At 51.7% G+C, this 115,343-nt stretch carries 106 protein-coding genes, 2 tRNA genes and 3 pseudogenes (1 of these 111 running past the window's edge); 61 read left to right on the forward strand and 50 right to left on the reverse strand.

Annotated elements, in window-relative coordinates; translation table 11 throughout:
• Window positions 1-133: 133 nt before the first annotated feature.
• From uxaC to AC07UY_RS06520, 3 genes are all read right to left on the reverse strand, one after another.
• Window positions 134-1,540: a glucuronate isomerase gene (gene uxaC, locus AC07UY_RS06510; RefSeq protein WP_494700912.1), complete on the reverse strand. Its 1,407-nt coding sequence runs from the start codon at window positions 1,538-1,540 to the stop codon at window positions 134-136.
• A gap of 33 nt (window positions 1,541-1,573) precedes the next feature.
• A complete protein-coding gene (gene rspA / locus AC07UY_RS06515; RefSeq protein WP_203357891.1) occupies window positions 1,574-2,788 on the reverse strand; it encodes a starvation-sensing protein RspA in 1,215 nt (404 codons plus the stop codon).
• 107 nt (window positions 2,789-2,895) lie between these two features.
• Window positions 2,896-3,222, reverse strand: coding sequence for a YnfA family protein (locus tag AC07UY_RS06520; protein WP_494700913.1), 327 nt, complete (start codon window positions 3,220-3,222; stop codon window positions 2,896-2,898).
• 154 nt (window positions 3,223-3,376) lie between these two features.
• On the opposite strand from AC07UY_RS06520, the gene AC07UY_RS06525 reads away from it, so the two are divergent.
• Window positions 3,377-3,718 (forward strand): DUF1283 family protein, encoded by a 342-nt coding sequence (locus AC07UY_RS06525; RefSeq protein WP_192612160.1) that lies wholly within the window; start codon window positions 3,377-3,379, stop codon window positions 3,716-3,718.
• A gap of 33 nt (window positions 3,719-3,751) precedes the next feature.
• Complete coding sequence (gene speG / locus AC07UY_RS06530) at window positions 3,752-4,312, forward strand: spermidine N1-acetyltransferase (RefSeq protein WP_203357893.1); 561 nt, start codon at window positions 3,752-3,754, stop codon at window positions 4,310-4,312.
• A gap of 8 nt (window positions 4,313-4,320) precedes the next feature.
• Here speG and AC07UY_RS06535 read toward each other — a convergent pair whose 3' ends face one another.
• Entirely contained in the window at window positions 4,321-5,067 is a 747-nt protein-coding gene (locus tag AC07UY_RS06535) for a YnfC family lipoprotein (protein ID WP_203357894.1), read from the reverse strand.
• A gap of 115 nt (window positions 5,068-5,182) precedes the next feature.
• Complete coding sequence (locus AC07UY_RS06540; RefSeq protein ID WP_494700914.1) at window positions 5,183-5,566, reverse strand: cupin domain-containing protein; 384 nt, start codon at window positions 5,564-5,566, stop codon at window positions 5,183-5,185.
• Window positions 5,567-5,810: 244 nt separating this feature from the next.
• On the opposite strand from AC07UY_RS06540, the gene AC07UY_RS06545 reads away from it, so the two are divergent.
• The 4 genes from AC07UY_RS06545 to clcB all read left to right on the forward strand — a co-directional run bounded on the left by AC07UY_RS06545 (window position 5,811) and on the right by clcB (window position 10,991).
• The gene (locus AC07UY_RS06545) at window positions 5,811-6,116 is read left to right on the forward strand and encodes a DUF1161 domain-containing protein (RefSeq protein WP_370552334.1); all 306 of its coding nucleotides are present in this window, start codon (window positions 5,811-5,813) and stop codon (window positions 6,114-6,116) included.
• A 154-nt stretch (window positions 6,117-6,270) separates the two neighbouring features.
• Window positions 6,271-8,709, forward strand: a complete 2,439-nt coding sequence (gene ynfE, locus AC07UY_RS06550) for a selenate/tellurate reductase subunit YnfE (RefSeq protein WP_494660200.1) — start codon at window positions 6,271-6,273, stop codon at window positions 8,707-8,709.
• Window positions 8,710-8,920: 211 nt separating this feature from the next.
• The gene (dmsD, locus tag AC07UY_RS06555; protein ID WP_494700915.1) at window positions 8,921-9,535 is read left to right on the forward strand and encodes a Tat proofreading chaperone DmsD; all 615 of its coding nucleotides are present in this window, start codon (window positions 8,921-8,923) and stop codon (window positions 9,533-9,535) included.
• Window positions 9,536-9,701: 166 nt separating this feature from the next.
• Window positions 9,702-10,991 carry a voltage-gated ClC-type chloride channel ClcB gene (gene clcB, locus AC07UY_RS06560; RefSeq protein ID WP_494700916.1) on the forward strand — a complete coding sequence of 430 codons (1,290 nt, stop codon included), beginning with the start codon at window positions 9,702-9,704 and terminating at the stop codon, window positions 10,989-10,991.
• Here clcB and bioD read toward each other — a convergent pair.
• The 3 genes from bioD to ynfL all read right to left on the reverse strand — a co-directional run bounded on the left by bioD (window position 10,947) and on the right by ynfL (window position 14,016).
• Window positions 10,947-11,642 carry a dethiobiotin synthase gene (gene bioD, locus AC07UY_RS06565; RefSeq protein WP_494660203.1) on the reverse strand — a complete coding sequence of 232 codons (696 nt, stop codon included), beginning with the start codon at window positions 11,640-11,642 and terminating at the stop codon, window positions 10,947-10,949. The two genes, clcB and bioD, sit on opposite strands and share 45 nt — an antisense overlap.
• A gap of 125 nt (window positions 11,643-11,767) precedes the next feature.
• The gene (gene mlc / locus AC07UY_RS06570) at window positions 11,768-12,988 is read right to left on the reverse strand and encodes a sugar metabolism global transcriptional regulator Mlc (protein WP_203357901.1); all 1,221 of its coding nucleotides are present in this window, start codon (window positions 12,986-12,988) and stop codon (window positions 11,768-11,770) included.
• A gap of 128 nt (window positions 12,989-13,116) precedes the next feature.
• Complete coding sequence (gene ynfL, locus AC07UY_RS06575; protein ID WP_494700917.1) at window positions 13,117-14,016, reverse strand: multidrug efflux transcriptional activator YnfL/SxtR(Kp); 900 nt, start codon at window positions 14,014-14,016, stop codon at window positions 13,117-13,119.
• Between the two features lie 220 nt (window positions 14,017-14,236).
• Here ynfL and ynfM point away from each other — a divergent pair, with 220 nt between their 5' ends.
• Entirely contained in the window at window positions 14,237-15,490 is a 1,254-nt protein-coding gene (gene ynfM / locus AC07UY_RS06580) for a multidrug efflux MFS transporter YnfM/SxtP(Kp) (RefSeq protein ID WP_494700918.1), read from the forward strand.
• A gap of 76 nt (window positions 15,491-15,566) precedes the next feature.
• Here ynfM and AC07UY_RS06585 read toward each other — a convergent pair whose 3' ends face one another.
• Window positions 15,567-15,659, reverse strand: coding sequence for a KPN_01571 family protein (locus AC07UY_RS06585; protein ID WP_370552269.1), 93 nt, complete (start codon window positions 15,657-15,659; stop codon window positions 15,567-15,569).
• Window positions 15,660-15,790: 131 nt separating this feature from the next.
• Here AC07UY_RS06585 and AC07UY_RS06590 point away from each other — a divergent pair, with 131 nt between their 5' ends.
• The 4 genes from AC07UY_RS06590 to AC07UY_RS06605 all read left to right on the forward strand — a co-directional run bounded on the left by AC07UY_RS06590 (window position 15,791) and on the right by AC07UY_RS06605 (window position 18,887).
• On the forward strand, window positions 15,791-17,287 hold the full coding sequence (locus AC07UY_RS06590; protein WP_494660207.1) for a carboxypeptidase M32: 1,497 nt from the start codon (window positions 15,791-15,793) through the stop codon (window positions 17,285-17,287).
• A gap of 176 nt (window positions 17,288-17,463) precedes the next feature.
• The gene (asr, locus tag AC07UY_RS06595) at window positions 17,464-17,793 is read left to right on the forward strand and encodes an acid resistance repetitive basic protein Asr (protein ID WP_494660208.1); all 330 of its coding nucleotides are present in this window, start codon (window positions 17,464-17,466) and stop codon (window positions 17,791-17,793) included.
• A gap of 91 nt (window positions 17,794-17,884) precedes the next feature.
• On the forward strand, window positions 17,885-17,965 hold the full coding sequence (gene ydgU / locus AC07UY_RS06600) for a small membrane protein YdgU (RefSeq protein WP_192614343.1): 81 nt from the start codon (window positions 17,885-17,887) through the stop codon (window positions 17,963-17,965).
• A gap of 100 nt (window positions 17,966-18,065) precedes the next feature.
• Entirely contained in the window at window positions 18,066-18,887 is an 822-nt protein-coding gene (locus AC07UY_RS06605; protein WP_494660209.1) for a trypsin-like serine peptidase, read from the forward strand.
• Between the two features lies 1 nt (window position 18,888).
• On the opposite strand, the gene AC07UY_RS06610 is transcribed toward AC07UY_RS06605, so the two are convergent.
• The 4 genes from AC07UY_RS06610 to AC07UY_RS06625 form a co-directional block, all read right to left on the reverse strand.
• On the reverse strand, window positions 18,889-21,051 hold the full coding sequence (locus AC07UY_RS06610; RefSeq protein ID WP_494700919.1) for a putative bifunctional diguanylate cyclase/phosphodiesterase: 2,163 nt from the start codon (window positions 21,049-21,051) through the stop codon (window positions 18,889-18,891).
• A gap of 95 nt (window positions 21,052-21,146) precedes the next feature.
• Window positions 21,147-21,476, reverse strand: a complete 330-nt coding sequence (gene mdtI / locus AC07UY_RS06615) for a multidrug/spermidine efflux SMR transporter subunit MdtI (RefSeq protein WP_203357908.1) — start codon at window positions 21,474-21,476, stop codon at window positions 21,147-21,149.
• Window positions 21,463-21,837 carry a multidrug/spermidine efflux SMR transporter subunit MdtJ gene (gene mdtJ, locus AC07UY_RS06620; RefSeq protein WP_494701032.1) on the reverse strand — a complete coding sequence of 125 codons (375 nt, stop codon included), beginning with the start codon at window positions 21,835-21,837 and terminating at the stop codon, window positions 21,463-21,465. The genes mdtI and mdtJ overlap by 14 nt, the downstream gene beginning before the upstream one ends.
• 107 nt (window positions 21,838-21,944) lie before the next feature.
• Window positions 21,945-22,115: a protein YdgV gene (locus AC07UY_RS06625; protein ID WP_456064468.1), complete on the reverse strand. Its 171-nt coding sequence runs from the start codon at window positions 22,113-22,115 to the stop codon at window positions 21,945-21,947.
• Between the two features lie 136 nt (window positions 22,116-22,251).
• Here AC07UY_RS06625 and AC07UY_RS06630 point away from each other — a divergent pair, with 136 nt between their 5' ends.
• Window positions 22,252-23,286: an AI-2E family transporter gene (locus tag AC07UY_RS06630; RefSeq protein ID WP_494700920.1), complete on the forward strand. Its 1,035-nt coding sequence runs from the start codon at window positions 22,252-22,254 to the stop codon at window positions 23,284-23,286.
• Window positions 23,287-23,341: 55 nt separating this feature from the next.
• Here the strand turns inward: AC07UY_RS06630 and pntB are convergent, their stop codons facing one another.
• Complete coding sequence (gene pntB, locus AC07UY_RS06635; protein WP_203357910.1) at window positions 23,342-24,730, reverse strand: Re/Si-specific NAD(P)(+) transhydrogenase subunit beta; 1,389 nt, start codon at window positions 24,728-24,730, stop codon at window positions 23,342-23,344.
• Between the two features lie 10 nt (window positions 24,731-24,740).
• Window positions 24,741-26,270 carry a Re/Si-specific NAD(P)(+) transhydrogenase subunit alpha gene (gene pntA / locus AC07UY_RS06640; RefSeq protein ID WP_494660213.1) on the reverse strand — a complete coding sequence of 510 codons (1,530 nt, stop codon included), beginning with the start codon at window positions 26,268-26,270 and terminating at the stop codon, window positions 24,741-24,743.
• Between the two features lie 525 nt (window positions 26,271-26,795).
• Here pntA and ydgH point away from each other — a divergent pair.
• From ydgH to folM, 3 genes are all read left to right on the forward strand, one after another.
• The gene (gene ydgH / locus AC07UY_RS06645) at window positions 26,796-27,740 is read left to right on the forward strand and encodes a DUF1471 family protein YdgH (RefSeq protein WP_192612141.1); all 945 of its coding nucleotides are present in this window, start codon (window positions 26,796-26,798) and stop codon (window positions 27,738-27,740) included.
• Window positions 27,741-27,927: 187 nt separating this feature from the next.
• Window positions 27,928-29,310: an amino acid permease gene (locus AC07UY_RS06650; RefSeq protein ID WP_203357912.1), complete on the forward strand. Its 1,383-nt coding sequence runs from the start codon at window positions 27,928-27,930 to the stop codon at window positions 29,308-29,310.
• Between the two features lie 37 nt (window positions 29,311-29,347).
• The gene (gene folM, locus AC07UY_RS06655) at window positions 29,348-30,070 is read left to right on the forward strand and encodes a dihydromonapterin reductase (RefSeq protein WP_494660215.1); all 723 of its coding nucleotides are present in this window, start codon (window positions 29,348-29,350) and stop codon (window positions 30,068-30,070) included.
• On the opposite strand, the gene AC07UY_RS06660 is transcribed toward folM, so the two are convergent.
• A complete protein-coding gene (locus AC07UY_RS06660; RefSeq protein ID WP_494660216.1) occupies window positions 30,067-30,402 on the reverse strand; it encodes a GlpM family protein in 336 nt (111 codons plus the stop codon). The genes folM and AC07UY_RS06660 overlap by 4 nt on opposite strands.
• A 126-nt stretch (window positions 30,403-30,528) precedes the next feature.
• On the opposite strand from AC07UY_RS06660, the gene rstA reads away from it, so the two are divergent.
• A complete protein-coding gene (rstA, locus tag AC07UY_RS06665) occupies window positions 30,529-31,263 on the forward strand; it encodes a two-component system response regulator RstA (RefSeq protein ID WP_494660217.1) in 735 nt (244 codons plus the stop codon).
• A 165-nt stretch (window positions 31,264-31,428) separates the two neighbouring features.
• Here the strand turns inward: rstA and AC07UY_RS06670 are convergent, their stop codons facing one another.
• Window positions 31,429-31,911 carry a glutathione peroxidase gene (locus AC07UY_RS06670; RefSeq protein ID WP_494700921.1) on the reverse strand — a complete coding sequence of 161 codons (483 nt, stop codon included), beginning with the start codon at window positions 31,909-31,911 and terminating at the stop codon, window positions 31,429-31,431.
• A gap of 603 nt (window positions 31,912-32,514) precedes the next feature.
• On the opposite strand from AC07UY_RS06670, the gene AC07UY_RS06675 reads away from it, so the two are divergent.
• Entirely contained in the window at window positions 32,515-32,898 is a 384-nt protein-coding gene (locus tag AC07UY_RS06675) for a hypothetical protein (RefSeq protein WP_494660219.1), read from the forward strand.
• A gap of 560 nt (window positions 32,899-33,458) precedes the next feature.
• On the opposite strand, the gene AC07UY_RS06680 is transcribed toward AC07UY_RS06675, so the two are convergent.
• Complete coding sequence (locus tag AC07UY_RS06680; protein WP_494660220.1) at window positions 33,459-34,607, reverse strand: multidrug effflux MFS transporter; 1,149 nt, start codon at window positions 34,605-34,607, stop codon at window positions 33,459-33,461.
• Window positions 34,608-34,704: 97 nt separating this feature from the next.
• On the opposite strand from AC07UY_RS06680, the gene AC07UY_RS06685 reads away from it, so the two are divergent.
• Complete coding sequence (locus AC07UY_RS06685) at window positions 34,705-35,487, forward strand: AraC family transcriptional regulator (protein WP_494660221.1); 783 nt, start codon at window positions 34,705-34,707, stop codon at window positions 35,485-35,487.
• A gap of 282 nt (window positions 35,488-35,769) precedes the next feature.
• Here AC07UY_RS06685 and AC07UY_RS06690 read toward each other — a convergent pair whose 3' ends face one another.
• On the reverse strand, window positions 35,770-36,249 hold the full coding sequence (locus tag AC07UY_RS06690; protein ID WP_494700922.1) for a hypothetical protein: 480 nt from the start codon (window positions 36,247-36,249) through the stop codon (window positions 35,770-35,772).
• 204 nt (window positions 36,250-36,453) lie between these two features.
• Between AC07UY_RS06690 and AC07UY_RS06695 the strand changes: the two are divergent.
• The 3 genes and pseudogenes from AC07UY_RS06695 to tus form a co-directional block, all read left to right on the forward strand.
• Window positions 36,454-36,761 (forward strand): annotated as a pseudogene (locus AC07UY_RS06695) (tyrosine-type recombinase/integrase); the annotation flags it as partial.
• A gap of 29 nt (window positions 36,762-36,790) precedes the next feature.
• Window positions 36,791-38,098, forward strand: a complete 1,308-nt coding sequence (rstB, locus tag AC07UY_RS06700) for a two-component system sensor histidine kinase RstB (RefSeq protein WP_494700923.1) — start codon at window positions 36,791-36,793, stop codon at window positions 38,096-38,098.
• Window positions 38,099-38,166: 68 nt separating this feature from the next.
• Window positions 38,167-39,096 (forward strand): DNA replication terminus site-binding protein, encoded by a 930-nt coding sequence (gene tus, locus AC07UY_RS06705; RefSeq protein ID WP_494700924.1) that lies wholly within the window; start codon window positions 38,167-38,169, stop codon window positions 39,094-39,096.
• On the opposite strand, the gene fumC is transcribed toward tus, so the two are convergent.
• Both fumC and fumB read right to left on the reverse strand, forming a co-directional pair.
• Window positions 39,093-40,496, reverse strand: a complete 1,404-nt coding sequence (fumC, locus tag AC07UY_RS06710) for a class II fumarate hydratase (RefSeq protein ID WP_494700925.1) — start codon at window positions 40,494-40,496, stop codon at window positions 39,093-39,095. The two genes, tus and fumC, sit on opposite strands and share 4 nt — an antisense overlap.
• Before the next feature lie 143 nt (window positions 40,497-40,639).
• A complete protein-coding gene (gene fumB / locus AC07UY_RS06715) occupies window positions 40,640-42,286 on the reverse strand; it encodes a class I fumarate hydratase (RefSeq protein ID WP_494659782.1) in 1,647 nt (548 codons plus the stop codon).
• 198 nt (window positions 42,287-42,484) lie between these two features.
• Between fumB and manA the strand changes: the two genes are divergently transcribed.
• Window positions 42,485-43,660, forward strand: a complete 1,176-nt coding sequence (gene manA / locus AC07UY_RS06720; protein WP_494700926.1) for a mannose-6-phosphate isomerase — start codon at window positions 42,485-42,487, stop codon at window positions 43,658-43,660.
• Window positions 43,661-43,761: 101 nt separating this feature from the next.
• The gene (locus AC07UY_RS06725; RefSeq protein ID WP_494700927.1) at window positions 43,762-45,270 is read left to right on the forward strand and encodes a YdgA family protein; all 1,509 of its coding nucleotides are present in this window, start codon (window positions 43,762-43,764) and stop codon (window positions 45,268-45,270) included.
• Between the two features lie 84 nt (window positions 45,271-45,354).
• Here AC07UY_RS06725 and AC07UY_RS06730 read toward each other — a convergent pair whose 3' ends face one another.
• A complete protein-coding gene (locus AC07UY_RS06730) occupies window positions 45,355-46,383 on the reverse strand; it encodes a Mal regulon transcriptional regulator MalI (RefSeq protein ID WP_203357926.1) in 1,029 nt (342 codons plus the stop codon).
• A gap of 201 nt (window positions 46,384-46,584) precedes the next feature.
• Here AC07UY_RS06730 and malX point away from each other — a divergent pair, with 201 nt between their 5' ends.
• From malX to add, 3 genes are all read left to right on the forward strand, one after another.
• On the forward strand, window positions 46,585-48,177 hold the full coding sequence (gene malX / locus AC07UY_RS06735) for a maltose/glucose-specific PTS transporter subunit IIBC (protein WP_301699197.1): 1,593 nt from the start codon (window positions 46,585-46,587) through the stop codon (window positions 48,175-48,177).
• Between the two features lie 10 nt (window positions 48,178-48,187).
• Window positions 48,188-49,360: a MalY/PatB family protein gene (locus AC07UY_RS06740; protein WP_494700928.1), complete on the forward strand. Its 1,173-nt coding sequence runs from the start codon at window positions 48,188-48,190 to the stop codon at window positions 49,358-49,360.
• Window positions 49,361-49,462: 102 nt separating this feature from the next.
• Window positions 49,463-50,464, forward strand: coding sequence for an adenosine deaminase (add, locus tag AC07UY_RS06745; protein ID WP_494700929.1), 1,002 nt, complete (start codon window positions 49,463-49,465; stop codon window positions 50,462-50,464).
• Between the two features lie 55 nt (window positions 50,465-50,519).
• On the opposite strand, the gene AC07UY_RS06750 is transcribed toward add, so the two are convergent.
• Window positions 50,520-51,560, reverse strand: a complete 1,041-nt coding sequence (locus AC07UY_RS06750; protein ID WP_494700930.1) for an oxidoreductase — start codon at window positions 51,558-51,560, stop codon at window positions 50,520-50,522.
• A gap of 240 nt (window positions 51,561-51,800) precedes the next feature.
• Between AC07UY_RS06750 and blr the strand changes: the two genes are divergently transcribed.
• The 12 genes from blr (at window position 51,801) to gstA (ending at window position 62,257) form a co-directional block, all read left to right on the forward strand.
• On the forward strand, window positions 51,801-51,926 hold the full coding sequence (gene blr, locus AC07UY_RS06755) for a division septum protein Blr (protein ID WP_203361281.1): 126 nt from the start codon (window positions 51,801-51,803) through the stop codon (window positions 51,924-51,926).
• A gap of 304 nt (window positions 51,927-52,230) precedes the next feature.
• A complete protein-coding gene (gene ydgT / locus AC07UY_RS06760) occupies window positions 52,231-52,446 on the forward strand; it encodes a transcription modulator YdgT (protein WP_162380406.1) in 216 nt (71 codons plus the stop codon).
• A 91-nt stretch (window positions 52,447-52,537) separates the two neighbouring features.
• Window positions 52,538-52,978, forward strand: coding sequence for a DUF2569 domain-containing protein (locus AC07UY_RS06765; protein WP_192612120.1), 441 nt, complete (start codon window positions 52,538-52,540; stop codon window positions 52,976-52,978).
• A gap of 76 nt (window positions 52,979-53,054) precedes the next feature.
• Window positions 53,055-53,636 carry an electron transport complex subunit RsxA gene (gene rsxA / locus AC07UY_RS06770; protein ID WP_005121199.1) on the forward strand — a complete coding sequence of 194 codons (582 nt, stop codon included), beginning with the start codon at window positions 53,055-53,057 and terminating at the stop codon, window positions 53,634-53,636.
• Window positions 53,636-54,214, forward strand: coding sequence for an electron transport complex subunit RsxB (gene rsxB / locus AC07UY_RS06775; RefSeq protein WP_494700931.1), 579 nt, complete (start codon window positions 53,636-53,638; stop codon window positions 54,212-54,214). The genes rsxA and rsxB overlap by 1 nt, the downstream gene beginning before the upstream one ends.
• A complete protein-coding gene (gene rsxC, locus AC07UY_RS06780; RefSeq protein ID WP_494700932.1) occupies window positions 54,207-56,414 on the forward strand; it encodes an electron transport complex subunit RsxC in 2,208 nt (735 codons plus the stop codon). The genes rsxB and rsxC overlap by 8 nt, the downstream gene beginning before the upstream one ends.
• Window positions 56,415-57,473, forward strand: coding sequence for an electron transport complex subunit RsxD (gene rsxD, locus AC07UY_RS06785; RefSeq protein WP_494659790.1), 1,059 nt, complete (start codon window positions 56,415-56,417; stop codon window positions 57,471-57,473).
• A gap of 3 nt (window positions 57,474-57,476) precedes the next feature.
• Window positions 57,477-58,097 carry an electron transport complex subunit RsxG gene (gene rsxG / locus AC07UY_RS06790; RefSeq protein ID WP_494700933.1) on the forward strand — a complete coding sequence of 207 codons (621 nt, stop codon included), beginning with the start codon at window positions 57,477-57,479 and terminating at the stop codon, window positions 58,095-58,097.
• A 3-nt stretch (window positions 58,098-58,100) separates the two neighbouring features.
• Window positions 58,101-58,796, forward strand: a complete 696-nt coding sequence (gene rsxE / locus AC07UY_RS06795) for an electron transport complex subunit RsxE (protein ID WP_276291853.1) — start codon at window positions 58,101-58,103, stop codon at window positions 58,794-58,796.
• Window positions 58,793-59,428, forward strand: coding sequence for an endonuclease III (gene nth, locus AC07UY_RS06800; RefSeq protein ID WP_494659792.1), 636 nt, complete (start codon window positions 58,793-58,795; stop codon window positions 59,426-59,428). Before rsxE ends, nth begins: the two co-directional genes overlap by 4 nt.
• 612 nt (window positions 59,429-60,040) lie before the next feature.
• Complete coding sequence (gene dtpA / locus AC07UY_RS06805; protein ID WP_494659793.1) at window positions 60,041-61,546, forward strand: dipeptide/tripeptide permease DtpA; 1,506 nt, start codon at window positions 60,041-60,043, stop codon at window positions 61,544-61,546.
• Between the two features lie 105 nt (window positions 61,547-61,651).
• Window positions 61,652-62,257: a glutathione transferase GstA gene (gene gstA, locus AC07UY_RS06810; protein ID WP_494700934.1), complete on the forward strand. Its 606-nt coding sequence runs from the start codon at window positions 61,652-61,654 to the stop codon at window positions 62,255-62,257.
• Window positions 62,258-62,349: 92 nt separating this feature from the next.
• Here gstA and pdxY read toward each other — a convergent pair whose 3' ends face one another.
• The 5 genes from pdxY to anmK all read right to left on the reverse strand — a co-directional run bounded on the left by pdxY (window position 62,350) and on the right by anmK (window position 66,923).
• Window positions 62,350-63,210: a pyridoxal kinase PdxY gene (pdxY, locus tag AC07UY_RS06815; protein WP_494659794.1), complete on the reverse strand. Its 861-nt coding sequence runs from the start codon at window positions 63,208-63,210 to the stop codon at window positions 62,350-62,352.
• 59 nt (window positions 63,211-63,269) lie between these two features.
• Window positions 63,270-64,544, reverse strand: coding sequence for a tyrosine--tRNA ligase (gene tyrS / locus AC07UY_RS06820; protein ID WP_203357939.1), 1,275 nt, complete (start codon window positions 64,542-64,544; stop codon window positions 63,270-63,272).
• A gap of 126 nt (window positions 64,545-64,670) precedes the next feature.
• Complete coding sequence (gene pdxH, locus AC07UY_RS06825) at window positions 64,671-65,327, reverse strand: pyridoxamine 5'-phosphate oxidase (protein WP_494659795.1); 657 nt, start codon at window positions 65,325-65,327, stop codon at window positions 64,671-64,673.
• 58 nt (window positions 65,328-65,385) lie between these two features.
• Entirely contained in the window at window positions 65,386-65,709 is a 324-nt protein-coding gene (gene mliC, locus AC07UY_RS06830) for a C-type lysozyme inhibitor (protein WP_494659796.1), read from the reverse strand.
• Window positions 65,710-65,801: 92 nt separating this feature from the next.
• The gene (gene anmK / locus AC07UY_RS06835; protein ID WP_494659797.1) at window positions 65,802-66,923 is read right to left on the reverse strand and encodes an anhydro-N-acetylmuramic acid kinase; all 1,122 of its coding nucleotides are present in this window, start codon (window positions 66,921-66,923) and stop codon (window positions 65,802-65,804) included.
• A gap of 278 nt (window positions 66,924-67,201) precedes the next feature.
• Here anmK and slyB point away from each other — a divergent pair, with 278 nt between their 5' ends.
• Window positions 67,202-67,669, forward strand: a complete 468-nt coding sequence (gene slyB / locus AC07UY_RS06840) for an outer membrane lipoprotein SlyB (RefSeq protein ID WP_494700935.1) — start codon at window positions 67,202-67,204, stop codon at window positions 67,667-67,669.
• Between the two features lie 72 nt (window positions 67,670-67,741).
• Here slyB and slyA read toward each other — a convergent pair whose 3' ends face one another.
• The gene (gene slyA / locus AC07UY_RS06845) at window positions 67,742-68,182 is read right to left on the reverse strand and encodes a transcriptional regulator SlyA (RefSeq protein WP_192612106.1); all 441 of its coding nucleotides are present in this window, start codon (window positions 68,180-68,182) and stop codon (window positions 67,742-67,744) included.
• Between the two features lie 194 nt (window positions 68,183-68,376).
• Here slyA and AC07UY_RS06850 point away from each other — a divergent pair, with 194 nt between their 5' ends.
• From AC07UY_RS06850 to AC07UY_RS06860, 3 genes and pseudogenes are all read left to right on the forward strand, one after another.
• Window positions 68,377-68,613, forward strand: coding sequence for a DUF1656 domain-containing protein (locus tag AC07UY_RS06850; RefSeq protein WP_494659798.1), 237 nt, complete (start codon window positions 68,377-68,379; stop codon window positions 68,611-68,613).
• A gap of 2 nt (window positions 68,614-68,615) precedes the next feature.
• A complete protein-coding gene (locus AC07UY_RS06855; RefSeq protein ID WP_494659799.1) occupies window positions 68,616-69,479 on the forward strand; it encodes an efflux RND transporter periplasmic adaptor subunit in 864 nt (287 codons plus the stop codon).
• Window positions 69,479-71,519 (forward strand): annotated as a pseudogene (locus AC07UY_RS06860) (FUSC family protein). Before AC07UY_RS06855 ends, AC07UY_RS06860 begins: the two are co-directional and overlap by 1 nt.
• Here the strand turns inward: AC07UY_RS06860 and sodC are convergent.
• The 3 genes from sodC to AC07UY_RS06875 form a co-directional block, all read right to left on the reverse strand.
• Entirely contained in the window at window positions 71,495-72,016 is a 522-nt protein-coding gene (gene sodC, locus AC07UY_RS06865) for a superoxide dismutase [Cu-Zn] SodC (protein WP_494700936.1), read from the reverse strand. The pseudogene AC07UY_RS06860 and the gene sodC sit on opposite strands and share 25 nt — an antisense overlap.
• Window positions 72,017-72,091: 75 nt before the next feature.
• Window positions 72,092-72,988 carry an aldo/keto reductase gene (locus AC07UY_RS06870; RefSeq protein ID WP_494659801.1) on the reverse strand — a complete coding sequence of 299 codons (897 nt, stop codon included), beginning with the start codon at window positions 72,986-72,988 and terminating at the stop codon, window positions 72,092-72,094.
• A gap of 49 nt (window positions 72,989-73,037) precedes the next feature.
• The gene (locus tag AC07UY_RS06875) at window positions 73,038-73,277 is read right to left on the reverse strand and encodes a DUF1289 domain-containing protein (RefSeq protein WP_192612101.1); all 240 of its coding nucleotides are present in this window, start codon (window positions 73,275-73,277) and stop codon (window positions 73,038-73,040) included.
• Window positions 73,278-73,430: 153 nt separating this feature from the next.
• Between AC07UY_RS06875 and AC07UY_RS06880 the strand changes: the two genes are divergently transcribed.
• The 3 genes from AC07UY_RS06880 to gloA all read left to right on the forward strand — a co-directional run bounded on the left by AC07UY_RS06880 (window position 73,431) and on the right by gloA (window position 75,690).
• Window positions 73,431-74,030, forward strand: a complete 600-nt coding sequence (locus tag AC07UY_RS06880) for a TetR/AcrR family transcriptional regulator (protein ID WP_494659802.1) — start codon at window positions 73,431-73,433, stop codon at window positions 74,028-74,030.
• Between the two features lie 57 nt (window positions 74,031-74,087).
• Window positions 74,088-75,185 (forward strand): alkene reductase, encoded by a 1,098-nt coding sequence (locus AC07UY_RS06885; protein WP_494700937.1) that lies wholly within the window; start codon window positions 74,088-74,090, stop codon window positions 75,183-75,185.
• Window positions 75,186-75,282: 97 nt separating this feature from the next.
• Entirely contained in the window at window positions 75,283-75,690 is a 408-nt protein-coding gene (gloA, locus tag AC07UY_RS06890; protein ID WP_494700938.1) for a lactoylglutathione lyase, read from the forward strand.
• A gap of 53 nt (window positions 75,691-75,743) precedes the next feature.
• On the opposite strand, the gene AC07UY_RS06895 is transcribed toward gloA, so the two are convergent.
• Genes AC07UY_RS06895 through AC07UY_RS06910 form a run of 4 tightly spaced genes read right to left on the reverse strand, consistent with a single transcriptional unit; the run spans window position 75,744 to window position 80,756 of the window.
• On the reverse strand, window positions 75,744-76,841 hold the full coding sequence (locus AC07UY_RS06895; protein ID WP_494700939.1) for a fimbrial protein: 1,098 nt from the start codon (window positions 76,839-76,841) through the stop codon (window positions 75,744-75,746).
• A gap of 31 nt (window positions 76,842-76,872) precedes the next feature.
• Entirely contained in the window at window positions 76,873-79,404 is a 2,532-nt protein-coding gene (locus AC07UY_RS06900; RefSeq protein ID WP_494700940.1) for a fimbria/pilus outer membrane usher protein, read from the reverse strand.
• A gap of 21 nt (window positions 79,405-79,425) precedes the next feature.
• The gene (locus AC07UY_RS06905) at window positions 79,426-80,148 is read right to left on the reverse strand and encodes a fimbrial biogenesis chaperone (protein ID WP_494700941.1); all 723 of its coding nucleotides are present in this window, start codon (window positions 80,146-80,148) and stop codon (window positions 79,426-79,428) included.
• Window positions 80,149-80,198: 50 nt separating this feature from the next.
• Window positions 80,199-80,756, reverse strand: coding sequence for a fimbrial protein (locus AC07UY_RS06910; RefSeq protein ID WP_494659808.1), 558 nt, complete (start codon window positions 80,754-80,756; stop codon window positions 80,199-80,201).
• A gap of 728 nt (window positions 80,757-81,484) precedes the next feature.
• Here AC07UY_RS06910 and rnt point away from each other — a divergent pair.
• A complete protein-coding gene (gene rnt / locus AC07UY_RS06915) occupies window positions 81,485-82,132 on the forward strand; it encodes a ribonuclease T (protein ID WP_271446358.1) in 648 nt (215 codons plus the stop codon).
• 71 nt (window positions 82,133-82,203) lie between these two features.
• Here rnt and grxD read toward each other — a convergent pair whose 3' ends face one another.
• Complete coding sequence (grxD, locus tag AC07UY_RS06920) at window positions 82,204-82,551, reverse strand: monothiol glutaredoxin 4 (protein WP_003832760.1); 348 nt, start codon at window positions 82,549-82,551, stop codon at window positions 82,204-82,206.
• 337 nt (window positions 82,552-82,888) lie between these two features.
• Here grxD and AC07UY_RS06925 point away from each other — a divergent pair, with 337 nt between their 5' ends.
• Window positions 82,889-83,719, forward strand: a complete 831-nt coding sequence (locus AC07UY_RS06925) for a C40 family peptidase (RefSeq protein ID WP_494659809.1) — start codon at window positions 82,889-82,891, stop codon at window positions 83,717-83,719.
• 127 nt (window positions 83,720-83,846) lie between these two features.
• Window positions 83,847-84,428, forward strand: a complete 582-nt coding sequence (sodB, locus tag AC07UY_RS06930; protein WP_203357957.1) for a superoxide dismutase [Fe] — start codon at window positions 83,847-83,849, stop codon at window positions 84,426-84,428.
• Window positions 84,429-84,481: 53 nt separating this feature from the next.
• On the opposite strand, the gene AC07UY_RS06935 is transcribed toward sodB, so the two are convergent.
• On the reverse strand, window positions 84,482-85,648 hold the full coding sequence (locus AC07UY_RS06935) for an MFS transporter (protein ID WP_494659810.1): 1,167 nt from the start codon (window positions 85,646-85,648) through the stop codon (window positions 84,482-84,484).
• A 166-nt stretch (window positions 85,649-85,814) separates the two neighbouring features.
• A complete protein-coding gene (cydH, locus tag AC07UY_RS06940) occupies window positions 85,815-85,904 on the reverse strand; it encodes a cytochrome bd-I accessory subunit CydH (RefSeq protein WP_003029209.1) in 90 nt (29 codons plus the stop codon).
• A 296-nt stretch (window positions 85,905-86,200) separates the two neighbouring features.
• Between cydH and purR the strand changes: the two genes are divergently transcribed.
• A complete protein-coding gene (gene purR / locus AC07UY_RS06945) occupies window positions 86,201-87,226 on the forward strand; it encodes an HTH-type transcriptional repressor PurR (protein WP_203357959.1) in 1,026 nt (341 codons plus the stop codon).
• On the opposite strand, the gene punR is transcribed toward purR, so the two are convergent.
• On the reverse strand, window positions 87,223-88,155 hold the full coding sequence (gene punR / locus AC07UY_RS06950) for a DNA-binding transcriptional activator PunR (RefSeq protein ID WP_494659811.1): 933 nt from the start codon (window positions 88,153-88,155) through the stop codon (window positions 87,223-87,225). The two genes, purR and punR, sit on opposite strands and share 4 nt — an antisense overlap.
• A 113-nt stretch (window positions 88,156-88,268) precedes the next feature.
• Between punR and punC the strand changes: the two genes are divergently transcribed.
• The gene (gene punC / locus AC07UY_RS06955) at window positions 88,269-89,474 is read left to right on the forward strand and encodes a purine nucleoside transporter PunC (protein ID WP_203357961.1); all 1,206 of its coding nucleotides are present in this window, start codon (window positions 88,269-88,271) and stop codon (window positions 89,472-89,474) included.
• A 293-nt stretch (window positions 89,475-89,767) separates the two neighbouring features.
• Window positions 89,768-90,916: a cyclopropane fatty acyl phospholipid synthase gene (gene cfa, locus AC07UY_RS06960; RefSeq protein WP_276291880.1), complete on the forward strand. Its 1,149-nt coding sequence runs from the start codon at window positions 89,768-89,770 to the stop codon at window positions 90,914-90,916.
• 41 nt (window positions 90,917-90,957) lie between these two features.
• Here the strand turns inward: cfa and AC07UY_RS06965 are convergent, their stop codons facing one another.
• Window positions 90,958-91,599 (reverse strand): riboflavin synthase subunit alpha, encoded by a 642-nt coding sequence (locus AC07UY_RS06965; RefSeq protein WP_494659813.1) that lies wholly within the window; start codon window positions 91,597-91,599, stop codon window positions 90,958-90,960.
• A 218-nt stretch (window positions 91,600-91,817) separates the two neighbouring features.
• On the opposite strand from AC07UY_RS06965, the gene mdtK reads away from it, so the two are divergent.
• The 6 genes and pseudogenes from mdtK (at window position 91,818) to AC07UY_RS06995 (ending at window position 105,760) form a co-directional block, all read left to right on the forward strand.
• Window positions 91,818-93,191, forward strand: coding sequence for a multidrug efflux MATE transporter MdtK (gene mdtK, locus AC07UY_RS06970; protein WP_494700942.1), 1,374 nt, complete (start codon window positions 91,818-91,820; stop codon window positions 93,189-93,191).
• Between the two features lie 440 nt (window positions 93,192-93,631).
• Window positions 93,632-94,765, forward strand: a complete 1,134-nt coding sequence (gene ompC / locus AC07UY_RS06975; RefSeq protein WP_494700943.1) for a porin OmpC — start codon at window positions 93,632-93,634, stop codon at window positions 94,763-94,765.
• 274 nt (window positions 94,766-95,039) lie between these two features.
• Window positions 95,040-96,382 (forward strand): annotated as a pseudogene (locus AC07UY_RS06980) (cation:dicarboxylate symporter family transporter).
• Between the two features lie 291 nt (window positions 96,383-96,673).
• Window positions 96,674-96,750: transfer RNA gene (locus AC07UY_RS06985), tRNA-Val, on the forward strand.
• Between the two features lie 4 nt (window positions 96,751-96,754).
• Window positions 96,755-96,831, forward strand: a tRNA-Val gene (locus tag AC07UY_RS06990).
• Window positions 96,832-97,192: 361 nt separating this feature from the next.
• Window positions 97,193-105,760, forward strand: coding sequence for a glycoside hydrolase family 94 protein (locus tag AC07UY_RS06995; RefSeq protein WP_494700944.1), 8,568 nt, complete (start codon window positions 97,193-97,195; stop codon window positions 105,758-105,760).
• A 19-nt stretch (window positions 105,761-105,779) separates the two neighbouring features.
• Here the strand turns inward: AC07UY_RS06995 and AC07UY_RS07000 are convergent, their stop codons facing one another.
• Entirely contained in the window at window positions 105,780-106,013 is a 234-nt protein-coding gene (locus tag AC07UY_RS07000) for a hypothetical protein (RefSeq protein ID WP_007374831.1), read from the reverse strand.
• 147 nt (window positions 106,014-106,160) lie between these two features.
• Here AC07UY_RS07000 and AC07UY_RS07005 point away from each other — a divergent pair, with 147 nt between their 5' ends.
• The 4 genes from AC07UY_RS07005 to AC07UY_RS07020 all read left to right on the forward strand — a co-directional run bounded on the left by AC07UY_RS07005 (window position 106,161) and on the right by AC07UY_RS07020 (window position 108,297).
• The gene (locus AC07UY_RS07005) at window positions 106,161-106,337 is read left to right on the forward strand and encodes a YnfU family zinc-binding protein (protein ID WP_238929141.1); all 177 of its coding nucleotides are present in this window, start codon (window positions 106,161-106,163) and stop codon (window positions 106,335-106,337) included.
• Window positions 106,338-106,417: 80 nt separating this feature from the next.
• On the forward strand, window positions 106,418-106,687 hold the full coding sequence (locus AC07UY_RS07010) for a hypothetical protein (protein WP_494659816.1): 270 nt from the start codon (window positions 106,418-106,420) through the stop codon (window positions 106,685-106,687).
• A 550-nt stretch (window positions 106,688-107,237) separates the two neighbouring features.
• A complete protein-coding gene (locus tag AC07UY_RS07015; RefSeq protein WP_101737839.1) occupies window positions 107,238-107,378 on the forward strand; it encodes a hypothetical protein in 141 nt (46 codons plus the stop codon).
• 109 nt (window positions 107,379-107,487) lie between these two features.
• Window positions 107,488-108,297, forward strand: coding sequence for an MBL fold metallo-hydrolase (locus AC07UY_RS07020; RefSeq protein ID WP_494700945.1), 810 nt, complete (start codon window positions 107,488-107,490; stop codon window positions 108,295-108,297).
• A 59-nt stretch (window positions 108,298-108,356) separates the two neighbouring features.
• Here AC07UY_RS07020 and AC07UY_RS07025 read toward each other — a convergent pair whose 3' ends face one another.
• The 8 genes from AC07UY_RS07025 to ttrR form a co-directional block, all read right to left on the reverse strand.
• Entirely contained in the window at window positions 108,357-109,313 is a 957-nt protein-coding gene (locus AC07UY_RS07025) for a YdhT family protein (RefSeq protein ID WP_494659818.1), read from the reverse strand.
• A 3-nt stretch (window positions 109,314-109,316) separates the two neighbouring features.
• On the reverse strand, window positions 109,317-110,102 hold the full coding sequence (gene phsC, locus AC07UY_RS07030; protein ID WP_494659819.1) for a thiosulfate reductase cytochrome B subunit: 786 nt from the start codon (window positions 110,100-110,102) through the stop codon (window positions 109,317-109,319).
• A complete protein-coding gene (locus AC07UY_RS07035) occupies window positions 110,099-110,767 on the reverse strand; it encodes a 4Fe-4S dicluster domain-containing protein (RefSeq protein WP_192612081.1) in 669 nt (222 codons plus the stop codon). Before AC07UY_RS07035 ends, phsC begins: the two co-directional genes overlap by 4 nt.
• Before the next feature lie 63 nt (window positions 110,768-110,830).
• Window positions 110,831-111,481, reverse strand: a complete 651-nt coding sequence (locus AC07UY_RS07040; protein ID WP_494700946.1) for a YdhW family putative oxidoreductase system protein — start codon at window positions 111,479-111,481, stop codon at window positions 110,831-110,833.
• A 13-nt stretch (window positions 111,482-111,494) separates the two neighbouring features.
• A complete protein-coding gene (locus AC07UY_RS07045; protein WP_494659821.1) occupies window positions 111,495-113,597 on the reverse strand; it encodes an aldehyde ferredoxin oxidoreductase in 2,103 nt (700 codons plus the stop codon).
• 119 nt (window positions 113,598-113,716) lie between these two features.
• A complete protein-coding gene (locus AC07UY_RS07050; protein ID WP_192612078.1) occupies window positions 113,717-114,343 on the reverse strand; it encodes a ferredoxin-like protein in 627 nt (208 codons plus the stop codon).
• 471 nt (window positions 114,344-114,814) lie between these two features.
• The gene (gene fumD / locus AC07UY_RS07055) at window positions 114,815-115,024 is read right to left on the reverse strand and encodes a fumarate hydratase FumD (protein WP_494659983.1); all 210 of its coding nucleotides are present in this window, start codon (window positions 115,022-115,024) and stop codon (window positions 114,815-114,817) included.
• 113 nt (window positions 115,025-115,137) lie between these two features.
• Window positions 115,138-115,343, reverse strand: the final stretch of a protein-coding gene (gene ttrR, locus AC07UY_RS07060) for a tetrathionate respiration response regulator TtrR (RefSeq protein ID WP_494700947.1). The gene runs 379 nt beyond the window's last position; the window shows 206 of its 585 coding nt (coding positions 380-585); its start codon lies beyond the right edge, outside the window; it ends in the stop codon at window positions 115,138-115,140.

The raw sequence follows: 115,343 nt of genomic DNA on the forward strand, positions 1-115,343 counted from the left end.
TATTTGGCGATTGATCAGATCGCACAATCCGGGCTGAGTTCCCTTTAAGTGATCTACTATTCCGCGCAGCTATTTAGTTGGAATCGTTATTTTTCTATTGGTACGAGTCATGTTCTATCCTCAACAAAACGTCTCAGAATTTAAAATAATTATTGGCATTATCGTGGCAAATATTTCTAATCATTCGCGTCAGGATTTGTTGGTTATTCGGCACCTCACCTTTTTCGACCCATCCGCCGATAAGATTGCAGAGTATTCTGCGAAAATAGTCGTGCCGGGTATAGGAAACAAAACTACGTGAGTCCGTCAACATACCGATGAAATGCATCAGTAATCCCTGATCGGCCAGGCTATTTAACTGATTCTCCATCCCGCGTCGCGTATCATTAAACCACCAACCTGAACCAAACTGCATTGGCGAATTAACACCGTATTCCGCACTCTGGAAATTAGCGATAGTCGTCGCAACCACATCGTTATAGATCGCATTGAGGTTATAAAGGATCGTTTTTGGCAACGCGTTTGCCTTTGCCATTGCATCCAGCAACTGATTGAGAGATGACGCCAGAGAAGACTGATCATTAATCGAATCAAAACCCGTATTAATGCCCAATTGCTGACGCTTTTGACTGTTATTATTACGGATCGCACCAAAGTGAATCTGCATCGCCCAGTCTCTGGCCTTGTAGTGCCCGGCAAGCATGACAAAAATCGCGCTATTGAGCTGCGCTTCTTCTGCCCCCGTCAGGAGCACGCCTCCCGCCTTCCGTGAAAAAAGGAGATTCACATGTTCCGGTTCACTTGCCTGATAATCAATACTGACCGGACCATGATCGGAAATACGACAACCGTTCACATGAAACCAGTCAATACGTTTGCCAATGGCCTCGGCAAAACTCCCGAACGAGTCTATCCTAACATCCGCAAGATGAGAAAGTTGCGTAATAAAATGTGCAAACTCAATTGCATTTTCATTAAACACATCATCCGGGCGAAATGTCGGCAGAACCTTAATAGAAAAGGTTTTATCCTGTTTTAATAATCGATGATACTCGAGAGAATCCAGCGGCGCATCGGTTGTACAAATAGCCTCTACGTTTGAATACTCCATTAAATAACGTGGTTTAAAATTGTTTTGTTTAATAACCCGATTACAATGATCCATCACTTCACGCCAGTTCTGGCTATCGAGGTTCACATTGCAGTCAAAATATTTACTCAGTTCCAGATGAGTCCAGTGATAAAGTGGATTACCAAATGCCGCTTCTACTGTTTCGGCCCATGCCTGGAATTTCTCTTCAGCACTTGCATCACCGGTAATAAAACGCTCATCTATGCCATTGGCCCGCATCGCACGCCATTTATAATGGTCGCCAGCAAGCCAAAGCTGGGTAATATCTTCAACGCTTTTATTTTCGTAAATATCTTTTGCTTCAAGATGGCAATGATAATCGATGATCGGCAGATCTTTTGCGACGTCTTGATACAACCGAGCACCGACTTCATTGTCGATCATAAAACGATCATTAATGAAGTCCATGTTTAATATCCTGTATTAACTAATTCGCTTAAATTACCAGTTCCACAAGGTGCCATCTTCCAGACGTGCTACAGGCAAATAGGCCGGTTCGTAGGGATATTTCGCCGCCAGTTTTTCATCAAACTCAATGCCCAGACCCGGTTTATCGCCAGGGTGCATATAACCGTTGTCAAACGTCCAGTTATGCGGGAAGACTTCCAGCATTTGCTCGGAATATCCCATGTATTCCTGAACCCCGAAGTTCGGCACCCACAGGTCAAAGTGCAGCGCAGCCGCCATACAAACCGGTGAGAGATCGGATGGACCATGTGAACCGGTACGAACCTGATACAGTGAGGCAAAATCAGCAATACGCCGCATACCAGTAATGCCGCCTGCGTGTGTAATCGTGGTACGGATGTAGTCGATCAGTTGCTCTTCAATCAGCTGTTTACAATCCCAGATGCTGTTAAAGACTTCGCCGACCGCGATAGGCGTAACCGTATGCTGGCGGATCAGGCGGAAACATTCCTGGTTCTCCGCAGGTGTGGGATCTTCCATCCAGAACAGGCGGTGATCTTCAATGCTCTTACCAAAACGCGCCGCTTCGATGGGTGTCAGGCGGTGATGCATGTCATGCAATAAGTGCTCATCAAAACCAAATTTGCTGCGCACGGCTTCAAACAGTTTGGGGGTAAAGTCGAGGTATTTCTCCGTTGACCACAGTTGCTCTTCCGGCCACTGCCCTTTTGTCGCAGGCTCGTAAGCCAGCCCTTTCCCCTTCGCCATGCCGTAGGTGGTTTTCATACCCGGTACGCCGCACTGCACGCGGATCGCTTTAAACCCCATCTCTTTATGACGCGCATAATCTTCCAGCACATCATCGACCGTATGACCGGTAGTGTGGCAATACACCATCACGCCTTCTCGAGAAGCACCGCCCAGTAACTGATACAGCGGCATGTTGGCGGCTTTCGCTTTGATGTCCCACAGCGCCATATCAACAGCAGAGATGGCCGACATCGTGACCGGGCCACGACGCCAGTAAGCGCCTTTATAAAAGAACTGCCAGATATCTTCGATCCGGTGCGCGTCACGGCCAATCAGTTGAGGGCAAAGATGATCTTTCAGATACGATGCGACCGACAACTCACGCCCATTCAGCGTGGCGTCGCCAAGACCGGTAATACCGTCTTCCGTCGTAATCTTCAGCGTAACAAAGTTACGTCCCGGACAGGTGACAAAGACTTCAGCCCCTACAATCTTCATTTTTATTCCTTACATCTCTTGTGTGATGCAGGGAATTTACCGGACTGAGCTACTACCATACAAGTATAGCGATCAAAAAATCGCTCATTCGTCACAAAATGGGACGCTTAAACGCGCCCCCAGCCTGCCACGATGATCAACATTCCACAGAGCGCGACCGCTGCGCCTGACCAGTCATAGACACTGAGCTTTATGCCGTCGACAAAACGCAGCCACAGCAAGGCCGTGCAAACATAGACACCGCCATAGGCCGCATAGACTCGTCCGCTGGCCGCCGGATGCAATGTCAGCAACCAGACAAACAGCGCCAGTGAAACGCCCGCCGGGACCAGCAACCAGGCCGTTGCGCCCCGCTTAAGCCAGAGCCAGGGTAAAAAGCAGCCGATGATTTCGCAGAGCGCGGTAACAAAAAAGAGTAGCGTGATTTTTAACATTATGGGTATTGAGTGACCGTTGATTTAACCATGATACGTCAGAATATCCTCAGCGTATCCATGCCCTTAAGGCGGGTATGCCCTGCGCGCCGAAATAGTGTAGAATTTGGACGCATTAATTTGCTTTTAGCCCATTCATTTAAAGGAACTGACAATGAACAAAACACTTAGCAAACGCCTGTGCCTGACGGCAATGCTTACGCTGGGTGCCGTCATGTACACCACTTGTGCAATGGCAGAAACCAGCAAACTGGTGATTGAATCCGGTGACAGCGCACAAAGCCGTCAGCAGGCCGCGATGGAAAAAGAACAGTGGAACGATACGCGTAAGCTGCGCAATAAAGTGAATACACGCACAGAAAAAGAGTGGGATAAAGCTGACGCGGCGTTTGATAAGCGCGATAAATGTGAACAAAGCGCGAATATCAACGCGTACTGGGAACCGAATACCCTTCGCTGCCTGGATCGTCGCACCGGTCGCACTGTTGCACCTTAAATAAAAGTTCACGAAGGAATGTAAGGATATCGTATGACAAGCGCCCAGAGTGTCAAACTACGCCCGCTTGAGCGCGAAGATTTACGCTTTGTACACCAGCTCGATAATAACGCCAGCGTGATGCGTTATTGGTTTGAAGAACCCTATGAAGCCTTTGTCGAGCTGTCAGATCTGTATGACAAACACATTCATGACCAGAGCGAGCGCCGCTTTGTCGTGGAATGCAACGGCGAGAAAGTCGGTCTGGTTGAACTGGTCGAAATTAACCATGTGCATCGCCGGGCCGAATTCCAGATCATTATTTCTCCGGATTATCAGGGGAAAGGTCTGGCCTCTCGCGCAGCAAAACTGGCGATGGATTACGGTTTTACCGTGCTCAACCTCTACAAGCTGTACTTGATCGTCGATAAAGAAAACGAGAAAGCGATTCATATCTATCGCAAATTAGGATTTATGATAGAAGGTGAATTAATTCATGAGTTTTTTATCAACGGCGAATACCGCAATACCATTCGGATGTGTATCTTCCAGCAGCAGTATTTGGCGCAACACAAAACGCCAACGTCTAACCTGCTAAAACCCACCGCGCAGTAAACTGCGGTTTAGTAATACTCAATGGTATTTTTAATGGTGTAACTCCGTTCAACTGCTGGTTTAGCGCTTTCATCGACAATAATAAGCTGGCAGTTGACCGGGTTGGCGTGGGCGTCATATTCGCAGGTTTGCTTCACATTCCCCACGGGCCGGTCGTTAAGCAGAGTCACGGCGGTATAATCCATTTTTTTTAGCGGGTCCGCAGACGGTTTAGAATTGACCGACAATTTATTGTCTTTGGTGACCGTGGTCTTGCCCAACGGATATCCATCGGCGTCGTAGCGGTACTGTACGTTCATCTCTTTACCCGCTGCGCTAACGACGAAACCGTTATCATCGGTATCCCAGACAACCCCTGCCGAAGGCAATTCCGCCAGTTGGCATTTCCCCTGCAAGCGCACCCTTTTTTCCAGCGTTTCGGCATCTCGATAAAAATTGGCGTCCAGCACTAATGCCAGGCCGGTATTGTTTTCCACATCGTGAAGTTCAAGCGTATCAAAGCAGCCTTCCTGCGATAACGTGCCGCTGACCCGTTTCGCCACTTCGCCTTTATCATTCATCAATGTCTGGCTGAAATCTTTTACCGGGCCACGTAACGGATCAAAATCAAATTCATTGGAAAAGCTGGCCATTTCCGGCGTGTACGAAACCAGACTTGTTGCGTTGTCACATCCAGCAAGCATCACACACAGAAAACTCAGGAGCGCCTTGTTCGTCACATTATTCACCGCGTTACAGGGAAGATTCTCAATCATATTAGCAAATACAGAGGGTTACACCATAGTTTTGTCCACAAAGAAAAGGCCCACGCCGAAGAATGGGCCCTCTACACGATGATGAATGATGATCATCGTACAGGTCTTTTTTGCATTATGGCGAGTCAGTACAGCCGCCCTCTTTATGCCTGGCCCAGTCGACCATTCCCTGGAAGTCAACAATGACCACCGGTTCATCCCCCACCACCCAGGCATCGTGGCCGGGGGGAATGCGTGACAAATTACCGGGCAGACAATCGAATTCAGAACCATCGTCCATTTTTACCCGCAGCACCCCGGCAACGTGATACTGAAAATGAGGTGCTTCACAACTCTTCGTTCCCGCGATGGGCTGCACGGAGGTCGACCATCGCCAACCTGGCTCCAGCACCGCACGACCGACTATCGCTCCCCCTATATTCAGGAGTTCCAGTCGCCCATTCGGAAACTCGCGAACTTCGTCTGGCGTACCGAATGATTTCACTTCTGCTATGTCCATTGCGCACCTCCTTAGATTGAATACGCGCATGGTCGCTCTCAAAGTATACCAACGGCGGTTATTTTTTGTTCGCGATCAGGGCAACTCGTCGCAATAAGTCTGGGGGCACACGGCGGTATCGTTTTGGCGATATTTGGGGGAGTGGCGTTATTTTTAAGAACCTTCAACGGGTTGCGTTCAAATGCAGAGGGGTATACTACAAATGCTATGCTTTATTTATCGTTTTCTATAGAAGGAGTGAATGATGAACCTAACCAGAGGAATTGCCGTCTTATTGCTGGTGACCGCGTCCCCTTGGGTCATGGCTGCACCGGAATCGTGCGAAAGAGTCAAAAGCGATATTGAGCAGCGGATCATCAACAACGGGGTGGCAGAATCGAGTTTTACCTTAAACATCGTGCCGAACGATCAGGCAGATCAGCCTGATTCGCAGGTTGTGGGGCATTGTGCAAACGACACCCACAAAATCCTCTATACCCGTACAAGTAGCGGAAACGCCCCTGCAAATAGCACTCCTGCTCAGGATGGGCACACCGTCGAACCGCAGTGATCCCCCTTTCGCCCTCCGCTCCCGGAGGGCATCCCTTATATTGACGTGGATTAATACCCCTTCATTACACAAGGGTAAACTCATTGCATCATTAGCAGGGTACTAATTCCCATATAAAACAATTTATATAACGATTGCGATAATGGAGTGAGTGATGTCCAGAGTTGAGCAACATGGAGGCATTAGCCGCAGAACGTTGGTGAAATCCACAGCCATTGGCTCACTGGCGCTCGCCGCAGGTGGCCTCTCTTTACCCTTCGGAGTTCGTACTGCGGCGGCAGCTGTGCAAAAAGCAATGCAGCCGGAGGACGATAAAGTCGTCTGGGGCGCCTGCTCAGTTAACTGCGGCAGTCGTTGCGCTCTGCGCCTTCACGTCAAGGACAATGAAGTCTGGCGGGTTGAAACCGACAACACGGGCGACGACATTTACGGCGATCATCAGGTACGCGCCTGTCTGCGCGGACGCTCTATTCGTCGACGTATTAATCACCCGGACCGCCTCAATTACCCAATGAAACGCGTGGGCAAACGAGGTGAAGGAAAGTTTGAGCGGATCAGCTGGCAAGAGGCGCTTGATACTATTAGCCATAGCCTCAAAAACACCGTAGACAAATACGGCAATGAGGCCGTGTATATCAACTACTCCTCCGGCATCGTCGGCGGCAATATTACACGCTCCTCGCCTTATGCCTCGCTGGTGGCCCGCCTGATGAACTGTTATGGCGGTTTTCTCAGCCACTATGGCACTTACAGCACGGCGCAAATCGCCGCCGCCATGCCTTATACCTACGGCTCAAATGACGGCAACAGTACCTCGGATATTGAAAACACCAAACTGGTGGTGATGTTTGGCAATAACCCTGCTGAAACCCGGATGAGCGGCGGCGGTGTTACCTATTTCCTTGAACAAGCCAGGGAACGCTCGAATGCCAGGATGATCGTCATTGATCCCCGTTACACCGATACCGCAGCGGGTCGTGAAGATGAGTGGATCCCCATCCGGCCGGGTACCGACGCGGCGCTGGTCGCGGGAATCGCCTGGGTGTTGATCACTGAAAACCTTGTCGATCAGCCATTTCTCGACACCTGTTGTGTCGGCTACGATGAAAAAACACTCCCCGCTGACGCGCCAGCCAACGAGCATTACAAAGCCTACATTCTGGGTCAGGGCGAAGACGCCACCGCCAAAACGCCGCAGTGGGCATCGCACATTACCGGCATTCCGGTCGATCGCATTGTGAAACTCGCCCGTGAAATTGGCACCGCCAAACCGGCCTATATTTGCCAGGGATGGGGGCCACAGCGCCAGGCGAATGGCGAGCTAACCTCACGCGCGATTGCCATGCTGCCGATTCTGACCGGCAACGTGGGGATCCACGGTGGCAATAGCGGTGCGCGCGAATCCACATACACCATCACGATTGAACGTATGCCGCTGCCGAAAAATCCGGTTAAAACACAAATTTCCTGTTTTAGCTGGACAGACGCCATTGTCCGTGGCCCGGAGATGACGGCCTTACGTGATGGCGTTCGTGGCAAAGAGAAGCTGGACGTGCCGATTAAATTTATCTGGAACTATGCCGGCAACACCATCACCAACCAACACTCGGATATCAATAAAACGCACGAGATTTTGCAGGATGACTCAAAATGCGAAATGATCGTCGTGATCGAGAACTTCATGACCTCTTCGGCAAAGTATGCCGATATCCTGCTACCCGACCTGATGACCGTCGAGCAGGAAGATATTATTCCCAACGAATCGGCCGGTAATATGGGGTATTTAATTTTTATCCAGCCGACCACTGCGCCTAAATTTGAACGTAAGCCGATTTACTGGATTATGAGCGAAGTGGCAAAACGCCTTGGCCCGGATATTCACCAGCGGTTCACTGAAGGGCGAACACAGGAGCAGTGGCTGCACTATTTGTATGCCAAAATGCTGGAAAAAGATCCGGCGCTTCCCGCCTATGACGACTTAAAGAAAATGGGCATTTATAAACGTAAAGACCCGAATGGTCATTACGTCGCCTATAAAAAATTCCGCGAAGATCCGCTGGCGAACCCGCTCAAAACCCCGTCGGGAAAAATCGAAATCTACTCCAGCAGGCTGGCAACCATTGCTAACACCTGGGAGCTGGAAAAAGGCGATGTCATCAGCCCTCTGCCGATTTATGCCTCCACGTTCGAAGGGTGGGACGACCCTAAACGGAGCATATTCCCACTTCAACTCTTTGGTTTTCATTATAAATCCAGAACGCACTCCAGCTACGGAAACATTGACGTTCTGCAAGCAGCCTGTCGACAAGAGGTCTGGATCAATCCGATAGACGCCCAAAAACGCGGCATCGCCAATGGCGATATGGTGCGCGTGTTTAATGACCGTGGAGAACTTCGTATTCCCGCGAAGGTTACGCCGCGCATTCTGCCTGGGGTAAGCGCCATGGGCCAGGGAGCCTGGCATGACGCCGATATGTCAGGCGATAAAGTTGACCATGGCGCTTGTGTCAACACGCTGACCACGCACCGCCCTTCACCATTGGCAAAAGGGAATCCACAACACACCAATCTGGTGGAAATCGAGAAAGTCTGAGCCCTGTCACTGCGTCGCCGCTGGCGTTTCAGCGGCGCGTTTGGTTACAGCCTGGGGGCAAATTCTGGTCGTGGCTGGCGATTCCCGCTAAAATGCTGCAAAACCCTGGCTAAACTGCGGTTACTGGCCCACACGATTCAGGACGCCCGGTATGGCAGTTACAGGTTAATAAACTCGTGCGGGAAATTCGCACCTTTCAGGATATTTTTGCATGACCTCATTTTCACAATCTAACGAATTCTCGATGGCGGCGCGGGTGCTTGGCGCCCTGTTTTACTACGCCCCCGAAAGTAGCGAAGCCACTCCGCTGGTCCACGCATTAACCACTGAGGGCTGGCAGGAACAGTGGCCGCTTTCGCAGACGCTGTTAACGCCGCTGGTGACCTCTTTTCAGGCTGAGTGCGATGAATCGCTGTCTGAAGCCTGGCAGAGATTATTCGTTGGTCCGTGGGCGCTGCCTTCACCGCCCTGGGGATCCGTATGGCTAGACAGAGAAAGCGTGCTCTTTGGCGACTCCACGCTGGCGTTACGCCAGTGGATGCGAGACAACGGCATCCAGTTTGAGATGCAGCAAAATGAACCCGAAGATCATTTTGGCTCCCTTTTGCTACTGGCCGCATGGCTCGCTGAGAATGGCCGACACACGGAATGCGAACAGCTTCTGGCCTGGCATCTGCTGCCCTGGTCGAGCCGTTTTCTGGAAGTTTTCATTGAAAATGCCAACCATCCATTTTACCAGACATTGGGCGAACTGGCGCAGCATACGTTAGCCACCTGGCAATCACAGTTGTTGATCCCCGTCGCGGTAAAACCGCTGTTCCGGTAAATTTGCCAGGAAACGGGCTGGGCGTCGCGAACGCTTATCGTCTCTATGGGCCGGTAAGCGTTAATGGCCTCCGTTAACAACGGCAATCGACAGTGACGGTTTTTGCTTCTTTTCGCATTTCACCGCAAACTACCGTTATCAAAATCACATCACACTGCGATTATTCATGCATCGTTTACATGCTTACCCCGATCATCGCACCCTGTTTCGCCGTTTATGGCTCGCCGCATTAATGGGGATTTTTGCCGCGCTGGCGGTGAGCGGATTTCGCCATGCGATGCTGCTCCTCGAAAGGTTATTTTTGAGTAATGACACCGGGAGTCTGGTCAATGCGGCAGCCGGTCTTTCGCCGCTAAGGCGTTTACTCACCCCCGCCCTCGGTGGGTTCGTTGCCGGAGCCCTGCTATGGGGCTGGCAAAAAATGAACCAGCAACGCCCACATGCGCCTACCGATTACATGGAAGCCCTGCAGACGGATGACCCCTTTGATTACCGCGCCAGCCTGGTGAAATCGCTGGCGTCATTACTGGTGGTTGCTACAGGGAGCGCCATTGGTCGTGAAGGTGCCATGGTGCTGCTGGCTGCGCTGGCCGCCTCTGCGTTTGCGCAACGTTTTGCGCCCCGTGAGGAGTGGAAACTCTGGATTGCCTGCGGTGCCGCGGCGGGTATGGCGAGCGCTTATCATGCACCGCTGGCCGGAAGTCTGTTCATCGCGGAGGTTCTCTTCGGCACATTAATGCTGGCGTCACTGGGGCCGGTTGTGATCTCTGCCGTTGTGGCGTTGCTAACGACTCATGTACTCAACGACAACAGCGCGCTGCTTTATACGGTTCACCTGTCACTCGATCTGCATATGCGGGAATACGCCCTGATTATCAGTATGGGGCTGGTCGCCGGTCTCTGCGGTCCGTTGCTGACGTGGTCAATGACGGCGGCTCACAATGTTTTTTTACGGCTTCAGCTAACGCCGCCCTGGCAACTGGCGTTGGGGGGACTGGCGGTCGGATTACTTTCTCTGTTGACGCCAACCGTCTGGGGAAATGGCTATAGCGTAGTGCAGTCCTTTTTGTTATCGCCACCGCTGCTTTCCGTGATTGCCGGGATCTTCATCTGTAAATTGCTGGCCGTGCTTGCCAGTAGCGGTTCCGGCGCACCTGGCGGCGTGTTTACCCCCACCCTGTTCGTCGGTCTGTCAATCGGTATGCTGTTTGGTCGTCTGTGGGGGAGCTGGCTTCCGGGCCCGGATGAAATAGCGATTCTGCTGGGATTAACGGGGATGGCGACGCTACTGGCGGCCACTACGCATGCGCCAATAATGTCTACGCTGATGATTTGTGAAATGACCGGGGAATATCGTTTACTCCCCGGACTGCTGATGGCTTGCGTAATCGCGTCGGTATTATCGCGAACGTTACGCCACGACTCTATCTACCGACAGCACGCTGCCAAGCATTGACATGCGGATGTACTGCCCAAGTTCACGCTGCTCTGCACGAGGAAGATACGGCAGTTCGCCAATCAAAGGTGCAGGGATTTTTTTACCGAGCACATCAATGATTCCTGCATAATGCGCAAGGCCTGGGTTGATTCGGTTTGCGACCCATCCCATTAAAGGCAGCCCATCATTGGCAATGGCCTGCGCCGTCAACAGCGCATGGTTGATGCAGCCTTCCTGGATCCCCACCACCATCAGTACCGGGAGTTGCTCCTGCACGACCCACTCGGATAATGGACGAAGGTCATTCATCAGACTCCGCCATCCTCCTGTGCCTTCCACAACAACGTGATCCACCTTTTCGCTCAGACTCGCCAACCCATTGGACAGCAAGGTGTAATTGACAGGACCACTGTGCGCCACGCTACTTTCATCTTCGCTTAACGCAATCGGGTTGATGGCCTCATAAGGCAATTCAATCGAAGAGACACTCTGCAGCACCAGCGCATCTTTGTTGCGCAGCCCTTCAGGGGTCTCTTTGCTTCCTTTGGCGACCGGTTTGTAACCCGCGACAGTTTTACCCCCTGACGCTAACGCTTGTAGTAATGCGCGGGAAACCACTGTCTTCCCAACAGAAGTGTCTGTACCTGTAATAAAGAAACGCTTCAGCATCACTAACTCCACCGTTATGCTTCAAAAATATAAGCCAGGAAAATAATACAGTGGAGAAAGTCTAAGGTATGACAAGGGGGATCGGCTTGAGATAGCGCAATTTTTCGTACGACAGTGAAAAAATGTTAACCCTGTAATAGACGAATCAACAAAGAGCCGTTATACATCGCATCTTTTACCAACGCCGCGCCCGCCATCGTCCCCTGATTTGAAAACTGCGTGCTTTCAACGACAATGTTCTTACTGTATGCCGGGAGCGCTTGCTGGCGTATGCTGTCGGCAATGGCGGGGAAAAGAATATCCGCCGCTTTGCTTAACGGAGAACCGATCAGGATTTTTTGCGGATTAAATAAATTCACCATGATGGCCAGAATACGCCCCACATGGCTTCCGACGCCGCTGATGATATCCTTCGCCAGCAAATCCCCTTCGAGGGCAGCCTGACACAGTGAGTCCACCGTTAATGGTTGGCCGTGCAGCGTAGAACTCATCGACTGATTGAGGCGTAATTGCGCCAGTTCGAGGACGCTGTCCACGCTGGCAATGGTTTCCAGACAGCCGTGATTACCGCAATAGCAGCGTTTACCGTAGGGATCCACCTGCGTATGACCGATCTCAACCAGGCTACTGCTCCCCGCATGCAGCAAATGACCATCGGTGATGACGCCCGCCCCCACGTTGTGATCAATCACCACCTGAATAACATCGCGCGCGCCGCGCGATGCGCCGAACAGCGCCTCGGCCATCGTCCATGCGCTGATATCATGCTGAATATAGACCGGCACACCGGTATGCTGCACCAGCGTTTCACCCAGCGCCATCTCTTTGACATCATCATAAAACGGCATACGGTGGACGATGCCATTCTCAGTATCAATAATGCCTGGCATGGTGACGGCGATAGAGGTCAACCGCTCAAGTTGCTGTTGATGACGGATAAAAAACTGATCGACCAGCGTGATGATACGATCAAGCAGCGGAAGGTCGGCAACAAGGGGAAGTTCAAGACACTCCTCCACAACCAGCTTGCTACTCAGATCGCGCAAGGCGAGGAAAATCTCTCCGCGACTGATGCGGATAGACAGGTAGTGCCAGGCTTCGGTTTCCACCATCAACCCAACAGCAGGACGACCACGGCTACCCGCTTCTTTGATCTCCAGCTCCTGCACTAAATGCGCTTCAAGCATTTCGCGGACAATTTTTGTAATACTGGCAGGCGCCAATTGCGCAAGGCGAGAAAGATCAATACGCGATACCGGTCCGAGCTGATCAATCAGGCGATACACCGCGCCCGCGTTGGTCTGCTTGATTTGATCGATATGCCCAGGCTGACTATCAGCAACCACCTCTGACTCCCTTTATTTTCGCGCTCCGAAATAATCTGTAGGCTATGGTGAAGGACTTCAACACTTGCCGTCAAATTTTTGCGTAGCCGTGTGATTTACCGCACGTTTTTACCGCTTTTTAAACTAAATTAAGCACGACTTACTGCGGATAACAACTGATGACGAAACCGTTGCGCGGCATGACTTTGCTCATGGTGTTTCGGCCAGACCAGCCACATTTCCGACACAGCATCGGCTTCAGCGATCGGTATCCAGCACATTTCATCAATCTGCACGCGTTTAAAAGAGGCAGGCAGAATCGAAACGCCCAGCCCCGCCGCCACCAGCCCGATGATGGTCATGGCCTCCCCGACCTCCTGGGTGATGACCGGCGTCAGGTTATAGCGACGCATCAGCCCGAGGATATCGTCATACAGACCCGTCCCGACGTGGGGATCAAAAAAGACAAACGGCTCTTTCGCCAACTCAGCCAGTGTCACCACCGGTTTTTGCGCCAGACGATGCTCGCGCGGGATCATCGCCATCAACGGTTCATGCAGTATCACCTCCCGGTTCAGCGTATCCGGAAGCAGCGTATTGCGAAGCAATCCCATATCCAGCGCCCCCTCACTCAACGGCGCAATCTGCTCACGGGTATTCATTTCGCGGGTCTGCATGTGTACATCAGGAAATTCCAGGCGAAACCCGGAAAGGGTATCGGAGACCGCCTTAATAAAGGGTGCCGAGGAGGTAAAACCGATACGTAATTCGCCCGCTTCTCCCTGATGCAGACGCTCCGCCCGCGCCGCAGCCTCATTGACCAGCCCCAAAATTTGCCGACTGTCGGCCAAAAACTGCCGCCCGGCGGCCGTCAACGCCACGCTGCGATTGGTTCGCGCCAACAGCCGCGCCCCAACCTGCTGCTCAAGGATCTGAATCTGCTGGCTCAGCGGCGGTTGCGAAATATTAAGACGGGCGGCGGCGCGACCAAAATGCAGTTCTTCCGCAACCGCCACAAAATAGCGTAAGTGACGCAACTCAATATTCATATTTTAAAAGTATTATTTGAGATTATTAATATATTAGACAGAATATTTTGATTTTCCTACTCTTAAGTCTGATTCTTCAGCCGTTATAGTTGCAGCCCGTCTGGATAGGGGATGGACACATTCCCAGACCCAAATGGCGCGAAAAATGGCTTAAGGAGTCAGTTTTACAGGTGGTCATGCCCGTCACCTCAACTACGGGGATGCTAAGCAAGGATTTCACGTGAGCCGTACTACTATTGTCGATACCGCCCCGGCAAGCGATGTTGATGAACAGATTATTTCCCAGCCAAATCAATTTATAAAACGCGGCACCGCCCCGTTTATGCGCGTCACACTGGCGCTTTTTTCTGCCGGACTGGCGACATTCGCCCTGCTCTATTGCGTACAACCAATTTTGCCTGTGCTGTCCCATGAGTTTGGCGTATCGCCAGCCAACAGCAGTATCTCGCTTTCCATCTCGACCGCCATGCTGGCCATCGGTTTGCTGTTTACCGGCCCACTTTCCGATGCCATCGGCCGCAAACCGGTGATGGTGACCGCACTGCTTCTCGCCTCCTGCTGTACGTTACTATCAACCATGATGACCAGCTGGCATGGCATTCTGATTATGCGGGCATTGATTGGGTTGTCGCTAAGCGGCGTTGCGGCGGTGGGAATGACCTATTTGAGCGAAGAAATTCACCCTAGTTTTGTGGCGTTTTCTATGGGGTTGTACATTAGTGGCAACTCCATTGGTGGAATGAGCGGACGCCTGATCAGCGGGGTCTTTACCGATTTTTTCAACTGGCGAATTGCGCTGGCGGCGATTGGCTGTTTTGCGCTCGCCTCGGCATTAATGTTCTGGAAAATATTGCCGGAGTCCCGTCATTTCCGTCCCACCTCGCTACGACCTAAAACGCTGTTTATCAACTTTCGTCTGCACTGGCGTGACCGGGGTTTACCGTTACTGTTCGCCGAAGGCTTTTTGTTGATGGGGTCATTCGTCACACTGTTTAACTATATCGGCTACCGGTTGATGCTCTCGCCCTGGGAACTGAGCCAGGCCGTTGTCGGGCTGCTCTCCGTTGCTTACCTCACGGGAACCTGGAGCTCGCCAAAAGCCGGTGCCATGACTACCCGCTATGGCCGCGGGCCGGTGATGCTATTTTCGACGGGTGTGATGCTGGTGGGTCTGTTAATGACACTGTTCAACGCGTTATGGTTGATCTTTGCCGGTATGCTGCTTTTTTCTGCCGGTTTTTTTGCCGCACACTCTGTCGCGAGCAGTTGGATTGGCCCTCGCGCGCGGCGGGCGAAAGGTCAGGCATCGTCGCTTTATCTCTTTAGCTACTACGTAGGTTCTAGCGTTGCCGGGACGCTCGGCGGCATATTCTGGCATGACTACGGCTGGAACGGCGTTGGCGGGTTTATTGCGCTAATGCTGGTGCTGGCGATTCTGGTCGGCGCGCGCTTACACCATCGATTACACGCCTGAAGATAAGAAACCCGGGCATCGCGCCATGTGTAAAACGCCATGCCCGGGTACTCTTCCTGTCTCGACTAACAACCAACTACCACATTCCCAGGATGGAGGATGCCCCCACCATTTCCCTGATGGCGTCCAGTGCCAGAAGAGCAAATACAACCCAAATGATCGGATTCATAATGCTGTATGTGTTTGTTTTTATTTTCGAGGGGCGATTCTACCGCTTCGCAGACTAAAAAAATGTACCGCTAAGCAAAACGCCCTATTATGGTAGGAGTCATGACCAGCACACTCCGCCGAAGAGGATACATGGACAATAAAAACTATCAACAACTCACCCGCACCTTTTTGCGTTTATCCCGTTTTTCCCATCTCTCTGCCATCGCCAGTTGGGATATGTTTGCCATGATGCCTCCCGGAGGAAGCCGCGCCAGAGGCGAAGCGCTGGCAGAGCTGAGCGTTCTGGAGCATCAAATCATTACCGACCCCACCGTGGCACAGTGGATTGCCGCTGCCGGGCAAGAGGATCTCGACGAGATTGAACGCGTAAACCTTCGCGAAATGACACGCCTGCATCATCAGGCGTCACTGCTGCCTGAGTCGCTGGTTGAGGCTAAATCCCTGGCGGGAAGCCGCTGTGAACATGCCTGGCGCAGCCAGCGTCCGGCAAATGACTGGCAAGGGTTTTCAGAAAATCTCAAAGAGGTGGTGAAATACAGCCGAGAAGAGGCGCGCCTACGCGCGCAAGCCAAAGGCTGCACTCCCTACGATGCGCTACTGGATGTCTTTGAACCGGATATGACCAGCGCGCAACTGGATGTGCTGTTTGCGGATGTGAAAAGCTGGCTTCCCGACCTGCTGAATAAGGCGGTCGCCAAACAGTCTCAGCGCCCGCTAGTTGCGCCGGTGGGGCCATTCCCAACGTCGGTTCAGCGCGAACTGGGACTGGAAACCATGGCGTTGCTGGGTTTTGATTTCAACGGCGGACGTCTGGACATTAGCGCCCATCCTTTCTGCGGCGGCGTACCGGAAGATGTGCGGATCACTACGCGTTACGATGAAAACGAACTTCTCAGCGCGCTATTTGGCGTCATCCACGAGACAGGACACGCGCGCTACGAGCAAAACCTGCCGCGTAACTGGCCAGGACAGCCCATCGCACTCGCACGTTCGACCGCTATCCATGAGTCCCAGAGTCTGTTTTTTGAAATGCAGTTGGGTCGCAGTCAGGGATTCCTGAAGCAGCTGATCCCGGCGGTTAAACGCCACTTTGGCGATCAAGCCGCCTTTGATGAGGCGAACTTTATGGCCTGGAATCAGCAGGTGAAGCCTGGATTCATCCGCGTGGATGCCGATGAAGTCAGCTACCCTGCGCACGTGATTTTACGCTATGAAATTGAGCGGGCGCTGATCAACGGCGACATCGACGTTGACGACATACCGGCGCTGTGGAATGAGAAAATGCAGGCCTGGCTGGGACTGTCGACCGACGGTAATTATCGCGACGGGTGCATGCAGGATATTCACTGGACCGATGGCGGGTTTGGCTACTTCCCGTCCTATACGCTGGGGGCGATGTACGCCGCGCAGCTGTTCAGCGCCGCAAGCCGGGCGTTACCGAATCTGAACGCACACATCGCCGAAGGCGACTTCACCGCCCTGTTCGACTGGCTGCGGCAAAACATCTGGCAACACGGGAGCCGGTACACCACCGCGCAGCTCATTACCCAGGCAACCGGAGAACCCCTCAGCAGCCGGTACTTCCGCGAACACCTTGAATCGCGTTATTTGTCATTGCCTCGCTAAACCAGATTGCCCGATAGCGCAGGCTTATCGGGCTTCTCTACCGCTTATTCCCTATCTCGTACATATCGTTACACGCCGATACCAATGACTCACGGAAGCCCTGAATTTACAGCGATATAGTTATTTCAACGGCCCCGCAGTGGGGTTGAATGAAAAACCAAATCGAGGGTATTAGAATGAAAAAAGTATTAGCTCTGGTTGTTGCCGCTGCTATGGGTCTGTCTTCCGCTGCATTTGCTGCCGAAACCGCAACATCCACTACCGCTCCAGCGGTCACCAAATCGGCTTCCGCGACCACCACGCATCACAAAAAACATCACAAAGCCGCTACCCAAAAAGCGCCAGAACAGAAAGCGCAGGCCGCTAAAAAGCACACCAAAAAGTCTGCAACCAAACCGGCGGTAGAACAAAAAGCACCTGAGCAAAAAGCGCAGGCGGCTAAAAAACACACCAAAAAACCGGTAAAACACGAAGCAACTAAACCCGCCGCTCAACCGGCTGCGTAAGACGCCCCCAGGTTCAATGGCGCTCCCCCGCGCCATGACACACGGCGCTAAATTGTTCTGATTTAGCGCCGTCCTTTTGGAGGGTGCCAGGATGCCTCGTTACCGATTTGAGTTCATTCTTATCGCACTTATTTTATGTGCGCTTATCGCCACCCACTTTTATCTTTCCTGATGTAGTTATCTGATTTTACTCCCACTTTTCTGCCGTCCCGTCTATAGTATTTACTGAGGGTTTGCTTTTAATAATCATAATTACCCACACAGAGTGTGATATGCAGAAAACCATTGCTGTATTACTGGCTTCAGTTTGTCTTTCTCCTGTCGTGACTCATGCGGATGAGGTTGATACGACTGCCACGGATACCAGTGAAGTCAAAACACTATTTTTTGGTCAGGATGATCGCGTACAGGTCGCTGACCCAACCCAACCGCCCTGGGATGCGATTGGGCAACTGGAGACCGCCAGCGGTAACCTCTGCACCGCTACGCTCATCTCACCGCATCTGGCACTGACGGCGGGACACTGTTTACTGATCCCACCGAAAGGTAAGCCAGATAAAGCCGTCGCCTTACGTTTTGTGTCGAAAAAGGGACTCTGGCGCTACGAAATTCACGGGATTGAAGGACGGGTCGATCCCTCACTGGGTAAGCGGCTGAAACCGGACGGCGATGGCTGGATTGTTCCCCCTGCCGCGGCATCCTGGGACTTCGGCCTGGTGGTGTTACGCTACCCGCCCTCTGGCATTACGCCACTGCCCTTATTTGAAGGTGATAAAGCGGCGTTAACCGCAGCGCTTAAAACCACCGAACGTAAAGTGACGCAGTCGGGATATCCGGAAGATCATATTGACGCGCTGTATACACACCAGGATTGTCTGGTCACCGGTTGGGCACAAACGTCGGTCCTCTCTCACCAGTGCGACACGTTGCCTGGCGACAGCGGATCGCCATTGATGCTGAAGACCGATGCGGGTTGGCAGTTGATTGGCGTGCAAAGCTCCGCCCCAGCGGCCAAAGATCGCTGGCGGGCAGATAACCGCGCGCTCTCCGTCACGGGGTTTCGTGACAAACTGGACGCGCTGGCCCAGCAATAACTTAGCAATGTCGTTGCTGGCGCAGCTGTAACAGTGATTCGATCGGCATCGGCTGGCTAAAATAGAAGCCCTGAAGCTGGTCACATCCGGCAAGACGCAGCAGCTTCATCTGTTTTTCTGTCTCCACGCCTTCAGCAATGACCGCCATCCCGAGCGCGCTGGCGATACGGATAGTGCCGCTCACCAGCGCTGACGCCTGATCGTCATCATCCACCAGCCCTGCCAGCGATTTATCGATCTTAATGGTGTCGAAGTTAAACCGGCGTAAATAACCGATGCTCGAATATCCGGTCCCGAAATCATCCAGCGCCACCGCAGTACCCAGCGATTTTAAATTTGCGATGGCGGCGCGCGCCCTTTCCGGGCTTTCCAGCACATAGGTTTCGGTCACTTCCAGCTGTAAACGTCCCGCCGGAAACCCGGTTTCCTGCAGCACACCCGCCACTTTGTTCTCAAAATCCGGGTCGCGGAACTGGGCGGGAGAAATATTCACCGACAGTTTAAGGTCGCTCAGCGGCTGGAGATCAAAACAGGCGCGGCGCAATACAAACTGGCCGAGCCGGTAGATCAACCCGCTGGTCTCGGCAATGCGGATAAACTCATCCGGTTTTAATGCACCAGCGGGTCGCCGATGCCAGCGAGCCAGCGCCTCCACGCCAATCATTTTTTGCGATCGGGCATCAACAATAGGCTGATACCAGACATCGAACTCTTCTCTTTCCAGGCCGAGGCGAATGTCATTTTCGATGACGATTTCCCGTTCCCGAACGCTGTTTAATTCAGAATCGTAATGCGTAATTCGCCCTTTGCCGGTACTTTTGGAGTGATACATCGCAATATCCGCCCGGCGGAATAGTTCTGAACTGGTAATCTCCACCAACGAGCCACTCGCAATACCAATGCTGGCGCCAATGTGGATAGTTCTTTCTCCCAGGCTAATGGGCGTATTGAGATAATCCAGAACACTGCCCGCAAATGCCGCTGCGCTTTCTTCCGCGCGCGCGCCGCCAACCATCATGGCAAATTCATCCCCGCCCATGCGTGCCAGCATCCCTTCCGGAGGAATTTTATCTCTCAGCGTTTGGGCAATGGTGACTATCAGCTGATCGCCCACGTGATGACCGTAAATGTCATTGACGTCTTTAAACCCATCCAGGTCGATAAAGACCACGCTTTTCGTTCCCGGCTCGCCGCTTAACCTGGAGTGTTCCAGCTTTTCAATTAACGCGCGGCGGTTTGGCAAATGACTTAACCAGTCAATACGCGCGATGCGTCTTGCCTGTTGCTCACCTTTTGCCAGTTTATAGAGTCCAACGCTGCTCAACAGAATAAAGAGCAGAATTAACGCCGCGGCGAGTAAGACGATCTGCGTAATATCGGTTGAAGCAGCCTGCGCCGCCTGGACACCGGGCAGACGCGCCTGCCAGCTAAGATAACCAAGCAACTCTCCGGCCGAACTTTTCAGTGGTACGCTGGGACCAGCCGAGGGTTCAGCAGTATAGGTGAGGTCTTCTATCTGAAAGGTTCTACCCAGTCCACTCAGGATCTCTGGATTGAGATGGCGAGTAATGACCAGGTAACGACGTGCGCTTCCCTGAACGGGAAACCCTTCCGTCATCGGGCGGATCAACCCGATACCGACAAAAGCGACACCTTCCCGGGTGCGGGTTATTCCGGCGTAAATGTTTTTTTCGCTGGCGAGAGGCTGAGCATGTTGGTCGATCAAGAACTGCATACCCCGACCAAAAAAACGGAGGTTATCTTCCGTAAACGGCTTACCGTGAAATGCGCCCCACAAAACGTGAAAGTGCTCGTCGAGAATAAACGTGCCGTCATACAGGTTATTGATCTTAAGACCTGAACCCCAGGTTTTAGATAACCATGCGGTGTCTAACGTGGGTCGATAAGCCTCTTTGACCGCCTCGTCCCAGACGGCATTGTCCAGCACCAGCGACCATACGCGATTCACCGAGGTTTGCACCGCCCCTTGTACCGACAGCGCCGTGCGGCGGTCGTCAATTTCGTTGGTTTTGGTGGTGATCAGATGAAGGGAAAGATAAAGCAGAGCCACGACCGAGATTATCAGACCTATCCCGGCCATAAAAATCATAACAAACAGCGTTTTTGCTGTAGGAATATTACGCCAGTGCAACAAATTTGCCATCCGGATCCCTCGCCCGTCGCCTGACTAATTGTATTATTTATAGCGTACTACAGCCGGAGAATTTCGCTGCCTGATTCTTTCAGGCAGCGATCACATCAGGCGAGTTTTATCATTATCATACCGGCCAACAGTAATACCACACCTACCCAGCCTTTGTTATTCAGACGTTGACCAAAAAGCACCCAACCTGCTGCCAGCGTGGCGGCAATACCAAACCCGCCCCACAACGCGTACGCCACGGAAAGGTCGATACCTTCGACTGCCTGAGACAGCGCACTAAACGCGGCCAGGACGGCGGCGAGAGACAACACACCGTAAATTTTACGCCGAAAACCGTCAGAGAATTTGAGGAAGACGTTAGCGACAATTTCCAGCACGATGGCGGCCGCCAGCCAGGCGCCGTGTACCCATTCAAACTGTTGCATGGGCCGCCCCTTTCACCGTTTTCACCGTTTTGGCGGGCTTTCGCGTACCGGATTTAATCAGCACAATGCCGAGCACCAGGGTCGCCAGACCCGCGATTTTCATCGCTGACAACGCTTCATCAAATAACAGCACACTAAACAACGTAATAAATAAAATACCGATCCCTTCCCACAAGGCATAGGCGACGCCAAGGGCTATTTTTTTAACGGCAAACGAGAGAAAAATATACGAGAGGGTGATCATTACCAGCATCAAAATAAAACCCGTGTTGCCATCGCTAACACTAGCCCATTTCATCGACAACGTTCCGGTAATTTCGGTCGCAATTGCCAGCGCTAATAAAATCCAGTAAAACATGATACTTCTCCTGCTTGAGAATATAGTCCTGCGGATCTGCTGCATGCAGCAAACCAAAAATAAAATCAGATAGCTCAGCGCGTCGCGCCAGCTCAGGCAGAAGAATGGGACTAAAGCGCGTTGCGCCAGAGCTGCTCACCAGCAAGCAGGAAGGTAGAAGAAGTACGAAGGTGTGTCGATGTAGAAAAAAACGTTCTGAACAAATTGTCCATAATATTACAATTATCCGCAGTGTTGCTTCTCGTCATCGCGGATGATAATTGTCCTCGGTAGTTAAACACGCCTGATTTGTACCACAGCTACAGATTTAACTCAAAACCTTTTCACTTCTTTACCTCAACAGTCTGATTTTTGGTAGCGCACTTCGACACAAATCACATTATTATAAACACCAGGAAGCAGAATTCAGGAATTACCATGGCAAAACCAATTATCACGCTCAATGGTCTAAAAATAGTGATTATGCTGGGAATGTTAGTCATCATTCTCGCGGGAATTCGTATTGCGGCGGATATCATTGTCCCCTTTATTTTAGCGTTATTTATTGCCGTTATTTTAAACCCGGTGGTACAACGGATGGTCAAATTTCGCATCCCCCGCGTACTGGCGGTGTCATTAATGGTCGTCATCATTGTGATGGCGATGGTGCTCCTGCTGGCGTATCTGGGAACCTCACTCAATGAGCTCGCACGAACGCTGCCGCAGTACCGCTCATCGCTGATTATCCCCCTGAAAAGCATTGAACCGTGGCTACAACGCGCAGGAATTGGCGTGTCTGTGGATGAACTGGCGAAATATATTAATCCTAACGCGGCCATGACGCTGGTCACTAACCTGCTGACCCAACTCTCTAACGCCATGTCGTCTATCTTTTTACTCCTGTTAACCGTCGTCTTTATGCTACTGGAAGTGCCACAGCTGCCCGGCAAGCTAAAACAGATGATGGCCAACCCTGCAGAAGGCATGGCAGCCATTCAGCGCGCAATTGACAGCGTTTCGCATTATCTGGTGCTGAAGACCGCCATCAGCATTGTCACGGGTCTGGTCGCCTGGGGAATGTTGGCGGCACTGGAAGTACGTTTCGCTTTCGTCTGGGGGCTACTGGCGTTTGCGCTGAACTATATCCCTAATATTGGCTCCGTACTGGCGGCAATTCCCCCTATCGCCCAGGTACTGGTGTTCAGCGGATTTTACGACGCTCTTGTCGTGCTGGCGGGATATCTGGCGATCAACCTCGTGTTCGGTAACATCCTCGAACCCCGGATCATGGGGCGTGGATTAGGCCTTTCGACGCTGGTGGTTTTTCTCTCATTGATTTTCTGGGGATGGCTGCTCGGTCCCATTGGTATGTTGCTTTCGGTGCCGCTGACCATCGTCGTTAAAATCGCCCTTGAGCAGACAACGGGCGGTCAGAGCATTGCGGTTTTGCTTAGCGACCTCAACAAAGCCTGATATAAAAACGGCCTCCGCAGAGGCCGTTCACATCATTGCCGGATGGCAGCTATCTTTAAAGCGCTTTCAGAATGGCATCCACGCTGGCTTTAGCATCACCAAACAGCATGTGGGTGTTTTCTTTAAAGAACAGCGGGTTCTGCACGCCTGCGTAGCCGGTGTTCATGGAGCGTTTAAAGACGATAACGTTCTGTGCTTTCCACACTTCCAGCACGGGCATACCGGCGATCGGGCTACGCGGATCGTCGAGCGCCGCCGGATTAACGGTGTCGTTCGCGCCAATCACCAGCACGGTGTCGGTGTCGGTGAAATCGTCGTTGATCTCATCCATTTCCAGCACGATGTCGTACGGCACCTTCGCTTCTGCCAGCAGCACGTTCATGTGGCCTGGTAAACGCCCTGCCACCGGGTGAATACCGAAACGCACTTTGATACCGCGTGCGCGCAGCTTCTCGGTGATTTCCGCCACCGGATACTGTGCCTGCGCCACCGCCATGCCGTAGCCTGGGGTGATGATCACCGAGTGGGAGTTTTTCAGCATGTCAGCGGTGTCTTCCGCATTGATTTCGCGGTGTTCACCCACTTCTTCATCATCCCCGGTTGAAGAGCCGTCAGTACCGAAGCCACCGGCAATCACGCTGATAAACGAGCGGTTCATCGCCTTACACATAATGTAAGACAGAATCGCACCCGAAGAACCGACCAGCGCGCCGGTCACAATCAGCAAATCGTTACTCAACATAAAGCCCGCCGCCGCCGCCGCCCATCCTGAGTAGGAGTTCAGCATGGAAACCACCACCGGCATGTCTGCGCCGCCGATCGACGCCACTAAGTGCCAACCGAATGCGAGAGCAATAATGGTCATCACCAACAGGGCGAGAACCTGCAGGCCGACGCTTTCAGTACGGACAAAGAGCACCATCAGCAGGAAGGAGACCACCAGCGCCGCCAGGTTCATTTTGTGGCGGTTCGGTAACATCAGCGGTTTGGAAGAGATCTTCCCACGCAATTTGCCAAACGCGACAACAGAACCGGTAAAGGTGACCGCACCAATGAAGATACCGAGGAACACTTCCGTCAGGTGAATGTTCACCAGAATCGGCTCCAGACCGGCTTCGTGGTACAGGTAGCTGTTGAAACCTACCAGTACGGCAGCCAGACCGACGAAGCTGTGCAGGATCGCCACCAGCTCCGGCATTTCGGTCATTTCAACTTTCTTCGCCAGACGAATACCAATCGCGCCGCCGATGATCATCGCCACCAGAATCCAGGCAACGTTGCCGGTATCCGGGCCAAAAATCGTGGCAATCAGCGCAATCGCCATCCCGGCGATACCAAAGTTATTACCCTGCTGGGAGGTTTCATGTTTCGAAAGCCCCGCCAGACTGAAAATAAACAGGATCGCGGCAACAATGTATGCAGCTGTAACTAATCCTCCAGACATGTGTTACCCCTTAGTTTTTCCGGAACATTTTCAGCATGCGCTGAGTTACGGTGAAGCCACCGAAAATATTAATACTGGCGATAAGCACCGCAACAAAGCTCAGGAAGCTCACCCAGCCGCCCTGGCCGATTTGCAATAATGCCCCCACCACAATGATCCCCGAGATGGCGTTAGTGACCGACATCAATGGGGTATGCAGCGCATGCGAGACGTTCCACACCACGTAATATCCCACCACGCAGGAAAGCGCGAACACCGTAAAGTGACCGAGGAACTCTTTCGGCGCCACATCCGCCAGCCAGCCGAAAAGGATGATTGCCAGGGCCATAAAAGCGAATTTACGCCACGGCGAAGCCGGTTTTGCGGGTTCTTCCGGCGCAGGGGCCGCTTTTGCCGCAGCCTGCGGTTGGGCAGAAACCTGGATCGGCGGTGCCGGCCAGGTGACTTCGCCGTCGCGCACCACCGTGACGCCACGAATGACCACATCGTCGAAATCAACGGTGACATTGCCGTCTTTTTCTTTACATAACAGTTTGAGCAGATTGACAAGGTTAGTGCCATACAGCTGGGAAGACTGCGTCGGCAGACGGCCCGGCAGGTCGGTATAACCAATCACTTTCACGCCATTTTCGGTGGTCGTGATCTGGTTTGGCACGGTGTATTCACAGTTGCCGCCGTTTTGGGCGGCCAGATCGACAATCACACTGCCCGACTTCATGGAGTCAACCATTTCGCGGGTGATCAGTTTCGGCGCGGGTTTACCCGGAATAAGCGCCGTGGTGACGATAATGTCGACCTCTTTGGCCTGCGCCGCAAAGAGTGCCATTTCCGCTTTGATAAACGCTTCAGACATGACTTTGGCGTAGCCATCGCCGCTACCTGCATCCTCTTTAAAATCCAGCTCGAGGAATTCAGCGCCCATACTCTGGACCTGCTCTTTGACCTCCGGACGGGTATCGAATGCGCGAACGATCGCCCCAAGACTGTTTGCCGCACCAATCGCCGCAAGACCCGCGACGCCAGCGCCAATCACCATTACTTTTGCCGGAGGAACCTTACCCGCTGCGGTGATTTGACCAGTAAAGAAGCGACCAAATTCATGCGCGGCTTCAACGATAGCGCGATAACCGGCGATGTTCGCCATTGAGCTGAGGGCATCGAGAGACTGCGCGCGAGAGATACGCGGCACGGAATCCATTGCCATGACGGTGACATTGCGCTCGGCAAGTTTTTGCATTAATTCCGGGTTCTGCGCAGGCCAGATAAAACTGACCAGCGTAGTCCCGGCATTCAGCAACGGAATTTCTTCATCTTCTGGCGCATTGACCTTCAGGATTACCTCTGACTGCCAAACCGCATTTCCATCCACAATCTCAGCGCCTGCTTGCACAAACGCCTTGTCGTCAAAACTTGCCAGTTGACCAGCGCCGCTTTCGATCGCGACGGTAAAACCCAGTTTCAGCAGCTGCTCAACCGTTTTCGGCGTCGCGGCGACACGGGTTTCATTGGTAAACCGCTCTTTTGGTATGCCAATTCGCATAATATTCCCTTCCATCGTTTTTTTTGATGATGGTTTGTCAGTGATCGCAAGATGCATACGCACACTTGCGGAAGAGGTAAGCTTTACCTCTGCAAAATAAAACAGTAACAAACTCTTTATAACCTACTGAAAATAGCGCCTGTGATCTAGCGCCAAAAAACAGTATTTATTGCTAAATTGGCAAAACATGAACGATTCAGCCTGCAGACAGGGATAATGACCTTGAAATAGCGCTCAAAGGCCGATAATCCGCTCAAGCGGAGCGGCAAAACATGATTTAGCGCCACCCATAAACATTCATTTAACATTAAATTAACTTATGCAATTCATAGACTTCATTAGATTTGGCGCTTAAAAGCCTGTTTTTTAGACATATCAGGCAATGTGATCGGCTTTGTAATGTCACGTGACACGATGAGTGAAAAATGACGCAGACATTCACAGGAATTAAATGCAATAATCAGCCACGTTTCTAGTCAATAACAATACCAGTACCTGGTTTGCGCAAGGCGAAGGATTATTTTTATGAAGCTTAAGAACACTCTCCTGGCGTCCGCACTTCTTTCTGCGACTGCTTTTTCTGTAAATGCAGCGACAGAACTGACGCCGGAGCAAGCGGCAGCACTGAAACCTTATGACCGTATCGTGGTCACCGGTCGTTTTAATGCCATTAGCGATGCGGTGAATGCTGCATCCCGCCGTGCAGATAAAGAAGGTGCAGCCTCTTTTTATGTTGTTGATACATCTGACTATGGCAGTGGCGGTAACTGGCGCGTCGTAGCCGACCTCTATAAAGCCGATGCTGAAAAAGCGGAAGCCTCCAAAAATCGCGTGATTAACGGCATTGTAGAATTACCAAAAGATCAGGCCGTTGCGCTGGAACCGTATGACACCGTGACGGTGCAAGGTTTCTTCCGTAACCAACCGGAAGTCAATGACGCGATCACAAAAGCGGCAAAACAGAAAGACGCTTACGCCTTCTTTATCGTTCGCCAGATTGACGCCAACCAGGGCGGCAATCAGCGTATCACCGCGTTCCTCTACAAAGCGGATGCGAAAAAACGTGTGATTCAGAGCACTGACGTGATTCCGGCTGATTCCGAAGCGGGACGCGCGGCACTGGCCGAGGGCGGTGAAGCGGCGAAGAAAGTTGAAATCCCGGGCGTTGCAGCAACCGCTGCGCCAAGCGCTGATGTGGGTCGCTTCTTCGAAACGCAATCGACCAAAGGCGGACGTTACACTGTCACGCTCCCGGACGGAACGAAAGTCGAAGAGCTGAACAAAGCAACGGCCGCTATGATGGTGCCTTTCGACAGCATCAAGTTCACGGGCAACTACGGCAACATGACGGAAGTCTCGTATCAGGTTGCTAAACGTGCCGCGAAAAAAGGTGCCAAGTACTACCACATCACTCGCCAGTGGCAAGAGCGTGGTAACAACATGACCATCAGCGCCGATCTGTATAAATAAGGTGCATCAGTAGCAAAATAAGGCGGCTTTTTGCCGCCTTTAGTATTTTTAATCATAAATCTTCCCATGATTATTGCATGCGCTCTCTTCTCTCCGTAAAATCCCGCGCCTTGAGATGCTTTCGCTATTTTTATGCATTTTGGCAAAATAATTATTCTCCCACTCTCGTTTTTACAACTGGATATCGATGGAAAAGAAACTGGGTCTGAGCGCGCTCACCGCGCTGGTACTAAGCTCAATGCTTGGCGCAGGTGTTTTCAGTCTGCCGCAAAACATGGCGGCAGTTGCCAGCCCGGCGGCATTATTGATTGGTTGGGGTATCACCGGCGCAGGCATTTTACTGCTGGCCTTTGCCATGCTGATCCTGACGCGTATTCGCCCCGACCTGGATGGCGGGATCTTCACCTACGCGCGTGAAGGCTTTGGCGAGCTGATTGGCTTCTGCTCCGCGTGGGGATACTGGTTATGCGCCGTTATCGCCAACGTCTCCTATCTGGTGATTGTCTTTTCGGCCCTCAGCTTCTTCACCGATACGCCTGAGCTGCGTCTTTTTGGCGACGGCAATACCTGGCAGTCAATCATCGGCGCATCCGTGCTGCTGTGGGTGGTTCACTTTCTTGTGCTGCGCGGCGTGCAAACGGCGGCAAGCATTAATCTGGTCGCCACACTGGCAAAACTCCTGCCGCTCGGACTGTTTGTCATCCTGGCGTTCATGTTGTTTAAGCTCGATACCTTCCGTCTCGATTTTACCGGTCTGGCATTGGGCGTCCCGGTCTGGGAGCAGGTGAAAAACACCATGCTGATCACGCTCTGGGTGTTTATCGGCGTGGAAGGTGCGGTCGTTGTTTCCGCGCGCGCCAGAAACAAACGCGACGTTGGACGCGCCACGCTGCTGGCTGTCATCTCCGCGTTGGGCGTTTATCTTCTGGTAACCCTGCTCTCTCTCGGCGTGGTTGCCCGTCCGGAACTGGCGGAGATTCGCAACCCGTCCATGGCCGGTCTGATGGTCAAAATGATGGGACCGTGGGGCGAAATCATTATCGCCGCGGGGCTGATTGTCTCGGTGTGCGGAGCGTACCTGAGCTGGACAATTATGGCGGCAGAAGTGCCATTCCTGGCCTCAACGCACAAAGCGTTCCCGCGTATCTTCGCGCGCCAGAACGCTCAGGGCGCCCCGTCAGCGTCACTGTGGTTAACCAATATCTCAGTTCAGGTTTGTCTGGTTCTGATTTGGCTCACCGGTTCCGATTACAACACGCTGCTGACCATTGCCTCTGAGATGATTTTGGTGCCTTATTTTCTGGTCGGTGCCTTCTTGTTGAAGATTGCCACGCGTCCTCTTCACCAGGCCGTGGGTGTCGGTGCCTGTATTTATGGTTTATGGTTGTTGTACGCGTCCGGCCCCATGCATCTGTTATTGTCGGTGGTGCTTTATGCGCCAGGACTGCTGGTTTTCCTCTATGCACGCAAAACACATACGCATGATAATGTGTTAAACCGTCAGGAAATCGTCCTGATTGGCCTGCTGTTAATGGCTTCGGTTCCAGCGACGTGGATGTTGGTGGGGTAAGAATCGCCCCATCGTTTGATACCAAAAGGAGATTACGATGGGTAAGCATCCGTCCTTGCCAATTCTTATCACCGGTGGAGGCCGTCGTATCGGCCTCGCCCTCGCGTGGCACTTCCTGAATCAACAACAGCCGGTCATTGTGAGTTACAGGACGCGCTATCCTGCCATTGCGCTTTTAGAAAAGGCCGGTGCGGTTTGCATTCAGGCCGATTTTTCAACCGATGAGCGCGTGCTGAGCTTTGCTGAAGAGGTCAAAGCACAGACTGACGGATTGCGCGCGATTCTGCATAATGCCAGCGCCTGGATGCCAGAAACGCCCGATACGCCGCTCTGTGATGTGTTGTCATCAATGCTGCAGATCCACGTCAATACCCCCTACCTGCTCAACCACGCGTTAGAAAGTCTGTTAGTCGGTCGCGGACATGCCGCAAGCGACATTATTCACTTCACCGATTACGTTGTAGAGCGCGGCAGCGACAAACACATTGCCTATGCGGCCAGTAAAGCGGCGCTGGACAACATGACCCGCTCATTCGCCCGAAAACTGGCCCCGGACGTCAAGGTTAACGCCATTGCCCCTTCACTCATTTTATTCAATGAAGGCGATGATGCTGAGTACCGCGAGCAGGCGCTGAATAAATCGCTGATGAAAACAGCGCCAGGTGAAAAAGAGGTCATCGACGTCGTTGATTACCTGCTCACCAGCGGCTTTGTGACGGGACGTAGTTTTGCCGTTGATGGTGGTCGCCACTTACGTTAATGCAATTTGATCCAACAGACGATCAGCAGCCAGGCGCTTACCCCCCAGCATACGACCGAGCCACCAAGGGCGACCGGTAAGCGCATAAAGCCGGTGAAGTACCACAATGAAACCAGATACACAAAATAGGGAATGATCGACCACATACTAAACACGATGGTCGTGCGTAACGCCTCTACCCCGCGCTCACTGGCCACAATATAGTGTGCAATAAGCGCAAACGTGGGAAACAGAGGGATTAACCCGGCGATATAATAATTTTTTGTTTTTGCCAGCACACCGATCAGCACCACCACCAGCGCACCCAGCGCGGCTTTTATAACGAGTCCCATTCCTCTGCCTTAACACATCGATAACATCAGTCTCTAGCATAACGGAAGCGATCTCGTTTAGAAAAGATTAATAGCAGCAAAAACAGCGGCGGTGTATGTTGTCGTTTTATATTCATAATGAATGATATGAACACCATCGTATTTGTCGAAGATGAACCCGAAGTCGGCTCGCTGATTGCCGCCTACCTGGCCCGGCATGATATTGAGGTCGTGGTTGAGCCTCGGGGCGACCGGGCTGAAGAGGTTATTCTGCGAACACAACCCGATCTGGTGTTGTTGGATATCATGCTGCCGGGCAAAGACGGCATGAGCATTTGCCGCGACCTGCGCGAGCGCTGGCATGGCCCCATCGTTCTGCTCACCTCGCTGGATAGCGATATGAATCATATCCTGGCGCTGGAAATGGGCGCCTGCGACTACATTCTGAAGACTACGCCGCCTGCCGTGCTGCTGGCACGCCTGCGTTTGCATCTACGTCAGAGCGAACAGTCAGCCCATACGAAAGGCATCCAGGACGCCATCGTCGCACCGCATAAAACGCTACGGTTTGGCACGCTCGCCATCGACCCCATTAACCGTACGGTGGTGTTATCAGGTGAGCCGGTTTCACTTTCCACAGCAGACTTTGAGCTTCTTTGGGAACTGGCAACGCATGCCGGAAAAATAATGGATCGCGATGCGTTGCTGAAAAACTTGCGGGGCGTAAGTTATGACGGGCTGGATCGCAGTGTGGACGTGGCGATTTCCCGTCTGCGGAAAAAATTGCAGGATAGCGCCACCGAGCCTTACCGAATTAAAACGGTTCGCAACAAAGGATATTTGTTTGCTCCCCATGCCTGGGAAGATGCGCAGCATGATTGATCGTTACAACGTCACATCCGGACCAAAGAAGGCTTTCTGATTGTGACGTCAGTTGCTCCCCCCTTCTACACTCGACCGTCTGCGATGAGCGGACGTTAACCTCACGCGGATATCATCCGTTTGTCGGGGCTGTCTAAACGGGAATGGCCTGGATTACAGGAACACTTAGATTTTAAGTGCAGCAAGGATTGCGGCTTCCATTTTCTCTGGGGTGGTGAACGGTGCAAAACGCTTGAGTGGTTTGCCGTCGCGCCCGATCAGGAACTTAGTGAAGTTCCACTTTATTCGCCCACCCAGCACACCGGGCAATTCTGCTTTCAGGTAACAAAACACCGGGTGCGTAGCGGCACCGTTGACCTCCACCTTCTCGAACATCGGGAAGCTCACACCGTAGTTGATGTAACAGGTCTGAGCGATTTCGTCGGCGCCGCCGGGTTCCTGCTTACCGAACTGGTTGCAGGGGAAACCAAGCACTACCAGCCCCTGGTCGGCGTACTTCTTGTAGAGCGCTTCAAGTCCTGCATATTGTGGCGTGAAGCCACAATGACTGGCAGTATTAACCACCAGAACCAGTTTGCCAGCATAGTCGGCCATAGAGATGACCTGGCCACGCAGGCTGATGGCCGTCAGTTGATGAAAAGTAGTCATGTCGGAATCCTCAAAGCAGTGGCGATTTAGTAATACACAGTCGCAAATTAATTACGTTTAGATTGAGACAAAGTTTGATAAATTTTCCCTGCAAAATAAACCGTTGTAATAGCGAGAATGATGGAGAGGATACCCATAAATATCATCACTGATAGAAGAGGATTTATTACGCCACCAAAACTTGTTACATACCCCAACCAGGAAAGATGTTCGGGACTAAGTATACGAAAAATGAACTCAGGAATTATTAGAAAAAAAATAATAACAGTCGCGATGTAAATGAATGCCTTCCGTTTTTTTCCCGCCATCCTACTTGCCCTCGTCATCAGTATTGAACAATTATGAGGCAAAAATGATACAGCATGGAGTAATAAAATGTCACAGACCTATTTTTAACTACAGATGCAGTCCAAAAGACAATTAGCAATAGACCTCACAAACTCTCTACGCAGCATCCACGGAAATCTGATATCCACAATCAACAGCGCTAAAATGGGCACATAACGCCTGATAAACTATGGTTCCTGCGTTACTGTCGATATGGTTTCCATTTATTTTAAGAAAAATCTTAAAAGAATCGATAACAACAAAGCTAATGATCTCGTGTCATTCCTACACGAAAAACTAGGGTTTGCAGCTAACAAAGCGGCTGGCAAAGTTAGCAACATGTCACTGGCAATAACTATTGCAAAATTAATTATTAGCTCAGGTAACTTTAAGGAAACTCATATCAACATGGTTAATAAGTTTGCGTCATGGTTTATTAGTGGCGCATCAATATATGGCAATGCTCAATTAGCTTCCTCAGCAGCAAATAAGTTAAAATTCCAGGACTCCGAGTATTATAATTTACTTTATAAAGAAAATTTAGAAATGCTTTACTTCACAATTGAACCGTTCATGACAAAGATAATTTATCAAATAGAGTCAGGAGATAACAGGCCTGAAATTATAGCCGATGCTTTGTATGAGATACTGAAAAAATGAAGAAACTGATTCTATGGCTATTGCAGTCTCATTTTTACCTCGTGCCAGTCATAGTGAGTGTGATTGGTGCTTATTTCATTGTTCGTTTCATTCCGTTTTACCCAGGGGTTTTCGTTGTACTTTGGGTTATTATTGTTGCTTACCTATATGTAAGATACAGCAAATGGGTTTAGCCCTTTTAATCAGAACAGATAGTCGGCCTTGGGCGAGGAGCGGACGTCGCTGTCTGTTCACTGAACCAATTCGGTAATTGCCAGCTCAGCAACTTCTAATGTAGTGGATGCTGTATCATTGCTGTCGAGTGACACTGTTGATGAGAGACCGCTCCACGCAATTATCCATTTGAGTTGACGCTCTCTATCCAGACCAGACATTTCTGGTAACAAATCTCAGTCGTTGTTTAAATATACTTGGCACAGTGGACTGGTTAGCTTTCTCAAAGCTTAAATTTTTAGTTCCCTATGTCACGCGGTTTTGCTTGTTGCCGGATTTCAACTCTTGAACAAACATCAGTGCTATTGCCCGTAAATTCAACACAACGCGCCAAACAAATTTGCGAGTCAAGGCGTAGTGGCTAATTCTGATACGCGAAGGGGTTTACATAACCAGGCTGTCAGCGCGCAGGCTGTGAGAACAAGCCCTAACTGTTGTACCAGACCAGCGACTCCCAGCATCACACCTAGCAGTAAATAGTAGGTCAATCCGAATAATGCTCCGGCAGTTCCCGCTTGCTCCCGATAGTGACGTAGAGCATTGCTCAGTATATTAGGTATCGCAATCCCATAGGCGACGACAACTCCGGTAACAGGCATTAAAATCCACGGCGAATTCTGTAAGCTCCATGCGACAAGACTGGATAACAGGGCCAAACTACAAGCATGACGAACCAATTGCGCAGGTTCCAGGCCTGTGACCAGTAACTTCCGGTTCAGAAGACTTCCAGATAGCGAGGCAATCGCCAGTAGTAATCCCGTCCACCCAAATGCTCTGGCTCCCCAATCCAACTGCTCGAAAAGAAACGGTGCCAGGCTGTAATAACTGAAGATCATTGCATTGAACAGTGAAACCAGCATTGCATTTCGCCAAAGCGAACTGTCACACGCCATGCGGACAGCCAGACAGCCCATACGAGGTGTTATTGTATTTAACGGCCGTGTTTCCGGCAGCATAAAGGCAGTAAGTACCAGCAGCAATATCGCCAGCAACGACAGTGCAATAAATACCCCAATATGACCGTAAATACTCACAATCCAGCCCCCGCTCACCAAACCAAACACCGGACTGACTGCCAGTGCAGCCCCCATGATAGAAAATACGCGAGCCAGGTTCGTGGATTCATAACTGTCCCGTAACATAGTCTGCACCACGACAGATCCTGCAGCAGCACCCAGAGCTGACAACATGCGAGCCAATAACAACATATTAAAATTTGTAGCAACTATCGCCATCACGGCTCCTGACCCATAGCAGGTCAGGCCAAACATCATGGCAAGACGTCTACCAATGCGATCACTCAACCAACCCCATAGTGCTACACCAATAGCAAAGGCGACAAAGTAAACTGAAAGTGTCTGAGCGGTACGTTCACTGCTCACATTGAATGTAAGAGCAATGTTTGGTAACGCCGGGCTGTAGATCGTTTCCACGAGTTGCGGAAACATGATCAGCAGAGTTAACAACCACAGTGGTGGCCGGTTAATAGTATTCATAGCGATGCTTCAATAATGAGGGAATAGATACCATTATTGCGGAAAGGAAGTGGTCACATTACAATCATAAGGACTAAATATATAAAATATCGGACAAATGGCTAAAATTAATCCGGATCAATTTTTTGACGCAGATAGCTTCGATACCCCAGTAATAGGTATTGCAGCCGATCTGGGGCTGCATGATTCTGGTCGACACAGCCACCGTCGCCATCAATTGCTATTTTCTGCTGCGGGTTGTATCACTATTGAGCTGGAAAAAACCTTATGCCTACTTCCACCGCGTCGTGCTGCCTGGATCCCCGCAGGCACTGTTCATCGTGCCATGATGCGTGGCGTTATGGCTTACCGCTCTCTGTATTTTTCAACTACGCTGCCATTTCCTGATATGCCATTACAGGTTGTAGCGGTAAATCCTCTCTTTTACGAAGTCATTGAACGGATGGCATTTTGGTCATGGGACATGCCTGCGAGTCAACAGACCAGCCTGATCACCGTATTTAGTGAAGAGCTACACACAGCGCGTAGTGAGAACTGGAGATTACAGTTTCCCTCAGATCCGCGTCTGTGCTCATGGCTGGACAGCGTGCGCAGGGGCGAATTACCTCCACGACTGAGCCAACTGGCGCATCGAGTTGGTGCATGCGAGCGCACGATTAGTCGAATTTTTATCAGAGATACGGGGATGAATTATCAGAGCTGGCGACAACAATGGCGATTGCTGAAGGCAATGGAATTGGTTGCTGATGGAGCTAATATAAATCAAATTGCGCAGCAACTGGAATTTGTCAGCGACAGTGCATTCATCGCATTTTTCCGTCAGCATACAGGTATAACACCAAAACATTATTCAAATAAGGCGCGAACCGGAGGTGAGTAGAACACGTTCAATATTAAATAATGACTCACTTCTATTTTACATTACGTACTTTCCATCTAAACAAGACCGTTTCGTTAAGAGGTAAGTACTGTCCGATTAAAAAGCGACCTTAGCGTGGAATATTTCTGTTTTCCTGGCAGCCCCAAAGGTAACGCCCGCTCCTGGCACTGAGCGGACTGGCATGTGGAACTGTAGGCCCGCTTTGAGCGAGGAGCGGAAGTTTGCAATCGCTCTCATTGCTGATGACTGCGGCACCCATGTCAGCCCAGGATATGTTGTCACTTACTCTATCCAAGGGACAGGTTCACCAATATATGTGTGTGTGCAGCAGCGGCAAGTTACCTTCACGTCTTTTCCCGTAATTGAAGGATCTACCTGTTGCAGAATTCCATTCTCATCAACAAACAGACCCGGGTAAAAACTGCTTTCGCCAATGCAGACTAAATCCCTTCTCTGATGCTCATGTAGCGCGACCAACCAGAATACAGGCTCGGTGGTATCAAGACGTCCACATACTTCGCTGAATATTTCATCCCACGGTTTGCCAATCTGTTTGATCAGAAAATAAAACAATGGTGTGTAGTCTCGGCCACGCTTCTGTCTGCCATGCATTGTCTCGCGCTTTGCCAGTAGCTCATCTCCGACTTTTTTACGATTGCGTTCCCAGCGATACTCAACTCCTGGATTATTAGAATGGTGTCGCGTAGTCGTGTTGACGCTGCGATACAGCTTACGGGATTTATTCAGTTGATGAGTACGCATAGCTCGATCTCGTGCATCCTTTTTTTTGTGGGTCAGTAGCCCTTTTCGGAGCTAGATTCAATAGTGATTGGCTGTATAAAAAACGGCCATGCTTGAAGGCAGTCTCATTCTGCTCAAATACCTTCCTACTGACAACTACCAAAAGTCCGCTCTTGGTTGTGAGTTCAACCGATGGATGCAACACACTTATTGAACCGCTCTGCGGGTAAGCAAATTGCACGTTATTCTGTGAGTTCCATTAATTCGATCTGGAACGTTGCCGTTCGTAGGCGAACATACGACGTCGCCGTTCGTATCAAACACGTCATACGTTTGCATGTTGGATGTTGTCAGCCGGTGCAAACCCTGCTTTTATAGCAGCACAAATGGGACATGAAAACGCACAGCGGGTTTATACAGTGTACTCTGCCTGGATACATGCTCTGGACGGTGATCAGATTGCATTCCTCAACAAGCGCATCGATGAATACAACTCTGCCCCCATAGTGCCCCTGACGGTAAAACCAGTTTAGCTAACTCATTGTATTTATGGTGTGATGTCATGAAGAAGCTGTTTGTGCAGTTTTATCTGTTGCTGTTTGTCTGCTTTCTGGTCATGACCTTGCTGGTTGGTTTAGTTTATAAATTCACTGCCGAGCGTGCGGGCAGGCAATCGCTCGACGATTTGATGAAAAGTTCGCTGTACCTTATGCGCAGCGAACTGCGCGAAATCCCCCCCAGCGATTGGGGAAAAACCCTTAAAGAGATGGACCTCAATCTCTCGTTCGATCTGCGTGTCGAACCGCTGAATAAATACAAACTGGATAGCGTCACGACGCAGCGACTGCGGGAAGGCGATATCGTCGCGCTTGACGATCAATACACGTTTATTCAGCGTATTCCGCGCAGCCACTACGTGCTGGCCGTGGGGCCGGTGCCGTATCTCTATTTTCTGCATCAGATGCGTTTGCTGGACATGGCGTTGATGGCCTTTATCGCTATCTCCCTCGCCTTTCCAGTTTTTATCTGGATGCGGCCACACTGGCAGGAGATGTTAAGGCTGGAATCCGCAGCGCAACGCTTCGGCGAGGGGCATCTCACCGAGCGGCTCCATTTTGACAATGGTTCCAGTTTTGAACGGCTGGGGATCGCCTTTAACCAAATGGCTGACAACATCAACGCCCTTATTGCCAGCAAGAAACAGCTTATCGATGGCATTGCCCACGAGCTCCGCACACCGCTTGTACGTTTGCGCTATCGCCTGGAGATGAGCGACAACCTGAGCGAGCAAGAGTCGCTGGCGCTGAATCGCGATATTGGTCAACTGGAAGCGTTAATTGAGGAATTACTGACCTACGCTCGCCTCGACCGGCCGCAAAATGAATTAAAGCTCACGGTTCCCGACCTCCCCGCATGGCTGATTGCCCATCTTGACGATGTGCAAAGCGTCAATCCTGAACGCAAAGTCCATCTGAGTAACCTGGTATCAGGCGATTACGGCGCGCTGGATATGCGACTCATGGAGCGCGTACTGGATAACCTGCTCAACAATGCCTTGCGCTACTGTCATTACACCGTGCATGTCAGCCTGTTGTTAGCGGGCAACCAGGCCACCCTGCTCGTTGAGGATGATGGCCCGGGTATCGCCCCCGATGCGCGTGAACGCATCTTTGAACCGTTCGTACGCCTCGATCCCAGCCGGGATCGCGCCACGGGCGGTTGCGGACTCGGATTAGCGATTGTTCGCTCAATCGCGTTAGCGATGGGGGGAACGGTAAGCTGTGGCGAAAGCGCGTTAGGCGGCGCACAGTTCAGTTTCAACTGGCCAGTCTGGCACGACATCGCCGATTTTCCCCCTGTCAGGCCTTAATCGCACGGTGGTCAGGCGTGGAATGCTGTGGTATACAATAAGTATGTTGTAACTAAAATGGTGAACATATGGCCCGTTACGATCTCGTTGAACGCCTGAATGGTACCTTTCGCCAGATAGAGCAAGAACTGGCAGACCTGACGGAAAAGCTTGAGCAGCATACCTTGCTGATGGCGCGTGTCTTTTCTCTGCCTGAAGTGACAAAAGAGGCCGAACATTCGCCGCTGGAAACCATCGACGTTAAACAGCATCTGGGGAAGGAAGCCGAAGCGCTGGCTTTGCGCCATTACCGTCACCTGTTTATCCAGCAGCAGTCTGAACATCGCAGCAGCAAAGCCGCAGTACGTCTGCCGGGGGTGCTCTGCTATCAGGTTGATCATGCCACGCAGGCGATGCTCGAAAACCAGATACAACGCATCAACCAGTTAAAAACCACGTTTGAGCATCTTGTGACGGTCGAATCCGCCCTTGCGCCAAATGCGCGTTTCGAGTGGGTACACCGGCATTTACCTGGGCTTATTACGCTGAATGCTTACCGCACACTGACGGTTATTCGCGATCCGGCCACCCTGCGATTTGGCTGGGCGAATAAACATATCATTAAGAATTTGCGCCGCGATGATGTTCTGGCGCAACTGGAGAAGAGTCTGAGTTCGCCGCGTAGCGTTTATCCATGGACCCGCGAAGAGTGGCAGACCAAACTGGAACGCGAATATCAGGATATCGCCGCCCTGGGGCAACACGCCAGACTGAAGATTAAACGACCGGTGAAAGTGCAACCTATCGCCAGAGTCTGGTACAAAGGGCAACAGAAACAGGTTCAGCATGCCTGTCCGACACCGCTTATCGCGTTGATTAATACGGATAACGGCGCTGGCGTACCGGATATTGGTGAATTGTTAAACTACGATGCTGAAAATATTCAGCACCGTTTTAAACCCCAGGCACAGCCGTTACGATTGATCATCCCACGGCTGCACCTGTATGTAGCGGATTAATGGCCCGGTTTCATACTACCGACCATCAATTCCGGGCGAACCCAGCTGTCGAACTCCGCTTCCGTTAGGTAGCCTAACGCCAGGGCTGACGCTTTCAGGGTCAGCCCTTCTTTATGCGCTTTTTTGGCGATTTCTGCCGCTTTGTCATACCCGATGTGCGTATTGAGCGCCGTCACCAGCATCAGCGATTCGTTGAGCAACTGGTTGATGCGCTCACGATTCGGCTCAATTCCCACGGCACAATGCGCGTTAAAACTCTCCATACCGTCTGCCAGCAAACGAACAGATTGCAGGAAGTTATGAATCACCATCGGACGATAGACGTTAAGCTCAAAATTGCCTGATGCCCCGCCCATATTCACTGCTACATCATTGCCCATCACCTGGCAACACAGCATAGTCAGCGCTTCACACTGGGTCGGGTTCACTTTGCCCGGCATTATCGAACTTCCCGGTTCATTTTCTGGAATTTCAATCTCGCCAATCCCACAGCGTGGGCCTGACGCCAGCCAACGTACATCGTTGGCAATTTTCATCAACGACGCCGCCAGCCCCTTTAACGCACCGTGCGCATGGACCAGCGCATCACAGGTCGCCAGCGCTTCAAATTTGTTCGGCGCAGTGACAAACGGCGCGCCGCTACTTACCGCCAGTTCATCCGCCACCCGGCGGGCATACTCCGGATGGGTATTCAACCCGGTTCCGACGGCCGTTCCGCCCAGCGCCAGTTCCGCGACGTGCGGCAAACTATGCTCAATATGGTTGAGATTGTGTTCCAGCATCGCCACCCAGCCCGAAATCTCCTGGCCAAGCGTCAGGGGGGTCGCATCCTGCAGGTGTGTACGGCCAATTTTGACAATATCCGCAAAGGCGTGGGATTTTTCGGTGAGCGTTTTGGTCAACACCTTCAACTGTGGGATCAGTTGATTGCGCAGCGCCAGCAGCGCCGCGACATGCATCGCCGTCGGGAAGACGTCGTTAGAACTCTGACTTTTATTGACGTCATCATTCGGATGCACTTTGCGTTCCATGCCGCGAACGCCGCCCATCAGCTCGCTGGCGCGGTTTGCCAGCACCTCGTTCATGTTCATATTGCTCTGGGTTCCCGACCCGGTCTGCCAGATAGCCAGCGGGAACTCATCAGTATGTTTGTCAGCCAGCACTTCATCTGCCGCCTGCCTGATAGCGGAGGCTTTCTCCGCCGACAGTAATCCTAAATCTTCGTTGACCTTTGCCGCTGCGCGCTTGGTCAGCGCCAGCGCGTGGATCAGTGAGACGGGCATTTTCTCCGTAGAAATACGAAAATGCTCCAGCGAACGCTGGGTTTGCGCGCCCCATAGCTTATCTGCCGGGACATCAATCGCGCCCATCGAATCTTTCTCGCGGCGTACCGTTACCATGACCTGCTCCTTATACAATCATTTGATTAGGTTATGTTTCGACATGGCCCACTTGCTTGCAGTCTTAATAAGTATCAACGAAATCAGTACCGCCATTTGGTGGTTTGTGCGGTAAAAAAAACCGCCCCGAAGGGCGGCTGACGTTACTTAACGCAGCGTGCGCACTGCGACGTCTGAATCTGTTGGAAGAAATCGTTGCCCTTATCATCGACAAGAATAAAGGCCGGGAAATCTTCGACTTCAATTTTCCAGATAGCTTCCATCCCCAGTTCAGGATATTCCACACACTCCAGGCTCTTGATACTGCCCTGAGCCAGTACCGCCGCCGGGCCGCCAATACTGCCAAGATAGAAGCCACCGTGCTTATGACAGGCATCGGTAACCTGTTGGCTGCGGTTGCCTTTCGCCAGCATGATCATACTGCCGCCAGCCGACTGGAGCTGATCCACATAGGAATCCATACGTCCTGCGGTGGTTGGGCCAAGCGAACCAGAGGCATACCCTTCTGGCGTTTTCGCCGGGCCGGCGTAGTAGATAGGATGATCTTTCACGTACTGCGGCAAACCTTCACCGTTATCCAGTCGCTCTTTCAACTTCGCGTGGGCAATATCGCGCCCCACAATAATGGTGCCGTTCAACGACAAACGCGTCGACACCGGATACTGAGACAGTTGCTCAAGGATCGCTTTCATCGGGCGATTAAGGTCGATCCGAACCGCCTCCCCCTCACCGGCCTGACGTAACGCTTCCGGGATGTATTTCCCCGGGTTGTGCTCGAGTTTCTCTACCCAGATACCTTTACGGTTGATCTTCGCCTTGATGTTGCGGTCCGCAGAACAGGAGACGCCCATCCCCACCGGACATGACGCGCCGTGACGCGGCAGACGAATCACCCGGATGTCGTGTGCGAAATATTTCCCGCCAAACTGCGCGCCCAGTCCAAGATTTTGCGCTTCAATCAGCAGCTCTTTTTCCAGCTCGACATCACGAAACGCCTGGCCGTGCTCATTACCTTCGGTTGGCAGCTCGTCATAATATTTTGCCGAAGCCAGTTTGACGGTCTTCAGCGTCGCTTCCGCCGAGGTGCCGCCAATCACAAAGGCGATGTGGTACGGAGGGCAAGCCGCCGTCCCCAGCGTGCGCATCTTATCGACCAGATAATTTTTCAATTTTCCGGGTGATAACAGCGCTTTGGTTTCCTGATACAGATAAGTTTTGTTCGCTGACCCGCCGCCTTTGGCGATACACAGGAATTTATACTCGTCGCCATCGACGCTGTAGAGATCAATCTGCGCAGGCAGGTTGGTGCCGGTATTGACCTCTTTGTACATATCCAGCGCGGCGTTTTGCGAATAGCGCAGGTTATCTTCGATGTAGGTGTTATAGACACCGCGGGCAAGCGCAGCTTCATCGCCGCCGCCTGTCCAAACACGTTGACCTTTTTTACCGACGATGATCGCCGTGCCGGTATCCTGGCAGGTTGGCAAAATACCTTTCGCAGCGATGTCAGAGTTACGCAAGAATTGCAGTGCGACATACTTATCGTTTTCGCTGGCATCCGGGTCATGCAGAATATCAGCCACCTGTTGCTGGTGTGCGGGACGCAACATAAAAGAGGCATCATGGAATGCCTGTCGGGCAACGAGGGTTAAGGCTTCCGGGGCAACCTTGAGCACTTCCTGCCCGGCAAACTCGGCAACGGAAACATGCTCACTGGTCAGTAGATAATATTCGGTGTCATCCTTTTGGAGGGGAAAAGGATCCTGATAATGGAAGGGTTTGTTTGACATTGTACTCTCACTTACAGCTCGGTCTGTTTATACTCTGGGCAGATTTTCCAAAGCCCTGCTAAAAAGCAATTCACCTATCCTACACATTTTTTTAACAAAAACTGAGACAAGGACGACTTTTTACGTGCAGAGGTTACTTCCACTGGGTTTCTTGCTTTAATACACGCATTAATTTCCACATTGAAACAAGGCTTGATAATGCAAAAACTCATCAACTCAGTGCAAAACTATGCCTGGGGAAGTAAAACTGCGTTAACAGAACTCTATGGGATCGCCAATCCGTCTCAGCAACCGATGGCTGAACTCTGGATGGGGGCGCACCCGAAAAGCAGCTCTAAAGTTCAGGATGCTCACGGTCAGACCGTCTCATTGCGCGACGTGATCGACAGTAACAAATCTGCGCTGCTTGGCGATGCGGTCGCTAACCGTTTTGGTGAGCTGCCGTTCCTGTTTAAAGTGCTGTGCGCCGCGCAACCGCTCTCTATTCAGGTACACCCGAACAAACACAGTTCTGAAATCGGATTTGCGAAAGAGAATGCAGCGGGTATCCCGATGGATGCCGCAGAACGCAACTATAAAGATCCGAACCACAAACCTGAGCTGGTTTTCGCCCTGACGCCATTTTTGGCGATGAATGCGTTTCGCGAGTTTTCCGAGATTGTTTCTCTGCTACAGCCGGTTTCCGGCGCACACCCATCCATTGCGCACTTCCTGCAAGCCCCCAACGCGGAACGTCTGAGTCAACTCTTTGCCAGCCTGCTCAATATGAAGGGTGAAGAGAAATCCCGCGCGCTGGCGGTGTTAAAAGCCGCACTGAACAGCCAACAAGGCGAACCGTGGCAGACTATCCGTGTTATTTCTGAGTTCTACCCGGATGACAGTGGCCTCTTTTCACCGCTGCTGCTGAACGTGGTCAAACTGAACCCTGGCGATGCCATGTTCCTGTTTGCCGAAACGCCGCATGCGTACCTGCAGGGCGTGGCGTTAGAAGTCATGGCGAATTCCGACAACGTGCTGCGTGCCGGATTAACGCCAAAATACATTGATATCCCGGAACTTGTCGCCAACGTTCAGTTTGTGGCAAAACCCGCGTCTCAACTGCTGACCACCCCGGTCAAAAACGGTGCGGAGCTGGACTTCCCTATCCCGGTGGATGATTTTGCGTTTTCCCTGCATGACCTGTCTGCGCAGGAAACGGCTATCGCCCAGCAAAGCGCGGCCATTCTGTTCTGCGTTGAAGGTGAAGCGGTACTGGGCAAAGGCGAAGAGCGGTTGGTCCTTAAGCCAGGAGAATCGGCATTTATTGGCGCACAAGAGTCTCCGGTTTCTGCCAGCGGCGTGGGCCGTTTAGCCAGGGTTTATAACAAGCTTTAGCAACATACTGAATTTTTTAACAACTCTTGCTAAGCTAGTAAGTGGCTTATAACTTATCCAGGCGGATTCTCCCGCCTGGTTTCATTTTATGGATAATCGATATGAAAAAATCGCTGGTAGCTGCGGGAGTCATCGTTGCACTTGGCATCGTCTGGACGGGTGGCGCGTGGTACACAGGGAAGAAACTGGAAACGCATCTTTCCGAGATGATTTCTGAGGCTAATACCCAACTTAAACTGAATTCACCGGAAGCGAACATAGAACTCAGTTATCAGAACTACCAGCGCGGCGTATTTAGCAGCCAGTTGCAGTTGGTGGTAAAACCCATCGCAGGTAAAGAAAGTCCATGGATGAAACCAGACCAAAGTCTGGTGGTGAATGAGGCGGTAGATCACGGCCCCTTCCCGTTCGCCCAGTTGAAGACGCTGAATCTTGTCCCTTCAATGGCCTCAGTCAAAACCACCCTGGTGAACAATGCGTTTAGTAAACCGCTGTTTGATTTTGCCAAAGGTGAGTCACCGTTCGAAATTAACTCCCGTATCGCCTACAGCGGCGACACGCGCTCCAGTATCGCTATCAAGCCGTTAAGCTACGAAAATGAAGGCGAAAAAGTGGCATTCAGCGGGGGTGAATTCCAGCTCGATGCAGACAAAGACGGGAGCATCGTTTCTCTGACGGGTGAAGCGCAAAGCGGACTGGTTGATGCCGTCAATGAATATAACCAGAAAGTACAAATCACCTTTAATAACCTGAAAACCGACGGTGCCAGTAGCGTCGCCAGTTTTGGCGGGCGCATAGGTAACCAGCAACTGTCGGTAGAAAAACTGGCAATCTCAGTCGAAGGCAAAGAGATGTCGGTACTGGAAGGGATGAACATCAGCGGGAAATCCGAACTGACGCCTGATGGTAAAACCATCAACAGCCAACTGGACTACGCGCTTAAGAGCCTTAAAGTTCAGGGGCAGGATTTGGGTAGCGGTCAACTGACGTTGAAAGCGGGCCAGATTAATGCTGAAGCCTGGCATCAGTTTAGTAAGCAGTATAACGCGCAAACACAAGCGCTGATGGCACAGCCGGACGTGGTGCAAGATCCTGACCTTTATCAGGAAAAAGTGACTGAAGCGTTTTTCACCGCCCTGCCGCTGCTGTTGAAAGGCGAACCGGTGATCACCGTTGCGCCATTGAGCTGGAAAAATGCCAAAGGTGAAACAGCACTTAATTTATCTCTTTTCCTGAAAGATCCAACAACCTCAACCGTTGAGCCGCAAACCCTGTCGCAGGAGCTGGACCGCTCTGTTAAATCCCTCGAGGGTAAGCTGACGATCCCGGTGGATATGGCCGTTGAGTTCATGACGCAGGTCGCAAAGCTTGAAGGTTATCAACCGGAAGAAGCAGCCAGTATGGCGAATCAACAGGTAAAAGGTCTCGCCGCGATGGGACAAATGTTCCGTATCACGACGATGCAGGATAATGCCATTGCCACCAGCCTGCAGTACGCGAACGGTCAGGTAACACTTAACGGGCAAAAAATGCCGTTAGATGAGTTCGTAGGGATGTTTGGCATGCCGACGCTCCCTGTTCCACAAGCGCCTGCCGTACCTCAGCCGTAATTTTTCAACACGCAGTGTGCCCGATGACATTACGCTCATCGGGCAATTCCCTTCGCGATGGGTTCAGCCGTTGCGCCAGAACGCTTACTTCTGGGTGATAAGTCGGGCCGAAATGGTCTGACTACGCGACACGCTCTCTTCATGACCGATCTTCTGCAGGATGCGTTCCGCCAGGGTATACCCTATCTCGCGGGCGGGGGTACTGGCCCAGACAATGGGCAAATCATCCAGTGCATGTTCCGCAACATCGGCAAACGCCGCCAACGAAATTTGCTGATCAAAATAGCGATCCACGCCGCTTTCGCCACTTTGACGACCTGCCCGCATCAACCCAAACCACGCGCCCATCGCGATAGTTTCGTTGTAGCAGACCACCGCGCTGATGGTCGGGTTGTGACGCAGCAAGGCGGTAATCGCTTCGGCTGCCTGCTTCTGGCTGGAAACACATTCCAGCACCCAGTCGCTGTGAAACGGCAAACCAAACTTCAGGAGGGTTGCGCAATAGCCGCCGACGCGCTCAGCTCGGGTCAGCGATGAACTTTGCCCCCCGAGCCACGCAATGCGTTGATGCCCGTGGCGAATGAGATGCTCGGTCAGCAACTGCGCCGCCTGCATGTTATCCGGGCGGACCGTATCCACTTCATCAAGGTAACTGGCGCGTGAAGCAAACACCACCGGGATCCCTTTTTCCTCTGCCAGTTGTCGCAAGGTATCGCTGCTGCCTGCCGCACCGGCAATCACCACACCATCGACGCCCTGATTGAGCAACATAGAAAAGCGTTGCGTTAGTTGTTCGCCATCCTGGCCGCCGTGAAGGAGAAAAACCATCCGCCCCTGCGACTCCAGCGCTTCCGTCAACCCGGCGGTCAGTTCTGCATAAAAAGAGGCCGACAGATCACGCACAATCAATCCAATGACGCCACTCTGCCCGCCGCGCAGCGCCGAAGCCTGACGATTGCGAACAAACCCGAGCTGTTCAATCGCCGCATTCACCCGTTCGCCGGTGGCCGACGAAATGCGGCCTTTACCGCTAAGTACTAATGAAACGGTACTGACAGAGACACCCGCAGCCAACGCAACATCATGGATAGTAATTTTTTTGGCTATGGCCATGAAAACTGAAAACTCCCCCGAAAACGTGACCTACCCGTGCCTTGACCGGATAGAGATAAAACGTTTTATCAATTACTTATATTTATACGCTTTATTATCGTTCGGTAATGTGATTTATGCCGCACTAAAATTAGGTAAAACGTTTTATCTTCTCGTCCTACAAACCTAAAACAGAGCCTTCTTTTCACAAGGAATCGTTAGATGACGACGAGAACAACTCCAAAAATAACCTTATGGGAGTTTTTTCAGCAGTTGGGGAAAACGTTTATGTTGCCCGTGGCCCTGCTCTCTTTCTGCGGGATCATGCTGGGTATCGGTAGCTCGCTAAGCAGCCATGACGTTATCACGCTGATCCCGGCGTTGGGGAATCCTGTGCTACAGGCCCTGTTTACCTGGATGAGTAAAGTCGGCTCCTTTGCGTTCAGTTTCCTGCCGGTGATGTTCTGTATCGCCATCCCGCTCGGACTGGCGCGCGAAAACAAAGGCGTTGCCGCCTTTGCGGGATTCGTCGGCTATGCCGTGATGAACCTTGCGGTGAACTTCTGGTTAACCGCGAAAGGGATCCTTCCGACCACCGATGCCGCGATTCTGAAAGCCAACAACGTACAGAATATTCTGGGGATCCAGTCGATCGACACCGGGATCCTCGGCGCGGTTATCGCCGGGATTATCGTCTGGATGCTGCATGAGCGTTTTCATAACATCCGTCTGCCGGACGCGCTGGCCTTCTTTGGCGGCACCCGTTTTGTTCCGATCATCTCTTCCGTAGTGATGGGACTTGTCGGTCTGGTTATCCCGCTGGTGTGGCCTGTCTTCGCGATGGGTATCAGCGGACTGGGACACATCATTAACAGCGCCGGTGATTTCGGTCCGATGATTTTTGGTACCGGTGAACGCCTGCTGTTGCCGTTTGGTCTGCACCATATTCTGGTGGCGTTGATTCGCTTCACCGAAGCGGGCGGCACGCAGGACGTTTGCGGTCATAGCGTCAGTGGCGCATTGACCATTTTCCAGGCACAGCTGAGCTGCCCGACCACCCACGGTTTCTCTGAAAGCGCTACCCGCTTCCTGTCTCAGGGGAAAATGCCGGCTTTCCTCGGCGGTCTGCCGGGCGCGGCATTGGCCATGTATCACTGCGCCCGCCCGGAAAATCGTCACAAAATTAAAGGGCTGCTGATTTCCGGTCTGATCGCCTGTGTTGTCGGCGGAACGACAGAACCGCTGGAGTTCCTGTTCCTGTTTGTCGCTCCCGTGTTGTATGTGATTCATGCCCTGCTGACTGGCCTTGGCTTCACCGTCATGGCGATTTTGGGCGTCACTATCGGTAACACTGACGGCAACATCATCGACTTTGTGGTATTCGGTATTCTGCACGGCCTCTCCACGAAGTGGTATCTGGTGCCGGTGGTGGCCGCCATCTGGTTTGCGGTCTACTACGTGATTTTCCGCTTCGCCATTACCCGCTTTAATCTGAAGACGCCGGGTCGCGATACGGAAATTGCCAGCAATATTGAGAAAGTCGTGGCCGGTGCGCCTGGAAAATCCGGCTATAACGTTCCGGCCATCCTCGCTGCGCTGGGTGGCAGTGACAATATCGTCAACCTAGATAACTGCATTACACGCTTACGTTTGTCGGTTAAGGACATGTCGCTGGTGAATGTGCAGGCGCTAAAAGACAATCGTGCCATCGGCGTGGTACAGCTGAACCAGCACAATTTACAGGTGGTCATTGGCCCGCAGGTACAGTCTGTGAAAGACGAAATGGCCAGTCTGATGAACACCGTTCAGGCATAAGGATAGCGATATGTTCGATTTTTCGAAGGTTGTCGACAGGCACGGAACCTGGTGTACGCAGTGGGATTATGTCGCCGACCGTTTTGGTTGCGCCGATCTGCTGCCATTTACCATCTCGGATATGGATTTCGCCACTGCCCCCTGCATTCTTGAGGCGCTGAATCAGCGCCTGACGCACGGTGTTCTGGGGTACAGTCGTTGGAAAAACGAGGAATTTTTAGGCGCCATCAGCCACTGGTTTTTGACGCGCCACCACACCCCGATTGACCCTCAATCGGTGGTGTATGGTCCCTCCGTTATCTATATGGTGTCTGAGCTGATCCGCCAGTGGTCCAATGTGGGCGAAGGCGTGGTCATCCATACCCCGGCTTATGATGCTTTTTATAAAGCCATTGAGGGGAACCAACGCACCGTTCTTCCTGTTGCGCTGGAAAAACGTGATAACGACTGGCTCTGCGACATGACAAAGCTCGAGGCCGTACTCGCTCGCCCTGAGAGCAAGATCCTGCTGTTATGCAGTCCTCAGAATCCCACGGGCAAAGTCTGGACCCGTGATGAACTGGAGACCATGGCGGCACTTTGTCACCGTCACGGCGTCCGGGTTATTTCTGATGAGATTCATATGGATATGGTTTGGGGAGATCACCCTCACATCCCCTGGAGCAATGTGGCGCGCGGTCACTGGGCGCTGCTGACCTCCGGGTCCAAGAGTTTCAATATCCCGGCATTAACCGGGGCATACGGGCTTATCGAAGATGAAAGCAGTCGGGAACGCTATCTGAGCGCCCTGAAAGGCCGCGATGGTTTGTCTTCACCGGCAGTTTTGGCGCTTACCGCGCACATTGCCGCCTATCAGGACGGCGCGGAGTGGCTGGATGCGCTACGCGACTACCTGAGAGATAACCTGAACTTTATCGCGCAGTCGCTGAATACAGCATTTCCTGAGCTGAACTGGCAGGTGCCGCAATCCACCTATCTGGCGTGGATCGATCTTCGTCCGTTAAACATTGATGATAACGCATTGCAGGATGCGCTGATTTATCAGGAAAAAGTCGCCATTATGCCCGGCTATACTTACGGTCAGGAAGGCCGGGGATTTGTGCGACTGAATGCCGGTTGCCCCCGCGTCAAACTTGAAAAAGGCGTTGCCGGTTTGATCAACGCGATTCGAGCCGTACGCTAACTCTGGTTGCGCAATGAAATTAATCATTGCGCAACATAGATTTCACCCCCCGTTTGTTTTTATAATAGCGAGCACTTTTATATTCAAAAAATGAGTGCGACCATGATTGATACTTCCCTTCCGTTAACTGATGTTCATCGCCATCTTGATGGCAACATTCGTGCCCAAACTATTCTTGATCTTGGCCGCCAGTTTAATTTGCCCCTCCCCGCTCAAACACTTGAAACCCTGATCCCACATGTGCAGGTAACCTCGACAGAACCTGACCTAGTCAGTTTTCTCTCAAAGCTGGACTGGGGCGTGAAAGTGCTGGCCTCGCTGGATGCCTGTCGTCGCGTGGCCTACGAGAACGTGGAAGATGCCGCACGTAACGGTTTGCATTATGTTGAACTGCGTTTTTCGCCGGGCTACATGGCCATGAGCCATCAACTCCCGGTTGCGGGCGTGGTCGAAGCGGTCATCGCTGGCGTGCAGGAAGGCAGCCGGGCGTTCGGTGTTGAAGTCCGTCTGATCGGCATCATGAGCCGCACATTCGGTGAAGCGGCATGCTTGCAGGAGCTTGAAGCATTGCTGGCCCACCGCGATCGCATCACCGCCCTCGATCTGGCTGGCGACGAACTCGGATTCCCGGGTAGCCTGTTCCTGTCACACTTTAATCGCGCACGTGACGCTGGCTGGCATATTACCGTCCACGCAGGGGAAGCAGCCGGTCCGGAAAGTATCTGGCAGGCTATCCGTGAGCTGGGCGCTGAGCGAATTGGTCATGGCGTAAAAGCCGTTGAAGATCGTGCGTTAATGGATTTTCTGGCTGAGCAGCGTATCGGGATTGAATCGTGTCTGACCTCCAATATTCAGACCAGCACCGTCGCATCGCTCGCCGTACACCCACTGAAAACGTTCCTTGAACATGGCGTGATGGCAAGCCTCAATACCGATGATCCCGCCGTACAAGGGGTAGATATTATTCACGAATACACCGTCGCGGCACCTGCGGCAGGTCTGTCCCGTGAGCAGATTCGCCAGGCGCAAATCAACGGTCTGGAAATGGCCTTCCTGAGTGAGGCGGAAAAACGCGCACTACGTGAAAAAGTGGCTGCGGCGTAAGCGTATCGTTGCCGGATAAGTCGCGCTTATCCGGCATTGCCGAAAAGAGAGAAAATCAGGTAAGACTCAGCGTTGCACGGTGTTTCGCTGACTCAATACCCAGTTCAATCAGCTCCATAATTTGAATAGCCTGACTCGCCGGAACCGGATTTTCTCCGTTACCGTTCAGCGCATCGCGGATACCGGCGTAATAAGCCGGATAGTTACCCGGAACGGTCAACCAGGTCTCTTCCACACGTTCTTCACCCTCAACACGCGTTAATACACCGTCACGCATATCGTAGCCCCAGTCCTCTTGCGGCAGACGTTCGCCATTTTTCAGACGTTCTTCTTGCGGATCAAGACCATATTTCACAAAGCTTGCGCGCGAACCGTGCACGATGTAGCGTGCCGATTCCGCCGCCGCCAGCATCGTGCCATGCAGAACGACCCGACGCTGTGGGTAGGCCAGCACGGCATGGAAGTAATCGGTAGATTGCGCACCCGGACGCAGTTGCGCGAGATCGACCGTCATACTGACAGGTAAGCCGAACAGATTAATGGCCTGATCGAGCAAATGCGGCGCCAGATCATACCAAATACCGCTGCCCGGACCGTCCTTTTCCCGCCAGCGTTCGCGAACCTGTGGACGAAAGCGGTCAAAGTGAGATTCAAAATACGCCACCTCGCCCAGCACACCATCGGCCAGCAGCGCCTTCAGCGTCAGGAAATCACTGTCCCAGCGTCGATTGTGGAAAACGGAAAGCACCCGCCCGAGACTGCGGGCTAATGACTCCAGCTCACGCGCTTGTGACAGTGTCACGGTAAACGGTTTATCCACCACGACGTGTTTCCCCGCTTCCAGCGCCGCTTTTGCCAGCGGGAAATGCGTGTCGTTCGGGGTGGGGATCACAATAAGGTCGATAGTCGGATCGTTGAAAAGATGTTTAGGCTCAGAGACAACCGCCACAGAAGGCCAGTCAGCCTTCACTTTTGTTTCATCACTACTGGATACCGCCGCCAGCTCCAGTCCAGGCGTCCCTACGATCAAAGGCGCATGGAAAGTTTTGCTGGCATAACCGTAACCGATTAACCCAACACGGATGTTGTCACTCATGTCATTGCCTCTCATTACAGAACATTCACATTTCACACTATCCAATAACCACTCACAATAGTTTAATGGCCTTACAACGACAAAGGCCATAAGTTAACTTAAGTCAAACAAATGCCACTTTACCTAAACTTGTTGTGAAAAAGTCGTTGAAATCGTTCCCGATGAACTTGCCGTCTTAAATGTTGATGGTAACATTTGCATCCTGTGTTTATGGATAAATCAAAGCAAATGTCGTCAGTAATGAATCGTCTTATTGAATTAACAGGCTGGGTTGTTCTTGTGGTCTCCGTCATTCTTTTGGGTGTAGCCAGTCATATCGACAATTATCAACCTCCAGAACCTACCGCCACCGTTGGGAAAAAATAAACGTCGCCGGGGTCAGATGCCGTACACGGCATGACGCGAGGATGTTTACCGTTTGGTCATCCCGTGAATCCGCAGTAAATTTATCAAAATAGGATAAATGTACCGCGTCCAGACCCGACGTTTATTGCCTGTTTTAAAGAAGCGCGTTACCCTTCCGGCGGGTGCTTAATTGCACCCGCCTGTTTATACGTAAGAACTATCTTATTTTGAAAATCACGTGTCGCTTAACGTTCCCTGCGCCTGGTTGTGTATTTTCATATTTACTACTCCGTTAGTGTTATTTTTTTAATATGGATCCCTATTTATGACTGTCCAGGATTATCTATTAAAATTCCGTAAAATCAGTTCACTCGAAAGTCTGGAAAAATTGTTCGACCATCTTAACTACACGCTGACTGACGATCGGGAGATTATCAATATGTACCGTGCCGCCGACCATCGTCGTGCGGAATTGATCTCCGGCGGACGACTGTTTGATGTCGGTCAGGTGCCCAAATCTGTCTGGCATTACGTGCAATAACGAAGAGAGTAGCGATCGCTGTTAAAAGATTTATAATAATCGCCCCAAAATAGAGGGTACGCCTGTTAGCGCCAGCAAATCTGGAGAAGATATGACCACAACACCGGCACAACGCATCGGAGGCTGGTTGCTTGGCCCGTTAGCCTGGCTGTTAGTCGCGCTATTGAGCGCATCACTGGCACTGCTGCTTTACGTCACTGCGCTTGCGAATCCGCAAACGCTAAAAGCGCTGAGTGAACAAGAGACGGGCAACTTAGTGCTCTGGGGCATTTCATTTTTGACTGCGATTGCGATGTGGTACTACACGCTGTGGCTGACAATTGCGTTCTTCAAACGCAGGCAATGTGTGCCTAAGCACTATATTCTCTGGCTGCTGATATCCGTATTACTGGCCATCAAAGCGTTTGCGTTTTCGCCAGTGCCTGATGCTTTTGCCGTTCGCCAGTTGTTGTTTCCATTACTGGCGGCTGCCCTGATGGCACCCTATTTCAAACGTTCAGCGCGCGTAAAAGCCACGTTTGTGAACCCGTAATAACCTTACAGTTCACCTGTTGTCGCCTGCTGTAGATTGACAGATAATAGGCGGCTTTTTTATTTCAGGCCGAAAAATGACTGATTACCTGCTGCTCTTTGTCGGAACTGTGCTGGTCAATAACTTTGTACTGGTTAAGTTTCTGGGCCTTTGTCCATTCATGGGAGTTTCCAAAAAACTGGAAACCGCTATGGGTATGGGGCTTGCTACCACGTTTGTGATGACGCTTGCGTCTATTTGCGCCTGGTTGATCGACACCTGGATTCTTATCCCGCTCGATCTCATCTATCTGCGCACGCTGGCGTTTATTTTAGTCATTGCCGTGGTCGTGCAATTTACCGAGATGGTGGTGCGTAAAACCAGTCCAGCACTGTATCGTCTGTTGGGGATCTTTCTGCCGCTTATCACCACCAACTGCGCGGTGTTAGGTGTGGCGTTGCTCAACATCAACCTCGGTCATAATTTTCTGCAGTCGGCGCTGTACGGTTTTTCCGCGGCCGTCGGCTTCTCTCTGGTCATGGTGTTATTCGCCGCGATTCGTGAACGCCTCGCCGTGGCAGACGTTCCTGCCCCCTTCCGTGGCAACGCGATAGCGCTGATTACCGCAGGTTTAATGTCATTAGCCTTTATGGGCTTTAGTGGTTTGGTGAAGTTGTAATGAATGCTATCTGGATTGCCGTTGCCGCCGTGAGCCTGCTGGGTTTGGCGTTTGGCGCCATTCTGGGTTATGCCTCCCGCCGTTTCGCGGTTGAAGATGATCCGGTTGTCGAGAAAATTGACGAAATTTTGCCACAAAGTCAGTGTGGGCAATGCGGTTATCCTGGCTGTCGCCCTTATGCAGAGGCGATTGGCAGCGAAGGTGAGAAAATAAACCGCTGCGCGCCTGGCGGTGAAGCCGTCATGCTCAAAATTGCGGAATTACTGAATGTGGACCCGCAACCCATTGACGGGGATGAACAGGAACTCACCCCGGTCCGCATGCTGGCAATCATTGATGAAAACAACTGCATCGGCTGCACGAAATGTATTCAGGCCTGCCCGGTAGACGCGATTGTGGGCGCCACCCGAGCGATGCACACGGTCATGAGCGATCTCTGCACCGGCTGCAATCTGTGTGTCGACCCTTGCCCGACCCAGTGCATCGAATTACGTCCGGTGGCTGAAACGACTGACAGTTGGAAGTGGGATTTGAACACCATTCCCGTTCGTATCATTCCCGTGGAACAACATGCTTAAGTTATTCTCTGCCTTTAGAAAAGATAAGATCTGGGATTTTGACGGCGGCATTCATCCACCGGAAATGAAAACCCAGTCAAACGGTACGCCCCTGCGCCAGGTTCCGCTGGCGCCGCGTTTCGTTATTCCCTTAAAACAGCACATTGGCGCCGAAGGTGAACTGTGCGTCAGCGTGGGCGATCGCGTGTTACGCGGACAACCGTTGACCCGCGGTCGCGGAAAAATGCTGCCGGTTCATGCGCCAACCTCCGGCACCGTCGTTGCCATTGCTCCCCATTCCACCGCGCATCCTTCCGCCCTGGCAGAACTCAGCGTCATTATTGATGCTGATGGCGAAGATTGCTGGATTGAACGCGAGGGCTGGGCGGATTATCGTACCCGGAGTCGTGAAGAACTGATCACCCGTATTCACCAGTACGGCGTTGCCGGACTCGGCGGCGCGGGATTCCCGACTGGCGTTAAGTTACAGGGCGGCGGCGACAAGATCGAAACGCTGATCATCAATGCGGCGGAATGCGAACCCTATATTACGGCAGATGACCGCCTGATGCAGGACTGCGCCGCCCAGGTGGTGGAAGGCATCCGCATTCTCGCGCACATTCTGCAACCGCGTGAGATTTTGATCGGCATTGAAGATAACAAACCGCAGGCCATTTCCATGTTGCGGGCGGTACTGGCTGACGCGCACGACATTTCGCTGCGCGTTATCCCGACGAAATACCCTTCCGGCGGCGCAAAACAGCTCACGCAAATTTTGACCGGTAAGCAGGTTCCGCATGGCGGCCGTTCCTCCGATATTGGCGTGTTGATGCAAAACGTCGGCACCGCGTATGCCGTTAAACGTGCGGTTATTGATGGTGAACCGATTACCGAGCGCGTCGTAACGTTGACTGGCGAGGCGGTGAGTCGCCCCGGCAACGTCTGGGCGAGACTGGGTACCCCGGTTCGCCACCTCCTGGACGATGCCGGTTTTTGCCCTTCCGCCGATCAGATGGTGATTATGGGGGGGCCGCTGATGGGCTTCACCCTGCCGTGGCTGGATGTTCCGGTCGTGAAGATCACCAACTGTCTCCTTGCGCCATCGGCCACTGAAATGGGCGAACCGCAGGAAGAAAAAGGCTGTATCCGGTGTAGTGCCTGTGCCGATGCGTGTCCGGCCGATCTGCTGCCTCAACAGTTGTACTGGTTTAGCAAAGGCCAGCAGCACGACAAAGCGACGGCGCACAATCTGGCGGACTGCATTGAATGCGGTGCCTGCGCCTGGGTATGCCCGAGCAATATCCCGTTGGTGCAGTACTTCCGGCAGGAAAAAGCAGAAATATACGCCATCAGTCAGGAGGAAAAGCGCGCCGCAGAAGCGAAAGCACGCTTCGAAGCCCGACAGGCACGACTTGAGCGTGAGAAAGCCGCGCGTCTTGAGCGACACAAAAGCGCCGCTGTACAGCCTGCCGCGAAAGATCATGATGCGATTGCCGCCGCGCTGGCTCGCGTGAAAGAAAAGCAAGCCCAGGCAATGCAACCGGTGATTATTCAGGCGGGGGCGAAACCTGACAATAGTGCGGTGATTGCCGCGCGCGAAGCACGTAAAGCGCAGGCCAGGGCAAAACAGGCTGGAAACGGCAACATCGAAGAGAGCCGTACCGATGCCGATCCGCGCAAAGCCGCCGTAGAGGCAGCGATTGCCCGCGCTAAAGCACGTAAGCAGGAACAACAGGCAGTCAGTGAACCTGCCGAACCCGTAGATCCGCGCAAAGCCGCCGTCGAAGCAGCCATTGCTCGCGCTAAAGCGCGTAAGCTGGAACAACAGGCAGTCAGTGAATCCGCTGAGCCCGTGGACCCACGCAAAGCTGCCGTTGAAGCGGCCATTGCCCGCGCCAAAGCACGTAAGCTGGAACAGCAGGCAGGCAATGAACCAACCGAACCCGTGGATCCGCGCAAAGCCGCCGTCGAAGCGGCCATTGCCCGCGCCAAAGCACGTAAGCAGGAACAGCAGGTAGTCAGTGAGCCTGCCGAGCCCGTGGACCCACGCAAAGCCGCCGTCGAAGCGGCGATTGCCCGCGCCAAAGCACGTAAGCTGGAACAACAGACGGCCAGTGAACCTTCCGAGCCCGTGGATCCACGCAAAGCCGCCATCGCAGCGGCGATTGCCCGCGCTCAGGCAAAAAAAGCCGCACAGCAGCAGGTTGTTAACGAGGAATAAATGGTATTCAGAATCGCAAGCTCTCCTTACACCCATAACCAGCGCCAGACATCACGCATCATGTTGCTGGTGCTTATCGCCGCATTGCCGGGGATTGCCGCTCAGCTGTGGTTTTTTGGTTGGGGTACGTTGTTCCAGATACTCCTGGCCTCGGCCAGCGCGCTGATTGCTGAAGCCACCGTGCTCCAGCTACGTAAACAGCCTGTCGTCTCGATATTAAAAGACAACTCCGCCCTGCTTACGGGTTTATTGTTGGCAGTGAGTATTCCGCCGCTCGCCCCCTGGTGGATGGTCGTGTTGGGGACTGTGTTTGCCGTCATTATTGCCAAGCAACTGTACGGCGGCCTTGGGCAAAACCCGTTTAACCCGGCGATGATTGGCTATGTGGTGCTGCTGATCTCGTTTCCGGTACAGATGACCAGCTGGTTGCCTCCGCACGAAATCGCAGCGTCTGTTCCTGGTTTTTCCGATGCGCTACAGGTGATTTTCACCGGACATACCGCCGCTGGCGGTGATATGAACACGCTGCGGATGGGTATTGACGGTATCAGCCAGGCAACGCCGCTGGATACCTTTAAGACATCGCTGCATGCAGGTCACTCGGTTGAGCAGATCATGCAATACCCCATCTACAGCGGAATGTTGGCGGGTGCTGGCTGGCAATGGGTGAACCTGGCCTGGCTGGCTGGCGGCGTATGGCTGCTGTGGACGAAGGCTATCAAATGGCACATTCCCGTCAGTTTTTTGCTGACGCTTGCCCTTTGCGCTTCGTTAGGCTGGCTTTTTTCACCTCAGTCACTGGCATCGCCGCAATTACATCTGCTCTCTGGCGCGACCATGCTGGGCGCATTCTTTATATTGACCGATCCTGTGACAGCCTCAACGACGAATCGTGGCCGGTTGATTTTTGGCGCACTGGCCGGCTTGTTAGTCTGGCTTATCCGCAGTTTTGGCGGTTATCCCGATGGTGTGGCCTTTGCCGTTCTGCTGGCGAACATCACCGTTCCCCTGATCGACTATTACACCCGGCCTCGCGTGTACGGTCATCGAAAAGGATAAACCATGCTGAAAACAATTCGTAAACACGGCATCACGCTGGCGCTGTTTGCAGCGGGTTCGACAGGACTGACCGCCGCCATCAATATGATGACAAAAACGACGATTGATGAGCAGGCTGCGTTGCAGCAAAAAGTGTTGTTTGATCAGGTTATTCCGGCGGACCGCTACAATAATAACCTACAGAATAGCTGCTTTGTCGTAAACAGCCCGGCATTGGGGAAAGGTACGCATCGTGTTTATATCGCCCGTATGGACGATACGCCTGTTGCGGCAATTCTCGAAACTACGGCTCCTGATGGATACTCCGGTGCAATTCGGCTGTTAGTGGGTGCTGATTTCAACGGTACAGTTCTCGGCACGCGAGTGACTGAGCACCACGAAACGCCGGGCCTGGGCGACAAAATAGAATTGCGGCTCTCCGACTGGATAACCCACTTTGCGGGCAAGAGCATCGGTGGAGAAAATGATGCGCACTGGGCGGTAAAAAAAGATGGCGGCGACTTTGACCAGTTCACCGGCGCGACCATTACGCCGCGAGCAGTTGTTAATGCGGTGAAACGCGCAGGTCTGTATGCGCAAACGCTGCCTGCGCAACTCCCCCAACTCACCGCCTGTGGAGAATAAACCATGAGCGAAATTAAAGACGTCATTGTTCAGGGGCTCTGGAAAAATAACTCCGCCCTCGTGCAGTTACTCGGTATGTGCCCTCTGCTGGCAGTCACCTCAACCGCCACCAACGCGCTCGGTTTAGGTCTTGCCACGACGCTTGTGCTGACACTCACCAACCTGACGATTTCGGCACTGCGTCGCTGGACACCCGCGGAGATCCGCATCCCTATCTACGTAATGATCATTGCGTCCGTGGTCAGCGCAGTACAAATGCTGATCAATGCTTATGCGTTTGGCCTGTACCAGTCGCTGGGGATTTTTATCCCGCTGATTGTGACGAACTGCATTGTGGTAGGCCGTGCAGAGGCGTTTGCCGCCAGAAAAGGCCCGGCGCTGTCGGCGCTTGACGGTTTTTCTATCGGGATGGGCGCCACCTGCGCGATGTTTGTGCTCGGTTCGCTGCGCGAAATCATCGGCAACGGGACCTTGTTTGACGGCGCAGACGGTCTGCTCGGCAGTTGGGCAAAAGTGTTGCGGGTAGAAATTTTCCATACCGACTCACCTTTCCTGTTGGCAATGTTGCCGCCGGGAGCCTTTATCGGTCTGGGACTCATGCTGGCCGTGAAATACCTTATTGATGAGAAGATGAAAAAGCGTCGTGCCGAAGCCGTTGCAGCAGATGCGCCGGCAGGCGAAACAGGGAATGTCTCATGAACAAAACAAAACGTCTGGAAATCCTGACGCGTCTTCGCGACAACAATCCACACCCCACGACAGAGTTAAACTTTACGTCGCCGTTTGAACTGCTGATCGCCGTTTTGCTCTCCGCGCAGGCCACGGACGTTAGCGTGAACAAAGCGACCGCGAAGCTCTACCCTGTCGCCAACACCCCTGCGGCGATGCTGGAACTCGGCGTAGAGGGCGTTAAGTCCTATATCAAGACGATTGGCCTGTTCAACAGCAAAGCCGAGAATGTCATCAAAACCTGTCGGATATTGCTGGAGCAACATAACGGTAAAGTTCCTGAAGACCGCGCCGCACTGGAAGCGTTGCCAGGGGTAGGACGTAAAACCGCCAATGTGGTACTCAATACCGCCTTTGGCTGGCCGACCATTGCCGTCGACACGCATATTTTCCGCGTCTGCAACCGAACCCAGTTTGCACCGGGCAAGAATGTTGAGCAGGTTGAAGAAAAGCTGCTCAAAGTGGTTCCGGCGGAATTTAAAGTCGATTGCCACCACTGGTTAATTCTTCACGGACGCTACACCTGTATCGCCCGGAAACCCCGTTGCGGTTCCTGCATTATTGAGGATCTCTGTGAATTTAAAGAGAAAGTCGATATCTGAATGACACGGAGGATGCCCATCCTCCTTACATTCATAACGTTTTGTTACACCCTCGAGACGCCGTCATTCACCGACAATGATACCAGGTCAGAAAGCCTTTCCAATGGAATATGCTGGCTATTAAACACTCCACCAGGTTAATCGTTTTTTTGATAGCGGAAATTTCTATTCATACGTGATCAAGATCACCTTGATAACTCGATGTGAATTTTTTTACCACTTTTTGTTAAAGTCACAATCAGTTGACCTGACCCCCTCTTTTCACTACAAAACATTACACTGGCTATTTTTCAGATAATGGCCTATTTCACTACTAAAAACCTTATATAGTAGAACATATCGCCACCATGGGGATTTCCGCCCCTTCCTGTAGAGTAATAAACTGCCTTTCTTCATTAGAAAAAATTTAACGCTACATAACATTTCGTGCGGCCGATGATTACACCAGATAAGTTAAATGTAACAGACTATTACAAACCCCTTGTCTGACAGGGCAAGATAGTGAACATTACTTGCCGTTTCCCCTCCCACTATAACAATCGGACGGATGAACTTGACTCATCACGTACCTGAACTCCCCCGTTGATATGGGATGTAAAAAAAGAGGTAAAAGTGTCTACTGCAAACAATAAACCAACTGAAAGCGTGAGTTTGAACGCATTCAAACAGCCTAAAGCGTTCTATCTCATTTTCTCTATCGAGTTATGGGAGCGTTTCGGTTATTACGGCCTGCAAGGAATTATGGCCGTCTACCTGGTAAAACAACTGGGTATGTCAGAAGCTGACTCCATCACCCTTTTCTCCTCCTTTAGCGCCCTGGTTTATGGACTGGTCGCTATCGGTGGTTGGTTAGGTGATAAAGTATTGGGCACCAAACGCGTCATTATGCTCGGTGCTGTCGTATTGGCGATTGGTTATGCTCTGGTAGCATGGTCTGGCCACGATGCAGGTATCGTTTATATGGGTATGGCGGCCATCGCGGTCGGTAACGGCCTGTTCAAAGCGAACCCGTCTTCTCTGCTTTCTACCTGCTATGCGAAAGATGACCCGCGTCTGGACGGTGCATTCACCATGTACTATATGTCCGTCAACATCGGTTCATTCTTCTCCATGCTGGCAACGCCATGGCTGGCTGCCCGCTACGGCTGGAGCACGGCATTTGCACTGAGCGTTGTCGGTATGCTGATCACGGTCGTTAACTTCGCATTCTGCCAGCGCTGGGTTAAACAGTATGGTTCCAAACCTGACTTTGAGCCGATCAATTTCCGTCATCTGCTGCTGACCATTCTGGGCGTTATCGCGCTGATCGCGATTGCAACCTGGCTGCTGCACAACCAGCAGGTCGCACGTATGGCGCTGGGCGTAATCGCACTGGGCATCGTCTTTATCTTCGGTAAAGAAGCCTTTGCGATGAAAGGTGCCGCGCGTCGTAAAATGATTGTTGCCTTCATTCTGATGCTTGAAGCCATCATCTTCTTCGTTCTGTACAGCCAGATGCCGACGTCTCTGAACTTCTTTGCTATTCGTAACGTTGAACACTCCATCCTGGGTATCGCGTTTGAACCAGAGCAGTATCAGGCGCTGAACCCGTTCTGGATCATTATCGGTAGCCCGATTCTGGCCGCTATCTACAACAAGATGGGTGATACCCTGCCGATGCCAACCAAGTTTGCTATCGGTATGGTGCTGTGCTCCGGTGCGTTCCTGATCCTGCCAGTCGGCGCGAAATTCGCTAACGAAGCAGGTATCGTATCCGTTAACTGGCTGATCATGTGCTACGGCTTACAGAGTATCGGTGAGCTGATGATTTCCGGTCTGGGTCTGGCAATGGTCGCACAGCTGGTTCCACAGCGTCTGATGGGCTTCATCATGGGCAGCTGGTTCCTGACAACCGCAGGCGCAAACATCATTGGTGGCTATGTCGCTAACATGATGGCGGTGCCGGAAAACGTGACCGACCCGCTGATGTCTCTGGAAGTCTATGGTCGTGTGTTCCTGCAGATTGGTATCGCTACTGCGGTTATCGCTGTTCTGATGCTGCTGACAGCACCAAAACTGAACCGCATGACTCAGGACGACGATGTACGCGAAAAAGCCGCCAAAGCCGCAACTGCGTAATTTTCAGGGAAACTGATTTTAAGGCCGCTAACGTTAAGTTAGCGGCTTTTTTTTTAGCCGACGTAGCACTACCATTGGTTAAACCTCAGCAAAAAGGAGTTACCGATGAAATTGTTCTACAAACCGGGTGCCTGCTCTCTTGCTTCTCACATCACCCTTCGCGAGAGCGGTAAAGATTTCACGCTGGATAGCGTTGATCTGATTAAAAAACGTCTGGAAAACGGCGATGATTATTTCGCGGTGAATCCGAAAGGACAGGTTCCTGCACTACTGCTGGACGACGGCACGCTGCTGACTGAAGGGGTCGCCATTATGCAATACCTTGCTGATACCGTCCCCGACCGCCTGCTACTGGCACCCACCAGCAGTATTGCTCGCTACAGAACGCTGGAATGGCTCAACTACATTGCGACAGAGCTGCATAAAGGCTTTACGCCGCTGTTCCGCCCGGACACCCCGGAAGAGTACAAACCGACGGTTCGCGCCCTTCTGGAGAAAAAGCTGCACTACGTGAATGACGTACTCAACGATGACCAATGGATCTGCGGGCCGCGTTTCACCATTGCAGATGCTTATCTGTTCACCGTGCTGCGGTGGGCGCGAGCCGTTAAGCTCAATATGGAAGGGTTAACGCATATTGACGCCTATATGGCGCGGGTAGCAGAACGCCCAACCGTCAAGGCGGCGCTTAAAGCAGAGGGATTGAATTAACGATTGTTATCGCCGGGTGGCGTTACGCTTACCCGGCCAACAATACGGACTGACCAATGGCCCGATAAACGATAGCGTCATCGGGCATTAAGTCAGAGCTGTGTTGCGCTAAAGTAGTGTTCCGGCTTCGCAATACGATCCTGTGCCGCAACGACCTGCAACTCATACTCCTGCATACTCTTCGTCGCTACCATGATTTCATAGACCGCGGCCGTCACATGCTCAAGCGCTTCCTGTAGGGTTGCACCCTGCAACAGTTTGACTAACAGCAGGCCGCTGGTCACATCGCCGACGCCCACCGGCTGGCGAGTGCCAAAATCCACTAATGGACGACTGATATGCCACGCTTCATTGCGGGTCACCAGCAGCATTTCAAAGCGATCCGCGCTGTAGCCTGCACGCGCCAGATGCTTCACCAGCACGATCTCCGGCCCCATCGCAATCAACTCACGGGCGGCCAGTACGGCTTCTTCAACATTATGTACAGCATGCTCGCAGAGAATTTCCAGCTCAACCAGATTTGGCGCAATGATGTCACTGGCTGGAAGCGCATGACGAACATGGAATTCCGCCACGCCAGGGGCGACGATACACCCTTTTTCAGGATGCCCCATGACCGGATCGCAGAAATACTTCGCCTGCGGATTCGCTGCCTTAACCTGGCGAACAATCCCCAGGATATGCTCACCCTGCTCTGCTGAGCCAAGGTAGCCGCTGAGTACGGCATCGCACTTCCGTAACTGATCAATCTCGGCGATGCCCTGCACAATTTCGGTTAAATGGCTGGGCGGCATGACGCAGCCGGTCCATTTACCGTATTGGGTGTGATTCGAAAATTGAACGGTGTTGAGTGGCCAGACATTCGCGCCAAGACGGCGCATCGGAAATTCTGCTGCACTGTTACCCGCGTGGCCAAAAACGACGTGAGACTGGATGGCGAGGATATTCTTCATTTTTTTACCTGAACATTAAAAATAAGGGAGTGATTTCTCACTCCCTGTTACTTAATGCGTTACTTCCAGCAAATCAGACAGTAGTTCTTTTTGCCACGGCGCAATAAGGTATAGCGACCAAACAAACGATCCGCATCGTTGAAGAAGTATTCAGGATCGGACTGTTTTTCGCCGTTGATGGTGACAGCATTCGAGGCAATTGTTTTACGCGCCTGACCGCGAGACGGTTGCAGCTCAGAATCCACCAACGCCTGCATCAGATCGGCGCCCTTTTCCATCTCAACCATCGGTACGCCATCCTGCGCCAGCTGTTCGAAGTCGGCTTCGCTCAGCGCACTCAGCGTGCCGTTGAACAGGCTTTCGGTGATGCGTTTTGCGGCCACCAGGCCTTCTTCACCATGAACCAGACGCGTCACCTGCTCGGCCAGCACATACTGAGCACGCGGTGCCTTACCGCTGTTTTTGTCTTCTTCTTCGAGGGCATTGATCTCTTCAATGTCCATAAAGGTGAAGAACTTCAGGAAGCGATATACGTCAGCATCTGCGGTGTTGATCCAGAACTGGTAGAACTTGTACGGGCTGGTTTTCTTCGGATCCAGCCAGACCGCGCCGCCTTCGGTTTTACCAAATTTGGTGCCGTCAGCTTTGGTGATCAGCGGAACCGTCAGACCAAAGACCTGATTCTGGTGCAGACGACGCGTCAGATCGATACCGGAAGTGATGTTACCCCACTGGTCAGAACCGCCGATCTGCAGCGCAACACCGTGCAGTTTGTTCAGGCAGGCAAAGTCATAACCCTGAAGCAGGTTATAGGAGAACTCGGTAAAGGAGATGCCCTGATCGTCACGGTTCAGACGCTGCTTAACCGCTTCTTTGTTGATCATCTGATTAACGGAGAAGTGCTTGCCGATGTCACGCAGGAAAGTCAGCACATTCATGCCGCCAAACCAGTCGTAGTTGTTCGCAGCAATAGCAGCGTTGTCGCCACAATCGAAATCGAGGAACGGTGCAACCTGTTTGCGGATTTTATCCACCCACTCCTGAACCGTATCTTCAGTGTTCAGTTTACGCTCAGCGGCTTTGAAGCTCGGGTCGCCAATCAGACCGGTCGCGCCACCTACCAGTGCGACAGGTTTGTGGCCTGCCTGCTGGAAGCGTTTCAGGCATAACAATGGAACGAGATGCCCCAAATGCAAGCTGTCAGCGGTAGGATCGAAGCCGCAATAGAGCGCGATCGGGCCTTGCGCCAGTCGCTCTGCTAACGCTTCCTCGTCCGTCACCTGGGCTACCAGCCCCCGCTCTTGCAATTGTTTAATCAAGTTACTGCTTGCCATCAAAATCTCCATGTATAAAACGACTGCACCTTAGCCGGTACACGACTTTTCGCCTGATGCGAAAGAAACATAGAATAAAGCGCCGGAATCAGGAGTACCAGCGCTTAAAACAAGAAATTTGCATCTTTAAGGAGCAAGCCTGTCGATTTTCCACCCGTTATTTTCGCGTTGGTACAAAAAGCGGTCATGCAGACGGTGTTCGCCACCCTGCCAGAACTCCATTTGCTCAATGCTGACGCGAAATCCGCCCCAGAAGCTGGGCAGCGGCACTTCACCCTGCTGGAATTTCTGCTTGAGTTCAAGGAACTTGCTTTCGAGGATGCCACGCGCGGAGATACGGCTTGATTGTTTCGAAACCCAGGCGCCAATCTGACTGTCACGCGGGCGACTGTGAAAATACTTCACCACCTCAAGCGTGGACAGGCGTTCTGCTTTACCAATCACCATCACCTGACGTTCCAGCATGTGCCACGGGAACAACAGACTGATGCGCGGATTGTTTTCAAGTTGATGCGCTTTACGGCTACCAAGGTTGGTATAAAACACCATCCCTTTATCGTCGTAATGCTTGAGTAACACGATACGTTGATAAGGTTGACCATTTTCATCAACGGTCGCGACAACCATCGCCGTCGGATCGGCCAGTCTGGCTTCGCATGCCTGACCCAGCCAGCGTTCAAAAAGGGGTAATGGTTCGGCGGGAAGATCGTGGCGACGCAGGCCACCTTTGGTGTATTCACGGCGCAAATGCGCGATTTGCTGCAATTCGTCGTTATCAGACATGATGTTCGCTACGGATTGTCAGTGGGTGGCGCTATTGTGCGCCGCCCTGCTGAAAATCTCAACGCTTCGGGTTTTGTAACTGGCAGTTATTTAGCACAATTCTGTCACGTTTGTAGATTGTGGCACTGTCGCCTTTTGACCAGAAGACGTAGATGCCATCCGTGTAGCGTGCGCCTGATGCGGACACACCCTGCTTGAGCGTTTGCAGTTTATTATCGTAGATAAAGCTCACCTCTTGTCGCGTATTATTCAATTTGACGGTGAGTGGTTTTTCATCACACTGGTATTCCAGCGTATCTGTTTGCATACGCTCAACAAATTGATTGTAGACACTACAACCGGTGAGCAGCATGGGCAGACAAACGAGTAAGAGTTTTTTCATAGACGTATCCTGACGACTTTCCTGGTCCCGGAGGGTAAAACACCCTCCTTAACATCCTAAGTGTAACGGTATACGCTCGGAGAAAAATTCAGTTAACTCTGAGATCGTGGATTCGCAGGGAAAATAGCGCCCAGTATGCTCGGTTCTGAGGCCCCCGTCACTGAAGGCAGGTTTCCAGGGAGTCCGGCGAGCGTTCGCCAGGCAAGCCAGGCAAAGGCAAGCGCTTCCATATCATCACCGCTGATCCCGGCGTCATCTGTACTGGTCACTTCAGTTCCAGGCAACAATCCTGCCAGACGCGCCATCAGCAACGGGTTACGACTGCCGCCGCCGCAGACCATTAACCGCTCGCAGCCGCCGCTCAACAAAACTTGCTCTGAGATCGTTACCGCCGTCAGTTCTGCCAGCGTCGCCTGCACATCGCGAGGCTGAAGACCCGGAAATAATGAGAGATGCCGTTCTATCCAGCCGTAGTTGAAATACTCACGCCCGGTACTCTTCGGTGCCGGCAGCGAAAAATACGGGTCGCTCAGCATATTCTGCAACAGCGGGAGGATAACATTGCCCTCGCTCGCCCACTGCGCGTCTTTGTCATAGGGTTTGCCACACTGCCGCCAGATCCACGCATCCATGAGCATATTCCCCGGTCCCGTGTCATAGCCGCGAACCGGTTGTTCGGGGATCAGCAGCGACAAATTGGCAATCCCCCCGATGTTCAGCACCATGCGTCGTTCAGTGGGATGCGCCAGCAGCGCCTGATGAAACGCCGGAACCAATGGCGCGCCCTGACCGCCGAGCGCAATGTCACGACGGCGAAAATCGCCCACCACCGTTATTCCGGTGCGTGCCACGATCTGGTTGTTATCGCCAATTTGCAAGGTATGCGGCGCAATCCCGACAGGCTCATGCCACACCGTCTGCCCATGGCATCCGATGGCAATAACGTCCTGAGGTTTCAGATTTTGCTGTACCAGCATCGCGTTGACTGCCTCGGCAAAGAGTTGTCCGAGCTGTGTATCCAACTGACCGAATTGGGAAAGCGTGAGTTGCTGCCCCTGGCAAATATCCAGTATGGCCTGTTTCAGATGAACAGGAATCGGCCAGGTCAGACTCGCCTGTTGCGCCACCATATTTTCGTCTATTGCCGCCAGCACAACATCGACACCGTCAAGACTGGTCCCGGACATAACACCAATAAAACGGCCCGATTTCATATGTTTTCCTTTTTGGCATGGATTTCACTTATCACACTCAACCATAATATACCGGTCAATGCCACGCTTCACTGCCGGATTTTGACCGCGCGTTCAGCGCGATGAGTTTGTATTCTGATAAGTCTCGCGAATGGTTCGTTTATACTTGGTTAACCCAATTCTGATTATGATTTTCACAATGTTCCAGTAGAACATGTGACCTTAGGCTCACAAATGCCATATAATTTAACCATGAGGGATGCTTAAGTAGCGTTTCGTGGTGAACAGGAGATTTATAAATGATTAAACGTGTGCTGATCGTTTCAATGATGGGGTTGTCTTTGGCAGGCTGTACGAACACCGATAGCCTTTCCGGGGATGTCTATACCGTATCTGAAGCAAAACAAGTTCAGAATGTCACGTACGGGACTATTGTGAATGCTCGTCCGGTTCAAATTCAGGGTGGTGATGATTCGAATGTCATCGGCGCTATCGGCGGTGCGGTATTGGGTGGTTTCATCGGTAACACCGTCGGCGGCGGTACCGGACGCTCTCTGGCAACCGCGGCGGGCGCAGTAGCCGGTGGCGTTGCAGGTCAGAGTGTACAGGGCGCGATCAACAAAACGCAGGGTGTGGAGCTTGAAATCCGTAAAGATGACGGCAACACCATCATGGTTGTTCAGAAGCAAGGCAGCACCACGTTCTCTGCAGGTCAGCGCGTTGTACTGGCCAGCAACGGCAGCCAGGTTACCGTCTCTCCGCGCTAACCGAAGCGCTGATGCCGCCTGACGTAAGACGAGTATGTGTGGCCTGCCGGGTCACACATACGTCTTTCCGGGTTAATCCTGCGATTGCAACTCGATAATGTTGTGCTCAAGTTTGGCAACCAGCTTGATTAAAATGTCAATTTCCTGCTGAGAAATCCCTTCCAGAATCTCCCCACGGGTCTTATTAATCACAGCTTCCATCTCGGTAATAAGAGGCGTGGCTTTTTCCGTGAGCTTTATACGTTTCGCGCGACGATCGCTTGGACACGTCTGTCGTGAAATTAACCCTTTCTCTTCGAGCTGATCTAACGTACGTACCAGCGAAGGCTGCTCAATGCCGATCGCTTTCGCCAGTTGAATTTGCGACTGCTCCGGCGGCAATTGATGAATGTTGTGCAGCGTTACCCAGTGTGTCTGCGTCAACTCCAGAGGTTTCAGGCGATGGTCAATCAGAGCACGCCAAATGCGCACCAACCGTGCCAGATCAGAACCTAGTGGCGATTCCAATTTCATCTCCTTATAATTAGCTTGCTAAGTTATTATACTGATTTTAGAATAGTGTGCAGTATTTATATTCTCAAAACAAATGTATTGCTAAATTTGCATACGGGTAGACATTTTTTCAGACATTATGCGAGAAAGACGTGCGTTGCCCCGCTCTATACTAACCCTAAAGCCACGCTTTCTAATGCAAAGGAATAGTGCTTGTGACATTCATGTTCAACGCAACAGGATTGCCCTTACAAGATCTGGTGTTCGGCGCATCAGTTTATTTTCCTCCCCTGTTCAAAGCGTTCGCGCTGGCATTTGTCATCTGGTTGATTTTCCATCGCCTGTTACGCGACTGGATTTACTCAGGTGAAATCTGGCATCCCCTGCTGATGGATCTCTCTCTCTTTACACTTTGCGTCTGCCTGAGCCTTATCTTACTGATTGTGTGGTGATTATGTCCCTGAAAACCATTAAATACTTTTCAACTATTGGGGTTGCTGTTATCGCCGTGCTGGCCGGTTGGTGGCTGTGGAATTATTACATGCAGTCGCCGTGGACGCGCGATGGCAAAGTCCGGGCAGAACAAGTGAGCGTGACGCCTCAGGTCTCCGGAAGCATTATTCAACTCAACGTGAAAGATAACCAGTTCGTCAATGCAGGCGATCTCCTTTTTACCATCGACAAGACCCCTTTCCATATCGCAGAACTTAACGCACAGGCACAGTTGGCAAAAGCGCAGTCCGATCTGGCAAAAGCCAATAATGAGGCAAATCGCCGTCGGCATTTATCCCAAAACTATATCTCCGCCGAGGATATGGACACGGCGAATCTGAACGTTAAAGCCATGCAGGCCAGTGTTGAAGTCGCCAGAGCAACCCTGAAACAGGCCCAGTGGCAGCTCACCCAGACGGAAGTCAAAGCCCCGGTCGCGGGGTGGATAACCAATCTTTCGACCCGCACGGGCGATTATGCCACCACCGGCAAGCCCCTGTTTGCGCTTGTCGACAGCCACTCATTTTATGTGATCGGCTATTTTGAGGAAACCAAATTACGCCATATCCGTGAAGGTGCTCCAGCACAAATCACATTGTACAGCGGCAATATAAAGTTACAGGGTCACGTAGCCAGCATTGGCCGGGCCATCTACGACCAAAGTGTGGAAAGCGATTCCGGGCTGGTGCCTGATATCAAGCCCAATGTTCCGTGGGTTCGCCTGGCGCAGCGCGTTCCTGTGCGGATTGAATTTAACGCATTGCCGCATGACGTCACGCTGGTGTCGGGCACCACCTGTAGCGTGGCGATTGCTGGCCAGCGCTAATGAAACGCCTTCATCAGGTGTTGCAAAACGCCCCCTGGTTTAAAGCGACATCCGGGCAATGGCGATATGCCTTACGCAACACCATTGCCATGTGTCTTGCGCTGACGTTTGCCTATTATCTGAACCTGGATGAACCCTACTGGGCGATGACCTCCGCGGCGGTTGTGAGTTTTCCTACGGTAGGCGGCGTTATCAGCAAAAGCCTGGGGCGAATCGCCGGGAGTTTGCTTGGCGCAACCGCTGCCCTGATCCTGGCGGGACATACCCTCAACGAGCCCTGGCTCTTTCTGCTGAGTATGGCCGCCTGGATTGGCTTTTGTACCTGGGCCTGCGCGCACTTCACCAACAACGTGGCCTATGCGTTTCAGTTAGCGGGTTATACGGCGGCAATCATCGCCTTTCCGATGGTTAACATTAGCGAGATCACCCAGTTATGGGATATCGCTCAGGCCCGCGTATGCGAAGTAATTGTGGGCATTCTGTGTGGGGCGATGATGATGATGATCTTGCCCAGTACCTCTGACGGCACCGCACTGCTCACCGCGTTAAAAAACATGCACGCGCGATTGTTGGAGCATGCCAGTCAGCTCTGGCGGCCCGAGACAACTGACGCCATTCGCTCCGCCCACGAAGGGGTGATCGGTCAAATCCTGACGATGAATTTGTTACGCATCCAGGCCTTCTGGAGCCATTATCGTTTTCGTCAGCAGAATGCCTTGCTCAATTCACTGCTGCACCAACAGTTGCGTCTGACCAGCGTCATCTCGAGCCTTCGCAGAATGTTACTCAACTGGCCTAACCCTCCGGCGCATCTCCAGGAGGTGATTGAACAACTGCTGGTCACTCTCGCTAAACCGCAGACGGACAGCTACACCGTGGCGCGGATCATTGCCCCATTACGTCCTCTGGACAAGCAAGATTACCGGCACATCGCATTCTGGCAGCGGTTACGTTATTTCTGCCGGGTCTACTTACAGAATAGCCATCGCTTAAATTTGCTGGAAAATGTCGCGTCGGTTGAGCAGATTAACGTGAAGCGCAGCCCCGGACTTGCGCGCCACACCGACAACGCGGAAGCCATCTGGGGGGGCTTACGTACGTTTTGCACGTTGATGGTGATTGGCGCATGGAGCATTGGCGCACAGTGGGAGTCAGGCTCTGGCGCGTTAACGCTGGCGGCCATCAGTTGCGTACTCTATTCTGCCGTTGCGGCCCCATTCAAATCGCTCTCTCTGCTGATGCGCACGCTTATCCTGTTGTCGCTGTTCAGTTTCGTCGTCAAATTTGGGCTGATGGTACAAATCACCGATCTCTGGCAGTTTCTGTTGTTCCTGTTCCCGCTGCTCGCGACGATGCAGTTACTGAAGTTACAAATGCCAAAGCTGGCGGGGCTTTGGGGGCAACTCATTGTGTTTATGGGGTCGTTTGTCGCCGTCACTAATCCGCCGGTTTATGATCTGGCTGAGTTTTTAAACGACAACACCGCCAAGATAGCCGGGGTGGCCATCTCCTGGCTGGCATTCGCCATTCTACGCCCCGGCTCAGACGCCAGGAAAAGCCGACGTCACATTCGCGCATTACGCCGGGATTTTGTGGATCAGCTCAGTCGTTATCCCTCTCTGAGCGAGAATGAGTTTGAATCCCTGACGTATCATCACGTTAGCCAACTCAGTAACAGCCAGGATGCATTAGCGCGGCGTTGGCTATTACGATGGGGTGTGGTGTTGCTGAACTGTTCGCACGTTGTTTGGCAATTACGCGCCTGGGAAGCACGTTCAGACCCACTTTCGCGGGTGAGGGATATTTGCATCTCATTATTGCATGACGTGATGAGCGAGCGTGGCGTTCAGCAACGCCCACTCGCCACCACATTGCAGGAATTGCAGCGTATCTGCGACACGCTCGCGCACCATCATCAGCCCGCAGCACAGGAACTGGCGGCGCTTATCTGGCGACTTCACTGTTCACTTTCGCAGCTTGAACAAGCGCCACCGCAGGGTACGCTGACATCCTGATTATTTAATCACGCCACAGGCATAACGCGCCCCGCCACCGCCCAACGGTTTTGGCTGATCGGACATGTGATCGCCGCCAACATGGATCATCAGCGCCTTGTCTTTAACGTCATCAAGGGATGTGAGTCGCGGAGCAACGACAGGCGTTGTCGCAGTACCGTCGCTATTCACCACTAGCAGGGGCAAGTCGCCCATATGGCCTGCGCCACTGGGTCCCTCATGTTTGCCGGTTTTGTGGGGATCGAGATGCCCTCCTGCGGACTCCGCGGCAGAAGCTTTGCCCTCTTTCATCGCGGGCTCGCAGCTACCGTTGGCATGGACGTGGAAACCATGTTCTCCTGCGGGTAATGCTTTGAGATCGGGGGTAAATTGCAGGCCTTTATCGGTTTCGGTGATAGTGACCGTGCCAATCGCTTGCCCGACGCCTTGCGATGTCACCAGATTCATTTCCACTTTTTCACTGTTGGCCTGTGCACCCGCACAAACCAACAGCGTCAACATTGCCAGACTCACACGTTTCATAGGACCTCCGTCAATTTATCTCCCCGTTAAGTGTAAACCAGCGAAATAATCTTGAGCGTAAAGTCCGTATGTTGGTTATGGCACGTCGTAACCGAGAGCGGCTTTACGGATACGGAACCATTGCTGGCGCGACATCGTCAATGATTCTGCTTCAATCGCCGAACGCACCCGCTCAATTTTCCCGGAACCGATAATAGGCAATGGCTGCGAAGGTAGTCGCAAAATCCACGCATACACCACCTGTTCGATGGATTGCGCATTCAGCTCTTCTGCAATCGTGGCAAGTTCTTTACGCAGCGGTTGGTATTCGTCATCATTAAACAGGCGCCCACCGCCGAGGCAGGACCAGGCCATTGGACGAATGCGCAGTTGCTGGAGCTGATCGAGCGTACCGTCCAGCAACAGCGGCTGGTGAACCGGCGAGATTTCCACCTGGTTTGTCGCGAGTGTGAACGGCAGGCGTGACTGCAATAACGTGAACTGTGCTGGCGTGAAGTTTGACACCCCAAAGTGGCTAACCTTTCCACTTTTGTGCAGCTGTTTAAACGCTTCCGCGACATCATCGGCGTCCATTAACGGATCGGGGCGATGGATCAACAGCAGGTCAAGATGGTCGGTTGCCAGATTTTTCAGCGACTGTTCCGCGCTGACAATAATATGGTCGCTATCGGTAATGTAATGACCGAGCGTATTTTCTGCCCGGGCGGTCGTGGCAATACCACACTTGGTGACAATTTGCATGCGTTCACGCAGATGCGGCGCCAGCTTCATGGCCTCGCCAAATGCCGCTTCACACTGGTAGCCACCATAAATATCCGCATGGTCAACCGTGGTAACGCCTAATTCAAGATGCTCTTCAATGAAACTCACCAACTGACGCGCGGACATATTCCAGTCCATTAAACGCCAGTAGCCCATAACGAAGCGGGAAAACTCCGGACCTTGCGGCGCAATCGTGACACGCTGAACCATAACAGCTTCCTCATCAATAGACAGGTTTTGAGTATACGCAATTACGCTTTTAAAAGAGTGAAGGTTGTTGCGGTTCTTCCTGCGGGTCGGGTTTGTTTGCACGCAATCTGCGCATCAGGCGCTGACGGCATAAGCGCAGCACCTCTTGTTTTTCGGCATCGCTCATATTTTGCCAGTTAAAGCGCTCATCACGGCTGCGCAGACATCCACGGCAAAACCCACGATCATCTGACTGACAGATGCCGCGACACGGGCTCTGGACGGGAAAAAACTCCAACTGCTCAGCCACATTCCCTCCTTAATTAAGATAGCCCTGCACCACATACTTCATGTTGCGGCGCACCGCCTGAAGGATGATGTCTCTATGACAATTGAAGACGCTAACTGAAATTCTGGCAACTTCTGTTGCATTAGACCGACTGGTCTATTACACTCTTTTCCCATGAACAAACAGACTGAACATGACACACGCGAACATCTTCTGGCAACAGGCGAAAAGCTTTGCATGCAGAAAGGCTTCACCGGAATGGGGTTGAGCGAACTGCTGAAAACCGCCGAAGTGCCCAAGGGTTCGTTTTATCACTATTTTCGCTCAAAAGAAGCGTTTGGCGTCGCGATGCTGGAACGCCACTATGCGGCGTACCATCTGCGTCTGGCGACGCTTCTGGAATCCGGTGCGGGTAATTATCGCGACCGGGTTCTGACGTACTATCAGGAAAACCTGAAGCAGTTCTGCCAGCAGGGCAGTATTAGCGGGTGCTTAACCGTTAAACTTTCCGCTGAGGTGTGCGATCTTTCGGAAGATATGCGTACTGCGATGGACAAAGGTGCACGGCACATTACCGCGCTGCTGGCGCAAGCGCTGGAAAAAGGGCGTGCTAGTCACTGTTTGTCGTTTGTCGGTGAACCTCTGCAGCAGGCGCAGGTACTCTATGCCCTGTGGTTAGGGGCGAATTTGCAGGCCAAAATTTCTCGTAGTGCAGCACCGCTGGAAAGCGCGCTGGCACACGTAAAAACCATTGTTGCAACGCCTGCCGTTTAACAGGCGTTTTTATTTACCTTATCACTAGTCGACCGGTCTACTCAGGAGTCATTCATTATGTCGTCCGAAAAATTATTTACCCCACTGAAAGTCGGGGCTATTACCGCCGCAAACCGCGTTTTTATGGCCCCTCTTACGCGTTTACGCAGCATTGAACCTGGCGATATTCCGACACCGTTAATGGCGGAGTATTATCGTCAACGCGCAAGTTCTGGGCTTATCATCTCCGAAGCAACCCAGATTTCGGCCCAGGCGAAAGGTTACGCTGGCGCACCAGGGCTGCACAGCCCGGAACAGATTGCCGCATGGAAAAAAATCACCGCCGGCGTTCACGCGGAACAGGGGCATATTGCCGTTCAACTTTGGCACACCGGTCGTATTTCTCACAACAGCCTCCAGCCAAATGGCCAGGCGCCAGTTTCGGCTTCGGCGATCAGCGCGAATACCCGTACTTCTCTGCGCGATGAAAACGGTCATGCGACCCGCGTAGACACCTCAATGCCGCGCGCGCTGGAAACCGACGAAATTCCAGGTATCGTGAACGATTTCCGTCAGGCGATTGCGAATGCGCGTGAAGCCGGGTTTGATCTGGTGGAGCTGCATTCGGCCCACGGCTATCTGTTACATCAGTTCCTTTCCCCGACCTCTAACCACCGTACCGATCAATACGGCGGCAGCGTAGAAAACCGTGCGCGTCTGGTGCTGGAAGTAGTAGATGCGGGTATTCAGGAATGGGGCGCAGATCGCATTGGTATTCGCGTGTCGCCGATAGGTTCTTTCCAGAATGTGGATAACGGCCCGAACGAAGAAGCCGACGCGCTGTATCTGATTGAACAGTTGGGTAAACGCGGTATTGCTTATCTGCATATGTCCGAGCCGGACTGGGCGGGCGGTCAACCTTATACCGAAGAATTCCGTCGCAAAGTGCGTGAGCGCTTCCATGGCCCGATTATCGGCGCTGGCGCGTACACCCCGGAAAAAGCCGAGGATCTAATTAAGAAAGGGTTGATCGATGCCGTGGCATTTGGTCGTGCGTATATCGCCAACCCGGACCTGGTTGCGCGTTTGCAACATAAAGCCGAACTCAACCCGCAACGCGCAGAAAGCTTCTATGGCGGTGGCGCGGAAGGTTATACCGACTACCCTACCTTGTAATTTCGCATTGCGTAATCCTGCATTGATAGCGGCGTAAAATCGCCGCTATACTAAAACAACATTTTGAATGTATTGACCATTTTAAAGGGGAATAACAATGCGTTTACTTCATACCATGCTGCGCGTCGGCAACCTGCAACGCTCCATCGATTTTTACACCAAAGTGCTGGGCATGAAGCTGCTGCGCACCAGCGAAAACACCGAGTACAAATACTCTCTGGCGTTCGTCGGTTACGGTGAAGAACGTGATGAAGCGGTGATTGAGCTGACCTATAACTGGGGCGTCGATAAATACGAACTGGGCACTGCTTACGGTCATATCGCCCTGAGCGTGGATAACGCCGCCGAAGCCTGCGAACGCATTCGCCAGAATGGCGGCAATGTCACCCGTGAAGCTGGCCCGGTGAAAGGCGGCAGCACGGTGATAGCATTTGTAGAAGATCCGGACGGTTACAAAATCGAACTGATCGAGGAGAAAGACGCCGGTCGCGGTCTGGGTAACTAATGCCTGTCGGGCGCAGATCCTCTGCGCCCATTTATCGTCTTTCAGCGCTGTCGTTATTGATAGGATATTTCATAGACAACCGACGCCGAGACTTTCCCACCGACAATTTCGCTGTCTGACGTTCTGTAGTATCTGGCCGCCATTGGAATGCTGTACTGCCCTTCGCTCGCATTCCCCACCATAAACGTTTCGTTCAGATGAACGGTTTGCGGCGTTTGCCCTCCGTCTTTGGCTGACAAAATCTGAACACCCACATTTTCCGCTAATCCGTCCCCTTTATCGCTATACAGCACGCCATTTTCAGCGTCGCCGCCGTTAGGATCGGTCAGCATCATATTGACGGTGGTGGCCGCATTACACTTGAGGCTGATCGTAAAATCCACGTTATTACCGACATCGCCTTTTTTAGGCAGTTCGTTGGCATTAATGCGCCTCAAATTAACCGTTGAGGGTGTGTCTGCATTGATATCACAGCCGCCAGTGTTAACAGAAACAGTAAACTCAGACATATTAATATATACACACATATCAAGCGTATTTTTGGTCTCAGATGATGAGATACATACATAAGCCAAATGACCGCCCTGAATAATGTGAGTACCTGGAAGCAATGGTGCTGTCGTGACAAAATAAATTTTATATCTCGCCCCTAACGCTCCCTGGGATATTATCCCATCTGTTGACCACAGTTTGGTATCAGATGGATAATATCCTAACCCATAATAGGGACCGTTTGGATCGGCTATCGCCATCGCAAAGCCAATACCTGGACTATTATCTATTGGGTATACAGCCAAATTACCTTCCGGTGCAGAATATGTTCCTACGGGTAGTTCAACGGTAGCAGCATACGCCCATGTTGATGTGCTACTTCCTGAGCATTTTTGCCCGGTGAAGGTAAATACAACCTCATAGTTATCAACATAGGACTCACCAATCAGTGTTCCCGCAGGATACGCTGAGGAATTATCAGTATTAATTGAGACATTGCTCGGCGCTGCATGCAACCCTGAGCCTTCAACACATACTCTTGTGTAGCGGGCATATGCGTCCTTGGGAATCCCGCACAATAATAATGCAACAGCTGTCACTATCATTACTTGTGACGAATACATCAACGCTCGTTTAAGTATTAAAATAATTACTGTCATATATTCCTGTTATCCATTGTGTGCAGGGCTTTTATCTGCAACTTTCCACAAACGGCTTCAGCGCCGTTTTCTTTGTCTTTTCAGGTTCTGGCGCAAGCGCATAATTGACATGACACTGTTCATTGTCATCATCACCCCATTTAATATGCAGACTGCCTTTATCATTGGGGACGCGGGCATAAATCAGACTCCCTTGCGACACCACCCCGACGCTGACACCGTTATCATCAAAAACATCCGCGCCAAACGGCAGCGTTTTACCGGCAAAATCCGCCTGAATTAATACAGGTCTCCCCTGGCGGGCATCAAATTTAGCCTTCACCACCGCACCATAGCGTGGGACTATTTTTTGCGAGGTGTTTTCCAGTTCAGCGTTTTCAGATATCCCTTTTGGATCAATAACGACATCATTTAATTGATAAGGATTGGTTGACGGGAACAGGGCATAGCCAAAGCGGTCAATGGTCACGCCGGGATAAGAGGGTATCGCCGCCCCTTCAGCCCCTTTCGCCTCCACCAGGGTAAACGTATCACCCGTGTAGGGTGAGAATGTAATGCCGCCCGAATGCGCAACCACAGAGCCAGACATACCAACCGACGCACTGTGATAATCGCGACCTTTACTGTACGTTGCGGAAAGTGAAGCGACACCACCTTTATAGGTCCCGGCAACGTTACCGCTTGTCCCTGCATAGTCGTCATGACTGCCGCTAACCGAATAAGTATACTGGTTCTGTTCACCGAGACTGCCCGAAATAATCGCCTGTTCTGAGGCCGTGCCAGATGAATCCTGGTTATAGCTCATACTGAGTTGCGGCACAGACGCCCCCATATCGTGGCTTTCCCACAATGGAATCGAGAAATTCAGAAAATAACTGGTCTGGGATGTGCCCCACTCGTCCTGACTACGACTGATATTCAGACTGTAATTCAACCATTTATAACTATTGGAATAACCGATCTGGTATTGCCGCTCTACAGATCCTTTATTCCAATAGTTCTCCATGCTGGCGCTAATATATAACTGGCCCCATCCTTCCTTGAGCCCCTGGCTCAGATTAAGCGTAAAGCGGTTTTTCTGTCGCTGAATCTGATTACTATCATTACCGTGATGCAAATCATCCAGCGTTTCCATCGCCGTGAGGTAATCCATATATCCACTGCTGGAGAAACGGTACGCGGCCAGTGTGATATTACTGTTCGTTTCATTAATCAGCTTGCTGTAACTTATCTGAAAACTTTGACCGGACATATCGCCACGATCGGGCAGATGCGCTTTGGACTGGGTGACGTCAAACGCGATTGCGCCAATGGGAAAACCTAAGGCAGCGCCCATTTTTACCGCCTGATAATCCTTGTTTGCCTGAACGCCCCCATACCCTGTCAGAATGTTCGTGAAGCCCTGTTGCCAGGTCGCCTCCGTAAAGACAGGATCGTCCGATACGCTGTCGCTGCGCAGTTTTCCCGCACTGAGGCTGTACCGCGTACTTCCGGGACGCAGCAATTGCGACACCGAAGAATAAGGAATGGAAAAGTTCTGCTGCGAGCCATCGGCCTCCTGAATGCTCACATCCAGATTACCGCCATAACCGGTCGGATAGAGATCGCTAATCACAAACGCACCGGGCGAAACGGTGGTTTCATAAATCGTCTGACCGCTCTGTTTAACCGTGACTTTCGCATTCGTTTTCGCCACACCGCGTATTTCAGGCGCATAACCGCGCTGCGATTGTGGCAACATGCGCTCATCACTGGCCACCTGCGCCCCGCTGATGGGCAATGTATCAAACAGTTGTCCGCTGGTATTCAGTTGCCCGGCCGCCAGACGTCCCCAGATAGCAGGAATATCCCGCTGCACATAGGTATTCAGGACAGTGTAGTGCCCGCCTTGATCCTGCATCCAGTTCCAGGAGCCATTATGACGAAGGTACCATGCGCCAATATTCAGGCCACTGTTGATCGAGGCGTATAATGACTTCGATTCATAATTGCTGTTTTTTGATTCGTAGGCATTCATATTGTATCCCAGCATCAGGGCGGGGATCCCGCTGTCCCACATTGACGGGGGGACAGAACCGCGTGGAAGCTTATCAATATAGACTTGCGGGATAGAGAGACTTAATTGCTGAGCTTCGCTGTCAAATTCCTGTGTTGCCTCCGGAATGATATCTTGTATACGTGTGCAGTTCTTACTGTCGGTCAGTACGTCCCATTGCGTGAATTTAATCTGTTCTTTTTTAAAACTGATCAATTCAAAAACATTATTTGGAATACACGCATCAACGGCATTGTTCGCCCCGGCCCGGAACTCGATGTTCGAAATCGTTAATTGCTCAGTGTTCAGCGAGACAATAACTTTATAGATACCCGGTAATACACTCGCGCCATTTGAAAATCGCTTCAGGTCGATAATTTGCGCGCCTGAACGGTTAACAAAAGCATCATTAAACTCATAATTCCCCGCAACGTCCATCGAGGAGATGCCGTCTGTTTTTGCTCCGGCGACAGCATATTGCAATGGAAGCACGATATTAACGTAACAAAGCACATGGAATAAGCGCATAATAAAATCACCGAAAATGAATTATTTTTTGACTTTATACTTATTCAATCCACCAAAATCATTGATTGACGCATATTCGATCGAATCTGCGCTACTTAACTGTTTCACACCGTTGAAATGAAAATCACTTGATCCACCCGGTGAAATCATCTGCCCAGGGGAAACCATTTTCTTCCCACCCGATGTATAACTCACTTCACTCAGGGTGACATAATAAGGTGTCGGGTTAGTTGCTGTAATACCGCTACCGTTAATACTCCAGCGTAGTAAATTGGGCGCGTCATTGGCGCTGCCTTTTAGTGAATCTGGACGATAGAAAAGCTTGATACGTGTTTTGAAGGCAATATTAATCTGGCTTGCGTCAATGGAGTCTTTCGACTTTGCAGGGATAGCCAATACATTCAGATAAAAAACAGACTCTTTATCCTGCGGCAGGCTGTTTTCAGCGATCAGACTGATCCTGAGCGTCTGTCCTTTGCCCGCATTCACCCGGTTAATGGGCGGTGTTAAGACAAAGACAGATGCTATTTTATCAGGCGTCACGTTCTTAACACCGTTATCGATCCAGCTTTGCGCCAGAACCGGCAGGCTTCCTGTATTTTTCATTCGTACAGTGACCTCGCTCTCTCCGGCAGGATAAATAACGCGAGTCCCCTCTAACACCAGGCCTGCAAATGAAAGAGTGCTGAAACCAAACAGTGTCATCATTAATGACATCTGACATAATATTTTTAACCGTTTCATTAAATCATTCCAGAAATAACCATTTGTTAACAACACTCTGTGTAACTTATTTACTGATACGACAGTTCATAGGTGGCATTAGCGGTAACTTTACCGACGGCTGGCGCGGCATCATTACTGTAATATTGCACGATATAGGAAAGTGAACCGTTCCCACTGGCATCGATGGTAAATTTCGACCCACCGCTCTGATCCGCATTTAAATCAATTGCAGTATTGGATTTAGCAACATCCACCAACTGCAGACTTACTTTCGTTGGATTCGCTTCTTCGTTTTTCAGGTTGCCATTGGTATCCGGCGTCCCATTCTGCACGCCAAACTGAACACCTATACCTGTCGCGCTCGCCGTACAACCCGTAACGGAAATAGCGAAAGGTGTAGGTTTTGCTGTCGTACCAACCACCGCGATGGTTTCTGTAGACACTTTATCCAGAGTCACCGTGCCATTGGGACCACCGGCATCAACTTTGGTATCACAGGTTGAGGCAACGACTTCTCCGGCGAATTTAATGGTTCCTTTATCGGTAGCCGCATTCGCGGTATTTATGCCGGACAAACTTACTATCGCACAGGCAGACATCACCATGTATAACTTACGCAATTTCATTTATCTCTCCAACGTATAACAAGAGTGTTTATTGAGTATCATTCATCCCTAAAACTTAACACTCACCCAGCCAGTGTTATCTGTAAGGATTTTTATGTTATTTATCGCTATTATATTTTATATTCCCGACAACTCGCATTTTCGAGCAATTTTAGCCATCATATGCAAAAGAATGACTTTAGCGTCAGTACAATAGCCATAACAACATAATAATATTATATATCAATAATAAGCCGTCGGTAATCAATGTTCAGTCTAATTTTGGACAATTCACAACATGGACACCTTAATTAAACACAAAGTTAACCAGGGATAATATTAGATATTAGTTCGCGTAATAGGCAGGTGAGATTAAATAACCCCTTCCACTGTTCAATTAAATTGATTGCACAATCGCTTAATCCCACAACACTGAATAATGCGGATACAAAACAGGAATACAAAATATATTTTTGTACATTTGATGAGTATGGGCACCAGCACCCTATTCCGCGCACACCCACGCTTAGCTCGGTGAGGTCATATTTTTTTGATTTTATGAACAGGCATTCCTGCTATCTGAAGGGGAAGAAAATGCCCACAAGCAGCCTGACAGGACATCAACCTGCTCTACGGAATGTCGATATCCTGGGACGCAATACCCGATGTCCCTTTTCCCTCTGCCATTCCCGTCAGCAACAAAATTTGGCATAATGCGCGCTGCAATTTTTCTGTATTAAGAGACCCTGATGTCCGATAACGCTCAACTTTCCGGTCTGTGTGACCGTTTTCGTGGTTTTTATCCTGTCGTGATAGATGTCGAAACGGCTGGATTTAACGCCAAAACCGACGCGCTGCTTGAGATCGCCGCCATCACACTGAAAATGGATGAACAAGGCTGGTTGATGCCGGACACGACGCTGCATTTCCATGTCGAACCGTTTGAAGGGGCAAACTTACAGCCTGAGGCGCTCGCCTTTAACGGTATCGATCCGTCAAATCCACTGCGCGGCGCCGTCAGTGAGTACGACGCGTTGCACGCGATCTTCAAAATGGTGCGCAAAGGCATCAAAGACAGCGGTTGCAACCGGGCCATCATGGTTGCCCACAACGCCACCTTCGACCACAGTTTTATGATGGCAGCGGCGGAACGCGCATCGTTGAAGCGTAATCCGTTCCATCCCTTCGTGACTTTCGATACTGCGGCACTCAGCGGTCTGGCGCTGGGGCAAACCGTGTTGTCAAAAGCCTGTCTGGCAGCAGGTATGGAGTTTGATGGCACCCAGGCGCACTCCGCCCTCTATGACACCGAACGCACCGCTATCCTGTTTTGCGAAATCGTGAACCGTTGGAAACGCCTTGGCGGGTGGCCACTACCGCAACCGGAAGACGCTTAATCACTTTCATCAGGCGATCGAGCCCATAAAAAAAGCGACCAGAGAATGGTCGCTTTTTTTATTTCCGCTGATTACTCAGCATCAGGTTCTTCGGTTTTGTATTTCGCTGCAGTTTCTTTAATCAGTTGCTGCAACTCACCGCGCTGGTACATTTCGATCAAAATATCACAGCCGCCAACCAGTTCGCCATCAACCCACAGTTGCGGGAAAGTTGGCCAGTTTGCATATTTCGGTAATTCCGCTCGAATATCCGGGTTCTGCAGGATATCAACATAGGCAAAACGCTCGCCACAGGCAGACAACGCCTGGACAGCCTGTGCGGAGAAACCGCAGCTTGGCAGTTTTGGAGAACCTTTCATGTACAGGAGAATCGGGTTTTCAGCGATCTGGCGCTGGATTTTTTCGATAGTGGTGCTCATTGTCTTGCTTCCTTTAACTTCTTTTACGGCAGTAGTCTGACATTGTAGCGGGTCAGACTGGCAACGGAAAATAACATTTTCATTACGCTTTACTATTTTATCCCCTGGCGCGATAAGTTGCATTCTCTATATTTCTTATCCTGTAAAACAACACGCCCTGGACTCTCCGCTGACCATTTTTAGTACGAGCTGTTGATTTTTTTTGCAGTCGCTTACGAAATGGGGTTTTAGATGATAAAAGCGATTAACTTTCTGTGCTTTTATGGATTAGAATCGACAGGTTTTGTAAATCACACGCAGGCATGATAGCCGCCTGCATTAACCAGAGGACTGCTCAGTGGCGCGAATAAACCGAATTTCGATCACGCTCTGTGCTTTGCTTTTTTCCACACTCTCTTTCACATCCCCGGCTAATGCTTCCCGGCAAACCAGGGAGACGCCTGCTGTTTCTCACGTAACGAAAACGGCAGATAAACATAAGAACGCGACGGCCAGTAAAAAAACAACCAAAACCAGTCAGAAAACCGTCAAAAAAGCCGTTAACAAAACCAGCGTAAAAACGGCCTCTTCGTCCAAAAAGCACACGACCTCGCCAGCGAAAACCACTAAAAATGCACATCGCCGTGTCTCTTCCACAACCGCAAAAACAGCCTCCGTCACCTGGAGCGAAAAATGCACGCCACGCAAAGGCCGCAAGCCCCATTGTGTGAAGGTGAAAGAGACCGCACCAGCTTCGCTTGCCGATGCGCATAAGGTCAGGGTACAGAAAGCGACCAAAACGGCAATGTCCACATTGATGAATCAGATTGGTAAACCGTATCACTGGGGCGGCACGTCGCCACGTACCGGTTTTGATTGCAGCGGTCTGGTCTGGTACGCCTATAAAGATCTGGTGAAGTTCCGTATTCCGCGTACGGCAAATGAAATGTACCACCTACGCGATGCCTCACCGATTGAGCGTGATGAACTGAAGAATGGCGATCTGGTCTTCTTCCGGACCCAGGGGCGCGGTACTGCGGATCACGTCGGCGTGTATGTCGGCAATGGCAAATTTATCCAGTCCCCCCGTTCAGGGCAGGAAATTCAGATAACCTCATTAAGCGAAGATTACTGGCAACGCCACTATGTCGGCGCCCGCCGCGTCATGACGCCAAAAACCATTCGTTAATCCCTTACCCTGTTGTTTTCGCAACAGGGTAAGTTCTTCTTTTGCATCACCTTTCAATTTGCTACCCTATCCTTACGTACTTTATGGCTATTGTACGTACTCAATATTAATAATAAGGAGAGAAGCAATGTCGTTCGAATTACCTGCATTACCGTATGCCAAAGACGCGCTGGCACCACACATTTCCGCTGAGACGCTGGAATACCACTACGGCAAACATCATCAAACCTATGTGACGAATCTCAATAACCTGATCAAAGGTACCGCCTTTGAAGGTAAATCACTGGAAGAGATCGTTCGTAGTTCAGAAGGTGGCGTATTCAATAACGCAGCCCAGGTCTGGAACCACACGTTCTACTGGAACTGCCTGGCCCCGAACGCGGGCGGCGAACCAACCGGCAAACTGGCTGACGCTATCGCCGCGTCCTTCGGTAGCTTTGCTGAATTCAAAGCACAGTTCACCGATGCTGCGATTAAAAACTTCGGTTCCGGCTGGACCTGGCTGGTAAAAGGGGCTGATGGCAAACTGGCTATCGTTTCTACGTCCAACGCGGGCACCCCGCTGACCACGGATGCCACCCCGCTGATGACCGTTGACGTGTGGGAACATGCTTACTACATCGACTACCGTAATGCCCGTCCTGGCTACCTGGAGCATTTCTGGGCGCTGGTAAACTGGGAATTCGTTGCGAAGAACTTCGCGGCGTAAATACGACAACGCAGAAGGGTTTCCTTCTGCGTTTTTATTTTCAACTCAATCGTTTAGTTGGCGACATAGGCCGTTTCAGGTTGCCTTCTCGCTGACACAAAGACCAGCAATAACGCCAGCCCTGCCACAATGGCGCCCATCACCGGAACAAAGCTATACCCCAGACCGCCGGAAATCACCGCGCCACCCGCCGCCGCGCCTAACGCATTCCCAAGATTAAATGCCCCGATATTCACCGACGAAGACAACCCCGGCGCTTCACTGGCGACACGCATCACGCGCATCTGCAAAGGCGGTACGACGGCAAATGTTGCCGCGCCCCACACCACCATACTGAACGCAGCGCCCAGATCGTTACGCGCCAGGAAAGGAATGGCCAGCATGATGACCATAAGCAGCAGTAAGAAACCTTTCAGCGTACCGTTGACGGAACGATCGGCCAGTTTGCCGCCAAAATAGTTGCCGATCGAAAACCCAACGCCGATCAAAACTAACATCGCGGTGACAAATGCCGGTGTGGCATGGGCAATGTTTTGCAGAACGGGTGAAATATAGGTGTAGAGGGTGAACATTGCCCCCGCGCCCAGCACGGTGGTCAGCAGCGCAGAAAGGACCGGTGGACGCAGCAAGACAGCCAGTTCTTTACGCACGTCCGGCCGTTCCCCTGCGCCACCTTTCGGCAGAGAGAAGAATAAACTGAGCATCGCGATCACCCCAAGTCCAGCGGTCGCTAAAAAGGACATCCGCCAGCCAATGGTTTCCCCAAGCCATGTGGCCGCAGGCACGCCGCCGATGTTTGCAATGGTCAGTCCCATAAACATCGTCGCCACGGCGCTGGCCTGTTTATGCTTCGGCACTACCCTGGCCGCCACGACCGAACCCAATCCGAAAAACGCGCCGTGATTAAGACTGGTCAAAATGCGCGATAGCATCAAGGTGGTGTAATCCGGCGCAATGGCCGACAGGACGTTGCCCAGCGTAAAAATGGCCATCAAAAAAATCAGCGCATTACGACGAGCACGGTGCGATAGCAACAGGGTCATCAACGGCGCGCCCACCATCACACCCACCGCATAGGCGCTGATGAGCATTCCGGCGGCGGGAATGGAGACATTCACGCCATGCGCAATGACGGGCAACAGCCCCATCGGAGAGAATTCCGTGGTCCCAATACCAAATGCGCCAATCGCAAGCGCCAGTAAGGGGTAATTGATTTTCATACGTTGACTCCGCTGCAGCGTGCCGCGAAGCGACACCCGATAAGAGCCAAAAGCATGACATCAATCACAAAAATAATAAAGTTAACAGAATGGCAAAAGACTTTTGCTGATTTAGTAACAATGAAGGGGTAACGAGATGAGGGAGAGCATGCTCCCTCACGGTAAATCAGTGCAGTGCGGCGGTCAGACCACCCGCTACGATCAGGCCCAGAACAATAATAGTGGTTACTAACGAAAACTTCAGATCGGTGCTCATCAAATTTGCTCCTTTTTATTCCCACACAAAAAGTGATATTGCGCATTTTTACACACTTGGATGTAAAAATCTCCCAGGATTTATATTGATAACCACTTTTAACTCTTCCCCTTTTCGTCAAGATCAGACAAAATTCCACGCTTACTTGATTAGCGTACCGGCCATTGACCCCCTCCTGACGTTTCGTGTCGTTTTCCCGGCGTGCCGCAACCCTGATGTTGCGATAAGGGTGTGTAAAGGCAAACGTTTACCTACAGTATTTTCAGGAGTTTGGATATGGTCTGGAGTGAAATGTAATGGCAACAATTAAAGATGTAGCGAAGCGAGCAAACGTTTCCACTACAACCGTATCACATGTAATTAACAAAACGCGTTTTGTCGCAGAAGAGACTCGCAATGCTGTCTGGGCAGCAATCAAAGAATTGCACTACTCCCCGAGTGCCGTCGCCCGCAGCCTGAAGGTGAATCACACCAAATCTATCGGTCTGCTGGCAACCAGCAGTGAAGCCGCCTATTTCGCTGAAATTATTGAAGCCGTTGAGAAAAACTGCTTCCAGAAAGGCTACACCCTGATCCTTGGCAATGCCTGGAATAATCTTGAAAAACAACGGGCCTACCTTTCCATGATGGCGCAAAAGCGTGTGGATGGTCTGCTGGTTATGTGTTCGGAATATCCAGAGTCTCTGCTCTCCATGCTTGAAGAGTATCGCCATATTCCAATGGTGGTTATGGATTGGGGCGAAGCGAAGGCTGACTTTACCGATACGGTCATTGATAACGCGTTCGAAGGCGGTTATATGGCCGGTCGTTATCTGGTGGAACGCGGTCATCGTGAGATAGGCGTCATTCCTGGCCCGATGGAGCGTAACACGGGGGCTGGCCGCCTGGCGGGCTTTATGAAGGCGATGGACGAAGCGCTGATAAAAGTCCCGGAAAACTGGATTGTACAGGGCGATTTTGAACCTGAGTCTGGTTATCGTGCAATGCAGCAAATCCTCTCTCAGACCCATCGCCCTACTGCGGTATTCTGCGGTGGCGACATCATGGCAATGGGGGCGCTCTGCGCTGCTGACGAAATGGGTTTGCGCGTACCGCAGGATATTTCGGTGATCGGTTATGACAATGTGCGTAACGCGCGCTATTTCACACCCGCACTGACCACTATTCACCAACCGAAAGACTCACTGGGTGAAACGGCCTTTAATATGTTGTTAGACCGTATCGTCAACAAGCGTGAAGAGTCGCAGTCTATTGAAGTCCACCCGCGACTGATCGAACGTCGTTCGGTTGCGGATGGTCCGTTCCGCGACTATCGTCGTTAAGCTTCCCCGGCGGGAACCTCTTCAGGTTCTCGCAACCACTCTTTATTCAGCGTTTCACTGTCGCCTAAATACTCCAGCAGCCAGGCTAATGCGGGCGACGTGTCATTTTGCTGCCAGGTCAGGCAGCATGCTGCATCCGGGAATGGATTCTCCAGGGTCAACGCGACCCATTTGCCACTGTCGACCCACGGTTTTGCAAAATGCGTAGGCACCATCCCGACACATAACCCGGCGGAAAGACAGGTTGCTGACGATTCCCAATCCGGTACGATCACGCGCTTTTGGTTGTCCAGCAGCCAGGTGATACGTTTAGGCAGTGTCCGTGACGTGTCTTCACGGACCAGCGACGGCCAGTTGCGCAACGTATCATCACTCAAGGGTCCGGGCATCGCCGCCAGGGGATGATGACTTGCCACCACGCAGCTCCAGCTCAACATTCCCATATCGCGAAAGGTATAGCGCCCGCCGACGGGGATCGCCTGCGTCGCCCCAATGGCCAGTTCCACGCGTCCGTCGGAAAGCGCATCCCAGACGCCGTTAAACACCTCCTGAGAAACGATCAGCTCGACGTCATCAAAGTGGCGATAGAAGTCGACAATCATCTGCCGGGTGCGTTCTGGTCGCACAATATTATCTACCGCGATAGGCAGTTGCCCTCGCCAGCCATTCGCAATCTGTTGGCACTGCTGGCGGGTGATCTGCATTTTTTTGATAACAGAGCGGCCTTCTTTTAAAAACCAGGCGCCGGCGGGCGTCAATTCCACATCCCGGTGGCGTCGTTCAAACAGGGGAACCGCCAGCCACTCTTCCAGTTGACGTACGGTGTAGCTGACGGCCGAGGGCACGCGATGCAGTTCCTGGGCGGCGGAACTGAAGCTACCATTGCGCGCGACAGCATCAACAACTTCAAGGGAATATTCTGACCACATATTCTGCCTACAAAAAATTTGAATTCAGTAGACAAATATTAGCGTTTCACAACAGGAATTTCACTCCCTACACTCTGCGGCAATGTCTTACTGATAAAAAAAGAGAATGTATTATGCAACCGGGAAAAGGGTTTTTAGTCTGGCTGGCGGGTCTCAGCGTACTGGGTTTTCTGGCAACAGATATGTACTTACCTGCATTTGCTGCCATTCAGGCCGATTTGCAGACACCTGCCTCTGCCGTCAGCGCCAGTCTGAGCCTGTTCTTAGCCGGGTTCGCCATCGCCCAGCTCGCCTGGGGTCCGCTATCCGATCGTTACGGTCGTAAGCCCATACTATTGCTCGGTTTGTCGATCTTCGCCCTCGGAAGTCTGGGTATGCTGTGGGTAGAAAGTGCAACAGGCTTGCTGGTTCTGCGCTTTATCCAGGCCATTGGCGTGTGTGCTGCTGCTGTTGTCTGGCAGGCACTGGTGACGGATTACTACCCGTCGCAAAAAGTTAACCGTATTTTTGCCACCATCATGCCGTTGGTCGGGTTGTCGCCTGCGCTTGCGCCATTGTTAGGCAGTTGGATCCTCGCGCATTTTTCCTGGCAGGCCATTTTCGCCACGCTGTTTGTGATTACGCTGATCCTGATGCTGCCCGCCCTGCGTTTAAAACCCACCGCAAAAGCACGTGACGATAGTCAGGATAAACTGACGTTCACTACCCTGCTGCGTTCGAAAGCCTATCGTGGGAACGTGCTGATTTACGCAGCCTGTTCCGCCAGCTTCTTTGCATGGTTAACCGGTTCGCCGTTCATCCTTAGTGAAATGGGTTATAGCCCCGCAGTGATTGGTCTCAGTTATGTTCCGCAAACCATCGCCTTCCTGATCGGTGGGTACGGTTGCCGCGCAGCGTTACAAAAATGGCAGGGGCAACAGCTGTTACCCTGGTTATTGGTCATCTTCGCATTGAGCGTCGTCGCGACCTGGGCGACCAGTTTTATTAGCCATGTATCGCTGACCGAAATTCTGATCCCCTTCTGTGTCATGGCTATCGCCAACGGCGCGATCTACCCTATTGTTGTGGCTCAGGCATTGCGCCCATTCCCACAAGCCACCGGGCGTGCCGCAGCATTGCAGAATTCACTGCAGTTGGGTCTCTGTTTCCTGGCCAGTCTGGTCGTCTCCTGGTTAATCAGCACACCGTTGCTGACCACCACCAGCGTCATGTTATCGACCGTTGCGCTCGCAGGATTGGGGTATTGGATGCAGTCGCAGGCGAGCGAGTCCACGCATCACACCGCGCACTCTGAGATGGCACACAACGATTCGTACTAAAAATAGCGATAATAGCCACTGATTAGCTCGCTAACTTTTTTGGGTTGTTTCACCGATTATTGAGGCCTATACTCATTTTCGGTTGTTACATAAATACGATAAATATTACGTTCTAACGGGAGCCGGAGCGCTCCCGTTTAGCCAGGGAATGGTCTTTTCGGCAAGGGTTCTCCCTTCCTCTGTTCTACGTCGGATTATAGGCTCGCGGACTTTTTTCCGTGAGATTTCTCACAAAGCCAAAAAGCGTCTACGCTGTTTTAAGGTTCTGATCACCGACCAGTGATGGAGAAACTATGAGTTCATCGTGTATAGAAGAAGTCAGTGTACCGGATGATGACTGGTACCGTATCACCAACGAATTACTGAGCCGTGCGGGCGTTGCTATCAACGGTCCTGCCCCGGCTGATATTCAAATCAAAAACCCCGATTTTTTCAAACGTGTATTGCAGGAAGGATCGCTGGGTTTAGGTGAAAGTTACATGGATGGCTGGTGGGAGTGCGAACGACTGGATATTTTCTTCAATAAAGTTCTGCGCGCAGGCCTCGAAAATCAACTCCCTCACCATTTCAAAGATACACTCCGCATCGCAGGCGCACGCCTGTTCAACCTGCAAAGTAAAAAACGCGCCTGGATAGTCGGCAAAGAGCATTACGATCTTGGTAATGATCTTTTCAGCCGGATGCTTGACCCGTATATGCAATATTCCTGCGCCTACTGGAAAGAAGCCGATACTCTGGAGTCTGCCCAGCAGGCGAAGCTAAAAATGATTTGTGAAAAATTGCAGCTTAAACCGGGTATGCGCGTGCTGGATATCGGCTGCGGTTGGGGCGGATTATCACAATATATGGCGGCCAATTACGCGGTCAGCGTGGTGGGCGTGACCATTTCTGCAGAGCAGCAGAAAATGGCGCAACAGCGCTGCGAAGGTTTGGATGTCACCATTCTGCTGCAGGATTATCGCGACTTACAGGATCAGTTCGATCGTATTGTCTCGGTAGGTATGTTTGAACATGTCGGCCCCAAAAACTACGACACCTACTTTGAGGTGGTTGACCGTAATTTAAAATCTGACGGCCTGTTTCTGCTTCATACCATCGGCTCTAAAAAGACCGACAACAATGTCGACCCGTGGATCAATAAATATATCTTCCCGAACGGTTGCCTACCTTCCGTACGCCAGATAGCCAACGCCAGCGAACCGCATTTTGTGATGGAGGACTGGCACAATTTTGGCGCCGATTATGATACAACGCTGATGTCGTGGTATTCGCGCTTTATCAATGCCTGGCCTGAAATCGCAGATAACTACAGCGAGCGTTTTAAGCGGATGTTTAGTTACTATTTAAATGCCTGCGCTGGCGCATTTCGCGCCCGAGATATTCAACTCTGGCAGGTCGTTTTTTCGCGCGGTGTTGAACACGGTCTGCGCGTTCCCCGCTAACAGAGCAGCCCCCGAAATTCTGCGGGGGCCACTTTCATCTTTTAAGCGTCATTCGCCAGCTTATTTACGGCGCTGTCCCGGGCCGCTAATACGCGCTCAACCGTATCGATAACCGCCTGGGTTTGCGGGTCAATTTCGATATTCACGCGAGCGCCCAGCTTTTTCTTGCCAAGCGTAGTGCGTTCGAGCGTTTCTGGAATAAGGTGAACACAAAAACGCGTTGCGGTCACTTCTCCCACGGTCAGGCTGATGCCATCGATGCCGATATATCCTTTGTACAGAATATATTTCATCAACTGCGGATCCTGCACTTTGAACCAAATCTGACGGTTATTTTCTGAGGTCAGAATTTTTGAGATCTCGGCAGTGGTCATAATATGGCCCGACATTAAATGCCCACCAATCTCATCACTGAATTTGGCGGCGCGTTCAACATTAACCAGATCGCCGACGTTCAGCTCACCTAAATTAGTAATGCGTAAGGTCTCTTTCATCAAATCAAAACTGATCTGATTGCCCTTGATTTCGGTGACGGTCAGACAACAACCGTTGTGCGCCACCGACGCGCCCGTCTCCAGCCCATCCAGCATGTATTCAGGTAATTCCACTACATGAGTGCGAAAATTCGGTTTTTCATCAATAGACACCAGTCTGGCGGTGCCCTGCACAATACCCGTAAACATACCTGCAACTCCTGAAATCAGTTTGAATATCTCTGCCCAGCACAATAGCAGGTGAAAATTCAGGTTGCCAGCAAAGTGCCGCTCACACCTGTTTTTTCACTGGAGAATTACACATTCCCCGCTACAATAGACTGCAAATTCCCCTGCATCTTCTTCTTGCTGCCAATCAAGGCGGCTTTTCTGGTCTCTCAAATAACAACAAAAAACAAGGTGTATACGTGCAAAAGTATATCAGTGAAGCGCGTCAGTTATTAGCTCTGGCAATACCGGTGATTCTCGCGCAAATCGCCCAAACCGCGATGGGATTTGTTGATACCGTGATGGCCGGTGGATACAGCGCCACAGACATGGCGGCTGTCGCCATTGGCACATCCATTTGGTTACCGGCCATTCTGTTCGGTCACGGTCTGCTGCTGGCAATGACCCCCGTTATCGCGCAGTTAAACGGTTCCGGACGCCGTGAGCGGATCGCCCATCAGGTGCGCCAGGGATTCTGGCTGGCGGGGAGTGTCTCCGTCCTCATCATGGTCGTGCTGTGGAACGCCGGGTATATCATCCGCTCCATGCATAATATTGATCCGGCGTTGGCCGATAAAGCCGTCGGTTATCTGCGGGCCCTGCTCTGGGGAGCGCCGGGCTATCTGTTTTTCCAGGTAGCGCGTAACCAGTGCGAGGGATTGGCCAAAACCAAGCCCGGCATGGTCATGGGCTTCCTCGGACTACTGGTCAACATTCCGGTTAACTACATCTTCATTTACGGCCATTTTGGCATGCCGGAACTGGGCGGCGTCGGCTGTGGTGTTGCTACTGCGGCAGTGTACTGGGTGATGTTCATCGCGATGGTTTCCTACATCAGGCGTGCGCGTTCGATGCGCGATATTCGTAATGAGCCAGGATTCAGTAAACCTGACACCGCCGTCGTGAAACGGTTGGTCCAGTTGGGTCTCCCGATCGCGTTAGCCTTATTCTTCGAAGTTACCCTCTTTGCCGTAGTGGCATTGTTGGTATCGCCGCTGGGTATCGTCGATGTTGCGGGTCACCAGATTGCTCTCAATTTCAGTTCGTTGATGTTTGTACTGCCAATGTCGTTGGCGGCGGCGGTGACGATTCGTGTGGGGTATCGTTTGGGTCAGGGATCAACACTGGATGCGCAGACCGCAGCCAGAACCGGTTTGGGCGTCGGTGTCTGTATGGCCATGATGACGGCAATTTTCACGGTAACACTGCGAGAGCATATCGCCCTGCTCTACAACGATAATCCGGCAGTCGTTGCGCTGGCGGCACAGTTAATGCTGCTGGCAGCGATTTATCAGATCTCCGACTCCATTCAGGTCATTGGCAGCGGTATTTTACGTGGCTATAAAGACACGCGATCCATCTTTTTTATCACCTTTACCGCCTATTGGGTGTTGGGTTTACCGAGCGGGTATATCCTGGCGTTAACGGATTTGGTTGTTGACCGTATGGGACCTGCTGGCTTCTGGATTGGCTTTATTATCGGTCTGACCTCCGCAGCCATTCTTATGATGCTGCGTATGCGATATCTGCAACGCCAACCTTCTACGGTTATTTTGCAACGCGCTGCGCGATAAATACGCAATCCCCACCTAAAAGCCAAAAAAAAACCGAACACACATTGTGTGTTCGGTATCCAACAGATGAATAAATGTACTACTGCGTAAGCAGAATATCACGCAAGTGCATATCCATCCCTCTCATCGTAGATTTAATAAATAAATTAAAAACTCATACTTGAGTCACAAAGCTAACGATAAAAAGAGCCGCACAGGTCTACGGCTCGTTAATTATAACGATTTAAATATTTAAAACAAATACACCAAACTAATGTGAAATATTATTTCATTCACTAGACGAATGAATATTTCCATTAGTTACGATTGTATTAACTGATAACACATAATAAATAGTTAGGATTTGCTGAACTATTGAGATTCAGCTTAGGATATTATTGATTCAATGAATCGCAATTAGTTCCATCTTCTAAAAATAAATTCGGTATTCGAGGGATAAAATGAAAAGAAAGGTATTGGCTATCGTCATTCCAGCCCTGATGGCGGCTGGTGCAGTTCATGCTGCTGAAGTTTATAACAAAGACGGTAACAAGTTAGATCTCTATGGCAAAGTCGATGGTTTGCATTACTTCTCTGATGACACCAACTCTGATGGTGACCAGACTTATATGCGTTTAGGTTTCAAAGGTGAAACTCAGATCACTGACCAACTGATTGGTTTCGGTCAGTGGGAATATCAGGTAAACGCCAACACCACCGAAAGCGACCATGGCAACAGCTTCACCCGTCTGGCGTTTGCCGGTCTGAAATTCGGTGATTACGGTTCATTCGACTACGGTCGTAACTACGGCGTTCTCTACGACGTTGAAGGCTGGACCGATATGCTGCCAGAATTCGGCGGTGACTCCTATACCAAAGCTGACAACTTCATGACCGGTCGTGCCAACGGCGTAGCGACTTACCGTAATAACAACTTCTTCGGTATGGTTGATGGCCTGAGCTTCGCGCTGCAGTACCAGGGCGCTAACGAGAACCAGGTTACTAACGAAAATGGCCAGGTGATTCAGGAAGGTACAGGCAATGGCGGCGACCGTAATGTGAAAAATTCCAACGGCGACGGGTTCGGTATCTCCTCTACGTATGATCTGGGGATGGGCGTCAGCTTCGGTGCTGCATATACCTCTTCCGATCGTACTAATGAGCAGGTTAACCATTCAACCGCCGGTGGCGATAAAGCGGATGCGTGGACGACGGGCCTGAAATATGATGCTAACAACATCTATCTGGCAACCATGTATTCTGAAACCCGCAATATGACGCCGTATGGTGGCCGTTCTGATACTATCGCCAACAAAACGCAGAACTTTGAAGTCACTGCACAATATCAGTTCGACTTCGGTTTACGTCCGGCAGTTTCTTTCCTGATGTCTAAAGGTAAAGACCTGGTCGGTGCGGACAACGACAAAGATCTGGTGAAATATGCTGATATTGGCGCGACGTACTACTTCAACAAAAATATGTCCACCTACGTTGATTACAAAATCAACCTGCTGGACGAAGACGACAGCTTCTACTCACGTAACGACATCGCGACTGATGACGTCGTCGCTTTAGGCCTGGTTTACCAGTTCTAATATTTGCCCTGTATAAAGTAGCCCACTCTGCAATAGGTGGGCTTTTTTCTTATATTCTCCTGGCTACGGACAAATATCCGTTCCCCCTTTCTTTGGCTTAATATTCGCCACATACAAATAAATCACCACGACTCCACAATTTTTGTGTGCATTCAGGGTGCATACCTCCTTATAATCTCGCCCGGCTCTATGACTTGTTTAAGACATAGATTTATTTACTGAAACAAACTCTTTCCGGCATTTCAGGTGCTGAATGAGGCAAGAGGCTTAAAATATGTTCACCACGCTCGCATATGTTGCGCTTTTTTTGATCTGTTCATGGGGGTATTTAAAATAGATCAGAAGAGTCAATCTCTTTCCCGGTGTGTCTTCATTGCTATTTTTTTGGGTGCCGCCATTGGCATATCTCTCCACTTTATGGCAGCCGAGAACAGCAAAACCATTATGGAATGGTATAGCATCATCGGAAACGGCTATGTCAACCTGTTAAAACTCGTCGCCATTCCACTGATTTTCATATCCATTCTTTCTGCGATTAACAAACTCGAAAACAATGCAGGCATCGGTAAGATGTCTTTGACTATCGTCGCCTGCATGCTGTGTCTGGTGATGATCGCCGGATTCGTGGGGCTGCTTACAGCGCACACCATTGGACTGGATGCCAGCGCCTTTGGACAGATGCAATCAACGCTGACAGCGGAGGATGTCGACAAAACGGCGGCTGTATCATTACCACATTTGATAACATCGTTAATCCCCACCAATATATTTCTCGACCTTACCGGGGCCAGAAGCGTTTCCGTCATTGGTATCGTCATTTTTACCCTTCTGGCTGGCATTGCGCTGTTAAAAGTCAAAAAAGACGCCCCCGAAGAAGGTAAAAAATTAAGTGCGGGTATTAATGCCATACAAATTTGGGTAATGAAGATGGTGCGTATCGTCATTGCGCTGACGCCTTATGGGGTGATGGCATTAATGGCAAACGTATTTTCGACATATCAGCTTTCACAATTTACCAGCCTGCTGGGGTTTATTGCCGCTTGTTATCTGGCGGTGGCAATGATGTTTATCGTGCACGCCATTTTGCTGGTGCTGAGTGGTAAAAATCCCATTCACTACTTTAAAACCGTTTGGCCCGTGCTCACCTTTGCCTTTGTCTCACGCAGTAGCGCAGCGTCAATTCCTCTGGCGATATCTGCACAGGAAAAATATGGCGTACCGAATACGATTGCCAATATTGCGGCGTCTTTCGGCTCCAGCATGGGGCAGAACGGCTGCGCGGGTATTTATCCTGCCATTATGGTGGCGATGATTGCGCCAACAATGGGTGTCGATCCGTTATCGCTTCATTTCCTGGCAACCTTGCTTCCCGCTATTGCGCTGGGTTCAATTGGCGTCGCGGGTGTGGGTGGCGGTGGCACATTTGCATCACTGATCGTTCTTTCGACGCTGAACTTCCCGGTGGCGCTGGTCGGTATCTTTATTGCGATAGAACCTGTCGTTGATATGGCAAGGACTGCCCTCAATGTGAATGGCTCAATGATGTCTGGTGTTCTGGCAACCCGATTGCTGAGTGAAAAAGGTCAGGAACAACAAGACAGTGCAACGCTGAATTAACCTGTATTCAGGGTTTTCTCAAGCCTATCTGTCTCCTCAGCGTTTGCCCCTTTCCCCCGGGAGCACACGCTGAGGGTTCACACCTCAACCCCATTTATCTGATAATTCACCTACCCCATGATGCCCTCAGCGTACAGTCTGAGTGAAAAACACGCTGCAATATCAACAAAATATAAGCAACTTGTTTAAATACTCTGCGATCGAGTGAATTCAGAAAGAAAAATACCATTTCCCTCTTGCCTCATCCTGACTCTGCCGCTAATATTCGTCCCCGTTGTCACCTACAACGTTGCGTTCATAGCTCAGTTGGTTAGAGCACCACCTTGACATGGTGGGGGTCGTTGGTTCGAGTCCAATTGAACGCACCATTTTGCGTCCGTAGCTCAGTTGGTTAGAGCACCACCTTGACATGGTGGGGGTCGGTGGTTCGAGTCCACTCGGACGCACCATTTCACAGATTGTGACTTGGTGCCTCGCTATTCTCATTAAATTTTCCTCAATATTATCAATACTTAGTTTTATCTTACTCGCAGTCAATAAAGCATTTTTTTCTCTCAATTCCGTTGCCGTCCGTTGCCTTCCACCTGCAGCCACAACGCTTTGGTTCATCTTAGATTAGCCCCATCGATCACCAGACACTTCGCCGCGCTGAATCGTGAGGCAATCCTGGCAAAAAATCGATGTTCTATACTTAATGAAGTGTCCCAGCAGCTGTTAAATCCCCGATGCCTTACGCCCATCCTGAGAAAATGTTTCTGAACTGATTTCGCAACTGCTCCCGCGCGTTAACGTCGCATCAGAGCAACTTCGATGAAAATGAATATTAGGGCGTGGTTCAGCCATTTCCGTTTCTTACCGCCTGTAGCTGAGCGACAGACGCTCCAGAGCAACGAACTGCCAGGCGAAAATAGCCTCAGAGCCGAGCTGTTTTCGACACCGCAGATGGCGCGTTTCGGACAAAAACTGGCGCGTTCCCATAAATTGTCTCCTGACAGGTTGCCTTACTCTCTTCTCAAACGACTGAGCGATAATGAGGCCGTCATTACGCAAAACTGCTATGTGCTCAATGCCGGAAAAAAGGCGAGCATTATGCCCGCTGGCGAGTGGCTGCTGGATAATTACTACCTCATTGAGGAGCAGATCCGTATCGTTCGCCAGCACCTGCCGAAAAACTTCGGTAAGGGGCTACCGGCACTGGCGTCGCCACACCCGTGTCCACGCATTTACGATATCGCGACCGAGGCCATCGCACACGGAGACGGACGCTGGGACACCGCCAGTCTGACCAGTTATATCACCGCTTATCAGCAAGTGGCGCCGCTCACGTTAGGCGAAATATGGGCTTTACCCGGTATGCTGCGACTGGCCCTGATTGAAAATCTACGCCGCGTCAGCATAGAGGTGGTAGAAGCCCAGCAGGAACGCAATCTGGCCGACACCTGGGTTACGCGAATCGTCGAGTGCGCCGAGAATGCCCCCGCCGACCTGATCATGGTGATTGCCGATCTGGCGCGCTCCCGCCCTCCGCTGAGCAGTGCATTTGTGGCCGAACTGGTACGCCGCCTGCAGGGGCGCGGCAATGTGCTGGCGCTGCCGCTAACCTGGATTGAGCAACGTCTTGCTGAGCAGGGCGTCACCGCCGATGCCCTCATTCATCGTTTCAACCAACAGCTCGCCGCCAGTCAGCTTTCAGTAAGCAACAGTATCACCGGTTTGCGTTTACTGAGTGAAACCAACTGGGCCGATTTCGCTGAAGCCATGAGCGTTGTGGAACAGACGTTACGTCAGGACCCTGCCGGTATCTATCCCCTGATGCACTTTGATACCCGCGACCATTACCGCCATGTGATTGAAATTCTGGCCCGGGGCAGCCGCTTCAGTGAACCCGACGTCGCCCGACGCGTGCTCACGCTCTCCAGAGAATCCCCCCCTGACACACCGGGACGCCATATTGGCTATTTTTTGATGGGTGAAGGCCGGAAGCGTCTGGAAATACAGCTGTCAGCCGACACCTCGCGGTTCATCCGCCTGCGGCACAGTTTCAACCAGATCCCCCTGCTCTCCTGGCTTGGCAGCCTGAGCCTGTTGACGATGGCGGCGACAGCCGAAATAGTGCACGAAACGGCGCTGTCGGGGATGGGCTGGTTGCTGATACCGCTGATTGTGGCGATCAGCCAACTGGCAAGCGATCTGCTGAGTGAGGCGACCACCCGTTTTCGCTCACCGCGACCGCTACCGCGAATGGATTTTTCTGCCGGTATCCCGCAGGGTTCCGCGACCATGGTGGTGATCCCCTGTCTGCTGAACGATCGCGAAAGTATCAGCAAACTCATTACCCGTCTTGAGGTTTGCTGGCTTGGTAATCAGAGCGAACATCTCTGTTTCGCCCTGTTGACCGACTTCATTGATTCAGCGAATGAAAACTCGCCGGAAAACAGCGAACTGCTCGATCAGGCTCTCTCACAGATGCAGGATCTTAACCGTCGCTATCCGGCCAGCCGCCCCCGTTTTTATCTGCTCCATCGCGCACCTGAATGGAACCCGCCCCAGGGCGTATGGATGGGTTATGAACGCAAACGGGGCAAACTGGCGTTGCTCAACAGCTGGTTACGTCATCCTGACACACAGTTTTCCAGCGTGGCGGGGCTGCCTGCTGATCTGTTACCGGAGGCGATCCGGTATGTGATTACGCTGGACAGTGATACGGTTCTGCCCCGTGATACCGCGCATAAGCTGGTCGCGACGATGGCGCATCCGCTGAACCAGCCGGAATATGACCCCGCACGCCAGCGGGTGGTCAAAGGATATGGAATTTTACAGCCAGGGCTGGCGGAAGAGATGCCGCGTAACGGACAGGGTCGCTATGCCGCCATGTGCAGCAGCGTACCGGGCAACAACCCGTACTCGATGATGTCTTCCGATATCTATCAGGATCTCTTCGGAGAGGGGTCGTTTGTCGGGAAAGGGATTTACGATGTCGATATCTTTGTTCAGGCCACGAAAAATACCTGCCCTGAAAATCTGGTCCTTAGCCATGACTTACTGGAAGGGTGTTATGCCCGTTCGGGTCTGCTGAGCGAGATCTTACTTTACGAACAATACCCGAATAACTACCTTACCGACGTTGCACGGAGAACCCGCTGGATCCGCGGGGACTGGCAGTTACTTAACTGGCTTAAACTCCGCGTCAGAAAGGCGGATGGAACTCACGATAAAAACCCGTTATCCGCGCTTTCTTACTGGAAATTATTCGATAATCTGCGGCGCAGCCTGGTGGCGCCTTCGTTGCTGGCGCTTCTGTTTTGCACGCTGGTGTGGGTACCCAATCCATTTTACTGGCTGGGCGTCCTGGCGCTGGTATGGCTGCTACCCACGGCGATGGCCGTCACCCACGATCTCATCAGGAAACCCGCCCGCCGTCCCGTGGGGCAACATCTGCTGCTGGTTGCGACCGGCGCACTGAAGCGGCTTTCCCGCATCGGGCTGAACATTGTCACCTTACCGCATGAAGCCGGGTACTCTTTATACGCCATTGCCGTGACGCTGTGGCGGCTGGGGTTCAGTCAACGCAACCTCAGTCAGTGGGCCAGCTTCAGCCCGGACAGCGATCGGACGAAGACATCCCCCGTGCGCTTTTACCGGGCGATGTGGATGAATGTGGTCAGCGGTGTGGCGTTAACGGTGCTGACTGCGCAGGTTGCGCCGGGGTTCTCAGCGATCGCGTTGCCGGTCAGTATCGTGTGGTGCCTGACGCCACTGCTGCTGAGCTGGATGAGTCGCCCGCCAGTACGTAACGCATTTTCGCCCAATAAAGAGCAGAAACAGCTGTTACGGCAGACGAGCCGTGAGATCTGGGCCTTTTTTGAAACATTCACTACGGCAAATGAGAACTGGCTTACGCCTGACAACTATCAGGAAATACCGCAGCCGGTGATTGCCCACCGAACCTCCCCCACTAACATTGGTCTGTCGCTGATGGCCAACCTGACCGCGTGGGATTTGGGCTATTTGCCCATCGGTGAGGTGTTGCAGCGCATCACGCTCACCCTCGACGCGATGGATAAAATGGAGCACTTCCGCGGTCATTTGTATAACTGGTATGACACCCGTACCCTTGCGCCCCTCAACCCCCGTTATGTTTCAAGCGTCGACAGCGGCAATATGGCAGGCCATTTACTGACGCTGCGCGAAGGGCTGTCTGCCCTGCGCAATCAGCCGGTCTTAAACAGCGAACAGGTGCTGGCCGGGCTGGACGACACGCTGAGCATCCTGGAAAAACACTGGGGGCAGAACGCGCCAACCGGGCTGCGACTGCTGCGCAAACATTGTCACAGCGCCACCTCGTTGCCTCCGGCGCTGTTGTTTACCGAGCTCAAAAAAATGCGCACTCAAAGCAACCATCTGACGGCGTTGTGCCATCACGAAGACCATCTTGTGCTGCGCTGGACTGAACACTTACAACACCAACTGGTCCTGATCTGCCACGAATGGACGCATTTGCTGGGCTGGTTAACGCCAGAGTATGACGCGCAGGCCCTGCCGTCTCTGAACTGGCTTGCTCAGGCAACTTTTACCGGCGAAGGAACACCTCCGGCATCGACGATCGCGCTGGCACGCATGCGACTGAATATCATCACCGAGCTGGAACAGCGGCTGAATGAGCATGCACGCATGGATTTCACCTTCCTGTACAGCAACGTGACCAGCCTGCTCAGCATCGGTTACAACTGCGACAGTAATACGCTGGATAAGAGTCACTATGATCTGTTGCCCTCCGAAATTCGCCTGACCAGCTTTCTCGCCATCGCAACCAACCAGTTGCCGCTCAAAAGCTGGTACGCCCTGGGGCGGCTGTTCACCACCATTGAGAAAGAAACCGCGCTGATGTCCTGGAGCGGCTCAATGTTTGAATATCTGATGCCCAATCTGGTGATGCCCACCTGTCCCGGCAGCCTGCTTGACGACATGAGCCAGTCGGCGGTGATGCGCCAGATTCACTGGGGAAAAGAGCGCGGGGTGCCGTGGGGCGTTTCAGAGTCTGGCTACCACGCGTTTGATGTGCAGCACAATTATCAGTATCAGGCATTTGGCGTGCCGGGTCTGGGTCTTCGTCGGGGGCTGGCCGACGATATGGTGGTCGCCCCTTACGCCACGCTACTGGCACTGATGGTTTCACCACAGAAGGCCTGTGAGAACCTGGCAAGGCTGGAGAAAACCGGCGCTCGCGGCGAATACGGCTTTTATGAAGCGCTGGACTATACGCCGTCACGCCTGGCAACCGGACAGCTGTATGCCGTGGTGCAGTCATGGATGGCTCATCATCAGGGCATGGCCTTTCAGGCTCTGGCTCACGTGTTGCTTAACGCCCCAATGGCCGACAGATTCATGTCGAGTACGGCATTTCAGTCGGCGAGCCTGCTGTTGCAGGAGCGGGTGCCGGATGCGGTCGATCTCTACAGCCCGCGCCGCCATTTTGAATCTCATGAAGGGAGAGTCAAACCGGTTCGCTACGAACCCCGCATTTTCACCCGGGTAGACAGCCTGGTTCCTGAAGTGCAGCTGTTGTCCAATAGCCATTACCATCTGATGATGACGCCTGGCGGCGGTGGTTACAGCCGCTGGAACGATATCGCCCTCACCCGCTGGCACAGCGATACCACCCGCGATAACTGGGGGGCATTCTGCTATATCAGCGATACGCAAACGGGTGAAGTCTGGAGCAATACCTGGCAACCCACGGCAGATAACAACTGTCACGATGAAGTGATATTTACCGATGCGGGCGCGGAATTCAGACGCACGCTCGGCGCGATCAGCGTCAAAACGCAGATTGTGGTCTCGCCGGAAGATGATATTGAACTGCGGCGGGTAACGCTGCTGCATCATGGCCGTCACCCACGTCTCCTGGAGCTGACAACCTACGCGGAAGTGGTACTGGCGCCTGCGGCCAGCGATCTGGCGCATCCGGCATTCAGCAATTTATTTATCCAGACTGAGCTTATCCCCGCCCAGAATGCCATCCTCTGTCACCGACGTCCGCGCTCTCCGGATGAACCAAATCCCTGGCTGTTTCACATGATGGTGGTGCATGGCGATACGCGGAAGAACGTCTCGTTTGAAACCGACAGAGCGAAATTTCTCGGTCGCGGCAGAAGCCCGGCAGAAGCTCTGACGGTCAGACAACACGGGCCGCTCAGCAACACGGCGGGATCCGTGCTGGATCCGGTACTGGCGATACGCCACGCCGTCACCCTGCAACCCGGACAACCGGTGATTATTGATATCCTTTATGGTCTCAGCGAAAGCCGTCAGCAAAGCCTGGCGCTGCTGGAAAAATATCGCGATCACCCCATCGCCGATCGCGTCTTCGAACTGGCCTGGTCGCACAGTCTGGTGGTATTACGGCAGATTAATGCCAATGAAGACGATGCCGCGTTGTTTAATCGCCTTGCCAGCGCGATCCTTTACCCCTGCCAGGAACTGCGTGCCGACAGCCAGACAATCAGCCGTAACCGGCGCGGACAGTCGGGTCTGTGGGGCTGGGCGATTTCTGGCGATCTGCCCATTGTGCTTCTCAGTATCACCAGCGAGGAGAGCATGCCCTCCGTTACCACGCTGATTCAGGCGCACCGCTACTGGCGGCTAAAAGGGCTGGCGGCGGATTTAGTGATTCTGAATGACAGTCCAGGAGGTTATCAGCAGGCGCTGCAAAACCAGATTATGGATCTGATTTATGCCGGTTCTGAGGCCAGTCAACTGGATAAATCCGGCGGGATTTTTGTCCGTAATGGCGAGCATCTTTCCGCCGAAGACAAGCTGCTTTTGCTGAGTGTGGCGCACCTGTATCTGGATGACCGCGCAGGCGGGCTGAATGAACAGCTTGATCAGCGTATTCATCTCCCTAAAACATCGGTGCGGCCTTTTATTCCGCACGTTGGGCCGGGGATAAACCAGCATCTCCCCTGGACACCGGATACCGCTCAGCTGTTCCATTTCAACGGGCTTGGCGGTTTTTCTCAGGATGGTCGTGAATATCAGATTGTGCTCAGGGAAAACGAACCGACGCCCGCCCCCTGGTCAAACGTGCTGGCAAATGCCGGTTTCGGCAGCGTATTGTCGGAAGCAGGACAAGCCTATAGCTGGTATATGAATGCCCATGAATACCGGTTAACGCCGTGGGAAAATGACCCGGTCAGCGACCGCAGCGGCGAAGCCTTCTATTTGCGTGATGAAGAGAGCGGCGTGTGCTGGTCGCCGACCACGCTGCCGGTACGCGGCGAGGGGGATTATCTTACCCGCCACGGTTTCGGCTACAGCGTGTTCTCTCACCGTGAGCGCGGCATCGACAGCGAACTGACGGTGCTGGTTGCTGAACAGGCTCCGGTTAAACTGGCGATCCTGACGCTCAGTAACAACTCCGGGCGCACGCGCAGACTATCAGTTACAGGCTACGTGGAATGGACACTGGGTGAATCCCGGACACGTTCCGCGCTGCATGTTGTCACCCATGCGGCAAGCGTCGCCGGTGGATGCGCCGTGATGGCCAATAACTTTTATGGCGCCAGCGGTGCCGGACGCACTGCATTTTTTGCTGTTACCGGCGTGCATTGCTCGCTGACGGGCGATCGCCGCGAGTTTCTCGGTCGTCAGGGTTCACTGCAAAAACCGGCGGCATTAAGCCTGCGCAGGCTGTCTGATAAAACAGGTGCCGGTCTTGATCCCTGTGGCGCAGTGCAGTCTGCGACCACACTTATCGATGGCGATCAACGGACGTTTATTTTTGTGCTCGGCGTTGGCGAAGATCAGGCTCAGGCCCAGGCAACACTCACCCGCTATCTCAACGAAGAGGCCGCGCGCGAAGAGCTGAACAAGGTTCATCGCTACTGGCACCACATGCTCGATAAAATGGTGATCAACACGCCGGACAGTACCGTTAATTTACTGGTGAACGGCTGGCTGCTGTACCAGACGATGGCCTGTCGCCTGATGGCGCGCAGCGGCTACTATCAGTCCGGCGGCGCGTTTGGTTTTCGCGATCAATTGCAGGATACGCTGGCGTTGAGTCACACCGCGCCGCAACGGCTGCGCGAGCAGATTGTCCTCTGTGCGTCACGGCAGTTCACTGAAGGCGATGTCCAGCACTGGTGGCACCCGCCTCAGGGCAGTGGCGTGCGCACACGTTGTTCGGACGACTATCTCTGGCTGCCGCTGGCCGTCTGTCACTACGTGGCAACAACCGGAGATGCAGAGGTACTGGAGCAGCCCATACCTTATCTGGAAGGTCGCCTGCTCCAGCCGGGCGAAGAGTCCGTTTACGACACGCCGGTAACCAGCGCCATCGAAGAGACGCTCTGGTTGCACTGCGTGAAAGCGATTCGGCATGGGCTACAGTTTGGGCAGCATGGCCTGCCGCTCATCGGGGCGGGCGACTGGAATGACGGGATGAACCGGGTCGGCATTGAAGGTAAAGGTGAAAGCGTCTGGCTGGGGTTCTTCCTGTATGACATTTTACAGCGCTTTGCCGATCTTGCCGAACAGCGTCAGGACGCCAGTATTGCTTTGCTGTGTCGCACGCAGGCCGTGCAATTACAGAAAAACCTCGATGCCTCTGGCTGGGACGGTGAATGGTACCGACGCGGATATTTTGATGGCGGCGAACCTCTGGGCTCCAGGCTTTCGCAGGATTGTCAGATTGATGCCATCGCGCAAAGCTGGTCCGTACTCTCCGGTGCCGGAAGTCCGGAACGCAGCGCCCGAGCCATGCAGTCGCTGGATGAACGTCTGGTAGACCGCGATGCTGGCCTGATCAAACTGCTGGCACCACCGTTCGATGGTCACGGACCGAATCCGGGTTACATTCAGGGATATCTGCCTGGCGTGCGGGAAAACGGTGGGCAGTATACGCATGGCGCAATCTGGGCAATCATGGCGTTTGCCCGGATGGGCAAAACCGCACGCGCCTGGCAGTTGTGGTCGATGATCAATCCGATAAACCATGCGCGAAATGCCAGCGAAGTAGAAATATATAAAGCGGAGCCTTACGTCATGAGTGCGGATGTTTACAGCGTCGCGCCGCATACCGGACGTGCCGGCTGGAGTTGGTATACCGGATCTTCTGGCTGGGCATACCGACTGCTGACTGAGGAGCTACTGGGAATTAAACGTTACAAAGACACCTTCACTGTTCACGCTCAGTTGCCTGATGAATGGCCGTCACTCAGCCTGATGTACCAGCATGGTCACAGTTGGTATCACATCACCATTTCGCGCGGCAGCGAGGAATATCGGGTCACACTGGATAGCAACACACTGCCAGATGATAAAATCCCGCTGCTGGATGACGGGCAAAACCATACGGTTGATATCCTGCAAAAGTGATGCCGTCGAAAAATGCGCATTAACGTCTGCCGTTAATGCGTTGATTATCTCTGAGAACATCTATCGCGGTCTGCATCGCCACTTTATCATCCCTTCTTTTTTGCTTTCCCTGCATGACCTGAAGGTACTCAAGCAGCGTCCGGGTGTTAATTGGCCGGCCCTGTTTACCAACAGCCAGCACGGCTTCGCCAAGGATAATTTTCACTGGCGGCAATTGTGCCGGGTACCAGTCAAGAGTGTCTTCTGATTTCATTATAAATTTCTCATGGAAGGGCATTATATCACAATATCCAGTCTTACTCTCTGACGCATTCCCCAGACACAGAACCAAACACATATAAGCTCAATATTATTAAATATAGGCGTATACTTAATTATTAAACTTCTGGAGTGTTAATTTATGTCTTATACAAGTGGCTTGCGAAAATTTAAAGAAAGACCTGTGCATGTAACCTGCCCTGCCTGTAACCACACGGCAGACCAAAAAGCAGGTAAACTGCGAAAAGATGCGGTGCTGGAATGTCCTTCATGCGGGCTGTTATTTCTACCATCAGAATGCTGGTGCATTGGCGGCTAGCCAGCAATTCCCTCTTCGAAAGAAAACGAAACAGGAAAATAACCACATATCAATGTGATACTGTGATAAAGGTGAATCTCATGAAAAACAAGAAAGCTGTTTTTATTGAAGGGCATATCATTGCAAACCGACTTTTTGGAGATGCAAGGCCCCCCTTTTGTATCCACAGGGTTATGTTCAGCAACGGAAAATATGCGATCGTTCGGGCTGCGTCCGGGATATGCTTCAGTCCCGGAGACGTTATTCAACGAAACGATTGCGAATGGTTTTTCAACGATGAAAAAACTCGCCTGCTCTCCTTCGAATATCTCGAAGAAAATGAATCTCAGAGGCAACTGCTTGAATATTAATAATGTATTACTGAATTTATGAACAGATAAAAAATCACTGATGCAAATACGGAAATTAGAATACAGGATGACGTTCCTGTTGCTGTTTATTGACTATTTTATCTTTTCATTTCAAACGAAGGGACGCGGTCTTATTTAATACATATCGCTAAAGACTAATTTTCCTTATGCATTACAACGTTCAATGACATTAAGGAGAAGTTGTGCCACAGGTCTGTACTAACGCTTTACTTCATCGTGCGAGACTGTTGCGCACATCGAAGTACCGAGAAAATTCCGTTTAGAAATGCAGAGTTGGTACATAAAATGGTCAGCAAAAAAGTGCGCTCCCAAGGGTTCTGATAGATAAATCATAAACATACTCATCTACTGTACGATTTTGGTCCATCAGCTTGGACGTACCCGATCTCTTCTTCCTTCAGGCGCATTGACTTCTCTTTCGGCTTACTCCCCTTCGATTAAGCCCACTTTGCTGTACTTTGTTTGTTGATTATGTCCTTTCTGAAATATAATCAGAGGTTGATAAACACAGAAATGAAGCAGGTAGCTGATGGAAATTGATCTCGATAATCTGGTCTTTAACGGGCTGGAAGAAGCGGAAGAGCGTAATGCAGAGCGTCTTGATGATGCAGACAAAAAAGCGCAAGCGATTGTGGCCGATGATGACTGCGGCGACGCCTGCAAAATCTAATGTTTAAACCGGCTTCGCGCCGGTTTTTTAATGTCATTGATTCCTTCTTGCCCTATTGAGACTTCCCCGCAGATAGCAGACAATTCAGCCTTATGGCTGGAGAATGACCATGTCTTTGAAAATCAGCGTGCTACTTGAAAATCATCTGGCAAAAGAAAGCCACAATTCCTCTCCATTGATATCCAAACCCGGCCTCAGTTTGCTCATTGAAGACGGCCAGGACAGACTACTGTTCGATACCGGCCCCGATGATAGCTTTCTGAAAAATGCCCTGAACATGGGGATTGATCTCAACACCCTGACGGCAGCTCTCCTTTCCCATGGACACTATGACCATTGTGGTGGCGTACCGTGGCTCCCGGAAAAGACGCGGATCATCTGCCATCCTGCCATCAGTCAACCACGTTTTGCCGCGCTCACATTTGCCGGGATTAAAGCAAAATTCAAAAAGTTGTCAGTCGACGTTGATTATTCACGCTTTATACAGGAACCAACATCAACGCCGGTGGACATCAGCGCACGTTTCATGTGGTCAGGCGAGATCTCAACCCCTTCTCCAAAAGCCTATGGCGTACTTGGCGATCCTGCTCGGTCCACAGATTACATTCAGGATGAGGGTGTGCTGATCTATAAATCAGCACAGGGACTGGTGATCATCACTGGCTGCGGTCATAAGGGGATTATCAACATTGTACGTCACTGCCAAAACATCACCGGCATCACGCGTATCCATGCCATTGTCGGTGGGTTGCATCTGCGGAGTGCGTCACCGTGGGCTTTATGGAAAATCAGACGTTTTCTCCGCAAGGAAAACCCAACGTATATTTTCGCCTGCCATTGCACGGGTTGGTGGGGAAAATTGTGGCTGCCTTCGCTGCACAGCCCTGCGACGGGGGAAGTGGTCGTCATTCCGGAATAAGAGACATCGCGGCGCGTTGAGCGGGCAATAGTCGACCTGTATTGAGACTCCAGACTGACTCAGCACGCCACAAACTGGTGGTGTTCATTGAGCCGGTATTTCACCCCAGCCTGAATATTGTCCTCCCCTTCAATGGCAACGGCAAAGCGTGTGCGAACCCCATCGTGATAGGCCAACGCGGCGCACCCTCCGGGTCCAAGAATGATGGAATCCACATGCCCGACGCTGGCGATAACGGCATGTTCGCCACTGGCAACTATATGAACGTTATCACCGCTATTGGCTATTTTAGGCTGTTCACCAAAACAGGTTATGTGTGACAGATCGCCCGCGCTGGCGATATTACTTCTGCTGCCGAGGGTACTGACTCGCACACGCATTCCCGTATTGGCGATACGCGTGCTATTTCCGGCGCTGCTAACGCGGGTTGAATTCCCCGCCACCACCACACGGGCACGATCGCCTGAACTGCCAATGTGGGCGTTATATCCCACACTGCCAATACGCACGCCATAACCCGCACTGGCAATCTGTGTGGCATAACCGGCACTGCTCAGCCAACCATTGTCCCCTGTGCTGCCGATATAACTGTGGGTCCCTGCGCTGGCCACTTTCACATTGTCTCCGGCACAGCCTAACCGCACGTTATCGCCCGCACTGCAGATCTGCGCGCTATTCTCCGCATTCGCCAGCTGTTCTTTATCTTTAACCGTGGACAATTTACTGAAACAGGGGGCAACGCTTTCCGCATCATGAGGAAAAATGGCATTCGGCGGAGTCAGTGCATTCGCCAAAAAATCCATGGTACGAATATCCTGACGCACAAAGCTCTCTTCACTCAGCCACTTTGTCCACGCATATTCCACCAGACTGTTTGCCCAATCCGCATAGCCTTCGAACTGGAGCGTGCGATGCACGTCTGCGTAACTCCCCCCATCAGGAAAATGGCGAATAAACCATCGATACATTACGGGCCCGACACGCCAGGCCCGCAAATCCTTACGCGTAATCACCATCGATCAATGCCGGTGATAGCCATCTACCATGCACTTGAAGGTTTCGCCCGGCGTGCGACCTGTTGTGCATAAATAGAGGTGACCAAAAATGAAAAACAGACTGACTATGGATAACGCAAAATGCGCCTGCAACAGCCAGTAACGAACGCCCGGGAACAGATCGCCGACGGCCTGAGGGTAAAGCGACAATAAGCCGGTTATCAACAGCAGCGGCAGTAATCCATACATGACGCCGACATAGGCAGCCTGCTGCAGCGGGTTAAACTTCGAACGCACACTTGCCGGAAACGGGTGAGATTCCCCCTGCATAATGCCGAACAGATAGAAACGCGTCTGCCGAAGTGCACGGCTTACCCACCCCTGGCGCTGAATAATGTAATGATGACCATTACCCCCCGCCAGGTTGATCAACACAAATCCAATCCAGCATATCAGCAGCAGGAAGCCACAGACTTCATGCACCGCCAACAGACTTTTGATCGCCGATGGGCTGGCGAGAGTGAAATGATTAATCAGGCCGCTGACCAACAGCAACAGAAATAACAACGCATTAGACCAATGCCATAGCCTGACCGCTTTTGAGTACAAATAGACTTTCTCCCCGTGACTCGCCGCCTTCTGATTCACAGATCGAAAACGTAAAATGGCGTGCAGCGCCAGCACTAGCCCCATCGCCACCAGCATCAAACCGGCAATCACCAACCAGACAGGCCAGTATTCCGCTGAAAACAGGGGGACATAGTGGGCGAGCTGCATGTGAAACTGTTCGGCACTCTGCGACGCGTTCATACATTTTCCTTTTTAATCAAATGTTGACCGAACCGGCGATACAGATGGGGTTTGCCTGCGCCTGGAAGCTGATGCTCGTAGTATTTGTTTTCCCGCAGCCATGCCTGAATTTCTGGACTGTCTTCACGCCCAAAAATCAGCGCGTGCTCTGGACAGGCACTGACACAAATGGGAGGAAAGCCTTTCGCCAGACGGCTTTCAGCGCAGAAATCGCATTTATCTGCCACTTTGGTCTGTGGGTTGAGATAACGAACCTGATACGGGCATGCGCCGATACAGTAACTGCATCCAATGCAGCGGGATGTATCAACTCGCACAATACCGTTTTCGTCTCGCCAGGAGGCCCCGGTCGGACAAACGTCAATACAGGGCGCATTCTCGCAGTGCTGACAAGACTGACGAAAATAGTGATACAAAGTTTCATTTTCGTTATCAGACACCGGGATATGCGCGATCGACAAACGGCTCCCCTGCGGGGGGACATGGTTCGTTTTACGGCAAGCGCGTGCGCATAAATTACAGCCATTACACAGTGATTCGTCGTGAATCATGGCGTAGCGCACGTCTTTGGTCTGTTTCGTGCCGGCTACTACCTTTTGACCGGGGCCGGTGAAAAAGATCACTGTCCCCATGCCAATTACAAATTTTCGTCGAGTGAAGGACATCGGGTTATCCTCTAATGCTGTGACAGAGACAGTCCACACATTCCATGACATCTACCTGAAAAATCAGGGGTTCTGATACTGCTCAACCTCAAGCCATTCACATAAGCCATAGGCTTTTCCGTAGCTCATAAAACGCTCGCTAAACAGATAAGGCTCTGCGTTTGATGACTCCACGCGGCGTATATCCGCATAGTCCGGATGAACGTCCATCGTTGCCAGCGCCGCCTCTATCTCTTGCGGTTCAAAGCGGTACGGCGGTTGTTCAAGCATGGCGACTTTGTAAGGTCGGGGATACGTGCGGCAATCAAAACGCACCGCCTCGGCAACCGCACGGCAGATATCCCTTTCCACCACCTGCACACACATGTCGGCATAGTTTTCGGTCATCGTCTGCGTGCTGTAGTAGTACTCATCCTGGCTACCTTTCACACAGGTAATATCCGTTCCCCTGGCGCCCTGGCGCAGACTTTCCAGCAGAGGATCGAGATCCTCTTCGGTCAACAAATAGGGCGGCAGCGTAAACAGACTACGCGCCACCAGGTTTCCCGATGCCGAATGCTGGCGGATAAAATCCGCCACAATCTCTACTGGATTCGCCGCTTCCGCCGGTGTATCGCCTTGCTCTTCCTGAGGACGTAACGCATGAAACCACTGGCGTTTCTCGACGTCGATCTCTGGAGCATCCTGGGCTGAAACGCTATCTACATGGCTCATCACGCGTTCCTTTCTACGCAGGCAACAGATTCTGTGCGGCCAGATCGGCTGCAACGTCTTCAAGCCCGAGTCGATTCAGGGTTTCGCGGGTCGGGCATCCCAACTCAGGATCCCAGCCCATCTCCTTATAGAACAGCGTCAGAGAAAGGCGCATATCCTCACGATCCATTTTGTCCGTCCCTTCGGTGAAAACAGGGATTTTCGGATCCTTGTCGAACACCCAGGAACAGATGAGATCGTGTTCATTACGCATATCTTTGGTTTGCATCAGCTTGACCGTGTAAGCACGGTGCAGCGTAAAGATACGCTCAGCGGCGAGATCCAGGCTGGCCTGGGTCGTTTCATCGCCGGTTACGGCCTGAAAGAACTTAGCCTCCAGGTCCAGATCGCCGCGATAATTACGACTTTTGAGCGGCGATACCGTCATTGGCCAAACCCAGTTACACAGCGTGACCGCGTTATGCAGACAGACTTTGAGCAGCGTCCATTTGGCGTATTTGATTTTGGCCGCATTGATCGGCGTGTAATTTTTGGTTTCGTCGTAGGCGTCTTCGGAACCAAACAACTCGCCCGCCACTTCCCGTTGCAATTTCAGCGGTAAACCGGAACCAATGAAGTTGATGTGGGTGTGCGTCATACAGTCGCGATTAAACATGCAGTTGGTAATCGCCCCGACTTGGGCTGAAGCTTCGTTGGCGTGATGCACAGGAAAGCCAAACGGCGACCAGAGTTTGTTTTTATCGTAAGCCCAGTATTCTTCACCCAGATTCCAGCGCTCAGCGATGGCATAAGAACCATCCGCAAGATGGCTAAGTTCACCGACGCGGTGCGCCAGTCGGTAATAGAAATCTTTGATGAAGTTAGGATCGCCTGCTTCTAACTGGTCCCAACGAATTTCGGCGAACTCGTCGGCAGGAAGAACGCGCTTGAAGACCCCTTTGCTGTAACAATAAGTGAAATCCCGGTGCAATTGCCCGTAGTTGCACCAGATACCGTAATCGTCAAACAGGTTTAAACCGATCAGATTACCAATGACGCGCCCGTCATCTTTGTCGTCAAAGTCTTTCGGGCCGTGCGGAAAGATCGTGGTGTGGACAAAGTTCGCCACGCAGGTGTTCCCCCCAGTACTTGGCACACCGAAATCTTTTACCCGGGGAACGTTGAGCTGGGTCATACAGCGAATCGGACACGAGTGGCATCCGCTCATTTTCACCGTGTATTTTTCGGCAGCGGGTCCGAGATCAAAAACCGACTTACAGGTACGAAAACCGACGGTGTTCTGGTTACCCGGTGGTATTTCACCCGTCTCAATGGGACCGCCTTCCGCCGCCCCCCAATACAATCCTTTGCGCGCATTCCAGCGTGAAGCCGGAGAGGAATATTCTGCCCACGCCTGCGGTGTACTGGGTACGACATGGTTGTTATTGGAACCAATCAGCTCGGTCATCATATAGTCATTGAGCCGTTTCATCTCTTTGCGATCGGCAATATTGACCCCTTTGGTGCCCTCAACCGCAATCGCTTTCAGATTTTTCGACCCCATCACCGCCCCGGTTCCCGCCCCACCACTGTGGTTGCGGCTGTTGAGCATACAGGAGAGCGGAACAAGGTTTTCACCGGCCTGACCGATAGCCGTCACGCAGGTTTCAGGACTGGTCATCCGACAGATCTCTTCCGTCGTGGCTCGCGTCCCTTTGCCCCAGAGAAAGTCGGCTTTCTCCAGACTGACTTTGTCGTCTTTAATGTTAAGCCAGACGGGCGATGCCGCCTTGCCTTCAATAATAATGGCGTCATAGCCCGCAAATTTCATTTGGGCGGCAAAAAAGCCTCCCATATGCGCATCTACGACTAAATTGCCTTTGGTAAACGTGGAAAGTGAGGTGATATTGACGCGAGAACTGCATGGCGCTCCTGACCCTGTCAACGGGCCGGTGGCGAATACCAGTTTATTACCTTCATCAAAAGGTTTTGTGCCTGGCGGGACTTCGTCATACATGATTTTATAACCAAAGCCCATTCCGCCGACGAATTTTTTAAATTTGCTGGAATCTTCAAGAGTTATTTCACCCGTACTGAGATTGACCCGCAAAATATTACCAGTCCAACCGTTAGCCATAATTTTTTCCTTTGCAAGATGATTTAATGGCGTGATTATCGCTCACCGTCATCTCGCATTTTTTGCAACACTGGATTCATTAAGGGAGGATGACGCAACGCGTTTCCACCTGAGATCAATCAAACAGTAATTTCTTTCCACTCAATGATTTTTAATGCCCCGGTCGGGCAAGCATTGGCGCATTCGCCGCATAAAACACATTTTGAGGATTTTTTGGTTTCGGTGTTTACGGTGGCCATCATCCAGGGGCAAGCGGTCGTACATGCACTGCAACCAATGCACCGCTTATGATCAACGACAATACAGCCCTCTTCCTGTTGCCAGGTGATGGCGCCGATGGGACACACCTTCATACATTGCGGGTCTTTGCACTGACGGCAGGTATCAGGGGTATAGTTCAAATCACCGTACAAGCCGCCGCCGGAGCCGACGCCAGCATCGCCAAAGAAGTAATTACGATGGATCTTAATGCGGGAAAAGAACGTTCCCACCGCGCCATCGTTATAATTGGTACAGGAAATCTCGCAACGATGACATCCCGTACAGCGAGCGCGCTGGGTGACCAGAACGCCTTTCGGCGTATTAATCAGTCCTACTGTGCCACTGTCTATATCTTCCTGCTTGCAGCCAAAGAGTGACAACAACGCAGGCGCAATCGTTAATCCCGCCAGCCCTTTTCCTGATATACGCAAAAATTCAAGCCGCGTTAAACCGAAATCTAAAAGTGGACGATCAACCTGGTTCATTTATTTTGCATCCTCTTTGCAAACGCAGTGCTGACAACATCTCCCAGGCCAATTGTAATTATGCAAAAACAGAGCCTCTAATGTTGCCTCCAACACCTGGTGTTTTCGCCTTAACCGGATCTTGTAAAAGAGGATTAAATGCCAACGAACTAATCCTTTAGGGTTAGGCATAAAGATAATGTGGTTATTCAGCAGGTATAACTTTGATCGTCATCAATTAAAAAACGGAAGGGAAATATTAAATGCGAAGTGATATTTATTATCATTAAATGAGTGGGTGATATTTATTCAATTCTATTTCATATGTTTGTGACAAGTCTCGCAGATATAATAATACGCCGCCTTCGATATATAAATAATCATACAGCGATTATTTCTGTTAATGAAAGAAATAGTATTTTCATATGGAAATAGTAACCCAAATATAAAGAATCAGAGATGGCGAAAGATATCGCCCATCTCCTTATCCGATTAACCTGTTAATGCCCTGATGACCGTTTCCATCGCCTGTTTTTCCAGCTCGCTACGCACGATACGCTGATTCGCTAACGCCGTTCTTAACACGCCAGCAATCACGACGTGTTTCGGTTCTTGCCCCAGATCGCGCATTTCCAGCACCACTTTGCCTACTACCCTGCACATTTCCCGGTACAGTTCGTCTTCTTTGCCTGGTTTTCCCATCATGTTTCACTCGTTGCCAGCATTAGCCAACAGCATATATCACTCCGTTGAAATAGACAAAATTCAATGAAAATCAAATAAATAAAGATTGAAACTATTGCATAGTTATCGATTTACAGCACCTGTTGCAGGCGATTAACAAGCTCCGCCAGGCTTCCGGCCTGCATTTTTTCCATCACCCTGGCGCGATGAACCTCTACGGTGCGCACCGCAATATTCATCACGCTGGCGATTTCGCGATTCATCAACCCTTTCGCGACCAGCGCCGCCAACTCGCCCTCTTTTGGCGTGAGTTGTTGGTAACAGAGGATAATGGACT

The organism is Citrobacter sp. GW821-FHT02E08, from assembly GCF_059421685.1.

Excerpts from the sequence above, each read along its gene's own strand:
- ydgU (WP_192614343.1), top strand. The coding sequence starts at position 17,885 with ATGCCTCGTTACCGATTTGAGTTCATTCTTATCGCACTTATTTTATGT.
- punC (WP_203357961.1), top strand. The coding sequence starts at position 88,269 with ATGCAACCGGGAAAAGGGTTTTTAGTCTGGCTGGCGGGTCTCAGCGTA.
- mdtI (WP_203357908.1), bottom strand. The coding sequence starts at position 21,476 with ATGCAACAGTTTGAATGGGTACACGGCGCCTGGCTGGCGGCCGCCATC.
- AC07UY_RS06765 (WP_192612120.1), top strand. The coding sequence starts at position 52,538 with ATGACCACAACACCGGCACAACGCATCGGAGGCTGGTTGCTTGGCCCG.
- rsxA (WP_005121199.1), top strand. The coding sequence starts at position 53,055 with ATGACTGATTACCTGCTGCTCTTTGTCGGAACTGTGCTGGTCAATAAC.
- AC07UY_RS07015 (WP_101737839.1), top strand. The coding sequence starts at position 107,238 with ATGGAAATTGATCTCGATAATCTGGTCTTTAACGGGCTGGAAGAAGCG.
- malX (WP_301699197.1), top strand. The coding sequence starts at position 46,585 with ATGACGACGAGAACAACTCCAAAAATAACCTTATGGGAGTTTTTTCAG.
- AC07UY_RS06995 (WP_494700944.1), top strand. The coding sequence starts at position 97,193 with ATGAAAATGAATATTAGGGCGTGGTTCAGCCATTTCCGTTTCTTACCG.
- AC07UY_RS06740 (WP_494700928.1), top strand. The coding sequence starts at position 48,188 with ATGTTCGATTTTTCGAAGGTTGTCGACAGGCACGGAACCTGGTGTACG.
- rsxB (WP_494700931.1), top strand. The coding sequence starts at position 53,636 with ATGAATGCTATCTGGATTGCCGTTGCCGCCGTGAGCCTGCTGGGTTTG.
- sodC (WP_494700936.1), bottom strand. The coding sequence starts at position 72,016 with ATGAAACGTGTGAGTCTGGCAATGTTGACGCTGTTGGTTTGTGCGGGT.
- slyA (WP_192612106.1), bottom strand. The coding sequence starts at position 68,182 with ATGAAATTGGAATCGCCACTAGGTTCTGATCTGGCACGGTTGGTGCGC.
- AC07UY_RS07010 (WP_494659816.1), top strand. The coding sequence starts at position 106,418 with ATGAAAAACAAGAAAGCTGTTTTTATTGAAGGGCATATCATTGCAAAC.
- rsxG (WP_494700933.1), top strand. The coding sequence starts at position 57,477 with ATGCTGAAAACAATTCGTAAACACGGCATCACGCTGGCGCTGTTTGCA.
- mliC (WP_494659796.1), bottom strand. The coding sequence starts at position 65,709 with ATGAAAAAACTCTTACTCGTTTGTCTGCCCATGCTGCTCACCGGTTGT.
- dmsD (WP_494700915.1), top strand. The coding sequence starts at position 8,921 with ATGACCTCATTTTCACAATCTAACGAATTCTCGATGGCGGCGCGGGTG.
- AC07UY_RS06605 (WP_494660209.1), top strand. The coding sequence starts at position 18,066 with ATGCAGAAAACCATTGCTGTATTACTGGCTTCAGTTTGTCTTTCTCCT.
- cydH (WP_003029209.1), bottom strand. The coding sequence starts at position 85,904 with ATGAGCACCGATCTGAAGTTTTCGTTAGTAACCACTATTATTGTTCTG.
- tus (WP_494700924.1), top strand. The coding sequence starts at position 38,167 with ATGGCCCGTTACGATCTCGTTGAACGCCTGAATGGTACCTTTCGCCAG.
- pntA (WP_494660213.1), bottom strand. The coding sequence starts at position 26,270 with ATGCGAATTGGCATACCAAAAGAGCGGTTTACCAATGAAACCCGTGTC.
- bioD (WP_494660203.1), bottom strand. The coding sequence starts at position 11,642 with ATGCTGAAGCGTTTCTTTATTACAGGTACAGACACTTCTGTTGGGAAG.
- AC07UY_RS07035 (WP_192612081.1), bottom strand. The coding sequence starts at position 110,767 with ATGTCCTTCACTCGACGAAAATTTGTAATTGGCATGGGGACAGTGATC.
- AC07UY_RS06525 (WP_192612160.1), top strand. The coding sequence starts at position 3,377 with ATGAACAAAACACTTAGCAAACGCCTGTGCCTGACGGCAATGCTTACG.
- ompC (WP_494700943.1), top strand. The coding sequence starts at position 93,632 with ATGAAAAGAAAGGTATTGGCTATCGTCATTCCAGCCCTGATGGCGGCT.
- AC07UY_RS06880 (WP_494659802.1), top strand. The coding sequence starts at position 73,431 with ATGAACAAACAGACTGAACATGACACACGCGAACATCTTCTGGCAACA.
- AC07UY_RS06590 (WP_494660207.1), top strand. The coding sequence starts at position 15,791 with ATGGACAATAAAAACTATCAACAACTCACCCGCACCTTTTTGCGTTTA.
- manA (WP_494700926.1), top strand. The coding sequence starts at position 42,485 with ATGCAAAAACTCATCAACTCAGTGCAAAACTATGCCTGGGGAAGTAAA.
- asr (WP_494660208.1), top strand. The coding sequence starts at position 17,464 with ATGAAAAAAGTATTAGCTCTGGTTGTTGCCGCTGCTATGGGTCTGTCT.
- AC07UY_RS06870 (WP_494659801.1), bottom strand. The coding sequence starts at position 72,988 with ATGGTTCAGCGTGTCACGATTGCGCCGCAAGGTCCGGAGTTTTCCCGC.
- pdxY (WP_494659794.1), bottom strand. The coding sequence starts at position 63,210 with ATGAAGAATATCCTCGCCATCCAGTCTCACGTCGTTTTTGGCCACGCG.
- AC07UY_RS06650 (WP_203357912.1), top strand. The coding sequence starts at position 27,928 with ATGGAAAAGAAACTGGGTCTGAGCGCGCTCACCGCGCTGGTACTAAGC.
- AC07UY_RS06885 (WP_494700937.1), top strand. The coding sequence starts at position 74,088 with ATGTCGTCCGAAAAATTATTTACCCCACTGAAAGTCGGGGCTATTACC.
- gloA (WP_494700938.1), top strand. The coding sequence starts at position 75,283 with ATGCGTTTACTTCATACCATGCTGCGCGTCGGCAACCTGCAACGCTCC.
- AC07UY_RS06540 (WP_494700914.1), bottom strand. The coding sequence starts at position 5,566 with ATGGACATAGCAGAAGTGAAATCATTCGGTACGCCAGACGAAGTTCGC.
- AC07UY_RS07050 (WP_192612078.1), bottom strand. The coding sequence starts at position 114,343 with ATGAACCAGGTTGATCGTCCACTTTTAGATTTCGGTTTAACGCGGCTT.
- AC07UY_RS06670 (WP_494700921.1), bottom strand. The coding sequence starts at position 31,911 with ATGACTACTTTTCATCAACTGACGGCCATCAGCCTGCGTGGCCAGGTC.
- rstA (WP_494660217.1), top strand. The coding sequence starts at position 30,529 with ATGAACACCATCGTATTTGTCGAAGATGAACCCGAAGTCGGCTCGCTG.
- AC07UY_RS06545 (WP_370552334.1), top strand. The coding sequence starts at position 5,811 with ATGAACCTAACCAGAGGAATTGCCGTCTTATTGCTGGTGACCGCGTCC.
- AC07UY_RS06535 (WP_203357894.1), bottom strand. The coding sequence starts at position 5,067 with ATGATTGAGAATCTTCCCTGTAACGCGGTGAATAATGTGACGAACAAG.
- AC07UY_RS06630 (WP_494700920.1), top strand. The coding sequence starts at position 22,252 with ATGGCAAAACCAATTATCACGCTCAATGGTCTAAAAATAGTGATTATG.
- rstB (WP_494700923.1), top strand. The coding sequence starts at position 36,791 with ATGAAGAAGCTGTTTGTGCAGTTTTATCTGTTGCTGTTTGTCTGCTTT.
- fumC (WP_494700925.1), bottom strand. The coding sequence starts at position 40,496 with ATGGTAACGGTACGCCGCGAGAAAGATTCGATGGGCGCGATTGATGTC.
- AC07UY_RS06725 (WP_494700927.1), top strand. The coding sequence starts at position 43,762 with ATGAAAAAATCGCTGGTAGCTGCGGGAGTCATCGTTGCACTTGGCATC.
- uxaC (WP_494700912.1), bottom strand. The coding sequence starts at position 1,540 with ATGGACTTCATTAATGATCGTTTTATGATCGACAATGAAGTCGGTGCT.
- AC07UY_RS06935 (WP_494659810.1), bottom strand. The coding sequence starts at position 85,648 with ATGAAAATCAATTACCCCTTACTGGCGCTTGCGATTGGCGCATTTGGT.
- rnt (WP_271446358.1), top strand. The coding sequence starts at position 81,485 with ATGTCCGATAACGCTCAACTTTCCGGTCTGTGTGACCGTTTTCGTGGT.
- AC07UY_RS06905 (WP_494700941.1), bottom strand. The coding sequence starts at position 80,148 with ATGAAACGGTTAAAAATATTATGTCAGATGTCATTAATGATGACACTG.
- AC07UY_RS06895 (WP_494700939.1), bottom strand. The coding sequence starts at position 76,841 with ATGACAGTAATTATTTTAATACTTAAACGAGCGTTGATGTATTCGTCA.
- ydgT (WP_162380406.1), top strand. The coding sequence starts at position 52,231 with ATGACTGTCCAGGATTATCTATTAAAATTCCGTAAAATCAGTTCACTC.
- pdxH (WP_494659795.1), bottom strand. The coding sequence starts at position 65,327 with ATGTCTGATAACGACGAATTGCAGCAAATCGCGCATTTGCGCCGTGAA.
- AC07UY_RS06730 (WP_203357926.1), bottom strand. The coding sequence starts at position 46,383 with ATGGCCATAGCCAAAAAAATTACTATCCATGATGTTGCGTTGGCTGCG.
- AC07UY_RS06750 (WP_494700930.1), bottom strand. The coding sequence starts at position 51,560 with ATGAGTGACAACATCCGTGTTGGGTTAATCGGTTACGGTTATGCCAGC.
- rsxE (WP_276291853.1), top strand. The coding sequence starts at position 58,101 with ATGAGCGAAATTAAAGACGTCATTGTTCAGGGGCTCTGGAAAAATAAC.
- ynfE (WP_494660200.1), top strand. The coding sequence starts at position 6,271 with ATGTCCAGAGTTGAGCAACATGGAGGCATTAGCCGCAGAACGTTGGTG.
- AC07UY_RS06660 (WP_494660216.1), bottom strand. The coding sequence starts at position 30,402 with ATGGGACTCGTTATAAAAGCCGCGCTGGGTGCGCTGGTGGTGGTGCTG.
- AC07UY_RS06900 (WP_494700940.1), bottom strand. The coding sequence starts at position 79,404 with ATGCGCTTATTCCATGTGCTTTGTTACGTTAATATCGTGCTTCCATTG.
- punR (WP_494659811.1), bottom strand. The coding sequence starts at position 88,155 with ATGTGGTCAGAATATTCCCTTGAAGTTGTTGATGCTGTCGCGCGCAAT.
- AC07UY_RS06610 (WP_494700919.1), bottom strand. The coding sequence starts at position 21,051 with ATGGCAAATTTGTTGCACTGGCGTAATATTCCTACAGCAAAAACGCTG.
- slyB (WP_494700935.1), top strand. The coding sequence starts at position 67,202 with ATGATTAAACGTGTGCTGATCGTTTCAATGATGGGGTTGTCTTTGGCA.
- folM (WP_494660215.1), top strand. The coding sequence starts at position 29,348 with ATGGGTAAGCATCCGTCCTTGCCAATTCTTATCACCGGTGGAGGCCGT.
- purR (WP_203357959.1), top strand. The coding sequence starts at position 86,201 with ATGGCAACAATTAAAGATGTAGCGAAGCGAGCAAACGTTTCCACTACA.
- AC07UY_RS07040 (WP_494700946.1), bottom strand. The coding sequence starts at position 111,481 with ATGAGCCATGTAGATAGCGTTTCAGCCCAGGATGCTCCAGAGATCGAC.
- AC07UY_RS07045 (WP_494659821.1), bottom strand. The coding sequence starts at position 113,597 with ATGGCTAACGGTTGGACTGGTAATATTTTGCGGGTCAATCTCAGTACG.
- ydgH (WP_192612141.1), top strand. The coding sequence starts at position 26,796 with ATGAAGCTTAAGAACACTCTCCTGGCGTCCGCACTTCTTTCTGCGACT.
- ynfL (WP_494700917.1), bottom strand. The coding sequence starts at position 14,016 with ATGAATATTGAGTTGCGTCACTTACGCTATTTTGTGGCGGTTGCGGAA.
- fumD (WP_494659983.1), bottom strand. The coding sequence starts at position 115,024 with ATGGGAAAACCAGGCAAAGAAGACGAACTGTACCGGGAAATGTGCAGG.
- AC07UY_RS06585 (WP_370552269.1), bottom strand. The coding sequence starts at position 15,659 with ATGAATCCGATCATTTGGGTTGTATTTGCTCTTCTGGCACTGGACGCC.
- fumB (WP_494659782.1), bottom strand. The coding sequence starts at position 42,286 with ATGTCAAACAAACCCTTCCATTATCAGGATCCTTTTCCCCTCCAAAAG.
- AC07UY_RS07005 (WP_238929141.1), top strand. The coding sequence starts at position 106,161 with ATGTCTTATACAAGTGGCTTGCGAAAATTTAAAGAAAGACCTGTGCAT.
- sodB (WP_203357957.1), top strand. The coding sequence starts at position 83,847 with ATGTCGTTCGAATTACCTGCATTACCGTATGCCAAAGACGCGCTGGCA.
- phsC (WP_494659819.1), bottom strand. The coding sequence starts at position 110,102 with ATGAACGCGTCGCAGAGTGCCGAACAGTTTCACATGCAGCTCGCCCAC.
- cfa (WP_276291880.1), top strand. The coding sequence starts at position 89,768 with ATGAGTTCATCGTGTATAGAAGAAGTCAGTGTACCGGATGATGACTGG.
- AC07UY_RS06680 (WP_494660220.1), bottom strand. The coding sequence starts at position 34,607 with ATGAATACTATTAACCGGCCACCACTGTGGTTGTTAACTCTGCTGATC.
- AC07UY_RS06855 (WP_494659799.1), top strand. The coding sequence starts at position 68,616 with ATGTCCCTGAAAACCATTAAATACTTTTCAACTATTGGGGTTGCTGTT.
- rsxC (WP_494700932.1), top strand. The coding sequence starts at position 54,207 with ATGCTTAAGTTATTCTCTGCCTTTAGAAAAGATAAGATCTGGGATTTT.
- blr (WP_203361281.1), top strand. The coding sequence starts at position 51,801 with ATGAATCGTCTTATTGAATTAACAGGCTGGGTTGTTCTTGTGGTCTCC.
- rsxD (WP_494659790.1), top strand. The coding sequence starts at position 56,415 with ATGGTATTCAGAATCGCAAGCTCTCCTTACACCCATAACCAGCGCCAG.
- AC07UY_RS06685 (WP_494660221.1), top strand. The coding sequence starts at position 34,705 with ATGGCTAAAATTAATCCGGATCAATTTTTTGACGCAGATAGCTTCGAT.
- speG (WP_203357893.1), top strand. The coding sequence starts at position 3,752 with ATGACAAGCGCCCAGAGTGTCAAACTACGCCCGCTTGAGCGCGAAGAT.
- gstA (WP_494700934.1), top strand. The coding sequence starts at position 61,652 with ATGAAATTGTTCTACAAACCGGGTGCCTGCTCTCTTGCTTCTCACATC.
- AC07UY_RS06690 (WP_494700922.1), bottom strand. The coding sequence starts at position 36,249 with ATGCGTACTCATCAACTGAATAAATCCCGTAAGCTGTATCGCAGCGTC.
- AC07UY_RS07020 (WP_494700945.1), top strand. The coding sequence starts at position 107,488 with ATGTCTTTGAAAATCAGCGTGCTACTTGAAAATCATCTGGCAAAAGAA.
- tyrS (WP_203357939.1), bottom strand. The coding sequence starts at position 64,544 with ATGGCAAGCAGTAACTTGATTAAACAATTGCAAGAGCGGGGGCTGGTA.
- AC07UY_RS06910 (WP_494659808.1), bottom strand. The coding sequence starts at position 80,756 with ATGAAATTGCGTAAGTTATACATGGTGATGTCTGCCTGTGCGATAGTA.
- rspA (WP_203357891.1), bottom strand. The coding sequence starts at position 2,788 with ATGAAGATTGTAGGGGCTGAAGTCTTTGTCACCTGTCCGGGACGTAAC.
- AC07UY_RS07025 (WP_494659818.1), bottom strand. The coding sequence starts at position 109,313 with ATGGTGATTACGCGTAAGGATTTGCGGGCCTGGCGTGTCGGGCCCGTA.
- add (WP_494700929.1), top strand. The coding sequence starts at position 49,463 with ATGATTGATACTTCCCTTCCGTTAACTGATGTTCATCGCCATCTTGAT.
- grxD (WP_003832760.1), bottom strand. The coding sequence starts at position 82,551 with ATGAGCACCACTATCGAAAAAATCCAGCGCCAGATCGCTGAAAACCCG.
- AC07UY_RS06965 (WP_494659813.1), bottom strand. The coding sequence starts at position 91,599 with ATGTTTACGGGTATTGTGCAGGGCACCGCCAGACTGGTGTCTATTGAT.
- AC07UY_RS06520 (WP_494700913.1), bottom strand. The coding sequence starts at position 3,222 with ATGTTAAAAATCACGCTACTCTTTTTTGTTACCGCGCTCTGCGAAATC.
- clcB (WP_494700916.1), top strand. The coding sequence starts at position 9,702 with ATGCATCGTTTACATGCTTACCCCGATCATCGCACCCTGTTTCGCCGT.
- anmK (WP_494659797.1), bottom strand. The coding sequence starts at position 66,923 with ATGAAATCGGGCCGTTTTATTGGTGTTATGTCCGGGACCAGTCTTGAC.
- pntB (WP_203357910.1), bottom strand. The coding sequence starts at position 24,730 with ATGTCTGGAGGATTAGTTACAGCTGCATACATTGTTGCCGCGATCCTG.
- AC07UY_RS07000 (WP_007374831.1), bottom strand. The coding sequence starts at position 106,013 with ATGAAATCAGAAGACACTCTTGACTGGTACCCGGCACAATTGCCGCCA.
- nth (WP_494659792.1), top strand. The coding sequence starts at position 58,793 with ATGAACAAAACAAAACGTCTGGAAATCCTGACGCGTCTTCGCGACAAC.